The organism is Beduinella massiliensis (assembly GCF_900199405.1).
GTDB lineage: Bacteria > Bacillota > Clostridia > Christensenellales > Aristaeellaceae > Beduinella > Beduinella massiliensis.
This window is the reverse complement of the sequence record NZ_LT963430.1, coordinates 2,999,830-3,113,509: the sequence shown is the minus strand read 5'-3', so window position 1 is coordinate 3,113,509 and position 113,680 is coordinate 2,999,830. Positions and strand designations below refer to the sequence as shown.

Here is a 113,680-nt window from a genome sequence, read left to right as displayed (position 1 = left end):
GGCATCACGCATTCCCTTGCGCACAAGACGGGCGCGCTGTTCGGTATCCCGCACGGCATGGCGAACGCCATCTACCTGCCTTACGTCATCCGCTTCAATCAAGGGGCCTGCGCCGGGCGCTATGCGCAGATTGCGCGCCGCCTGGGGCTCAAGGGCGACACGGACGAGCGGCTGACGGATTCGCTGTGCGAGGCGGTGGCGGCTTACAGCAACGTGCTCGACCTGCCCAGCTCCCTTCAGGCGGCGGGCGTGGAGGAAAAGAAGTTCACGGAATCGCTGGACAGCATCGCGCGCCTCGCGGCGGAGGACGCCTGCACCGCGTCGAACCCGCGCAGGGCGGACGCGCGCGACCTGCGGGAAATCCTGCGTCAGGCCTATTATGGCGCGCGTGCGGGCAAAGACGCATAAAAATTGGACAGGGGGGTCTGCTTGACATTTCTCCTGCAAGGCATTAAGATTAAACCTGCAATTATATTTTGATGCCGTTGCATTGGAGGAATTTCATGTATCCGATTCGCAGGGCCGAAAAGCTGGCGGACAAGATCTACCTCATGGATGTGGAAGCGCCGCGCGTGGCGCAGAACTGTCAGCCGGGGCAATTTTTGATCGTCAAGATCGACGCGAAGGGCGAGCGCATTCCGCTGACCGTTTGCGATTACGACAGGGAGAAGGGGCTCGTCACCATCGTGTTTCAGACCGTGGGCGCTTCCACGGAGCGCATGGCGGAGATGGGCGTGGGCGATGCTTTTGACACGGTCGTGGGCCCGCTCGGGCGCCCGAGCGAGTTGACGCTGGAGGACGAGGAGAGCCTGAAAAAGAAGAGCATTCTCTTCGTGGCGGGCGGCGTGGGCGCGGCCCCGGTGTATCCGCAGGTCAAGTGGCTGCGCGAGCGCGGCATCGCCGCGGACGTGGTCGTCGGCGGGCGCAGCGAGGATCTTCTCATTTTAATGGACGAGATGAGATCCGTCGCCGGGAACGTATACGCCGCGACCAACGACGGCTCGGCGGGCATGAAGGGCCTCGTTACGGACGTGGTGCGCGACCTGGTGGAAAATCAGGGCAGGCGCTACGACCTTTGCGTGGCCATCGGCCCCATGATCATGATGAAGTTCTGCGCCGAGCTCACCCGTGAGCTCGGCATCAAGACGGTCGTGTCGCTCAACCCCATCATGGTGGACGGCACCGGCATGTGCGGCGCCTGCCGCGTGAGCGTGGGCGGCGAGACGAAGTTCGCCTGCGTGGACGGGCCGGAGTTTGACGGGCATCTCGTCGACTACGACGAGGCCATGAAGCGCCAGCAGATGTACAAGACGGAGGAAGGACGCGCGCTGCTGCGGCTGCGCGAAGGAAAGACGCATCACGGCGGGTGCGGGCATTGCGGAGGTGACGACTGATGGCTAAGACGAGAGTGCCGGTGCGCGAACAGGCGCCCGAGGTGCGCGCGCGCAACTTTGAAGAGGTCTGTCTCGGTTACGACGAGGCGGAGGCCGTGGCGGAGGCGCAGCGCTGCCTCGGCTGCAAGAAGCCCCAGTGCGTCGGCGGCTGCCCGGTCGGCATCGATATCCCCGGCTTTATCGCGCGCCTGAAGGAAGGCGACGCGGAGGGGGCCAGCCGGGTTCTCGCGCGGGATTCCGCGCTCCCCGCCGTCTGCGGACGCGTCTGCCCGCAGGAAACCCAATGCGAGGGCAAGTGCATACTGGGCGTCAAGGGAGAACCGGTCGCCATTGGCAAACTGGAGCGCTACGCTGCGGATACGGCGCGCCGGATGGGCGTCCGCCCTGAGGCGCCCGCCGCGAAGAACGGCAAGCGCGTGGCCGTCATCGGCGCGGGCCCGGCGGGGCTCACCTGCGCAGGCGACCTCGCCAAGCTGGGCTACGAGGTCAAGATCTTCGAGGCGCTGCACCAGGCGGGCGGCGTCCTGGTCTACGGCATTCCGGAGTTTCGCCTGCCCAAGGCGGAGGTCGTCGCGGCGGAGGTCGAGAACGTCCGCCGTCTGGGCGTGGAGATCGAGACGAACGTCATCATCGGCCGCTCCGTGACCATCGACCAGCTCATCGAGGACGAGGGCTTTGACGCGGTCTTCATCGGCTCCGGCGCGGGCCTGCCCAAGTTCATGGGCATCCCGGGGGAGAACGGCAGCGGCGTGTTTTCCGCCAACGAATACCTGACGCGCGCCAACCTGATGAAGGCGTTCGAGGAGGACACCGATACGCCCATCATCACGGGCAAGCGCGTGGCGGTCGTAGGCGGCGGCAACGTGGCGATGGACGCGGCGCGCACGGCCCTGCGGCTCGGCGCGCAGACGCACATCGTGTACCGCCGCAGCGAAAAGGAGCTGCCCGCGCGCGCGGAGGAGGTCCATCACGCCAAGGAAGAGGGCATTCTGTTCGACCTGCTCACCAATCCCCGCGAAATCCTGCTGGACGAAAACGGCTGGGTGAAGGGCATGGTCTGCGTCAAGATGGGCCTGGGCGAGCCGGACGCTTCCGGACGCCGCCGCCCGGTGGAAATCGAGGGCAGCGAATTCGTCATGGAGGTAGACACGGTCATCATGGCGCTGGGTACGTCGCCCAACCCGCTCATCGCCTCGACGACGGAGGGGCTGGAGACGAATCGGTGGCGCTGCATCGTCGCGGACGAGGAAAACGGAAAGACCACCAAGGAGGGCGTCTACGCGGGCGGCGACGCCGTGACGGGCGCGGCGACGGTCATCCTCGCCATGGGCGCGGGCAAGGCGGCCGCGAAGGGGATTCACGAATACCTGAGCGGCAAATAAGGCGCAAAAGGGCCCGCCGGACGGCGGGCCTCAGACCGTTGACAAAGTATCGTCTTATAAAAGGGGATGCATGAAGGGGAGGCTTCCCCTTCATGTGGAATCGTATCGACCGGCTTTGCCGGTCGGTCGGGCCTCGCGCACTTTGATGAAGGCAAAGGCTCCCTTCCTGCACCTACTTATATGACGATACCTTGTCGATCATCTGGAACCGGCATCGCGCAGCGATGCCGGTCTTCTTTTTGCCCGGACGCATCGGGCGGCTGTACGGCTTATGCGCCTGTCTAGCAGAGGGATTCGAGAGTCTGCCGGTCCGGGATGGCGTTTTGGACGCCCTTCCACATGACGCTGTAGCCCGCTGCGGCGTTGGCGTAACGGATGGCGCTGTCCATGTCCTTGCCTTCCGTAAGCAGGACGGCGAGGCAGCTGATGAAGACGTCGCTCGCGCCGGTGGAATCGATGCAGCGGACGGAGGCGGCCGGGTAGGCTTTGGACTGGCCGCCGTGCACCCACAGGCAGCCCTTTGCTCCCCGGGTGACGATCACGTGCTGAACGCCCAGCGCGAGGAGCGCGCGAGCCTTCTTCTCCACGTCGCCCGTGCCGGGGAGAAGGATGTCGAGCTCGTTTTCGTTGGGCACGAGGATGTCGGCCAGCCCCATCACCTCCCGCATAAAGCGCGGCGTCGGGGTCAGGTTGGGCTTGAAGATCGAGCAGACGCCGCAGCGCCGGCAGAGGCCCAAGAGATAGGCGAGCGCCTCCTCGTCCACTTCGCCCTCCATCAGGCAATAGCTGCTCTTCGCGATCAGCGGTTCGTAACGGGCGATATATTCGCGGTCCAGGCAGCAGTTGGCGCCGGCGTTCCCGATCGTGGTGCTGGAACCGTCCGGGATGATGTTGATGTAGGCAGTGCCGGTCGGGTGGTGTTCGTCGAACGTCACGGCCTGCATGTCCACGCCGCCGCGCATGAGCTGCGCGTAGATCTGCTTGCCGTACAGGTCGTTGCCCAGCACGCCGATCATGACTGCGGAAGCGCCCAGCGTCACGGCGCCCATCGCCTGATTTCCTCCCTTGCCGCCGGGCAGGCAGTTCATATGGGTGGCGGTCAGCGCGTTGCCCAACGCGGGGTGATAGGGGATTTCGAGGTTGACGTCCATGTTCAGCCAGCCGACGACGGCAATTTTGCTTGGCTCCGGATGAAGCTCCCGCTCCACGCTGCGGCGGCTGATGAGGTGCGCGTTCAGGGGCGGAAGGGGCTCCGCCGCCTGGCCGGCCTTGGGCCTTAGCTGGGCCATGAGCGCCTGAAAGCAGCTTTCCGCGAGCTCTTTGGGGTCAAAGCCGCAGGTCGTAAGCGGGGGAGTGAGCAGGGGCGTGTAGGGCGAATCCTCCAACGAGATCACGGCGACGTCGTCGGGGACGCGCAGGTGCTGCTTGGACAAAAAGGCGTACACCGCCCGGGCGCAGGCCATGTCCTGACAGACGATCCCGTTGACGCCGAGGCCGAGCAGCATGTTCGCGGACTGATCGAAGAAGCTGTCCAGGGAAACGACGAGGCTTTTGTCGTATTCGTATCCCGAATCGAGCAGGGCGCGCCGGTATCCGCCCGTGAGCTGCTCTAAGACGAAGGTCGGGCCCGGATGCAGGATCAGGGCGATATGCCGGCCACCGGACTGGACGAGCAGCTGCACCGCCTGCGCGGCGGCCTTTGCGTGGAGCCGCGACACGCGCGTGTGCAGGGGCGTGTCGCCCTCGCCGTCGATCAGCACGACGGAAGAGGGCCTTTCGGGGTGCGTAAGAAGATGACGGCAGGCCTCCTCGCCGGAGGGATACAGGAGGATACCGGCCGCCTGCCGTTCGCAGAAGCTGTCTATGGCCGCGCGCTCGGCCTCCGGGTCAAACCCCGTAAGCGCGAGGGACAGCGCATATTCCGTGGACTGGAATAGGCGGGAAACATGCGCGTAAAAGGCGCAGAGAAAGGGCGTCTCAAGGCTGGGCAAGATCAGCGAGACGATGCCGCTCTGTTGGGCGAGACGGTGGCGAATCTTAGAATAGGGAACGTAGTTCATCTCCTGAACGACCTGCAGCACGCGGTTTCTGGTGTCTTCCCCCACGCCCTCTTCCTTGCCGTTGAGCACCTTGGAGACGGTCGCGATGGAGACGCCCGCGGCCCTGGCGATATCCTTGATGGTCATATGCATCCCCCGGTAAATCATGATAAATATCATTTTAGAGGAAAAGGTTGCAGATTGCAATAGCGTGCACAAATGGGAAAAATATTTTAGGAAAATGATTTTTATCTATTGACACTGTATAACTCCTGTGGTACAGTGTGCACAAGAAAAACATTTTAAGAAAAAGGTTTACAATCCTTGGCAGGAAAAGAAGAGAGGTCTTTCACGGCATGCAGAATGTGATCATCGATACCGATATCGGCGACGACATCGACGACGCCTACGCACTTGCCTACGCGCTGGCGGAACCCGGGCTGAACGTGCTGGGCGTTACGACGGCGTTTCGCAATACGCGTCTTCGCAGCCAGCTGGTGTTACAGCTTTTGCGCGCGTATGGCAGGCTGGATGTTCCGGTGGCGGAGGGAATCAGGCAGCCGCTGAACACCCCGGCGGACGTAGAGGACATCCCGGCGCACTGGGACGAGGGGGTGAACCCGGTTGAACCCAACTGCAGCATGGACGCCGTGCGCTTTATCATCGAAACGGCGCGGCGGCACCCGGACACGGCGATCCTCGCGATCGCCCCGCTGACCAACATCGCCTGCGCCGTCAGGATCGCGCCCGACGTGATGCGCGGCGTGCCGCTGTATGTGATGTGCGGCATGTATTCCGCACACTATCCCGAGTGGAACGTGTGCTGCGACCCGGAAGCGGCGGACATCGTGTTCAGAAGCTACGAGAAGGTCACGATGGTGGGCCTGGACGTGACGCTGAAGTGCCGGATGACGCCGGAGGAGGTGGAGGCGATGCAAGCCGTAGACGACGAACGGGTCCGGCTGCTGAGCCGCTGGACGAGGAAGTGGATGGAGCGCTCGCACCACATGCCGATCCTGCACGACCCGCTTACAGCCGCGGCGATCGCCCATCCGGAGCTGATCGAATTTGAGCCCATGCAGCTGCGCGTAGAGCGCTCAGGGGAGTTTTCGCGCGGCGTTACCGCCCGCAGGGTGGACGCGTTTTGGGGAAGCGAGCCGCCGGCCAACGCCGCAGTGGCGGCAAAGGTGGACTGCGAGCGGTTTAAGGATTTGTTTTTTGCCAGGGTGTTTCCGCAGCTAAAGGCATGAGGCTGGGAATGCGCTGGAAGAAAAAAAGAAGACCTGAAAGACGAAAGGAGATTTCCACATGAAGACGATGAGACATGGGTTGGCCCTGATCCTGGCGGCGGCGATGTGCCTGACATCCGCTCTGGCGCTGGCGGACGACGCGGCGGAGATCGAGTTTTTCTCGCGCAAGAGCGAGACCGTAGACCTGTTCAACGAGATTTTCGCGATGTACGAGGAAGGAAATCCGGGCGTAAAGGTTACGCAGACGCAGGTGCCTGACGCGGCGACCGTCCTGTACTCCCGCATGGCTTCCGGCGACCTGCCGGACATCCTGGGCGTGTATCCGAACGAATCGGACTTCCGCCTGCAGGCGGCTGAGGGCTACTACATGGATCTGACGGGCAGCGAGTATCTCAAGAACATCAACGAAAGCTTTCTGTCCGGCATCGAGGTCGACGGCAAAAGCTACAGCATTCCCATGACTGTCAACGGCTGGGGCATCTTTTACAACAAGACGAAGTTTGACGAGCTGGGCCTGAAGGCGCCGGCCACCTGGGACGAACTGAAGGCGCTGTGCGAGGCGATCAAGGCGGCGGGCTATATTCCCATGGCCACCAGCTTTAAGGAAGGCTGGACCGTCGGCCACCTTGCGGAGAACATCCTCCTCAACCTGGAGGGCGCGGAGGCGGCGAATGCGCTCTTCGCAGACAGCGGCGTGAAGATGGAAGATTCCGCCCTGTTTCAGAAGATGGTCGATTGGCTCGACTTCTTTGAGGACAATTCGCAGCCGGACTCGATCAGCACCGACTACAGCACGGCCGTCGCGCTGTTCAGCCGCGGTGAAGCGCTCATGCTCCCGCAGGGCATCTGGGCGCTTGCCGTGACCGAGCAGGCGGGCATGCAGGACGAGATTGCCATGTTCCCGATGCCCAACGACGAAGGCAACGGCATGATCCAGTACGGCATCGACCTCGCCTTTTCCATCGCGGCGGACACCCAGAATTCGGAACAGGTGCAGGACTTCGTCGCCTACCTGACTTCCACCGAGACGGCGCAGTACTTTGCCGACCGTGAAAAGTCCCCCTCCACCATCAACGGCGTCAAGGCGGTTTCCCCGCAGATCGAGGGCGTGACCAGCCTGCTTTACGAAGAGGGCCGCAGCGAACCGTGGCTGCACTTCAACTGGGCCTCCGGCGTGGACGGAGAATGGCAGCAGGAGCTCGCGTCATATTTCGTGCTGCACGACCGTGCGTCGCTCAACGAGAACCTCGACGAGATCTTCGGAAAGTAATGAACTGGCCGGACCGCCGGAGAAATGGCATCGCCGTTTCGAGGGCGGTTCGGCCCTGAATTACCCACGAAAGGCTGTGAATGCATGCAAAAACGCAACAGGATCGTCTACTTTCTGATGAGCCTTCCGGCCGCCGCGCTGTATGCCGTCTTCTTCATCATGCCGCTCATAAGCGGCATGGCATACAGCCTCCTCGACTGGAACGGCATCAGCAGAGACAAAAACTTTATCGGCCTTGCGAATTATGCGTCCCTGTTCTCCGACCGCAAGATCGCCCGCACCGCCTCGTTTACGGTGGAATACACGATCGTCATGCTGATCGGCGTGCTGGTGCTGGGCCTGGCGATCGCGCTGATGCTCAACACCGTCATTCGCGGCCGCGGCTTTTACAGGACGATGTACTTCCTGCCGGCCGTGCTCAGCACGGTGACCGTGGCGCTGATCTGGAATCAGCTGTTTACCAACGCGCTTCCGCAGATCGGAAAGCAGATCGGCTCCAAGGTGCTGTCCAGCAGCGTGCTGGGCAATGTGCACCTCGCCTTCTGGGCGGTCGTCTTTACGGCGCTTTGGCAGGGCCTTTCGACGAACATCCTGCTCTTTCTGTCGGCCCTTCAAAATGTGCCGCAGGATTTGATCGAATCAGCCTGGCTGGACGGCGCAAACAGCTGGCAGACGTTTCTGCACATCAAGGTGCCTTTTTTGATCCCCACCTTGAACATCGTCACGATCATGACCATCAAGGGCGGGCTGATGGCCTTTGACAACATCTACGCCCTGACCGGCGGCGGACCGGCCCGAACCACGGAATCCGTCGGCATGCTCATCTACAACTACGCCTTTAAAGAGCTCAAGTTCAGCTATTCCAACGCGCTTTCCATCGCGGTATTTGCCGTCATCCTCATCTTTACCGTGGTGCAGCTTGGCGTCAGCAGGAGATTCGAGGTGAAACAGGATGGCTAAATCCGGCAAACGTCTTTCGAGGGTCTTGGCCTATGCCGTGCTCACCGCCGGTCTGCTCGTCATCTGCATTCCTTTTTATCTCGCCGTGCTGACGGCGTTCAAGCCGACGGCGGAGAGCATGAACGACTTTTTCGCGCTGCCCAGTTCCCTGTATCTGGACAACTTCAAGACGGTCATCGCCAAGAACAACTTCATCCAGTACTTTCAAAACTCCGTGCTGATCCTGGTCGCGTCCGTTGCGGGCATCCTGGCCGTCGTGCCGATGACCGCCTATGCGATTCACAAGAACATCGGCCGCCTCTACTATAAGGTGTTCAACGCGCTGTTGGTGGCGGGCATCCTGATTCCCTTCCAGGTGTTCATGCTGCCCATGACGCAGCAGATGAGCGCGATGAACCTGATGCATCAGGGCGGCCTCATCGTGCTGTACATCACCTATTCCCTGACGCAGGGCGTATTCCTGTATCAGGGTTACCTGCGCACGGTGATCCCAGGGGAGGTCGAAGAGGCGGCGCGGATCGACGGAAGCGGCATCCTGACCACCTACACGCGCATCATCTTTCCCATGATGAAGCCGATGACGGGCACGATCATCATCCTCAACTCGCTCTGGATCTGGAACGACTTTCTCATGCCCCTGCTGGTGCTCAACAGATCCAATGCTTATTGGACGCTGCCGCTCTTTCAGTACAACTTCAAATCCCAATACGCCTTTGAATTCAACCTCGCGTTCGCAACGTTCGTCCTTTCCATCGCACCGATCATCGTCATTTATGCCTGCTTTCAAAAGCACATCATCGCGGGCCTCACGAGCGGCGCGATCAAGTGCTGATACGAGGCCCAAAACACGGAGCATCTGCCCGCCGGACGGACAAATGCCCCGTGTTTTTTTATTTGCTAAAAGAGGCGGCGCGCGCCATCGGCGCGAGGGACAGCGCGCGCTTTTTCAAACGACGCACCACGCGAGCGCATGATAGCCCGCGGGCAGCGCGTAACGCTTTTCGGGCATGCCGAAGACCCAGCGGAAATTCGGGTCGCTCTCCTTGCGCAGGACGGCGAAGTGCAGCATCACAATCCCCGCGTTCAGCCGCTCGTCCAGGCAGGCGGTCTCCTCGCTCTGATGGACGACCAGGACGACCTGTCCGCCGTCTACGATGAACTGAACGGGCTGTCTGTTGAAATACGAGGGCGCACGGCTTGCGGCGTACAGCGCGGGCCAGAGGGAATCCGAGGCGAGCTCGAACGGATTGGGACGCTGTCCCCACTCGCCGAGGTGCACCATGTCCTCGACCGTAAGCTTGGGCGCGGAATAGCCGCTCTCCCGCCGCACCTCCACGTCGGATAGCGTCTTCATGTCGATGCGGACGCTTTCCCGGATTGGGGCGGCGTATCCAAAGGCGATCATGCCCGCCGCCTGCAAGGGCGAATCGATTTTCAGCGCCGCCTTGACCGCGTCCGCACTGCCGAACGTGATCCAGCAGGAGGCGAGGCCGAGTTCTGTGAGCTTGAGGACGATGTCCTCGCCCACATAGCCCGCGTTTTCGATGTAGTGCTCCTTTTCCTCGGAAAGCAGCAGCAGGTAGGCCGGGGCGGCGATCATGAAACCCTTGTACCCGGCGGCGCCGCTCAGCGCCTGCGCAGCCTCCTTCTCCAGCAAACGCGCTTCCCACTTGATTTCGGGCAGAAGGCGGTGGCACTTGGGAAGAAACGAACGAATTTCCTCCAGAACGGCGGCGGGAATGGCCTTGTCCTTATAATTCCGAATGGATTTGCGGCGGTCGATGCAAGCTGTGTAGTCCATATTTTGCTCCTTTCTTTGGCCGGTCAACTGTGCGCGGACAAAGTTAAAAATGGATAACTTCTGGCTTGATTTTACCATTCATTCATATCGATGTCAACGCGACAAATATGATGGATTTTTTGTGAAAAGTTTCATTATCGTTGTAAAATCAAATAATAAATTACTTTATGTGCGAGATTGTGAAAATTTCCTTCAAAATAAAATAAAAAAGGCGCTCTTTTAGGGCGCCTGAATCGAGATCTTCTCGCCGCAGGAGAGGTAATGCATGCGTTCGTTGACCCGGCTGAGCGCGTCAAAGGCGCGCTGGCCGGTGCAGTGGCAGGTGTAGAACTCGGCCCCGTCATCGCGAAGGGCGCGGGCGATCTCGTCGAGCAGGGGCTTGGGCGCCGTCCGCCGGTCGATGGGGTTGTACAGGTGATAGCCCCCGACGCAGACGGCGGGCCGCAACGGGCATGCGGCCAGGATGTTGAGGATGCCGGCATGGCCGCAGCCGGTGATGAGCACTTCCCGCTCGCCGTGAATCAGCAGGTTTTGTTCGTGCTGAAAGTCGTCGCGGCCGCTCTGCGTAAACAGCATGCGGTTGGCGGGCGAAGGGCAGCGCGACAGGTCCCGCACGGTGAAGAGGGTCAGCTCTCCGTCGATGGAGAAATTTCCTTCTAAAGGGACGAGCTGGGGATGTCCGAGGAGCGCCGGATCGATGCCCGCCTCGCGGCGGAAGCACAGGACGCGGATGTAATGGGGGTCAAATGCGCTACGCTGCACGTAAACCCGGGCGTCGCGGTTCAGCCGCAGGAAGGCCGCCAAAGCGCCGCCGTGGTCGCCATGGCCGTGAGAGAGGACGACCGTATCGACCGCCCGAAGGTCTATGCCGAGCGCCCGGGCGTTTTCAAACAGGGTTCCGTCCGGGCCGAGGTCGAAGAGGATTTTGTGGTGCGCAGTCTCGATATAAAGGGACAGTCCGTGCACGGCCTTGAGGCCGCTGCGCGACTGATTTTCCACCAGCGCCGTGATGTTCATCTTTTGTCCTCCTGAAGGCCGCCCGCGTTTGCGCCAAAGCGGCCCGTCAGCACGCAAAGGTCGAGGGTGATCTGAGAAATGCCGCAAAGGGCGGCTTTGTCCGCCTTTTTTCCGAAGGTGAGCGGGGTCATGCGAAAGAAGGGCGCGCGCATGCCTTCGTCCAATTTGCGCACGTACCGCACGGGCGTATTGGTCACGTCATCCATATGTGCATGAAAATAGGCGATTACGTCGTTATTATCATAGGGGGGCTGATGCACGGCCTCCCGAATCTCGCGCAGGTAATCGCATCCCGGGACGACCTTGACGATAAGCCCGCCGGGGCGCAGCACGCGGCGAAACTCACCGTAGCTGGCGGGCGTCAGCACGTCGAGCAGGACGTCCAGGCTGCCGTCCGCGAAGGGGAGACGGGTAAGGTCCGCGACGCACCAGCAGACGGGCTCGGGGCGCTGCGCCGCGAGGACGACGGCATCGCGGCACAGGTCGATCGCAAACACCTGGTCTTCCCCTTCCGCGAGCGCCGCGGCGTAATAGCCCTCGCCGCAGCCGGCATCCAGCAGGGAAACCGGGCGGCCCAGTCTGCGGCACTCGGCCCGAACGGCTTCCCTCAGCGTCTCCAGCAGGGGCTCGTAAAAACCCGCTTCCAGCACGGCGCGGCGGGAGAGAAAGAGCGCCCTGTCGTAGTGGGGGAGCGTACCCGCCTGCGCAAGGTTGACGTACCCCCTGCGCGAAATATCAAAGCAATGCCCCCGCGCGCAGCGAATGGAGGAGCCCTCCGGCGGCAGGAGGCGTCCGCGGCAGACGGGGCAGGAAAGCGGCGCGCTTTGCGCGGCAAGCAGCGATTTGAAGCGATCCATCCGGGAGAGAAGGGGCAAATCGGACATGTACAGTCCTCCTTATCGGGCGCCATATAAGCCTATTATTGCGGACAAGCCGGTTTCTGTCAAGCAGTCATATCCTGAAACCTCCGCGCATAAAAAAAGGGAGGTATGCGGCGGTTTTTTGGGAGCACGGGATGAAATTCTTCACACCAACGCTACAATCTGCACATCAGACAGTCACTTTTCCAGGGTACACTATCTTTTAGAAAGAGGTTACAGGAGAGGCGGCGTAAAGCGCATACGATTCAAACCAGTCAGAGGTGAAAGACATGGATGCTCATTTACATCAAGCGGCTACGCGAATGCGGCTCGTGCCGGCCGGTACACAGGATGAACGGATCAGCCCGACGGCCTACCTGCGCATGCAGCACCTGTACGGCGCGGCGCTGGAGGAAATGAACATGCGCGTATCGGTTCTTCGGCGCGAGATGGCGCTTAAGAGCCGCCGGAGCCCCATCCATCACGTACAGACGAGGATCAAGACCTATTCCAGCATCTGCGAAAAGCTGACGCGCAAGGGTTACGACGTGAGCTGCGAGAACGCGAGCGCGCACCTGTACGACATCGCGGGCATGCGCATCGTCTGCCCGACGGTGCAGGACGTCTACGCGGTGGCGCGCATGCTGCGCTCGCTGCAGGGAATGTACGTGGTGCGCGAACGGGACTACATTCATAAACCCAAGGAAAACGGATACCGCAGCCTGCACATCGTGCTGAACGTGCCGGTCTGCCTGATCGAAGGCACGCGCTACGTGCCGGTGGAGGTGCAGGTGCGAACCCTCGCGATGGACGTGTGGGCGAGCATGGAGCACGACCTTTGCTACAAGCGGGAGAGCGAATGCGCGCCGAAGGCGCTTCGGGAAATGCAGAAATTATCCCGCCGCATGGCGGAGGTGGACGCGCGGCTGTCGGCCCTGCAAAAAGAGGCGGAGCTTTCTTAAAAAATTCACAGCGAGAGCACAAGACATGACAAGAAAAGACCAATGAAAGCATGTCTTTTAGATGGCACTTCTGTTATGATATCCCCGTATCCATCGGGAGAATCATAAGAGAGGTGCCATCTCATGCAATACGGACATTTTGACGACGCCCGCAGGGAGTACGTCGTAGACCGCGTGGACACGCCGGTATCCTGGACGAATTACCTGGGCACGCAGGATATGGCGGCCTGCATCGCCCACCACGGCGGCGGATACTGCTGGTACAAATCGCCGCAGTATCACCGCATCACGCGCTTTCGCCCCAACGGCGTGCCGATGGACAGCCCCGGGCACTACGTCTACCTGCGCGACGACGCGGACGGCGATTACTGGTCGGTAAGCTGGCAGCCGACGTATAAGCCGCTGAGCGAGGCCGCATACCGGTGCCGGCATGGCCTTTCCTATACGACCTTTGAATGCGAATACAAGGGAATTTACGCCTCGCAGACGCTCTTCATCCCCCGGGACGACGACGTGGAGATCTTCGACGTGACGGTCGAAAACCGATCCGGAGAGGTGCGGACGCTTTCGGCGTTCGGCTACGTGGAGTTTTCCTTTCACCATATCGACATGGACAATCAGAATTTTCAGATGAGCCTTTACGCGGCGGGATCGCATTACCGCGACGGCGCGGCGCTCATCGAGCTGCACTACGAGGAGGACAGCTATCAGTACTTCACGCTGGGCGAGACGCCGGACGGCTACGAGGGCTGCCGCGACGCCTTCCTGGGCGGCGGCTGGCGCACAGAGAAGAACCCGCTGGGCGTGGAGTGCGGCAAGCTTACGGGCTCTGAAGAGCTCGGCGGCAACCCGGTCGGCGCGCTGATGAAGCGCCTGACGCTGCGCCCCGGCGAGCGCCGCCGCCTGCTCTTCTTCCTGGGGCAGGGCGACGAGCGCGCGGCCCGGCGCACGCGCGAGCGCTACAGCCCGGAGGCGGTGGACCACGCGCGCGCGGCGCTGCATGGCTACTGGGAGCAGAAGCTCGGGGCGCTGCAGGTGATGACGCCGAGCAGCACCATGAACACGAGCCTCAATACCTGGAACCTGTACCAAAGCGAGGTCAACGTGCTCTTCTCACGCTTCGCCTCGTTCATCGAGGTCGGCGGGCGCAGGGGCCTTGGATACCGCGACACCGCGCAGGACGCGATGTGCATTCCCCATGCGGAGCCCGAGGGCTGCAAACGCCGCATCGGCCAGCTCCTACGGGGCCTTACCAGCGAGGGATACGGACTGCACCTGTTCGAGCCCGCGTGGTTTGAGCCGGCGGAAAAGCAGCAGTCGTTCAAGTCCCCGACGGTGGTGCCCACGCCCGATAAATCCCAGATCGTGCACGGCCTGAAGGACGTCTGCGCGGACGACGCGCTCTGGCTCGTGCCCGCGATCTGCGAATACATGAAAGAGACAGGAGAATTATCCTTTGCCGACGAAGTATTCACCTATGCGGACGGCGGCGAGGGCACGGTGCTGGAGCACATGCGCCGCATTCTCGACTTTTCCGCGCAGCAGGTTGGCCAGAACGGCGTCTGTAAGGGCCTGCGCGCGGACTGGAACGACTGCCTGAACCTGGGCGGCGGGGAGAGCGCGATGGTCTCCTTCCTGCACCTGTGGGCGCTGGACGCGTTCTGCGACCTGTGCGCGGCGCTGGGGCGTTCGGAAGAGGAGAAGAAGTACGCGCAGATGCGCGCCCGCGTGCGCGAGGTTTGCCGGCGCGAGCTGTGGGACGGCGAATGGTTCATCCGCGGCATCACGAAGAGCGGCAGGCGGATCGGCACGCAGCAGGACACGGAAGGCCGCGTGCACATGGAGAGCAACACGTGGGCGGTCATCAGCGGCGCGGCGGACGAGGCGCAGGCGCGAAGCGCCATGGACGCGGTGGACGAATACCTCTACACCCCCTACGGCCTGATGCTCAACGCTCCTTCGTTTGAGACGCCGGACGACGAGATCGGCTTCGTCACGCGGGTGTACGCGGGCATCAAGGAAAACGGCGCGATCTTCAGTCACCCCAATCCCTGGGCTTGGGTGGCAGAGGCGAAGATCGGCCGCGGCGCGCGCGCGATGAAGTTTTACGACGCGCTGCTGCCCGAAAACCAGAACGACAAGATCGAGGTGCGCCAGAGCGAGCCCTACGCCTACTGCCAGTTCGTGATGGGCAAGGACCACACGGCGCATGGCAGGGCGCGCCATCCATGGATGACGGGCAGCGCGGGATGGGCGTATTTCGCCGCGACGCAGTACCTGCTGGGCATTCGCCCCGAGTGGGAGGAGCTGGTCGTCGATCCGTGCATTCCCGCCAAGTGGGACGGCTTTTCGGCCGTGCGCAAGTGGCGCGGCGCGACGTACCGCATCAAGGTGGAGAACCCGGAGCACGTGGAAAAGGGCGTTTCCGCCCTGTTCGTCGATGGGAAGCAGGTATCGTCCCTTCCCGTCTTCAGCGCGGGGGAGACGCACGACGTGCGCGTGGTGATGGGATGAGGAGAGGCGAACGCCCTTGACGGGAAGCCCCGCTCTTTGGAATCCCCCACCGTACCGGCGGCGCACAGAGGATGGATTCCAAGGGGGCGGTTTCCCGAATGGGGCCGGGACAGCGCCTGAAAAGGAGGATAAACAGATGATAGCATTCGGAACGGGCGGTTGGCGCGCGATCATCGGAGACGAGTTTACCAAGGAAAACGTGCAGCGGCTCGCACTTGCGCTGGCGCTTCGCATGGAGCAGGAAGACGTCGCCGCCCGCGGGCTGTGCATCGGCTTTGACCGCAGATTTCTCTCCCGCGAAGCAGCCCAGTGGGCGGCGGAGGTCATGGCCGCGCGGCGCATCCATACGTACTTTATCGACCGTGAATCGCCCACGCCGCTCATCATGTACACCGTGCAGCAGTACGGCCTCTACTACGGCATAGCGGTGACGGCGAGCCATAACCCGGCGCTGTACAACGGCATTAAGCTCTTCACCAAGGGCGGCCGTGACGCGGTGCAGGAGATCACGGACGAGCTGTCGGCCTCCTGCGCCGGGATTCGAGCGGAGGACATCCCCGCGATGCCGTTTGAAAAGGCGCTGAAGGCGGGCTATGTGGAGGTCATAAGCCCCTACAACAGCTACATCGACACGATCATCCGCGCGGTAAACATGGACGCGATCCGCTCGCGCGACCTCAAGGTCGTGCTGGACCCCATGTACGGCGTGAGCCGCACGGCGCTTCAGACCATTCTGCTCACCGCGCGCTGCGAGGTGGACGTCATCCACGAGCGGCACGACACGCTGTTCGGCGGCAGGCTGCCTGCGCCGAACGAGCGCACGCTGGGCGCGCTGCGCAGCATGGTGGTGGAGACGGGCGCGGACATCGGCATTGCCACGGACGGCGACGCGGACCGCCTGGGCATCATCGACGACGAGGGCAAGTTCGTGCACCCCAACGAGATCCTCGTGCTGCTGTACTACTACCTCATCAAGTACCGCCGCTGGCGCGGGCCTGCGGTGCGCAACATCGCCACCACGCACCTGCTGGACAAGGTGGCGCACGCCTTCGGCGAGGAATGCTACGAGGTGCCGGTCGGCTTCAAGTACGTGTCGGCGGCCATCGACGAGCACAACGCGGTCATCGGCGGCGAGTCCTCCGGCGGCCTGACGGTGCGCGGGCACATCAGCGGCAAGGACGGCATCTACGCGGGCACGCTGCTCGTGGAAATGCTGGCTGTGACGGGCAAGAAGCTGTCCGAGCTCTACGAGGAGATCACAGACCAGTTCGGCGAGTGCTTCATGGCCGAGCACGACTGTAAGTTCGACGCGGAGATGAAGAGCCGCCTGCAAAAGAAGCTGATGATCGATAAAGAGCTGCCCCAGTTCACGGAAAAGGTGGATCACGTTTCCTACATGGACGGCTGCAAGGTCTACTTCGAGGACGGCTGGATCATCGTGCGCTTCTCGGGCACGGAGCCGTTGCTGCGCGTGTTCTGCGAGATGCCGACCCTCGCGCGCGCGGAGGCGGTCTGCAAGGAAATGGCGGATTTCCTCGGCCTCCAACTCAATTAAGCGAAGCCGTGCGGAGCGGAGATAAGGACGCCGGAGGGCATGAGGGCCCTCCGGCGTCCGTTTTTGGGTTTTCCGTGCGCATTCGAGCAGCCTGCCTGAACGGGATTTGAGGACCCTGTCAGCTCCCCGTGCTTTGATAGTGGCGAACGCCCAGCCGCCAGACGAGCAGGGAAGCGCCCAGAAAGAGAAGCCCCGCGGGCAGCGCCAGCAGCCCCAGCGCGGGCGCGTCGCCCCAGCCGCAGACGGCGGACGCAGGGTAATAGCTGACGGCCAGCATCGGAACCAGGAATGTGAACATCCCCTTGAGCGCGCGGGGCAGGTAGGGCATGGGGATTCGGGTGACCTGATAGCTGGCATTGGTAAAGATGTAAATCCAGTCGAGCGCCTTGATGGTGAAGAACGCGACGCCCGAGCTCATGATGAACACCCCGCTGTACATCGCCGTACCGCCCAGCAGCGCAAGGGTGAGCAGCGCGGCGTTGTTCGGGGAGAAAGGGACGCCGAGGCTGCGAAGCGACCAGCAGATGAGAAGGAGGCCGCAGGCGACGCGCATCAGGCGGTGCAGGTGAAAAAACGAGGCCGCCACCTGCGTGGTGAGCGAGAGCGGCCGCAGCATCAGCCGGTCAAAACCACCGGTTCGCAGCATCTTCCAGGGAAAGTAATCGAAGCCGCGGCAGAGGCTCTCCGCCAGGCCAAAGGCGGTCAGCGCCAGCGAATAGACCAGCAGGATGCGCGGCAGCGTCCATGCACCGATGGCTCCGAAGCGGGAAAAGAGCAGCAGCGTGCTGATGCAGTCGGAAAAGACGACCAGCAATACCTGCAAGAGCATCATCCACCAGCCCTTGTATTCGAGCCCGGAAAGCAGGTGCATGCGGATGAACTTCCAATAAATCTTCCATTCCCTTCGCATAGTTCAGCCCCCCTGTACGATGATGTGTTTCAGCTGCCTTTGAAGCAGGATGCGCCCCAGCAGGATGAAGAGCAGGGTCCAGGCGAGCTGCAGCGACAGGCCCAGACCGGCCTGCGCGGGGGAGAGGCTGCCGACGTAAAGGCGCAGGGGGATGTCCAGATAGCCGGCGAAGGGTTGCAGCAGCAGGATCGTTTGCAGGCTGTCCGGCCAGAGCTGCAGCGGCAGGTAGCTGCCGGAAAGGATGCCGCCGGCAAGCAACAGCATGTAGGTCGGCCCCTCGCCCCAGGTGATGCCGATGCGCACCGAGGCGATCAGCATGCCGTAGGCGGTGCAGAGCAAAAAGGCGCTGAACTCCGAAAAGAGAAAGAGCAGGAAGCCTGCCGCGGAGGCAGGGGCCTGCAGGCGATAGGGCGCGGGCGCCAGCAGCGCGCAAAGGAGGATCAGCCCGCCGCGCAGGAAGAAGCCGCCGACCCGCCCGGCGGCGGTCTTGCTGAACCAGTGCGCGTACACGTCCAGCGGGCGGCACAGCTCGAGCCCCACGTCGCCGGAGATGATCTTGTCGTGGATCTCTTCGTCGATGCTCATAGGCTGCAGGGGAAAGAAGACCTGCGCAAGCCAGGCATAGGAGACCGCCTGGCCGAGCGAAAGCGTGCCCGATAGCGCGGCGCGGTTGTCGCCATAGGCGTAAAAAACCGTATAAACGAAGATCTCAAGGAAAGCCCAGAAGACGCTGATGCTCGCGCCTGAAAGCGCGGCCAGCCGGTATTGCAGCGCCTCCGCCAGGCGCAGGCGGAAGAGCGCAAGGCAGGGCTTCAGCGTTCGCTTGAACCAGTCCATGTCCATTCCTCCTACAGCGCCATTTCGCGGTACATGCCTGCGATGACTTCGTCGATATCTTCGCCCTCGCGCGTGGCGTAGCGCGCCTTGAGGGCGGATAGCGGACCGTCCGACAGCAGCTGCCCATGGCCGATGACCATCACGCGGCTGCAAAGCGCCTCGATATCGTCCATGTCGTGCGTCGTCAGCAGCATCGTGACGCCATGCAGCGTGTTTTCCTCGCGCAAAAAGGCGCGCAGCGCGAGCTTTGAGACGGCGTCCAGCCCAATGGTCGGCTCGTCCAGAAAGAGAATCTGCGGACTGTGGAGCAGCGCTGCCACGAGCTCGCAGCGCATGCGCTGCCCCAGAGAAAGCTGACGCGCGGGCGTGCGCAGGAGCGAGCCGATGCCCAGCCGCTCCGTGAGCTCCCCCAGCCGACGGACGTAATCCGCCTGGGGGACGGCATAGATATCGCGCAGCAGCTCAAAAGAATCGGATACGGGCACGTCCCACCACAGCTGGCTTCGCTGGCCGAAGACGACGCCGATGTGCTGCACGTGCTCTTTGCGCTCCCTCCACGGCACGCGCCCCATGACGCGGCATTCGCCGGCGTCGGGCGTGAGAATGCCGCCCATGACCTTGACCGTGGTGGACTTGCCCGCGCCGTTGGGGCCGATATAGCCGACGAGTTCGCCTTCCGCGATGTCAAACGTGATGTCGTGCAGCGCCTCCACCTGTCGCCGCTCCCGAATGAAGGCCCCCTTGAGGAGCCCCCACCGGCCCGACGGACGCTCGTAGACCGTGAAGCGCTTGGATATGCCTCTGAGTGAAATCTGTGCCATTTCCGTCATCTCCTTTCAATGCGCCGTACGCGCCAGTATACCGGAGAAGGCCCCTTTTCCCAAGCGGGACGGGACGCACCGCCATGCCGGCACCGCAGGGCATCCGTATAACCGGGCCGATTACGCCGTTTTTCTTAAAAATGCTTGACAGCTTGACATTTGACGCTTATTATATAGATATGATCTCCGCGAGGGAACATGGGCTTGTTTCTTAGTACCTTTTTGAAGGATACAGGCGCGGCGCTGTGCTGCGAAGGGCGATTTTCATAAAGGCATTCATCACGCTGTTCTGGGTTTAAGACCCGGAACGGCGTTTTTTTGTGTCCGTTGGCGGAAAGATGGATCGTCTGTGCCATTCGGGGCGGCGGGAGAAGGGGATCGAAAAGTCTGCGGCGCGCGAATCTCTGTACGTGGCGTCGCCGCCCGTCATCCCGGCCGGTGCCGCTGGACAGGCTATCGCACCTGGGAAAACGCGAAGGGGGAGGACGTCCTTGTCTTCTTTTTCGCAAACTGAACAACAAGGTACAAGAAAACGCAACGCCAAACGATGAAATCCGTCGGCGCATTTTGTACAATAATACCATCAAGCGGCGGCAAACGCACGGGAGGGATTACATGGTTAAGAAAGTTGCCGGGACGGATCGGGCGATCGGGCGCCGCGCATCCATGAATGGCTCCCGCAGGACGAAGACGCTATGGCTGCTGACGATGGTGTCGCCCGCCGCGCTGTGGCTGCTGTTCATCCGTTACCTGCCCATGTTCGGCATCGTGATGGCATTTCTGGACTATCGCCTGCCGACCAAGAAGATGCCCTTTCCGGTCAATCTGCTTCACAGCAAGTGGGTTGGCCTGGATAACTTCCAGTTCCTGTTCACCAAGGACTCCGTGACGATGATCCGAAACACGCTGGGGTACAACATCGTGTGGATATTGCTGGGCCTGGTGATCTCGGTGGCGCTGGCGATCATGATGAGCGAGCTCACCCGCAAGTTTCTGGCGAAGACCTATCAGACGCTGATGTTCTTCCCGTACTTCCTCAGCTGGGTCGTGGCGGCGTACTTCCTCTTCGCCTTCCTTGACCCGAGCAACGGCATGATCGTCCGCGCGCAGCGTCTCGCCGGCGCGCAGGTGATCGACTGGTACAACGAACCCAAGTACTGGCCGTTCATCCTCACGATCTGCAACGTCTGGAAGAACACGGGCTATTCTACGGTGCTTTACCTGTCGGCCATCACCGGCATCGACCGCGCCCAGTACGAGGCGGCGGCGGTGGACGGCGCGACCAAATGGCAGCAGATGATTCACGTGACGCTGCCGCATCTGAGGCCCATGATCATCATCCTGCTCATCATGAACGTCGGCAAGATCTTCAACGCGGATTTCGGCCTGTTCTGGTCCGTCCCGATGAACTCCGCGCCGCTGTTCCCGGTCACGCAGGTGGTTGATACCTACGTCTACCGCTCCTACAAGTTCACGGGCGACGTCGGCATGTCCACGGCCGCGGGCTTCCTGCAAAATCTGGTCGGGTTCGTGTGCATCATGGTCGCCAATACGGTCGTGCGCAAGATCGATTCCGACAGCAGTCTATTCTAAAAGGAGGGGAGAAACATGACGACCGCTCAGAAGAAAACTCCCCGTGCCCTGAGGCTCAACTCGGTCAGCGTGCCGATGGAAGCGTTCTTTCATTTGGTGCTGGGGCTCTTCTCGCTGCTCTGCATCATCCCGTTCGTGTTCGTCGTCATCATCGCGCTGAGCTCTGAGGACAGCATCAAGCACATCGGTTACTCCTTCATCCCGGAGGCCTGGTCGCTGGCGGCGTTCAAGCAGGTGCTGGGCATGGGCGACGTGCTCTGGCGCAGCTACTTCAACAGCTTCTTCGTCACCATCGTCGGAACGGTCATCAGCGTCGCCATGTGCGTGCTGTACGCCTATCCGCTGTTTCGCAAGGACTTTAAGTACCGCAATTTCTTCAGCTTCTTCAGCTTCTTTACGATGATCTTTGGCGGCGGCCTCATTCCCACGTACATCGTGTGCAGGAATCTGCTCGGCCTGGGCAACAACTACGCCGCGCTCATCGTGCCAATGCTGGTCAGTCCCTTTAACATCATCATCATGCGGACGTTTTTCCAGACCTCGGTGCCGTTTGACCTCATCGAGGCGGCGACCATCGACGGCAGCGGCGAGTACTCCACCCTGTGGCGCATCATCCTGCCGATCGTGAAGCCCGGCATCGCCACCGTCGCGCTGCTGACGGCGCTGGCTTACTGGAACGAATGGTTTCTCTGCCTGCTGTACGTGACCGAACGCAGCCTGTATCCGCTGCAATACCTGCTGATGGAGATGCAGCGCAACGCGGAATTCCTCGCACGCAACAGCTCCATGATCGGCGCGGCGAGCGCAGACGCGATCATGCGGCTGCCCAATCAGACCATGCGCATGGCGACCGTCGTGTTTATCGTCGTCCCCATCGCCTGCGCGTACCCCTTCTTTCAGCGCTACGTCGTGGCCGGCCTGACCGTCGGCTCCGTGAAGGGCTGATCCTTTGGTAAGAACGGCCGCTGTCGATAGCGACCGCTTACAAATACGATAATGGAGGAAATGAATCATGAAAAAGTTCCTAGCCCTGCTCTTGTCCGCGATGATGCTCCTGGGCGTGGTTCCGGCGCTGGCCGCTGACGCCCCCGTGGAGATCACCATCCTGCTCAACGGCAACACCGTGTCCGACGATACCGCTGTGCTGGAGCAGCTCAATCCCTACCTGCAGGAGAAGATCGGCGTGACCCTCAAGCCCGTGTGGGGCACCTGGGCGAACTTCGACGATCTGGCGCTGAACGCCGTCAACACCGGCAGCGATGAATACGACATCATGTTCACCTGCTCCTGGACCAAGAACGACTATGCGAAGTACTCCAAGGCCGGCGCCTACGTTCGCCTGGACGACCCGGAAGACAATTACATCGAACAGTACGGCGCGGACCTGAAGGCGGCGCTTCCCGAGCTCCTGTTTGAAGGCGCCAAGACCGAAGGCCCCGAAGGCGAAAAGGGCATTTATGCGGTGCCCGGCTTCAAGGATTTCGCCACCATGAACTGCTGGGACGTCAACGTGACCCTGCTTGAAAAGTACGGCTATACGGTGGAAGACGTTCAGAAGGCCGGGTTCTTCGGCTGGGACGAAATCTTCGCGAAGGTGAAGGCCGGCGAAGAAGCCGACGGCAGCGTGTTCTACCCCTTCGTGTTTGAAGGCGCGGTCGTCGAGCGCTTTGTGGACGGAACGCCCATCGTGACCGGCGACAGCGGCCTGCTGCTGAGCTATTATATGAACGCGGAAGACGTCTCCGTTCCCGGCGCCTACGGCAACGTGCTGATGAACAAGTACGCCACCCCCGAGTTCAAGGCTTTCGCTGAGCAGATGCGCAAGTACTACGAGGCGGGCTACATCGATCCGGCGATCGCCATCGGCGAGACCGCGACCGACGCGTGGCGCAACGCGCAGAACACCGCGAACTACCTGATCTCCAGCGAGGTCTCCCTGTACGGCTACGAGTTCACCACCTCCGCGCAGCGCGGCATCGACGTGCAGTACATCATGACGACCGACGCTCCCTACATCGACAACACCTCCGTGCAGGGCGGCATGATGGCCATTTCCGCGAACTCCGATCATCCGGTCGAGTGCTTCAAGTTCCTCAACCTGCTGAACACCGATCCCAAGGTCATGACCCTGCTCAACTACGGCGTCGAGGGCGTTCACTACAACCTGAACGATGCGGGCGAAGTTGAGTTCACCGATGAGCGCAACAACTCCTACAGCGTCTGGACCAATGGTGTCGGCAACGTGACCATCCTGCCCCCGCAGAAGGGCCAGGGCTCTGACTTCCAGCAGCGCTTTGCCGAGTTCTATGCCGGCTCCAAGAAGCTGCCGATCTACGGCTTCACCTTCGATCCGACGCCCGTCTCCAAGGAGATCGCCGCCGTCGCGAACATCAAGGAAGCCTATGCGCTGACCCTGTGCACCGGCGCTGCCGATGTCGAGACCGTTCTGCCCGAGTTCCTTCAGAAGATGGAAGACGCCGGCATGCAGAAGATCGTAGACGAGGCGAACGCGCAGTTCCAGGCCTTCCTAGCGCAGTAATCCATACAAATCGTACATGAGATAAGACGAGAGCGCTTCCTCCTTTCGGTGGAAGCGCTCTCGCTTTTTATTCGTCTTTACGAACGCGCTTTACGCGAGCCTGACGGCCATCACGCCGTATGCGCCGAGCGTGCAGTCTCCCTTTCGCATAAGACCCGTTTGAACGTCGGTGCAGGCGGGCAGCGTGACCGTGCGCGCTTCGGGCACGGTGTTCATCACGAAGAGGAAGCGCCCGTTTGCGCCCACGCGCTCCGTGCACAGCACGCCGGAAGGCAGCGCCGGAAGCAGCGGAGAGAGCCCCGCCTCCTTTGCGACGTGCGCGTACAGGTCGCAGAGAAAATCCTCTCCCGTGCGCGCGGCGATGTAGTAGCAGCGGCCCTTGCCAAAGGCGTTCACCGTCAGCGCGGGCGCGCCCTGATAGAAGCGTTCCTCGTAGGCGGCGAGCACCTGCGCGCCCTCCGGATGCACCACGGCGCAGAAGTCCTTCGCCTCGTAGCTCCTGCCGTTCCAGGTGAAGCGGTTGCGCTGCGTCTCGTCCAGCGCGTCCGTCTCCTCGTCCCAGAGGCCGCAGACCTCGCGCAGCGGGCCGGGGAAGCCGCCCATGAAACAGAGGTCTTCCTCGTTCACCCAGCCGGAGCAGTAGGTCGATATGTAGGTGCCGCCCGCCTCGACGAAGGCGCGAACGCGCTGCGCAAAGCCGGGGCGCAGCATGTAGGTCATGGGGCCGCAGACCACGCGATAGGGCGCAAGGTCGCAGGTTTCGTCGATCACATCCACGCCGTAGCCAGCGCGCAGGAAGGCTGTGTGGTGCGTGCGCACCGTCTCTTCGTATCCCTTGCCGGTGTTCAGGCCGAAGCGCGCGTCTTCCAGGGCCCAGCGGTTTTCCCAATCGTACACGACGGCGATGCGGTTTTCGGGCGCGGCACCGAGCGCGGGCGTGAGCCCCGCGAGCGCCTCGCCCACGGCACAGACCTCGCGGTACACGCGGTTTTGCTCGCTCTCGTCGTGCGAGACGACGGCTCCGTGGAACTTCTCGAAGGAGCCGCGCCCCTTGCGGAACTGGAAGTACTGCACCGTGTCCGAGCCATGGGCGACGGCCTGCAGGCTCTGTAGCATCAGGATGCCGGGCTGGCGCAGGCGGTTGACGGCCTGCCAGTTGACGCAGGAGGGCGAGGACTCCATCAGCATGTAGGGCTTGCCGCCGCACACGCCGCGCATCAGGTCATGGCAGAAGGCGGAATGGGCGGCGACCTTGGCGTCGCGCATGTCGTTCGTCCATTGCGGGTAGTTGTCCCAGCTGCACCGGTCGAGCAGCCTGCCCAGCTCGAAGTAATTGATGCCGGGGTAGGTGTGCATCAGGTTCGTCGTGCAGGGCACGTCAGGCGTGATGCGCCGCAGCGGCTCGATCTCCCAGCTGTAAAAGTCACAGAACTGCTGGGTGGTGAAGCGCTTCCACGCCAGGTTCAGACCGTGGCTGCCGCTCTCGCCGATGGAGGAGGGGCTTTCGATCTGGTCAAACGAGCTGTAGCGGTGCGACCAGAATGTATTCCACCAGTCGTCGTTGAGCTTGTCGATGGTGCCGTAGCGCTCCTTCAGCCATTGGCGAAACCGCTGCTGGCAAAGGGGGCAGTGACACTCTCCGCCGTATTCGTTGGAGATGTGCCACATGCCGAGCGCGGGGTGATCCTTGTAGCGCTCGGCGAGCAGCGTGTTCATCTTGCGCACCTTTTCGCGGTATACGGGCGAGGTCAGGCAGTGGTTGTGCCGCTCGCCGAAGAGGTTGCGGCGGCGATCCTCCGTCACGCGCAGCACCTCGGGATACTTCTCCGCCATCCAGGCCGGGCGCGCGCCGCTGGGCGTGGCGAGCACCGCCTTGATGCCGTTTTGGGCGAGCATGTCCATCACTTCGTCGAGCCATTCGAAGGTGTAGCGTCCCTCCTCCGGCTCCAGCGTGGCCCAGGAGAAGATGCCTACGGAAAGCGTGTTGATGCCGGCCTTCTTCGCCAGCTCCATGTCGCGCGGCCAGACGGTGGACTTTTCGTTCAGCCATTGGTCGGGGTTGTAGTCGCCGCCGTGCAAAAACACGGGCTTGTCCTTCATGATCGGGGGATATTGCGCCATGACGGTTCCCTCCTGTCGATGTTTGGGTTCATTATAACATGACGCCGGCCCGTTTTCTATCAAATATCGATGACACATCGCGCGAAATGTGCTATGCTGAGCAAAACGGAAGGAAAGGGCGGTCTTCATGGAAAAGGCGATTCGGTACGAGGCGTGCGCGGGCGCGCCGCTTCCGCGCGTCACGCCGGAGGAAGCGGGCGTTCAGGCGGACTGGGTGGAGGAAATGGTGAACGTCTATGCGCGGACAGGGCTTCGCATCCACAGCTTCCTGCTGGTGCGGGACGGCCGGGTGTACGCGGAGGGGTACTACAGCCCCTTTGACGCGCAGCAGTATCAGACGGTTTACTCGCTCTCCAAGTCGTTTACCTCCGCCGCGATGGGGCTTGCGCAGGAGGAGGGCATCCTCTCGCTGGACGAGCGCGTCGCGGAGATCTTCGCGGACGAGATCGCAATGGCGGGCGTGCGCGTCGGGCCGGAGCTTAAAAGCCTCACCCTGCGGCACCTGCTGCGCATGTCCACGGGTCAGCCGGAGGAGCGCTGGGCGGGCGATTTTGTGCAAAGCTTCCTGTCCGTCCCCTTCACGGACATGCCGGGCGAGGTGTTTCGATACAACACCATGGCGACCTTCATGTGCGCGGCTGCGCTCAAAAAGCGCGGCGTGGATCTGGAGGCGTACTTGCAGGAAAGGCTCTTCGACCCCATGGGCATTCACGGCCTGCACTGGATGCGCACCGGCGCGGGCATCTGCACGGGTGGCTTCGGCCTCTCCATCCTGCCGGAGGTCATCGCCAAGTTCGGCGTGCTGATTTTGCAGGGCGGCGCGTGGGAAGGAAAGCAGCTTTTGCCCCGGGATTACCTGATTCAGGCGACGAGCAGGCAGATCGAAAACGGCGGACGCGGCGCGACGCGCGACTGGGAGGCGGGCTACGGCTATCAGTTCTGGATGTGCGAAAACGGCAGCTTCCGCGGGGACGGCATGTTCGGTCAGCTTTGCGTGATGAACCGCGAGAAGAACGCGGTGCTCGCGATGACGGCCTTCGTGGACGACATTCAGGCCGAGCTGGACGTATACTTCGACGAGGTGCTTTCAAAGATGCAGGACGCTCCGCTCGCGCAGGCTCCCGAAGCAGACGCGCATCTTCAGGAAACGCTCGCAGGCCTGTCGTGCCTGATGGAGCCCGTCCTGGACGACGGGGGGCAGGTGCCGGACGCGCTGCTTCCCAGGAAGCTGACCGCCGGAGGGCAAAAGATCGCCCTGTCATCGGACGGCGACGAGCTGCTTCTTGAAACGCAGATGAGCGGGCAGCCCTTCCGCGCGGCGCGGGGCAGGCTGCTTTGCCAGGAGGCGCCCTGCGCGTTCTGCGTGAACGGCGCGTACCTGAACGTCGTGACGCGGGTGTACGCGGGCTACGGCATGCAGGGCGGCGCGCTCGTCGTGCGCCTGTTCATCCCGGAGGCGCTCATGGACTTCCGTCTGGAGCTGCGGACGGCGGAGGGGAGAATGGACGCGCGCATGTACGACGTGCACAACCCGGCGAAGCCCATTGCGTTGGGGGACGAAGAGGCGTAAAGAAAGGGGGAAAACGATGCGATTGTTAAAGCCCGCCAATCTCGAGGACGCGGATCAGGAATACGAGGCCCTGCAATGGCTTGCGCCGCATGAAAACGGTTTTGAGACCCCGTGTCACGGCATGACCCGGGAAGCCTTCATGCAGGATGGCCTTGCGTCGCTGCTGCACATGGCGCGGGGCGTCGGCCTCCCGGCGGGCTACGTGCCCCAAACCTGCTATTTTCTCTGGGATGGGGAAGAGATCGTAGGGCTGTTCAAGGTGCGTCCCGTCCTGAACGAAGCGCTTCGCATGGGCGCGGGTCACGTTGGCTATGCGATCCTCCCAGAATACCGGGGAAAGGGCTACGCTACCGAAGGGCTGCGCCTAGCGGTCGAGCTGCTGTTGCCCGACATCGAGGAGGCGGAGGTCTACCTGTCCTGCGAGTCCGGGAACGAGGCTTCGCTGCGCGTGCAGCAAAAGAATGGCGCGTATATCCACCACGCGGACGCGGGGTATCGTTATACGCGCATTCCGCTCGACCCAAAGGCGCTGCGGGCGGCGCGGTGCGCGGGCGCGCGGCCGCTGTGCCGCGCGGTTCGCGAACAGACGCGGAGGGCGCTGTGGGAGGTTCAAAACGTCCTGTGCTGCATCCCGGACGCGCTATGGGAAAAGACGTACTGCGACCAGCCGTTATGGAAGCACGCATATCACATGCTGCATTCGCTCGACCGCTGGCTTGAAAACCCATGTGATGGGGGATTCGTCGAACCGCCCTTTCACAAACCGGGGCTGAACGATCTGGACGCGCCTGTGCGGGGAGCGATCAGCCGGACGCAGCTCGAGGCGTATCGCGCGCAGGTATGCAGAAAAAGCGAGGATTATCTGGCGTCGCTCACGGATGAGATCCTGAGCGAGCGCCCGACGGGGTGCGGGCACACGCGTTTTACGCTGATCCTCGCCCAGCATCGGCATTTGCACACGCACATGGGCATGCTGATGGGTTTTATCGTAGCGGAGACGGGCCTTTGGCCGCGCGTGCTCGGCCTGGAGGGGGAGTTCCCGCGGGGAGATTTCGATCGGTACATGTAAAGAGAAAGATGCGAGAGGAGATGCGCAGGATGCGCTATGAAATCGTGTTCAGCCCTACCGGCGGAACGCAGGAGGCGGCCAGGTTCCTCGGCGCCGCATGGGGGGACGAGGCCAGCCGGATTGACCTGTCTGACCCGCGGACGGACTTTGCCGCCTGCGTCTTTGCGCCGGAGGACGTCTGCCTCGTCGCGGTGCCCTCCTTCGGCGGACGCGTGCCGCAGGTAGCGGTGGAGCGTCTCTCCCAAATGCGGGGCGGCGGGGCGCAGGCCGTGCTCCTGTGCGTCTACGGAAACCGCGCCTACGACGACACGCTGCTGGAATTGAGGGAAACGCTCGAAAAGGCCGGTATGCGCTGCCGCGCTGCGGTCGCTGCGGTCGCGGAGCACTCCATCATGCATGCTTTCGCCGCGGGCAGGCCGGACGCACGCGACGAAGAAGAACTGCGGGCCTACGGCGAGCGGGTCAGAGAGAGGCTCGGGGAGGTGCCGGACGCGCCCGACGTGCGGGTGCCCGGCGCGTCTCCCTATCGGGAATACGGCGGTGTGCCGATGAAGCCCAAGGCGGGCAGGGCGTGCACCGCCTGTGGGCTGTGCGCGAGGAAATGCCCGGTCGGAGCCATCGACCCGCACGACCCGGCGAAGACGGACGAGAAGGCCTGTATCTCTTGCATGCGCTGCGTCTCGATCTGCCCAGCGCACGCGCGCAAGGTGAACGCCGCACTGGTCTTCGCGGCGTCGCAGAAGATGAAAAAGGCCTGCGAGGGCAGAAAGCCAAACGAACTGTTCCTGTGAACGACGAAGCACCCGAAAGCTGCTCTCGGGTGCGCGCGGGTCGGGAGATGGATCCATTCCTGGAATCACTGCATTGTATAGACATGCCTGTGCGGCATCGTGCGAGGTGCATATGGATATCTTATCGCTCGTTCATCAGCTTGCCAATGTGGCGCTTCTCCTTGCTTTAGGTATACTCGCCGTCATGGGCGCACGCGCATTGGCGATATACCTATCAAAAAACAGGTAAACACCAAAAGATAAGCCCCTGCCTTTGCGATCGTGCGCGATGGCAGGGTGGATTTTCCATGATGAAAGGCCATGCTTTCCCAGCGAAAGCATGGCCTTTGTCGATCATTTGGGGCGGCGCGGCAGAGCGGAAAAATCTACGACACCATCCCAGAACATAAAGTGCTTTGTTCATCTTCGCACGCCTGTACGCGGCCCAGGTACCAGCCGGTCACGCCGTCCTTTTTGACGATCCATCCGCGGGAGGTCTTTCGCACCAGCGACAGGCGGTCGCCCGCGCGCACGGGCAGCAGGTAGTCCGTTACGTCCATGCAGCGCTGCTCGTCCTCGTACAAAAAGCTTTGCGGCGCCCAAAGGCGGCGGCCGGTACTGCGCTGTTCGACCAGCGCGCAATCTCCCTCGCGCGCCAGCACGCGCACGCGGCAGTCGGTGTAGCGCAGATAAAAGGAATCCAAGCTCTTCGCCTGCGCGTCCAGCGCGGTTCCGGCAGGCAGATCGTCGTAGGCGGCGAATGTGAAACGGCCGTTTGCGGCGTCCTCAAAGATCACCGCGTTGAGCTGGCCGTCGTGCTTGATGCCGCAGCCGCCGTCGATGCTGATGATCCGCTGCCGCTCGCTGACGTAGGGATTGAAGCAGGGGTAGCGCGCGCTGTAGAGCGTAGTGGGCCAGTGCCCTACGACGACCCAGCGGGAAAAGGAGAGTCCCTGCTCTAAGAAATGGTCGCACTTGAGGTAGGGATGCGCCTGCGTGCCCGCGAGCGCGTCCACGTCCTCTGTGGGAATGCCGCCGTGGACGAAAAGGAGGTTTCCGGCGCTCAGTATGGTGGGCATTTCCCCCAAAAAGCGGATTTCCTGTTGAAAAAGCTTTCGCACGGCGCGGCGCGAGGCGCGCACGTCTTCGGCGTTTTCAACAGGCAGCCCGGCCTCTTCGCACATCTGCGAAAAGAGGCAGCCGCCGTAGCATGCCCGCATCCGGACGATATGCTCGTGCAAATCGCACGCGGTTTCCTCGTCGTCCCGCAAAATCCAGGTGAGCTGCCAAAGATCCACGTTGCCGGCCAGCGCGTGGACGGTGTGCGTTTTAAAAAGCTCCATGACGAGGCGCAGCGCGCCCAGGCTGTCCGGGCCTTTTTCGATGATGTCGCCCACGATGACGAGCACGTCGTCTGTGGAAAAGCGGATCTTTTGCAGCAGCGCCCGCAGGTGGCCGGGATGGGCGTGAACGTCGCTGACGGCGATCAACCGCCGCCCCTGCGGGATGTCGATATGTCGAACGGTCGTATTCATGCAAGCTCCTGCGTTTACAGACGGTATTCGTCGAGCATCCGGTCGATACCGCCGCGCGTATCGGAAAACATGATGCCCGCCGCGCGCTGCTTGGCGTCGTCGATCATGAGGTTCTTATGGCCGTCCGTCTCGAAGGGGACGAGCAGCTCCTTCACGCGATGACCCGCGCCCAGGCGGTCGAAGAGGTAACGGCAGACGTCGTAGGTGCTGTCGAAGTTCGCGCTGCCGTAGTTGTACACGCCGCTGGGCGCCGAAAGCAGCGCGGGGATGTTTTCGATGACCTCGCGCACGTAGGTGAAGCCCCGATGGTCGTCCGTTGCGGCGCGCACGGGCTTGCCGGTCGTGAGCGCGCCCAGGCACATGCCGACGACGCCCAGGCTGGAAGAGCAGAAGCGCACCGGCAGGTCGAACATCCAGGTCAGGCGCAGCGCGTAGAACCGATCGCATAGGGCGGCGGCGCGCCGCTCCGCCTCGACCTTGGTGCGCGCGTAGACGTTCGTAGGCGAGAGCGCCTCGTCCTCCCGATGGGGCGTGTCGCCGGGAAGCCCCGTGTAGACCTGATCGCTGCTGGCGTAGATGAGCGCAGCGCCCGCCTCCGCGCAGGCGCGCGCGATGTTCTCGGTGCCCAGGACGTTGACGTCGTGGGCAAGCTGCGGATTTTGCTCGCACACGTCGATGTGGGAGATGGCGGCGAAGTGCGCGACCGCATCCGGCCGCGCGTCCAGAATCGTGCGGCGGCAGGCTTCGGGGTCGGTGATGTCGAGGGAATCGTGCGGGGCCATCACGACGCGGAAGGCGGCGGAAAGGTCCTGTGCCATGCGCGAAGCGACAAAACCCGTGGAACCGGTAATGAGCAGCGTTTGCATAGGTCATACCTCCAAATTTCAGGATGTTTTTCGGAGCAGCCACAGGGAACCGAGCACGAGCAGCAGCGGGAAGACGATGGCCGCGAGCATGCCCAGCCTGAGCCCGGCATCGCCGGTAAACAGCGCGGCGAGGGCGCCTGCGCCCCTGTCGGAGATGAACCCGACGAGCCCAGGCCCTGCGGAGCAGCCGACGTCCCCGGCGAGCGCGAGCAGGGCGAAGAGCGCCGTGCCGCCCTGCGGGCAGCGCGCGGCGGAGAGGCTGAGCGTGCCCGGCCAGAGGATGCCCACCGAGAAGCCGCAGACCGCGCAGCCGAGCAGCGAGAGCAGCGGATTGGGGGAAAAGACGGTGAGCAGGTAGCAAAGGACGCACAGCAGGCTGGAGTAGAAAATACAGGCGTTCAGGCGCAGACGCGCGCCGAAGCGCCCGTAGAGCAGGCGCGAAAGCCCCATCAGCACGGCAAAGGCGCAGGGCCCCAGCAGATCGCCCACCGTCTTGGAGACGCGCAGGCCCTGCTCTGCGAACAGGGAGGCCCACTGGCTCATCGCCTGCTCCGCCGCGCCCGCGCACAGCATCAGCAGGAAGAAGAGCCAGAAGGAAGGCAGGCGGAGCAGCCCGCGCACGGACAGGTTTTCTCCCTCGCCCCCGAACGTGTTGATCGGCACGCGCGAGAAGAAAAAGGCGTTTGTCAGCGGAACGGCCGCCCAGAGCATCGGCAAAAAGCGCCAGCGGGCGATGCCGATGGTGGTGAAGTACAGCGTGGAGAGGAGCACGACGGCCACGTGTCCCCAGCAGTAAAAGGAGTGCAGGAGGCTCATCGCGGCCGCCTTCTCCTCGCCGGGCAGCGCCTCGACGATCGGGCTGGTGAGCACCTCGAGCAGGCCGCCGCCCAGCGCGTAGAGCACCATGGAACCGATCAGGCCCGCATAGGGGCTGGGGAGCGCGTAGGGCAGCACGCCCAGGCCGATCAGCCCTGTGCCGCACAGCACGTTCGCGGCGACGACGCACCAGCGGTAGCCCAGGCGAACCGCGTAGCGCGCGGCGGCCAGATCCACGATCATCTGGATGCCGAAGTTGAGCGTCACCAGAAAAGCGAGCTGAGAGAGCGAGATGCCGAACTGACGGGTAAAGGTGAGAAAGAGCAGCGGCGCGAGATTGTTGACCGCCGCATGCGAGATGCTGGAGGCGTAACAGCAATAGCGGGTGTGACGATACGTAAAGTGCATGGCGAGCGCTCCGATCGTATTTGGAATGATGGAAGGATTCGCCCCCAACCCCCAAAACCCTCTAATTCGCGCAAAAACCTGCGTGGGCATACAGGTTGACATATATAGGTGATCGATCTATAATGCGAGGAGATGGATAGGTAGAGAATCTATATATTGGGAGGTGAAGACATGGACAGGAGCATGACTTCGGGCAGCACGGGCATGCTGCTGCTGCGCCTGCTCGCGGAGGGGGACCTATACGGATACCAGATGATCGAGCGGCTGCGGGAGCGCTCAAGCGACGTGTTCAGCCTGAAGGCGGGCACGCTCTACCCGCTGCTGCACGCGCTGGAGGAACAGGGCGCGGTCGAAAGCTATGAACGGGCCACGCCGGAGCGCCGCGTCAGGCGTTACTATCATCTGACGCGGACAGGAAATCTGCTGCTTGAGCAGAAAGCCTCGGAGTGGCGGGTATTTTCCGAGGCGGTGGATCGGGTGCTCGCGGCGAAGGGAGGGGCCTCGCTTGCGTAAGGAGGCATACGTGGAGGCGGTGCTCGGGGGCGTCCGCTGGAAGCGCGCGCACGAGACCGTGCGGCGGGAGCTCGCCGCGCACGTGGAAGACCAAATGGAAGCGTACCTGCAAGACGGCATGCCAAAGGAGCAGGCGGAGGAGAAGGCGATTCTGGATATGGGGGACGCCGCGCAGGTGGCAAAGGGCTACGATCGGGTGCTGCGCCCGCGGACGGATCGGAGAATGCTGACAGTGCTCGCCGCGCTGTACCTCTTCGCGGCGCTCTTCGGCCTGCTGCGGCATGCGGTGAACCCGGACAAGGGCGGGCTATGGGCGGACGCGGCGGGGATGCTCCTGGGGGCGGGCGCGTTTGCGGCCGGGTACTTTCTGGACGTGCGGCCGTTCCTTCGCCGGGGCGCCGCCGTCTACCTCCTATATGCGCTGGGGCTGATTTTTTGCTATGTCGCGGCGTTTACCTGGGCGCTGCCGTTCAACCTGGATTGGGCGGTGGGCGGTTACTGGCTGCTGCTCGCCCCGCTGGCGCAGGCCTTTCTGATCGGGTCGATGCGGGGCAGGGGTCTTTGCGCCGGGGCGGCCTGCCTCGCCGCGCCGTGGCTGGTACACGCGCTGACCGAAGGGACTTTCAGCATGCTTGGCAGGGAGCTGCTGCTCGGAATCGGCCTCATGCTGCCCTTCTACGCCTTTGCCGCGGGTTTCTTTCCCCGCGTGCGTTTTCTTCCCCGGCTCTATGCGCTGGCGCTGCTGCTGCTCGCCGCGGGCCCGATTTGGACGGGCACATTTGGGGAGTATTTCGATTTGAACCCGTTCGGCGGGCGGCTTCGGGAAATGCCGCTCTTCCGTTTCGACGCGGCGGCTGGCGCGGGCAGCGGCGGATGGTTCCTGACGCGCGCCTTCGGCTGGGGAGCGTTCCTGATCGTCTCGGTTCCGTATCTCTCCCTGGCCTTCCTGTGTCTGAAAACGGGCGCGCGCAAAAAAGGAACGGGCGCGCAGATGATCTGCTCCGCCGTCGCCCTGTCTATGCTGATGCAGTACGCGTGCGGGCTGGCGAACGCGACGGGGACTTACGACAACCCGGCCTGGCCGATGCCGTTTTTCGATACGGAGGCGGCCTCCACGGTGCTCAACCTCTTTCAGATCGGGTTGGTCATGGGGATCGGGCGCATGGGCACGCTGCGTATGGATTGATGAAGACCCAGGGCTGGCCTGCTGTTTTTTCGCCGGCAGGACAGCCTCTTTTTGCGCGCTGGGACTTCTTCAAAGCAGTGGTTTTGTGATGGAATCCCCTTGTCAAGCATTGGCCGCGGGCACAGAGCGATGGGATTTGTAGATCTGCGTCGGTGATGCAACCGGCAGCATGCCGGTTTGTCTTTGCGAAATATTTTTCCGCGAGCCGTGGGAACGTAAAAGGCAGAAGGAAAAACATATGTTCGCATCGAACTTAAACGTAGATTTTTGCTTTTTACGCGGCGGGGAGGAAGACGCATGGACAGGACGATTCTGCATTGTGACCTGAACGGCTTTTACGCTTCCGTGGAGTGCATCCGCGACCCTTCGCTTCGCACGGTGCCCATGGCGGTGGCGGGCGACCCGAAGGCGCGTCACGGGATCATCCTGGCCAAGAACGAGCTGGCCAAGCGCGCGGGCGTCGTGACGGCGGAAACGGTGAGCCAGGCGCAGCGCAAGTGTCCGGGCCTCGTGCTGGTGCCGCCGCGCCACGACGTCTACGAGGATTACTCCCGGAAGGTCAACGCGCTTTACGAGCGGTACACCGACCTGATCGAGCCCTTCGGCATCGACGAGTCGTGGCTGGACGTGACGGGCAGCAGGCACCTCTTCGGGGACGGCAGGGCGATCGCCGACGCGCTGCGGGAGGCGGTCAAGCGAGAGCTGGACCTGACGATTTCGGTCGGCGTGTCGTACAACAAGGTCTTCGCCAAGCTCGGAAGCGACTACAAAAAGCCGGACGCGACCACGGTCATTACGCGCGAAAACTATCGGGAGATCGTCTGGCCGCTGCCCGTGACCGCCCTGCTGTACGTCGGCCGCGCGGCGGAGCGCACGCTTTTAGGCCTGCGCGTTCGCACCATCGGCGACCTCGCAGGGTGCGACCGGGCGCTGCTCGCTTCGCGTATGGGCAAGGCAGGCGAGATGCTCTACGACTACGCGAACGGTCTGGAATCGAGCCCCGTCGCTTCGTATTACGACAGGCGTGAGATCAAGAGCATCGGAAACGGCATGACATTTTCGCACGACCTTTCGGTCGCGGAGGACATCCGCTGGGCGGTCGCGCTGCTCGCGGACAGCGTGGCGACGCGCCTTCGCCGCCAGGGCGTGTTCTGCCGCGTGGTGCAGGTGCAGGTAAAGGATCCGGACTTTAAGAGCATCTCGCGCCAGCGGCGCCTGGACGCGCCGACCTGCGTAGCGCGGGAGATCGCCCGTGCGGCGCTCGCGCTGCTGACGGAGAACCGCAGCGCCTACAGCGCGATCCGCACGCTGACCGTCACCGGGGAGCAGATCGTGCGCACCGGTGAGGCGGAGGAGCAGGTGAGCTTCTTCGAGGCGGAAAGCCGGGAGGAACGCGCGCGCCAGCTGCGGCTGGAGCGGGCGATGGACCGCATCCGCGGCAAGTACGGACGGGAAGCGATCACGACGGGGCGCGCGATGGAGCGTCGCGACAACGCGCGGACAGAGGAGGACGCGCCGGAGGGGGATTGACGAGGAAACCTGCCGCCTGACGCGCGGGCGAAGCGCATGCCTCGCGCATTTTTTCTGAAAGGGCCGCGGCATACGTCCCTCCATTTATGCCCATACTAGGGTCGAAAGACACAGGAAGGGCGGGACAAACATGAGTGTAGGGAAGAGCGTTACGCGCAAGGAGGCCTACGACAAGGTCACGGGCCGCGCGCGCTATACCGCGGATATCCTGCGGCCGGGCAGTCTGCATGCCAGGCTGCTTACCTCGACGCAGGCGCACGCGATGATCAAGAGCCTGAACGTCGACAAGGCGCGCCAGGCAAAGGGCGTGAAGGCGGTCGTCACGGGGCTGGACGTGCCGATATGGGGCGGCGTGCTCATCAAGGACAGGCAGCCGATTGCGACCGACCGCGTGCGCTGCTACGGCGAGGTGATTGCCATCGTCGTCGCGCAGACAGAGCAGGAGGCCGCCGCCGCGCTGGAGCTGATCGAGGTCGAATACGAGGCGCTTCCGATCGTGGGTTCGGTCGCGGATGCGCTCGCGCCGGACGCGACGGTGATTCACAGCCAGCTCGGCAATTACGAGACGCCGGTTCAGGACGTGTACCCGGAGCCCGGCACCAATATCGCCTCCAGCTACAAGGTGCGCAAGGGCGACATGCAGGCGGGCTGGCAGGCCGCGGCCTACACCGCGCACAAGCGCTTTTCGCTGCCCGCCTCCGTTCATGCCTCGATGGAGACGCACGCGGCGCAGGCGGAGATTTTGCCCGACGGGCGCGTGCACATCGTCTCCTCCTCGCAGTCGCCTTACCAGATCAAGCAGCAGCTCTCGGACATGTTCAACCTGGACGAGGGCAAGGTTTGGGTGGACGTGCCGCTGGTCGGCGGCGGATTCGGCGGCAAGTCGGCGGTGCAGATCGAGATCCTCGCCTATGTCGCCTCGCGCGCCGCGGGCGGGCGCAACGTGCGCCTCGTCTATACGCGCGCCGACGAATTTACCACCGCGCCCTCGCGCCTTGCGCTGGAGGCGGACATCAAGCTGGGCGTGACCGCTGAGGGAATGCTCTGCGCGGGCGAGATGACCTATTGGCTGGACACGGGCGCCTATTCCGAGATCGGCCCCTACATGTCCAAGGCCATCGCCGTGGACTGCACGGGCCCCTACAACATCGAGAACCTGTCGGTGGACAGCATCTGCGTGTACACCAACCACAACTACGTGACGGCCTTCCGCGGCTTTTCGCACGAGTCCCTCACGCTTTGCGTGGAGCGCACCATGGACGCGCTTGCGGGCCTGCTTTGCATGTGCCCGGTCGAATTCAGACGGAAGAACGCCATTCGCCCGGGCAACCTCTCGCCTACGCAGGTGGAGCTTTCCCTCTCCAACGTCGGCAACCTGGAGGCCTGCATCGACAAGCTTTCTCAGCTTGTGGGTTCCGGCGAGGGGGATCTCATCGACATCGGCGACGGCAAGGTGCGTGCCAAGGGCTACGCCTGCCTCTGGAAGACGCCGAACCCGCCCGTCAACGCCTCGGCGGGCGCCGTCATCACCTTTAACTCCGACGGCAGCGTCAACCTCGTGACCGGCGCGGTGGAGATGGGCTCCGGCGGACAGACGGCCATCGCACAGATGCTGGCGGACAAGCTGCGCATGGGCTACGACCGGGTGCACGTGACGCTGGAGGTGGACACGCGCACGATGCCGGAGTACTACAAGACCGTGGCCTCGATGAGCACTTACCTCGTGGGGCGCGCGGTCATGGCCGCGGCGGAGGATGTGATCCGCCAGCTCAAGGAGACGGCGGCCATCGCCCTGCGGTGCCCGGAGGACGACCTGGACTTTGGCGAGGAGCGCGTCTTTTGCAAGGCCCAGCCCAAGTTCGCCATCGGCTTTCAGGATCTGGCGTTCGGGCTGAAGCATCCGGGCGGCAATACCGTGGGCAGGCAGATCGTGGGCCGCGGCGGCGCGGTGTTCAATCACCTGACGCCGCTCGCCCCGGACAACGGCAAGGGAAAGACCGGCCCGGCCTGGACGGTCGGCGCGCAGATGGTCGAGGTGGAATTCGACCGGCGCGAGTGCTCCTACCGCCTGATTCGTGCGGCTACGGTGATGGACGTGGGCAGGGTCATCGACCCCATGGCTTACGAGGGCATGGTGCGCGGCGGCATGAGCATGGGCCTCTCCCTCGCGCGGGAAGAGACGCTGCACTACGGTCCCGCATGCGAGAACCTCTCGACGAGCTTTCGGGCGTACAAGGTCATGCGCATCGGCGAGGAGCCGCAGTATCTGGTGCAGTTCGTGGAGACGCCCCAGCTCGACGCGCCGTTTGGCAACCGCGCCTACAGCGAGCACGGCATCATCGGCATGCCGGCAGCGCTGTGCAACGCGCTGTCGCGCGCGATAGGCAGGGACGTGGACATGCTGCCTGCGACGAACGAGAGCCTGTGGCGGCTGCTGCAAAGCGGCAATCAGGCAGGGGAGGTGATGGCATGATCGCTCATCCTTTTGAATATTACCGCCCGAAGACGGTTCAGGAGGCGGTTTGGGCCTACGGCGAGGCGGCCAAGAACGGCACGCCTCAATACTACGGCGGCGGCACGGAGATCATCACCATGGCGCGCATGGACTCGATCCGCCCCACGGCGGTCATCGATCTGAAGGGGATCCCGGAGCTGTCCGTGCTCAAGACGGACGGCGGCAGGCTGATCGCGGGCGGCTGCGTGACGCTCAGCGCGCTGCACGAGACGAACGCCTTTCCGCTGCTGGGCGCGACGGCGTCGCGCATCGCGGATCACACGAACCAGGTGCGCATCACGCTGGGCGGCAATCTCTCCGGTACGATCATCTACCGCGAGGCGGTGCTGCCGCTGCTGCTGGCGGACGCGACGCTCGTGCTGTGCGGACCGCAGGGCGAGCGCCGCGTGCCCATCGCGGAGGGCTTTCAGGAGCGCCTGCGGCGCGGGCAGGACGAATTCCTGGCGCAGGTGGCGGTGGAGCCGAAGTTCCTGCAGGCGCCCTGGGTGCACGTCAAAAAGGTCGCGGTGGAGAAGATCGGCTATCCGCTGGTGACCGTCGCGGCCATGAAGGTGGACGGGCAGATGCGCATCGCCGTCTCCGGCTACTGCGAATTCCCGTTCCGTTCGGCGGAGATGGAGCGCACGATGAATGACACGGGCCTGAGCGCGCGGGCGCGCGCCGAACAGATGGCGGGTCAGGCGCCCGCGGGCGTGCTGGCGGACCTGGGCGCGCAGGCAGATTTTCGCACGAAGGTGTTCATCGACACGGTGGAAGACACGATCAATACGCTGGAGGGGGAATGAGCATGGAGCATTACGCGGGAAGGAGCCTGATCACCCTTCGCGTCAACGGCGAGGAGCGAGAGGCGGCTGTCTGGCCTTCGGACGTGCTGGTGGACGTGCTGCGCGAGCAGCTCGGCCTCACGGGCCCGAAGATCGGCTGCAAGAACGGCGACTGCGGCGCGTGCACCGTCATCATGGACGGCTGGCCCGTGAAGAGCTGCCTTGTATTGGCGGTGGAGGCCGTAGGTCACGAGATCACCACGGTGGAGGGGCTGCAAAACGCGCCCATACAGCAGGCGTTCGTGGACTGTCAGGCGTTTCAGTGCGGCTACTGCACGTCGGGCTTCCTGATGGTCTGTCACGCGCTTTCGATGCGCCACCCGGATGCGGACGAGTGCATGGCGGAGGAGTGGCTGCAATCGAACCTGTGCCGCTGCACGAGCTATCAGGAGATTCGCGAGGCGCTTTCGCGGGTGCTGCCGGGCGCGGGCACGCCCACAAAGATCATGCCGTAAGCGGCGTCGGCCCAGCGGAAGCGATGCTTCCGCTGGGCCGCGTTTATTTTAGCGTTTCACGAAAACCTTTTCGGATTTTTACAATTTTGTAGGAGGAAAGCGGGCATATTGCATCGAAATTCTTCATCAATTATAAAGATGCTGTGCGCCGCGTAAGTCGCACGGAAGAGAGGACAACGTATGGATGTACACAAACTCGTACAGGAAATGACGCTGGAGGAAAAGGCGTCGCTTTGTTCCGGGGCGGATTTTTGGCATACCAAGGCCGTGGAGCGGCTGGGAATCCCCCAGATGATGGTCTCCGACGGGCCGCACGGCCTGCGCAAGCAGGATCAGTCCGCGGATCACCTGGGCATCAACGACAGCATCAAGGCCGTCTGCTTCCCGACGGCGGCAGGACTCGCCTGTTCCTTTGACCGGGAGCTGCTCTTCCGCGTGGGCGAGGCGCTGGGCAAGGAGTGCCAGGCTGAGGACGTGGGCGTCATCCTGGGCCCGGCGGCGAACATCAAGCGTTCCCCGCTGTGCGGGCGCAACTTCGAGTACTTTTCCGAAGACCCGTATCTGTCCGGCGAAATGGCGGCGGCGCATATTCGCGGCGTGCAGTCCAGAAACGTGGGCACCAGCCTGAAGCACTTCGCCGTCAACAACCAGGAGACGCGCCGCATGAGCGTGGACGCGCGGGTTGACGAACGCACGCAGCGCGAAATCTATCTGGCAAGTTTCGAGGGCGCGGTGAAGGGCGGACACCCCTGGACGGTGATGTGCTCTTACAACAGGATTAACGGCACCTATGCCAGCGAGAATCCACGGCTGCTGACCGGGATTCTCCGGGACGAATGGGGCTTTGACGGGTTCACCGTGACCGACTGGGGCGCGTGCAACGACCACGTGGCGGGCGTCGAGGCGGGACTGGACCTGGAGATGCCCTCCAGCGGCAGCTACAACGACGAGGCGCTCGTGCGCGCCGTGCGCGAGGCGCGCATTTCCGAGGCGGCCGTCGACCGCGCGGCGGAGCGCATCCTCACGGTGATGTACCGATACTTCGAGGGCCGCGACCGCACGGCGGTGTTCGACCGCGCGGCGCACCACAACCTCGCCCGGCTGGTGGCGCGGGAAAGCATGGTGCTGCTCAAAAACGACGGAAACCTTCTGCCGCTTTCGGCCTCGCGCCGCGTGGCGTTCATCGGGCCGTTCGTCAAGCGCCCGCGCTATCAGGGCGGCGGCAGCTCGCACATCAACGCCAGCGAGGAGACCTGCGCGATGGAGGCGGCCTCCGAGTACGCGGACGTCATCTATGCCCAGGGCTGCGGAACAAAGGAAGACCGCACGGAGCCGGAGCTGCTCCTGCGCGCCGTCAACGCGGCGCAGGCGGCGGACGTGGCGGTGCTGTTCGTGGGCCTGCCCGACAGCTTTGAGTCCGAGGGCTACGACCGAACCCACATGCGCCTGCCCGATTGCCAGAACGAGCTCATCCGTGAGGTGCTTAAGGTGCAGCGCCGCGTGGTCGTCGTGCTGCACAACGGTTCCCCGGTCGAGATGCCATGGGCGGACGAGGTGCCCGCCATCCTGGAGGCGTACCTGGGCGGTCAGGCGGTCGGCGGCGCCGTCGCGGACCTGCTGTTCGGCAAGGCGTCCCCCTGCGGCAAGCTGGCGGAGACGTTCCCCCTGCGCCTGGAAGACAATCCCTCTTATCTCAACTTCCCGGGCGACGGCGACACCGTGGAATACCGCGAGGGCATCTACGTCGGCTACCGCTATTACGACAAGCGCGGGGTCAACGTGCGCTTCCCGTTCGGCCATGGGCTGACCTATACGACGTTTGAATATGCGAATCTGCGTCTGGACAAGGTGCAGATGAAGGACACCGAGACGCTCACGGCGAGCGTGGACGTCACGAATACGGGCCGCGTCGCGGCCAAGGAGATCGTGCAGTTTTACGTCTCCCCGGCACACGCGGGGATTTCGCGGCCCGTCAAGGAGCTGCGCGGCTTTGAAAAGGTCTATCTGGAGCCGGGCGAGACGAAGACCGTGACCGTAGAACTGCCGCCGCGCGCGTTTGCGTATTACGAGACGGCGATCGCGGACTGGTTCGTGGAGCCGGGCGCCTATGCGGTGCTGGCGGCTGCTTCCAGCGCGGACGTCCGCGCGCAGGCGCGGGTCGAGATCGAGGCGACGCGCCGCCTGCCCGTGCACGTGCACGAAAACACGACGTTCGGCGACGCATTGAAGATTCCGGGCGCGGCCGAAATCCTAAAGCCCTTTACCGACGGCATCGGCGCGATGCTGGGCGGTGAAAACAGCGAGGCGCTGGGCGAAAGCACGCGCGAGATGGCGGCGGCCATGCTGCGCGATCTGCCGCTGCGCGCGGCGTTTGCGTTTGCGGGCGATAAGGCCGACCGCGGCAAGCTGCCGGCGATCGTCGCGGCGCTGAACGACGCGTCGAAGCGGGCACAGGCGTAAAGAAGCGGGGCTTCAAGGCGGTCTTTCCGCCTTGAAGCCCCGTCTTGTATGTAGCGTGTGCCGCGGCCGCCATGGACCGCCCCTTTGCCTTTAACTTACGCGTTTCTCCTTCTCGCTCTCGATGACGTCGCGCACGATGTACACCGGACGGCGCTTGGTTTCCACGTAGTTGCGGGCGAGGTATTCGCCGATGATGCCCAGGGCGAGGAGCTGAATGCCGCCCAGCAGCAATATCAGCGCGACCAGCGTGGGATAGCCTGCGATCTCGATGCCGATGATCAGCTTTTGCAGCACCACGACCAGCAGGTAGAGGAACGAGATGCCCGAAAAGATGAGTCCCAGCACGGTTGTCAGCCGAAGCGGCGCCGTGCTGAAGGAGACGATGCCCTCCACGGCGTACTGGAACAGCTTCCAAAACGACCACTTTGAGGTGCCGTTCGCGCGCTGCTGCACGTCGTAGGGCATGAAGTGGGTGTTGAAGCCGACGAACGAAAAGAGCCCCTTGGAGAAGCGGTAGTATTCGCTCATGGAGAGCACCGCATCGACCATCTTGCGGTTCATCATGCGAAAGTCGCTCGCGCCGGAGACGAATTCGACCTCCGACATGCGGTTGATGAGCTTGTAAAACGCGTTTTTATAGAACGTGAGCAGCCGGCTCTCCTTGCGGTCCTTCTGAAAGGCTGCGACGCAGTCGTAATCCGGATTGCTTTGCAGGAAGTCGAGCATTTCCATGGCGACCTCCGGCCGCTGCTGCATGTCCGCGTCGATGATGCAGGTGTACTCGCCGCTGGCGTGGTGAAGTCCGGCGTAGATGCCCGCTTCCTTGCCGAAATTGCGCGAGAAGTTGACGACCTTGACGCACGCGTCGCTCGCGGCGGCGATTTCCTTCAGCTTTTTCAGCGTGCCGTCCTTGGAGCCGTCGTTGATGAAGATCAGCTCGAAGTCGTCGGTCTTCTCGCGGACGACGCGCACAGCCTCGCTGTAAAAGAGCGCTACGTTGTCCTCTTCATTGTAACAGGGCACCACAAAGGATAAAAGCATTTGTATTCCTCCAAGGCATTTGTGCTTTGCGCACGGTGCAGATTTTTGTATTATACCACAGATCAGAGGATCACGTACAGCAGCACGCACAGATAGTGGCAGACAGCGCCCGCGAGCACGAAGAGATGCCAGATGCCATGCATGTAGCGGCGCCGGAGCGCGTAAAAGACGATGCCGCCCGTATAGCAGACGCCGCCCGCGATGAGCAGGTAGATGCCGGGCCGCGCGAGCGCGCGGAAGAGCGGCGGGAACGCGAAGACCACGCACCAGCCCATCGCGACGTAGCAGATCATCGAAAAGACCTTGAATCGCTCGATGCTGACCGCGTTGAGCACGACGCCCAGAATCGCCGCGGACCATACGACGGCGAAGATCGTCCAGCCCACGGGGCCGCGCAGCGTCACCAGGGTGATGGGCGTGTAGGTGCCTGCGATCAGCAGGAAGATCGAAGTGTGGTCGAGCACGCGCAGCACGGCCTTGGCTCTCTGGTTTGTGATCGCGTGATACAGCGTGGAGCAGGTGAACAGCAGGATCAGCGTGATGCCGAACGTAAGCCCGCCCGCGAACTTCCACGGGTCGCCGGAGAGGACGCCGAACACGACGTTGAGCACGAGCCCTGCGATCGAGAGCAGAACGCCGACGCCATGCGTCACGGAGTTCATAATTTCCTCGCCGCCGGTATAGAACTTCTGAAAGACCGAATTGGAAAGGGGGCTTGACCTTCGCATAATGACCTCCTGTGCGCCGTTGGGCGAAGTGGAATTTCAGGATTATTCTGCGCGCAGGTTCGATATTCCTTTCCTTTGCGGAAGGATTTTCTCAGGGGTACTTCGATCCCTCCTTGCGCAAGCGTCCAAACGGCGGTATACTAATGCTTTGAACTGCAAAATGAAAGAGGAGATGAGTACATGTTCAGAAGGATGACGCGCGCGCTGAAGCGGGCCGTGTGCGCGGTGGTGCTCTTCGTGCTGCGGCGCGCGCTGGACGTGCTGGGGCGGCGCGATTCGCGGGTACAGCGCGAGCTGTCGTCGCTGGGGGAGGGGTTCGTCCTGCGCCTTTCGACCGGCGAGGGCGGTCCGCAGCTTTGCGTACGGCTGACAGGCGGACGCGTCCGGCGTGCCGGGGCGGAGGAAAGCGCGGACGTGACCATCGCCCTCAAGAACCTGGACGCGGCGTTTCTATTGCTGACGGGGACGATTGGCGTCGCCCAGGCCTACGCGCAGCACCGATTCACACTGCGGGGCGACATCACCCGGACCATGCCGGTGGTGCGCTGCGTGGACATCGCGGAGAGCTATCTCTTTCCCTGGGTCTGGGCCGGGCGCATCCTGCGCCGCCGTCCCGGCAAGGAGATGACCAGCGTGGGGCTGTACCTGCGGGTATTCTGCCCGTTTGCCTGATGGCGCACTTATGACAGGAGGATGAAGGATGAATATGTATTTTGAATTTCAGACGCCGCCCCGGCTGCTCTCGGGCGCGTTTGCACTGGAAAATATCGCTCAGGAGCTGAAGTTGCTGGGCGCCGGGAGGCCGCTGCTCGTCAGCGACGCGGGGCTATTGAAGATCGGCGCGACGGGCCTGTGCGAGCGGGCGCTCAGCGAGCAGGGCATGCCGCCGCTGGAGATTTGGACGGACGTGCCGCCCGATTCGTCCGTCGCGCTGGTCGGGCGCATCGCGGCGCGCTATCGCGAGCTTTCCTGCGACAGCGTGGTGGCGGTGGGCGGCGGATCGGTGCTCGACACCGCCAAGGGCGTGTGCATGGTGATTTCGCAGGACGTGCAGGATTTGAGCGAGCTGATGGGCTGCGAGGTCATGCCGCGCGGCAGGCGCGTGCCGTTCATCGCGGTGCCGACGACGGCAGGCACGGGCTCGGAGGCGACGGCGGTCGCGGTCGTGCGCGACGACGGGCGCTCGATCAAGATGGAGTTCATCTCCGGCAACCTGCTGCCGGACGTGGCGGTGCTCGATCCGCGCATGACGCGCACGCTTCCCCCGCGCATCACGGCTTCCACCGGCATGGACGCGCTCTGCCACGCGGTCGAGGCGTTCTCTTGCCTGCAGCACAACCCGGTCAGCGACGCTTACGCGCAGGGCGCGATCTCGATGATTACCAGGAGCATTGAGCCCGCCGCCTCCGGCAAGGGCGGAGACGAGGCGCGCATGGAGATGGCGACGGCGGCCATGATGGCGGGCGCGGCGTTCTCCAACTCCATGGTCGGTCTGGTGCACGCGATCGGCCATGCGCTGGGCGGCGTGTGCCGCGTGCCCCACGGGGATGCGATGGCGATCCTGCTGCCGCACTGCATGCGCTTCAACCTGAACGTCTGCCGCGCGCGCTACGAGGAGCTGCTGCTCTTCCTCTGCGGGCCGGAAGCGTACGTAAAGACGCCCGCAGCCCAGCGGGCTCAGGCGTCCATCGCGTGTATCGAAGAGCTTTTGGGACGCTTAAACGGTCTGTGCGGACTGCCCGTGCGCCTGCGCGACACGAAGGCGCAGGAGACGGACTTTGCGCGCGTGGCCGAGGCAGCGGTCAACGATGGGGCGATGATCGTGAACCCCCGCGAGGCTACGCGGGAGGATGTCGTGGAAATTCTGAAGGCGGCATGGTGAGGAGGACTACGAATGAACATCGAAGAAATCGTAAACGCACAGCGCGCATACTTCCTGACCGGCGCGACGCGCCCGGTCGAGACCCGGATTGCCTGCCTGAAAAAGCTGCAGGACGAAATTCGCGCGCGCGAAGAGAAGATCAACGATGCCTTGAAAAAGGACCTGAACAAGGCGCCGTCCGAGACGTACATGACCGAAACGGGCCTCGCGCTCGACGAACTGCGCTGCCAGATCGGCCACATCCGCCGCTGGAGCCGCGAGCGCACGGTGGCGACGCCGCTCGCACAGTTCCCATCGCGCTCCTTTGTATCGCCCGAGCCCTACGGCGTCGCGCTCGTGATGGCGCCGTGGAACTACCCCTTCCAGCTCAGCATGGAGCCGCTGATCGGCGCGGTGGCGGCGGGCAACTGCGTGGTGCTCAAGCCCTCGGCCTACGCGCCCGCGACCTCGCAGGTGATGGCGGACATCGTGGCTTCGTGCTTTGCGCCGGAGCACGTGACCGTCGTGCAGGGCGGCAGGCAGGAGAATCAGGATCTGCTCAAGCAGCGCTTCGACACGATCTTCTTCACGGGCGGGGTGACGGTGGGGAAGCTCGTGATGGAATCCGCCGCGAAGCACCTGATCCCGGTGACGCTGGAGCTGGGCGGCAAGAGCCCGTGCATCGTGGACAGCACGGCGGATATCGCTGTGGCCGCCCGGCGCATCGCCTTTGGAAAGTACCTGAACGCGGGGCAGACCTGCGTGGCGCCGGACTACCTTCTGGTGCACGCGTCCGTCAGGGACGCGCTGCTTTCAGGCATTCAAAAGGAGATTCGCAGCTTTTTCGGCGAACGTCCGCTCGATTGTGAAAACCTGCCGCGCATCGTGAACGAAAAGCACATGGCGCGGCTGAAGGGGCTCATCGAAGGCGAACAGGTCGTCTGCGGCGGCGAGACGCAGGGGCTGCGCATGGCTCCGACGATTCTGACCGGCGTGACGCGGGAGAGCCCCATCATGCAGGAGGAAATCTTTGGACCGATCCTGCCGGTGATGACCTTTGAGGACGTCGGCGAGGTGATCGACTTCGTACGGGAGGGCGAAAAGCCGTTGGCGCTCTACCTGTTTACGACCGACAAGGCCGTGCAGAGGCGCATTCTGGACAGCCTGTCTTTCGGCGGCGGCTGCGTAAACGATACGATTATCCACCTGGCGACGACGCACATGGGCTTTGGCGGCGTCGGAAACAGCGGTATGGGCAGCTACCACGGCAGGCGCAGCTTTGAAACCTTCAGCCACATGCGTTCCATCGTCAAAAAGGCCAACTGGCTGGACCTGCCGATGCGCTATCACCCCTATAAGGGATGGAAGGACAAGATGATCCGCATGTTCCTGCGCTGACGCACCCTTGCTTTTTGGCGGGATCGGGCGTAAAATGAGACGGTTACTTCGGAAGAAAAGAGGAAATTCGCCTCGTGTTCAGCAATCAGGACCTCAAGCGGCTGATCCTGCCGCTCTTCGTCGAACAGGTGCTCGCCATCGCGGTCGGCATGATCGACGTGATGATGGTATCCTACGCGGGCGAGGCCGCCGTTTCCGGCGTCTCGCTGGTGGATATGGTCGCAGTCGTGCTCATCAACGTCTTTTCCGCGCTGGCGACGGGCGGCGCGGTCGTTTGCGCGCAGTATCTGGGCCGACGCGACCGTGGGCTCGCCTGCAGGTCCGCGGAGCAGCTGCTCTTCATCTCCACGGCCATCGGCGCATGCATCATGGCCATAACGCTCCTGCTGGCCGCGCCGATCATCCGCCTCTTCTTCGGCTCTATCGAGGCGGACGTATTCGAGGCGGCGCTCGTGTACTTCCGCATCACCGCCGTTTCCTATCCGTTCCTCGCGGTGTACAACGCGGGCGCTGCCCTGTACCGGGCGATGGGCAACTCGCGCATCTCCATGCTGGTTTCGTTGGTGATGAACGCGGTCAACATCGTCCTCAACGCGCTGTTTATCTTCCTGTTTCATATCCCGGTGGCGGGCGTGGCCGTCGCGACGCTCGTTTCGCGCGTGGTCGCTGCGGCGATGATGATGCGCCTGCTCGGGGACGTCCGCAACCCCGTCTGCGTCCGAACGCTGAGAGGCTTTCGACCCGACGGCGAGATGATTCGCCGCATCCTGCACATTGGCGTGCCCAATGGGCTGGAAAACGGCCTGTTCGAGCTCGGACGCGTGCTGGTGGTTGCCATCATCGCGACGTTCGGCACCACGCAGATCGCCGCCAACGCGGTCGCCAATACGCTGGACGGCCTGGGCACGATCCCCGGCAAGGCGGTCAACCTGGCGATGATTACCGTCATCGGCCAATGCGTGGGCGCGGGCGATGCGGAGCAGGCAAAGCATTACACGAAGAAGCTGCTGAAGCTCTCCTATCTGGGAACGCTTGCCATCAACGCGGGCATTCTGCTGCTGCTTCCGCTGATCTTAAAGGCCTACGGCAACCTGTCGTCGGAGACGCTCAAGCTCACCCGCACGCTGGTATGGATTCACGACGGGCTGGCGATCCTGATGTGGCCGCTGTCCTTTACGCTGCCAAATGCCCTGCGCGCGGCGGGCGACGTGCGTTTTCCGATGGTCGTGTCCATCGCCTCGATGGTCGTCTTCCGCATCGTGCTTAGCGTCGTGCTCGGCATCGGGCTGGGCCTTGGCGCTGTCGGCGTGTGGATCGCGATGATCGTAGATTGGTGCTGCCGCATCGTCTGCTTTGTCCTGCGTTACCGCAGCGGCAAGTGGATGGGCATGCGGGCAATTTGAGGAGGATGGACGATGGAGAGGATGCCCAACGACCCCGTGATGCTGCTCAGCCTGGTCAATATGCGCCTGCGCGACCGCTATACGACGCTTCAGGCGTTGTGCGAAGACCTCGGCTGGGAAGAGGGCGCGCTGCGCGAAAAGCTTGAAAACATCAGCTATCGCTACAGCGAAGCGCAGAATCAATTCGTATAGGAGATCCGTTTATCGAAAAACGCCCCGATCAGAAAGTTGTCGAAATTTTCTGATCGGGGCGTTTTATCGGAATAAAGCGCGGCACAAAGCCGTCTGACGTACAGGAAAAGGCACGGCGGAAGAAGATGAAGGAGGCGTTGGGGGCGCTGCGCCCGGCGTTCGCGCTTCAATTTGGCACAGCCTGCGCGCCGGCTCCTTCGCCGTTAAAAAGCCCGTTCCTATCCCCTCGCGGAGGTCAAATCCTCGAACCGCGCGCGGACGAGCGCGGCGAGCGCCCGCGGCTCCACCTCCACCTGATGGCCGATCTTGCCCGCGCTCACGAGGATGCGCTGCTGCGAAAGGGCGCTCTCGTGTATGAAGGTAGGAAAAACTTTTTTCATGCCTACGGGGCTGCAACCGCCCCGGATGTATCCGGTGACCGAGAGCAGGTCCTTTACGGGCAGCATCTCGATGGCCTTTTCGCCCGCCGCGCGCGCGGCCTTTTTGAGGTCCAGTTCTTCCGCGACGGGAATCACGAAGACGAAGTAAGCGCGGCTCTTTCCCTGCGTCACGAGCGTCTTGAAGACGCGGGCCGGGTCGACGCCGAGCACGGAGGCTACGTGCACGCCGTCGATGCCGCCCTCCGGGTCGTATTCGTGGGGGGTGTAGGCGACCTGCGCGCGTTCCAGCGCGCGCATGGCGTTTGTCTTGATTTCCTTTTCCTTCACGGGGATGCGCCTGCCTTTTTGATCTGATGCAGGCATTGTAGCATACGGCTTGCCGCGTCCGCTATGCGCAAAATGGACGAAAATAGGCGGCGCCGGAGGATATGCGCGCTTGACAGCGGAACGCGTTCTGGGGGATAATGGAGAAAAAGAGGCCCCGGAACAGAAAAATCAACCGGAGGTGGAATGTATGACGATGATGGAAAGGCTGAAAACCGCGAGGGCGTTTGACGCGCTGGGGCTCGGCGAGGTCATGCTGCGGCTTTCGCCCGTGAACCACGAGCGCATCGGCCAGGGGGACGTGTTTGAAAAGCGCGCGGGCGGCTCGGAATTGAACGTCGTTTCCGGCATATCGCTGCTGGGCCTGCGCACGGGCGTCATCACCAAGCTGCCGCACAACGAGATCGGCAGCTTCATCAAGAATCGCATCCGTTTTTGCGGCGTCAGCGACGACTACCTGATCTACGACGCGGAGCGCGGGGCGCGCCTCGGCATCTACTACTACGAAGGCGGCGCTTACCCCAGAAAGTCCAGCGTGGTGTATGACCGGGCGGGCTCGGCCTTCACCACGCTGGAGCTCAGCGAGCTGCCGGAGAGCATGTATGCGTCGACCCGGCTCTTCCATACCAGCGGCATTACGCTCGCGCTGACCGGGCACACCTGCGCTACGGGGGTAGAGATGATCAAGCGTTTTCATGAAGCGGGCGCGGTCATCTCGTTTGACTGCAATTACCGCGCCAACCTCTGGGATGAGGACCGCGCGCGGGAGGTCATCCAGGGCATTTTGCCGATGGTGGACATCCTCTTCGTCTCCGAAGAGACGAGCCGTCGCATGATGGCCCGCACGGGCACCATGGAGGAGATCATGCGCGGTTACTGCGACCAGTTCGGCATATCCGCCGTCGCCTCCACCGCGCGCACGATCATCAGCCCGCGCAAGCATACCTTCACCTCGACCATCTACAGCGCGGAGCGAAACGCTTTTTTCACCGAGGAGCCCTACCGCAACATCGAGGTCATCGACCGCATCGGCAGCGGCGACGCTTATGTCGCGGGCGTGCTGTATGGCCTGCTCTCCTCCGGCGACTTTGAACGCGCCCTGCGCTACGGCAACGCGATGTCCGCGATCAAGAATACCGTGCCCGGCGACCTGCCGGACAGCAGCCCGGGAGAGATCGAGCGGATCATCTGCGATCATCAGACGGGCAGCAAGAGCGAAATGAACCGATGAACCCGGACGCGCCCTTATGCGCATTGCGCTTTGGCCCGGTATGTGGTAAGCTTTGGGGGACGATAGGAAAGCGAAAGGGGTGCGGATTATGAAAGGCCGCATGGTCAAGAGGATTTTATGGGGGCTTGTGCTCGCCGTGCTCGTCCTGGGGGCGGCCGTTGGTCTCTATGTGGGCTACGTGGCCGTGCAGTACAACCGCATCCCGGATGGGGAGAAGCTCACGGTCGAAAACCCGCAGGAGGCGGCGCTCGAGCCCGGCAGGGAGTACACGGCGGCGACGTACAACATCGGCTTTGGCGCGTACGGGCCGGATTACAGCTTTTTCATGGATACGGGTGTGATGAAGAGCGGCGAGGCTGTCAGCGGACGCTACGGCAAGGCGATCAGCGCTGAATCGGTCGCGCAGCATACGCGCGGCGCGGCGGAGACGATCGCCGCGCTCTCGCCGGACTTCGTGCTTCTGCAGGAGGTCGATCTGGACGCGGATCGCAGCTATCACCTGAATCAGTGGGAGAACCTGCGAAAGACGCTGCCTGGGTACGGCAGCGTGTTCGCGGTGAACTTCCATACGCCCTTTCTGGCGTATCCCTTTCACGACCCGCATGGGGCGACGACGGCGGGCTTGGGCGTGCTCAGCCGCTACCGGATCGACGAGAGCGTGCGCCGGAGCTATCCGATCTCGGAGGCGTTCCCGGACAAGTTCTTCGACCTGGACCGCTGCTTTGCCGTGAACCGTCTTCCTGTCGAGGGCGGCGGCGAGCTCGTGCTGATCAACAGCCACATGTCCGCCTACGACGAGGGCGGCGTGTACCGTCAGCAGCAGATGGACATGCTCGCCGGGATGATGTCGGATGAATACGCGAAAGGAAACTACGTCATCGTCGGCGGAGACTTCAACCATGCCCTGGGCACCGAGGCGGCCGAGGCGTTTGAGTCCCAGCAGGAGTTCCCGGCCTGGGTCGCCATTCTGGACGAGCGGGACCTGCCGGAGGGAATCCGCATTCAGAAGGCGGAGAACCAGCTGGAGGTACCCACCTGCCGGGCTGCGGAAATTCCGTATGAAAAGGGCGTCAACTTCGTGACGGTCGTTGACGGCTTCCTCGTCTCGGCGAATGTCGAGGCAACGGCGGAAAACATCGACACGGACTTCGCCTACAGCGACCATAACCCCGTACTGCTCCGCTTTACGCTGAAGCCGTAACGGAGCGAAGATGGACCGCAGAGCACCTGCGGTCCATTTCTTTTTTAAATATTCTACAAACGTAGAATATTGGGTTGACAATTACGTTCTACGGATGTAGAATATAAACAGAAAAACGACAAATGTAGAATGAATGGAGGTATCCTTTATGACGGACATGCGCAGGCTGCCGGATGCCGAGTTTGAACTGATGCAGATCGTTTGGCAGAATCCCACACCGATTTCGACGAACCAGATTATTTCACATTTGCACAACAGTTGGAAGCCGCAGACCGTGTTGACGCTGTTGACCCGCCTGATCGAGCGAGGCTTTTTAAAAAGCGAGCGCATGGGCAAGGAACGCATCTACACCCCGCTTGTGACGCAGGAAGCGTATGTGGCCTTTGAATCGGGCAGCTTTATGGAGAAGTTTCACAAGGGCTCCTTCCGTAGCCTGGTAAGCACGCTGTACGAGGGGCATCAGATGACGGACGCGGACATCGACGAACTGAAGGCCTGGCTGAATGACGTGGACAATAAGAGGTGAGGCATTTGATGTGGTTTACAGGGCTTTTGCGGACCAGCCTTGGCATGTCGGCTGTCATCCTGACGCTACTGGTCGCGCGCCCCTGGCTGGAGCGGCGCGTCGCGCCTGCGGGGCGGTACGCGGCCTGGCTGTTGGTCGTTCTAGGGCTGCTGATTCCGTACCGGCCGACGCTGCCGCGCGCGGCGGTGACGGTAAGCGCGCCGCAGACGCGTGCGGTGATCGTGCCCGTGCGGCAAGATTCGGTCCCGGGCGAGCGCGTCGTGGGCGAGACTGTGCGGAGGCCGACCGATCAAAAGGTAACGGCGTGGCGGGAACCACGGACGGAAAGTGTCGCCGAAGACACGCTCGCGCCGCGCTTTCGCCTGCAGATGCCGGATCCACTGACGCTGGCGGGCATCGTCTGGCTCATTGGATTTGCGGCGGCTGCTGCAGTGCAGAGCGTGCGGCACATGCGCTTCTTTCGCATGATACGCCGCTGGGCGCAGCCGCCGGCCGCGCGGCAGGTGACGACGGTGCTGCGGGAGGGAGAGCGGCTGAGACTGCGGGGAACGGTGCGCACCGTGCGCTGCGCATGCGTGAGCAGCCCGATGGTAGCGGGGCTCCTGCGGCCGATGCTGCTTTTGCCGGAGCTCGAGCTTTCCGACGAGGAACTTTCGTTCATCGTGCGCCATGAGTTGACGCACTATAAACGCCGGGATTTGTGGTATAAGGCGCTGGTGCTCTGCGCGCTGTGCGTCCATTGGTTCAATCCGCTTGTGTACCGGATGGCGCGCGCCATCGCGGCGGACTGTGAGATGTCCTGCGACGCCCTCGTGTTGGCCAATGCGGAGCTGTCGCAGCGCAAGCGCTATGGGGAGACGATTTTGGGCGTCGTTCAGCGTCAACGCAGGCGGCACGTCGCGCTTTCTACCTACTTCTATGAAGGGAGAAAGGATATGAAAAAACGGTTTTATTCGATGTTCGATCGCTCGAAAAAGCGGCAGGGCGGGGCGCTCGTCGCGCTGGCACTTTCGCTGACGCTGCTCTCGGGCGGCGTGCTGGCAGTCGCGCCTGAGGCGGCGCCGGCGGTTTCCGGCGCGCAGGGTGAAGCGGCGGACGCCGTGGACACACATGCGGTTTGGACGCTCCATGAACGTCCGGAGTGGGTGGGCGATCCGTATACCCTGCAGACGGGGTACGTCAAAGCTTCTCTGACGCGGCCGGAGATGACCACGCGGGTCTTGACGCCCAACGAGGTAAAACGGCTGAACGACCTGTGCTACTTCTACGACAAATACGACCTTCGGGCCCAGACCCCCATCCCGGTAGGCGGGCCGAGCGACGCGCTCTCCCTTTCCACGACGGCGGAGGCTTACGTGGCCTCGGTCAATCGCGACGAGCGCGGCGTGCTTCAATACGACGATTACTATCGCGAGAGCGCCGTGTTGCCGTTTGTGAGAATGCCGCAGCGGGAACTGACGGACGAAGAACTGCTTCAGCTCATCGAGCTGGACGACGCCTGCGCGCTGCTGATGCCGTATGTGGATGAATGGACGCTTACGGAGAACGCAGGCGGAGAGGTGTACCCCAATCGACCGCTGACGCGAAAGGAAAACCTTCGCTATGCGGAGATCGAGGCGCGCTACGAGAGCGATTCGAGCTTTCGGCCCGCAAACGGGCTCACGAGTAAGCCGGTCGACGGCGTGTACATCCTGGGCTATAACGGCGGGGGCGAGACGGTCTATCATTATCCGGAGGATCGCGCGGTCAGCGATGAAGAGTTTCTTGCCATGTGCGACGTTCGCGGCCAGCGCATCGCGGCATACAGGGCAGCATGGGAAAACGAGATGCAGTTGCGGGGCGCTCCGAATCCGCTGCCGGAAGGCAGCATCACGGCGGAGCAGGCGCTGGAACTGATTCAGGAGGATTATGGCTTTTCGGGCATGCGCGTATCACGCGGCCCATTGAACGACCGTGAGGATTGCCAGGAGCTCGATTACGAGAACGCGACGGAATGGTTGGTGGATTTGGAGTCACAGCGGCCCGAAGGGGGGAGCTGGAGTGGATACTCGATAACCCTGGACCTGTATAGCGGAAAGGTGAAAAAGCTGAGGTGGTGGGGAAACTTCTACGTGAATTTCAATGAAAGCAACCCGATCTTGGGCTGCCTGACGTCGGCCTATTGGCAGGCGGTGAACCCAGATGATCTCCACTGGATGGAAATCGTGAAAACATATCTTTCGGCGCCTTATCTGAAAACGGGCGAAGTGGAACGCATCGTGCGCAACGGGGACTACGGCAGCGGCATCCTCTTCTTCGACGTCGTCTATGCGGACGGAACGGGTGCAAGCGTTCAAATTGAGGCTGCGAGCGGCTGCCTCGTCTCCTATGAATACCTGAGCGAGGAAGCGCGGCGCGCCAAGGAGGCGCAGGTGCCGGTCAATGGCTGAGTGAACACAAGGCGAGGGAACCCCTCTTCGGGATTCCCTCGTTTTTTCGTTTGGCTGAAAGCAGCTTATTCCTCTTCCGGAGCGCCCTCCGCGTACTGCACGACGAGCTTCAAGTAGCGGTTGCCGAACGCGACGGAGGTGATGTCGTCGTAGGGCAGGCGGGTTAGATCCTCGTCCACCCGGCCCATGCCGTCGATGTAGCGCACCTGCAGCTTCTTCTTGCCCGCCTTTTCGATGGTGCCCAGCAGCAGGTCTTCCTTGCCGGAGACGATGACCGGCTCGCCCTGCGCGAACAGGTCGGTCAGGAGGGCGCTGAAGCTCTCCAGCGACACGGGCGGAAGGCAAAGGGATTCCAGCACGCCCTCGCTCATCATGATGTGCCCGTGAAACGCGGCGCGCTCGTCCGCGCGGATGCTGGAAATGTCGCGCAGACGGATGACCTCATAGCCGTCCGGCTGAAAGTCGACGTAGGGGACGACGAGCACCAGCTTTTCGCTCATCAGCAGCGGAACGCAGCACAGCGGGGGGACGTCCAGCTTTTTGCGCAGAATTTCGATGGGACTGCGGCGGGTAATGCAGTCCGTTAGCAGCGTGCGAACCCAGTCTTTTTTCATGACGACAGCCCTTTCTGCATCCGATCCTATGTATGGGATAAGAACGTATATATACCGCTTCATCATAGCAAATTGAAGCGCGCGCGTCAATACCCGCGCGCCTTGACAAGCCAGGCCGGGAATGGTATGTTATACAAAGCAATTCGGTTGAAAGGGGAAAACGCATGGAAAAGACAGTGCAGGCGCTCAACCACGTGCTCGTGCGCCTGTTTAACGACATCCTGATGATCGAAGAACGCGCGCTTTGTACGGGGGACTTTAAGGATCTCTCGGTGAAGGAGATGCACGTGCTGGAGGCCGTCGGCAACGCGGGCGAGGAAAACAACATGTCCGCGATCGCCCAGCGTCTGAAGGTGACGACCGGCACGCTGACCGTCTCCGTGCAGACGCTCTGCCGCAAGGGCTACCTGACCACGGAGCGCGCCTCTACCGACCGGCGCGTCGTGCGCGTGGAGATGACGGAAAAGGCGATTCGCGCGAACGAACACCACGCGCGGTTTCACCGCCTGATGGTAGAGCGGGTAATGAAGGAATTGTCCGACGAGGAGCAGGAGACGCTTACGAGCGCCCTGGAACAGCTCACGCACTTCTTTGAAAGCTGGGAGGATGGCGATGCTTGAGGCGGCGCCGCGTCGGGGGAAGGACGCGGCAGCGCGGCGGGCGTTCGGCTGGGGGCTGCTGTTCGTCGCGGCGGTTTACTTCTTTATGGCAAACGGCCTTTCGCTGAACCTTCTGGAGCACAGCGTGCACGACTCCTATACCCTGCAGGCGATGCGCTGGCGGGAAGGGCACATCGCCCTCGCGGAGGATTACGACTGGCTGGAGCTCGCCTATTACGACGGCGGCATCTACGTCAGCTTTCCGCCGTTCCCGACGGTGCCGATGCTGCTGCTGACGTTTCTCTTCGGCGCGAACACCCCCAGCATGCTCGTAAACTTCTGCCTGTTTCTGGGGTCGTACGCGGTGGGGTATTGCATCGCGCGCAGGCTGAAGCGCCCCGCGCCGGAGGCGGCTTTCATCGCTGCCTTTTGGGTAAGCGGCTGCAACCTGTTGGAGGTATCGCTCTATGGCGGCGTTTGGAACATCGCACAGGGCATGTCGTTTTTCCTGACGATGCTCGCGGCGTACGGAACGGTCGCGGATACGCGCGCCTGGCGCTATGCATCGCCCATCTGCATCGCCTGCGCGGTCGGCTGCCGGCCTTTTCAGGCGGTGTACGTGCCCTTTATCCTGCTTTGGCTCTACCGGTCGGTCAGGCGCGAGCGCATGGGGAGCGTATGGGATACGCTTTTGCACATGGCACCCTACGTCGCGGCGCCTGCCCTGATCGCCGCCGCCTACGGCTGCTATAACTACGTTCGCTTTGACGACATCTTCGAGTTCGGGCACAATTACCTGCCGGAGTTCGTGGAGGCCAAGGACGGACAGTTTTCGCTCGCTTACGTGGGCAAGAACGTCAAGAACATCCTGCGCCTGCCCTACATGCTGCAAAATCAGCTGAACTTTCCGCACGGATACGGGTTTGCGTTTTACCTCGCGAACCCCTTGTACCTGATCGCCGCGTTCCGGGCAATCGAGGGTGCGCGCTGCCGCTCGATGCACGCGGAGGATTGGCTGCTCGTGGGCACGGCTTGTGCGCACTTCTTCCTGTTCCTGCTGCATAAGTCGTTCGGCGCCTGGCAGTTCGGCACCCGCTACCTGATCGATCTTCTGCCCATGCTGGGCCTGCTCATGCTCCGGCGAGACAAGCCGATTCGCTTTCTCGAGGGAGCAGTCATGATCCTTGGCATCTGCTTTAACGTCTACGGCACGGTGATCTTTCATCTGACGTAATGGGAAACGGCGCGATGGCGCATGGGGCGGCCGGCATTGTCCGGCAACGCTCCTTTTTTCGTTTAGGAAAGCGCAAAAAGCGGGGGCTTAGCCCCGCCCCGGAACCGGCAGATGGATTGTCAGCAGATTTCCGACGCCCAGATCAGCTCCATGCCAAAGCCGGGCCTGTCGGGCACGGTCAACATGCTTTCCGAAAGAGAATAGGCGGAGTCGTCTACGCCCTCGGAGCAACCGAGAACGGCCTCCACGCAGGGAATGTGATGCGGATAGGCAGCCGCAAGGTGAGCGCAGTAATACGTCTTGACGACGTCTCCCCAGGCGTGGGGCGAGGCGAGGTATCCGTTCGCGACGATCTGCGGCATCAGCCGCCGCCAGGCCGTAAAGCCGAACCCGCACACGTCGGGCTGCAGCACGTCTACCAGCCCCTGCGACGCCAAGTGAAGCAGCTGCGGGATGTCTGGCTCCGATTCGCCGTCGGCAATCAGCGTGCCCGGGCGGTTTTGATCGAGGAAACGGTGAAGGACGGCGTCGTTTTTTTCGTCCTCCGCAAAGGGCTCCTCAAACCAGTACAGCGGAATGCCCTCGATGCGGCGCAGGAAGAGCAGCGCGTCCTCCACGCTGTAGCCGTTGTTGGCGTCCACCATGAGCGAGGCGCCCGGGTATTGGGCATGAACCCTGCGTAGGATTTCCACGTCCCGTTCCATGCCGGCGTCGTGCTCCATCCAGCGATGGCCGCGGCCGATCTTGATTTTGAACATGCGGTGGCCGAGCGCCCAATCCTCCGCGCAGTCCCTCAAAATGGCGTCGATGCCCTGCGGCTTTTCCTCCGGAACGATGTCGTTCATGTAGATCGCCCCGTCGTAAATTCGCGCGAAGGGCGCGGCAGCCGGGTTTATCATGCGGGCGACGGAGACGTTCAGGATGACGCCCGCCAGGTCGTGCAGGGCGATGTCGAAAGGGAAGAGGCGGTCATCCAGGATGCCGGACTCCGGCGCGAAGAGATCGCCGACCCTGCGGCCGGTCGCCAACGCAAGCGCGCTTTGGGCCGCAGACAGGCCGCCGCACAGGGCCCCCCAACCGGTTGCGCCCTGATCGGTGACGAGCTGCGCCACGCGCACGCTGCCGCCGAAACCGTGATAGGTTTTGACGGCGTTTTTTCCGTGAAGGCGGGGATAACGGGCGCGAAATTCTTTGAAGCGGATCTCCGCGATACGATGCTGTGACAGCGTTTTCCGTTCCTGTTCGTTCAAGATATTCACTCCTTTTCAACCCTTCAGGCCGCTCGTGGCGATGCCCTCGACGAAGTATTTTTGCAGGAAGAGGTACACCAGCATGCTGGGGATGATGGAAACGATGGACATCGCCAGCACGTTGGCCCAGTTGATGTTGGCCGTTCCCTCGATGCTCATGCGCAGGCCGAGCGCGGCGGTGTACTTGGGCACAGACGAGATGTAGATGAACTGGGACATGAAGTCGTTCCAGGTCCAGATGAAGGAAAAGATTGCCGCGGAGATGATGGCGGGGGTGCAGAGCGGGAAGAGAATGTGCCTTAGAATGCCGAAGGAGGAACAGCCGTCGATCATGGCCGCTTCGTCCAGCTCCCGCGGAAGACCGCGGAAGAACTGGATGAACATGTAGATGAAGAAGGAGGAAGTAGCCATGGCGGCGGGAATCCAGAAAGGAAGATAGGTGTCCACCCAATTCAGCTTGGCAAAGACCAGGTAGCGGGGAATGATCAGCACCGAGGCAGGCAGAAGCATGAGGCCGTACATCACGCTGAACAGCAGCTTCTTGCACGGAAACTCAAAGCGAGCAAATCCGTAAGCGACCAGCAGGCTGGAGGCGATGGTCAGAAGGGTCGAGGGGAGCGTGAGCAGAAAAGAATTCGCCATATAGGTGCCGAACGTATAGTTTCCCACGCCACGCCAGCCGTTCACGTAGCCGTCCGGGGAAAAGGAGTCCGGCAGCAGCTTCAGGGGCTGCCCGAAGATTTCGGCGTTCGTCTTAAAGGAAGCAAGCAGCATGTAGAGAAGCGGAAAAACCATGACGATTCCTAGGGCAACGAGCACAAGATAATAGAGCGTAGTGTTACAGGCGCGGCGGATCCTTCTTGTCGTCGTCATTTTACTGCCCTCCATCGCTGTAAAAGACCCAGTAGCGGGAGCTGAGCTGGATGAGCAGCGTAACGCCCATGATGGCCGCGAACATGATCCAGCTGAGCGCGCTGGCGTAGCCCATGTTAAAGTTGGTGAACGCCTCGTTGTAGAGCTTGATTCCGTATAGATAGGTGGCGCGGTTGGGGCCGCCGCCGGTCATGACAAAGGCGATGGAAAACTCCTGAAAGCAGGAGATCATCTGCATCATGAGGTTGAAGAGCAGGATCGGGGAGATCATGGGCAAGGTGATGCGAAGGAACATGCCCACCGGTTTGCACCCGTCGATGCGCCCGGCTTCGTACAGCTCCTGCGGCACGTTTTTGAGCGCCGCCAGGAACAGCACCATCGAGGAGCCGAACTGCCAGATGGGGATGATGGTGATGGTGCCCAGCGCCACCTTGGGATGCCCCAACCACTTGACGGGCTCCATGCCGAGCGTACCGAGCATCGCGTTGACGACGCCGTTATTTTGAAACATCAGCCGCCAAACGACCGCGATGGCGACGCTGCCGCCGAAGATGGAGGGCAGATAGTACAGCGTGCGAAAGAGGTTGACGCCCCGGTGATCGGTGTTCATCAGCAGCGCGATGAGCAGGGCGAACAGCACACGTCCCGGCACGGCGAAGAGCACGTATTTGAACGTGACCTCGCAGACCTTGTAGAAATCGCGGTCGCGGGTGAAGAGGCGGACGTAGTTGCTAAGCCCGATAAAGCCGGTGTTGTCGGAGAGCGTCTTGTTGGTGAAGGAAAGGACCAGCGAATAGAGAAAGGGATAGGCCTGGAAGATGAGCAGGCCCAGAAACCAGGGCGCAATGTAGGCGAGGCCGACGTATCCACGGCGCGCGCGTCTGCGCGGAAGGGTTTTCAGCATGAACGCCGCATCCTCCTTTCGATGAAGGCAGAAAGAAAACAGAAAAAGGAAGGGCCGCCGGGCGCATGCGCTGCCGTCGGCCCTGACGCTGCGGTTACTTCGCGTCCTTCTGCGCCGTGGCTTTGAGCTCGTCCACGCAGTTCTGCATGGCCTCCACAAAGGCTTTGGCCGCGGCTTCCGGCGTGTAATCGCCGTAATAGACGGCGCTGATGAAATCGCTTTCGATCTGCTCGAGCTGTTCGTTGGTGGAGATGATGTTCTGCCCTGCGCCGCCCTTGTGCTCAGCCGCCCACGTGGCGGCGTCCATGGTGTCCGAATCGATGAGCCCCTGCTCGTTCATGCGGGCGATGGCGAGCTCTGTGGCGGGGATGGAACGCACCAGCTTGAGGGGGTCGATCGCTTCCGAATCGTTGAAGAAATAATCGACGAACCGAAGCGCCTCTTCCACGTTAGCGGACTTGGCGTTGACGGCCAGCATGTTGGTGGGGCGCATCATGATGCCGGTGTTGGCGGCATCGCAGTCGCCCCACATGGGCATGGCGGCCACGCCATCCATGGAGCCCTTTGCGGCCGCCTCGCCGCTGGAGTAATCCGGCAGGCAGAGTACGTTGCCGTTGAGCCAGTCAAACGCCTGATAATTTCCATACGTGCCGACGGCCTCATTTTCCAGGGGGTAGAGCACGCCTTCGGCGTAGCAGCGTTGTAAAAAGCGGAAGGTTTCAGCGGCTTGCTCCTCCGTGAAACCCAGCGTGTAGTCTTCGTTCACCAGCTTTTCGCCGCTGAGGTTCAGCAGGTAGGGCTCAAAGAAGGAGCGGTTCGGGTTCGTGCCGCCCATCGCGAGGTAGGCGTCGGGGTTGTGCGCGCGCAGTTTTTTCGCGTTATCAAACAGGTCGTCCCAGGTCCAGTGCCCAAGCTCTATGCCTGCGGCGTCGGCCAGGGCTTTGTTCACGTAGATGACGGAAAAGTTGAGGCCTGTGGGCAGCCCGATCAGCACGCCGCTGGGGGAGGTGACGCCCTCCAGCAGGCCTTGGGAGATGCCGCTGATGTCTACGACGGATTGGTCGCGGAAGTTTACGAAGTTATCCTGAACGCTCCAGAGCGTCTCCAGGTAGGCATAGTCGATCTGGATGATGTCGGGCGCGGTGCCGCCCGCCAGCTGTGTGACCAGCTTTTCGAGGTAACCGTCAAAGCCGCTGTACTCGCCGACCAGCGTGATCCCGGGATGGGAAGCCTCGTACAGCTTCAGGGTGTTCAGCGTCGCCTCATGACGCTCGTCGCCGCCCCACCAGGAAAAGCGGAGCTGCACGCTGTCCCTTTCGGCCAGCGCGATACCAGAGGTGAGAACCAAGGTTACGGCCATCAGGATTGCCAAAAAACGCTTCATGTGGGAACCCTCCTGTCTGTTTTTTGTGCTCTTCGCACTTGCTGAAGCCAGCATAACACGCGCCGAATCAACGGGGAACTTGAAAACTTTACCTCATTGCGTATCTTTTTTTCATATGGGTTTCAATTTTTAATGACTTTTCACAAAACGGTTTCATTTTTTTAGAATCTGTGATTTAATCATCTCTATTAGGGGAGGGATGCGACATGCTGTATCGCCTGATCTTCGCGGAGGACGATGACCAGATTCGCAATGGGCTGAGCCGCTTTTTTCCCTGGGAACAGCTGGGTTTTTCCCTACAGGCCTGCTTTGAAAACGGCCTGCAGGCGCTGGAGTACGTGCGCCTCCATCCGGTGGACGTGATCTTGACGGATGTGCGCATGCCGGTGATGGATGGGCTTCAAATGCTGGAGAAGATGCGCCTTGAAAACCTGGACGCCTATGTGGTGATTCTCAGCGCTTTTCGGGATTTCGATTACGCGCAGAAGGCCATAGAGCTGGGCGTTTCCAACTACATTGTAAAATCAACCAAGTACGACGAGCTGGTTCAGGTCTTTGAGACGATCCACGAGAACCTCAAGAATGGGCGAAGCGGCGTGGAGATTCGCGCCAGCCTGGAGCCGCTGGAGATGAGCGGCGAGGTGCTGGACCGGATCAAGGGATATATTCGGGAGAACATTGCCTCGGCTACCCTGCAATCCACGGCGGATTACGTGAATTACAGTCCCATCTACCTGAGCCGGCTCTTTAAGGAAAAGGCGGGGATCAATTTCATCAGCTTCATCATTCAGGAAAGGATGCGGCGTGCGGTGGAATTGCTGCGCATCCCCAGCCAGTCCATGATCCAGATCAGCGAGGCGGTGGGCTACAGCAATGAAAAGAACTTTTCGCGGGCGTTCAAAAAGTACTTCGGCGTCGGACCGGCGGAATACCGGAAGCTTCTGTGACCTGCCCGCCATGCCGGGCATCGCCATGCGGCTGCTGCGCGACGAGCTGGCGCGGCTTTTATGCTTCACGCTGATTCCCGTGCTGCTGTTCGGCGCTATGGTTTTTATCGTGATCAGCCACCAGATGACGGCCAAAACCGAGGCGGAGGATCGGGCGCATATGGAATATGTACAGGCCCAGATGAATTTTGTGGTCAAGGAGCTGGATGCGCTGAACCTGACGTTCAGCGTCAATACGGAGATTACGAGCACCTTTGCGCGCGCCTTTTCGCTGAACGACGCGCAGGCCATGAGCTCGCTCAAGAGCATCTGCAAGCACTACATGATCCCCACGGTAGCGGCGCACGACTACATTCATTCCCTTTACGTGTACACACCCAATTCGCAGAACATCTTTTTGTCCAGCGCGACGGGACCGACCCTCGCGTCCGAATACGAGGACGCGGCGTGGCTTGAAACCTATGAGCAGATGAGGGCGGAGGGGAAGACCTACTTTGCCGAACGGCGCGAGTTTAAAAACTACGGGTTTGAGGCTGCGCCGCAGCGCTTTATCACGCTCTACAGGCGATTGTACCTGAGCGAGGGCGTCATCGTGCTGAATTTATACCAGAACTACTTTGACGACCTGCTGAAAAGCCAGAGCACGTCCGGTTCACAGGTTTTGCTCGTGGTGAACGAGGAGGACGAGGTGCTCATGCAGAGCGAGCCCGCGGTTTCGTTTTCTGCCGAAGATCTGGTAAAGCTATGCACGGCCCGCGACGATGTCCTGAAGGAATATCGAGTCAAGGACGCTTCCTATTTCGTCACGCGCCTTCCCTCCGGCAACCGCTATAACTGGATCTACCTCTCCCTGACGCCCTTGGAGGAGATACACGCCTTCGCCCGGAACATCGTGGAGCTGCTCGCATTGAGTCTGCTGCCTGCGCTGATTCTGTGCGCGGTCTTCGCCTGGAGACACGCGAAAAGATCCTGCGACAACGCCCTGCGCATCGTAAGCACCCTGGAGGCGGCGGAGCGCCATGAGGTAGACCTGTCTTTGCCGCAGGCGCAGAAGGAGGACTTCTACGGCATGGTGACGGAGCGCATCGTGCGCAACTACGCGGAGAGAAACAGGCTGCGCTATCAGCTTGAGCAAAAGCAGCGGGATATGCGCGAAATGGAGCTGAACGCCCTGCGCGCCCAGATCAATCCGCATTTCCTCTTCAATACGCTCAAGTCGATCTACTGGATGAGCTTTGGGCTCACCGGCGGTCCTAACGACGTCAGCCGGATGATCGAGGATATGACCGAGATTCTGGAGTACAGCCTGGACGCCTCCGACGATCTGGCCAGCCTGGGAGACGAGATTCGCAATTCCAAGGCATACGTGCAGATTCAGCACATGCGCTACAAGGATCGATTCAAGGTCGCGTGGCGCTATGAACCGGAGCTGGAAAAGTATTATACCGTAAAGCTCCTCTTTCAGCCGCTCATCGAAAATGCGATTATGCACGGCATGAGCTGGAACGCAAAGGAGACGCTGCACATCTCGATTACGTTGGAGAGGAAGGGCGATTTCATCGAGGTTACGATGCACGATGACGGCGTGGGCATCGACCCGGAGCGCCTTGCGCGGATTAAGTCCCGGCTGCATTCGCATTCGGACGACGGACACATCGGGCTGTACAGCTGCAACAAGCGGCTTTGCCTTACCTTCGGGGAAGATTGCGGCATGCAAATCGAAAGCGATAAGGGCACGACCCTCTCCATGCGCTTCCCCTGCCTGACGATTTGAGCAGAAAAGGCGGAATGACAAAAGCTCCTCATGCAGTCGGGGGTCTGCATGGGGAGCTTTCTATATTCATCCTGGCGTCTATTGCCGCGTCAGCGTGAGCAGATGAATTTGGGGCGGGGCGAAAAAGCGCATTGGGACGACGGAGGTGCCTACGCCGTTGGAGATGAGAATCTGGGCCCCGTTTTCCTCCTTCCAGCCTGTGCGATAGCGTTCGCCGTAAGAAGTAACGGAAAAGAGCGCCTTTTGCCCGAAGAGCGTAACCTGCCCGCCGTGCGTGTGCCCGCAGAGGATCAGATCCGCCCAATCCGTCGAACCGTCCAGCGCCGGGATCTCCTGAAAGGAGGGAATGGCATCGGGGTTGTGGGTGAGGAAGATGAGAAAGTCGTCCCGGCGGACGGAGCGGGCGGCCTGAACAGCGTCGGGATGACCGTTGCCGTAGTCGTCGATGCCGGAGAGGTAGATCGTTTCGCCGCTTGAGAGCGTGAGCGGCACCGTGCGGTTGAAGAGCGGCACGATGCCGGCCGCGCTCATAGCGCCTTCGAGCAAATCCCGGTTGGATTCGGGCATCACGCGGTCATGATTTCCCGGAACGGCGTATACGCCAAGGCGTGCGGAGAAAGCGGGCCGCATCTGAAAGAAGGCGACGGCGCCGTCCGAGTCGTTCGCGTAGTCGCCGCCCAGCAGGACGAGGTCCGGGCGCAGGGCGTTCACGCGCGAGACGAGCGCGTCCAGGCGGTCTGCGGAAAAAAACGGACCATAGTGGATGTCCGAAAGGAAAGCCACGCGCAGCCCGTCAAAGCCCTGTGGAAGCTCCGAGAAGGCAAGCGTCTTCTGCTCGACGCGGAGCAGATACGGTTCGATGAACGGATAGCACAGAAGGAGCAGCACCACGCAAAAACGCACGAGCTTTCGGATCAGCCGGGAAAGACAGCCGCGCTTTTTTCTCATGAAACCTCCTGAATGGCTTCATGCCGGTTTTATAGGACCAGCATCAGCATGAGCGGAATGCTTACGAGCGCCCAAAGCGTCGTGTAGGCGACGCCACTGGCGGAGAAGCGCCTGTCTCCATCGTAGAGCTCCGCCTGCATGGAGATGGTCGAGGCGGCGGGCATCGCCATCAGGATATAGGTGACGACGACGGGCAGCTCCGGCAGGCGGCAAAGGCGCATGAGCGCAAGGGACAGCAGCGGCGCCGCGACGAGACGTAGAAACGCCGCGAGGTGATAATCCGGGTCCTTGAAGTCGCGAAGGCGCAGGCCCACCACCCGGGTGCCGATGAGCAGCATCGAAAGCGGCGTCGTGAGGCCGCCGACGAGCTCCAGCACGGAGAGGGGCAGCGCGGGAATGCGGATGCGCAGGACGAACAGCAGAAAGCCGAGCACGGAGGAGATGACCACGGGCGAGATCAGCGCCTTTTTCAGGTTCATGTTTTCGCGACCGCGGTAAATCGCGGCGCCGACCGTCCAGCACAGAATGTTGAAGGAAATGTTGTAGGCCACGCCGTAGATCAGCCAGTCCGGATTGATCGCGACGAGCAGCGGATACCCCATGAAACCGCAGTTGGAAAACGTCAGCAGGTGCGTCATGACCGCCCGGCGGCGGCTTTCGCGTTTTCTGAAAAGCAGCAGCCCCAGCGCGACGAACAGCAGCATCAGCACGGCCGAGGCGGCAAGCACAATCAGAAATCCGGTCAGAATTTCCATGGAGAAGTCGCGCTGCATTTTGGCGATGGTGAGCGCAGGCAGGGCGATATTGACGACGAGCTGGGTGACGCCGCGGATGGTGCGGTCGTCGAAATAACCGATGCGCGTCACGAAGTAGCCGACGAGCACCACGGCGAAGAGCGTAAAAACTTCACTTGCAGCATTCATGGAGGAGACACCCTCTTTTTTCTTATTCAGGTACGTTCGATGTCATACATACGAAAAGCAGCCGCATGGCTGCTTTCCTTCATTCAAAGCGGACGAATCAGGATGAGCGGCGTGAGCTCGTCGCCCTGCCCGGAGGGGTTATCTTTGAGCGCGTCCTGAATCTGGTCGTCCGTCAGCGGGAAGTCGTGGGACTTGCCCAGCTGATTTTGGTCGATGTCGTTGGCGTCCATCAGGACGGTCGGCACGCCCGTTTCCTCTTGAAGCGCGTCGCACAGCTCGACCGGATGGTCGGGGTTGATGAGCGCCATTTCTTTGTACACGTCGAAAGACGAGCGGAAATAAAAGCCGTCGATGCCCGCCACGCCGTTGCCGCAGATCTTGTAGAACAGCCCCTTGACGCCGAAGGGACGCGTGACCGCCGACACGGCGGAGGCGAGCAGCACGCGCGGCAGGCCGCACATGTCGATGACGAGCTGAAGCTTGTAGGGCTCGTGCATGCCCACACCGGTGGAGTTGATGCCCGCGAAGCGGGAAGCCGTGCGCGCGACAAAGCCGGGGTGCACGTCCGCCTTGGTTTTGACCGAGTCCGTGCACATGGCCATGACCTTCGCTCCGAAGGACAGCACGTCCCCCTCCTGATAGAGCGGCAGAACATAGCGGCGAACGAGGTCGGCCTGCGACTCGCGACGCTGCACAAAGTGCGTCTGAATGGCGAAGCGCTGGTAACGCCTGCCGTCCCGACCGGTTAGAATGCCGCGGTCAAAATATACGACGCCGTTTTCCTCGCGGCGCTGAGAATCCACGTTCTTTGATGCGCTGGCCACAGGGCATGTCCTCCTTGAAAAAACTGCGATCCTGTTTTCAAGTATACCCCCGTACAGGGAAAATATCGGATCGATTTGCTTATTTTACTATAGAAGGACAGGCATTGTCAATCTCAGATCACCCTCGAAAAGCGGCATGCCGGGCGGCGCGCATGCAGGCGCCGGCGTCCGAATCGTCCCGTGGAGATGAGCGCGTGGTAATAGATCAGCGTTCCCATCTGCTGGCTGAGCTCAAGCGCCGCGCCGCAGCCGCCTTTGAGGCAGGCGTCCTCCATCTTTTGACGTGTTTGGTCAATTCTTTTGGTCAATACATTGCTCTTCATGCTGTTGTCTCCTCCTGTGAAAGATACTATATCGTGTATTGGAATGGCTTAAGAATAGTATTATTTTGGGGGAATTTCAAGAGCGAATAAACACTTTCTTTGTCGAATGCTGTCGAACCGGAGCACAATTTTACCCCGCGCTTGCATAAAACGCGAAAAAACCATATAATACGGGCTGTGGAGCGCGAAAAAACGAACGCGCGCGAAGGGGGAGAAGAGATGCCGCAGGAAAAACAGTCGAAGCCCGGCCAGGCGGCGCAGGGGCCTGCCAGACCGCCCCGAATGGTCTACGCCCCGACCGAGCGCGAAGCGGAGGACGGGCTGCCGATGATCGTCTTCAACCTGGACGGGACGATATCGGACAGCTATCAACTGTCGATTCAGGCTTGCAGGCAGGTGTTCGGACGAATGGGCCTTCCGGCGCTGCCCTTGGATGTGATCGAATCGTTCAACGGGCTCAGTGCGGACGAGGTTTGCCGCGCGATGGGGATCGGCCCGGAACGGCGGTCGCAGTTCGAGGCATTTTGGGCAAAAGCGGAGGATGAGGCCGTTCGCCGCTTTGCGAGGCCCTTTTTCGGCGCGATGGAGACGCTTCGCGCGCTCGAAGGGGACGCTTCGCTCTGCCTGTTGACGAACGGAAGCGCTTCCTATATGAGCCAGACGCTGCAGAAGTTCGGCATGGCGCATCTCTTCGTCCGCAAGGCTGCGTTTGCGCGGGGTATGACGAAGGCGGACTGGATCTGCCGCTGGCAAAAGGAACTTTGCGCGTGCCGATCCCTGAGTGTCGGCGACCGGGAAACGGACGTGCGCGCGGCGCATGCGGCCGGCGCGCTGGCTTTAGGCGTAACGTATGGAACGGGCGGCGTGGGAGAACTGATGGAGGCGGACGCGCTGGCGGGCGATATGGCCGAGGTGCTGACGCTCTCAAGACGTTTTTGCCGGGAGGGCGTGCTGCACGGCACGGCGGATGAATCATGACGGGGCGAAGGCAAACACGGCGCTGTGCCCTGGGACGCGGCGCGGCGGCGTTTCTGCTGCCGGCGGGGATGTTCCTTGCGGTATGCGCCGGGCTGCGCGTGGCACCCTTTGGGTCGGCGACGCTGCTCCTATACGATATGCGTTCGCAGTACGTGAGCTTTTACGGCGCGCTGAAGCATGCGCTTACCAGTGGGCAGGGTATCTATTACGCGCTTGGCATGCAGCTTGGCTCTTCGACCGCAGGTCTTGCCGCGTATTATCTGCTCAGCCCGCTGAACTTGATCTTTTTGCTCTTTCCGATTCAAAGCCTGGATGTAGCGGTCACTCTCGTCACCGGCTTGAAAATAGGCCTTTGCGGGCTTGCGTTTTGCCTTTGTGCGCGGGATCGGGGATGTGAGACACCCGAAACGCCGCTGCTGTCGCTTTCATATGCCCTGTGCGGATATGTGGCGGTCTTTTTTCATAATTTGATGTGGCTGGACGGCATCCTACTCGCTCCGGTCATTTACGCGGGCATACGGCGCATCCTTGAGGGACGTGGAATGACGCTGTACGTCGTCTCTTTGGCGGCGGCCATCATATCTTGTTACTATATCGGATACATGCTCTGTATTTTTTCGGTGCTCGTGTTCGTGTCTGCTCTTCCATTCATAACGGGAAAACGGAAGTCCTTCGCGCATTTTGCGGCGGCTTCTTTGTTGGCCGGAAGCCTGAGCGCGTTCGTCTGGGTTCCGGCCCTGTTTTCGCTGCGGGGAGGCAAGGCGGCCTTTCAATGGCCTGCGATCGGCCTGCGGTTGGCTCCCTTGGATGCGCTGCTTCAACTGCGCACAGACGCCTTTTCGCTTGCCGGCATCACTTACGGCCCGCCTAATTTATTCTGCGGTATGCTTACAGTACTGCTCTTCCCGCTCTTTGTGATCCACAGGAAAAGGGATCGCAGGGAACGGGTTCATATCTTGCTGCTTTTTTTATCGCTTCTCCTCTTTCTTTGCGAAAACTTCCTTTGCACCCTGATGCACGGGCTCAACGAGCCGACCTGGTTTCCCTACCGTTTTTCCTTTTTGCTCAGCTTTGTTCTTGTGCTCGGCGCACAGGAAGAAATAAAGGCGGCGAAGGAGCTGGAATGCAGAACGATCGGCATTGTTGCGGGCGTGATTATTGCTGCCTACGGAAGCTGCGCCCTGCTCATGCCCGACGTAAGCTTGAAAGGATTTCTTTGGGATGCCTGCCTGCTGCTGCTATGCGCAGTTGGCCTTTCCCTGCGGGGAATGCGTCGGATTCAGGTTGGCATACTGGCGCTGGCGGTCGTGCTCTCCGTGGGCGGGAACACGGTGAAGACCCTGCAGAAGTTGTTGCCGACAGGAGCGACGGTCGCTTTTTGTGACGAACAGGCCGAAACGGAGCGAACCGTGCGTGCCGTGACGGAGATGGATCCGGAGCTTTACCGAATGGAGAACGCAAGGGCTTTAAACGTAAACGATCCGCTTCTTCACGGGTACGCAGGGATTACCCATTACAGTTCGATGCTTCGGTATGACGTGCGCTTTTTTCTGCGCACATTGGGCTACCGGGACAATGGTATCTTTGCCCAATATGCGCAGGGGGCGAGCCTGGCAGCCGACGCGTTGCTCGGCATCCGGTACGTCCTCGCGGAAGAGCCGTTGTACGAGGGGCAGCAGAAGACGAGCTTTGGAGACGTCTGGCGGAATCCTTATGCTTTGCCTTTGGCCTTTGCGTGCGAGGCGCCGGATGCGTTGGCGTCCTCAGACAGCGAGCCGTTCAGGCGGTTGAACGAAATCTATGGGGCGTTTGCTTCGGAAAGCAAGGCTGTCTTCACGCGCCATGATGGCGTAGTAGAGACGCATTTGGACGGCGCCTTGGAGCTGGAAGAGGGGGTGTACGCTGCGGCATACGGCGCGGCGTACAGCGATGTGATCTTCACCCTCATCGCGCAAGAGGAGGCGCCGCTGTACCTTTACGTCCCGCTGGACGGGTACGACTGTGAGATCGGACTGGTGGTTAATGGTGTGACGAAGGACGCGTATCAATCGGAGGGATGCTTTTCAACGCGGTATTTGGGGACGTTCGCGGCAGGGGAAAGGGTGGAGATACGTCTGCGGCTGATGGGTGGGCGGGTGAAAATGCGTCCCGCGCAGCTTTACTATGAGGAGACAAAAGCGCTCGCGCGGGTTTCCGAGGAGCTCGCTGCCGGGGGTGTTGAATGGGAACGCTTCACGCAGGATGGCGGGGTGGGCTGCTTTACCGCGAAGCGAGACGGAGTGCTCCTCTTCACGCTGCCTTTTGACTCGGGCTTCTCGCTGTACATCGACGGTAAACCGGCGACGGCCAGAAAAATACTTGGGATGTTTTTAGGCGTGAATGTGTCGGAGGGAGAACACAGCATCCGCTTTTCCTACAGGCCACAAGGCCTTGGGCTGGGACTGTGCTTATCTGCATTGGGCGCGGCTGTCTGCGCGCTGACCTTTCTGGCAGGACGATTCAAGCAGAGAGATCGAATATGAGCGTTTGAAGGGCAAACGGCGAAAGTCGTTTGCCTTTCTTCCGTTTTGCGCCATATTTCAGCCGTATTTTTCCTTTACACTTTGCTCATCAAGCGAAGGAGGCTTTAGGAATATGAGCGAGCAGGTTCAGCAAACCCCATCGGTTCCCCCGAAGAAAAAGAGGAATGCGCGCCGCGTGAAGCGCACGGTCAAACGCATTGTGAAGTGGGTCGTCTGGATAGCAATCCTGGCGGTAGCCGCATTTTTTGGCTACCGATATTATTTGGATAAGACCACGGAAAACACGGCGGCCTCTGCGACCTCTTACGTGTCGGCAAGCGCCATGCGCGGTTCGCTGGACAAGTCGATCTACGGTACGGGCATGATTCAGGCGGCCAATCAGCCTACCGTCACCGTTCAGACGGATGGAAAGCTCGCGGAGCTTCGCGTAGACATCGGCGACGAGGTCAAGCAGGGAGACATCCTCGCAGTGCTTCAAAATGACGATCTCGACGCTGAAATTCAGGATTTGGAATACGCCCTTTGGGAGCTCGACGATGAAATCATGGGCACGTCGCCCGGGGCCACGGTGGCGGCGGTCAAATCCCCGATCGCTGGCCGCGTAATGAAGCTTTATGGCCAGGTGGGCGACGACGCGCTGGCCGTTTACCGCCGCTACGGCGCGGTCGCGCTTCTCTCGACGGACGGGCGGATGAAGGTTGAATTCGACGTGGCGGCGGGCACGAGCGTGCAGCTGGGCGATACGCTCTTCGTCGGCGGTAGCGGTTCGGTCGTGGGCTCCACGTTCTCCGTGGAGGGTGAGGTGACCGACCTGTACATGCAGGGCACCAAGGCGGTCGTTACCGTGAACGACGACACGCTGCCCATGGACGCCCAGGTGACGGTTTCAAACGGCCTCGGCGACGTGGTCGGCACGGGCGCGCTTCAGATCAACAAGCCTATGGCCGTCTCGGCCTATGGCGGAACCATTCGCCAGATCCGCGTAAACGTGGGCGACGAGATCAACCGCAAGGACGTGATCTACGCGCTGGATGATTCGCCGCTGACGCTGACGCAGGAGAACCTGCGCATTCAGCGGGAGACGGCGGCCGGGGAACTGGCTACGGCCAAGGAAAACCGCGAGAACCTCATCGTGCTGGCGCCCTGCGACGGCGTGATCGCCTCCATTGAGGAGATCGACGTCGGCGACGACGTGACCTCGGGTTCCGCGCTGCTTTCGATCCTGCAGGGCGAGGACATGACGCTGACCATCGCGGTCGACGAGCTGGACGTCGTCTCCGTCGAGCCGGGGCAGAAGGTCATCATCACCGTGGACGCGCTGACCGATCTCGAGGTCGAGGGCGTCGTCCAAAAGGTCGCTCCGGTCGGCTCCGGCGAGAGCGGCGTCACCACCTACGACGTGAAGCTCTCCTTCGACGCGGCGGGCACGGGCATCAAGGCGGGCATGAACGCGACGGGTGAGGTGCAGGTCGCGCATGTGGACGACGCGCTTTACATCCCGGTCGAGGCGCTGATGACGATCAACGACCAGTATTGCGTGCTGACGTCCTCCGGCGGCTCGACGGGCAGCTATCAGACGGTCGAGGTAGGCCTCATGAACGACGACTACGCGGAAATCCTCTCAGGCCTGAACGAAGGGCAGGCCGTGCTCTACGAGAGCACGAGCTCTTCTTCCTCCGGCAGCATGACGGTGAATCTCGGCGGCATGACGATGATGACCGGCGGTTCCACAGGCGGTAACCGGGGCGGAGATAGCAGCAGCCGGAGCAGGAGCAACGGCGGCATGCCCGACGGTATGCCCGCCGGCATGCCGGGCGGGTTTTGATGAGAGGAGAAATGTAACATGATCCAGATGCGTGGCGTGCGAAAGGAGTATCGGATGGGCGACAACGTCGTGAATGCCCTGGACGGCGTGGACATCTCCATCCGGCCGCACGAGTTCGTCTCCATCATCGGTCCGTCCGGTTCCGGCAAATCGACGCTGATGAACATCATCGGCTGCCTGGACATGGCCGACGAGGGTACCTACCTGTTCGATGGACAGGAAATCAACGATTATACGGAGGATGAGCTCGCGGTCATCCGGGGCAGGAAGATCGGTTTCGTCTTTCAGCAGTTCAATCTGCTGTCCAAAATGACGGCACAGGAAAATGTGGAGCTGCCGCTCGTGTACCAGGGCATGAGCGCGGGCAGACGGCACAGGCTGAGCGAGGAGGTGCTGGACCGCGTGGGGCTTCTGGAACGCATGGATCACAAGCCGACGGAGCTCTCCGGCGGTCAGCAGCAGCGCGTGGCCATCGCCCGCGCACTCGTGACGAAGCCCTCGCTGATCCTCGCCGACGAACCTACGGGCAACCTCGATTCCAAGACGGGCACGGAAATCATGCGCATGTTTCACGAGCTGCACGCGGCGGGCAATACCATCGTGCTCATCACACACGATCCGGCCATCGCCTCGCAGGCCCCGCGCAGCATTCATATCCACGACGGGCGGGTGCTCGAGCCCGCGCATGAAAGCGAGGTGGTCATATGATGTTCGTACAAACCATCTCCATGGCTTTCAAGGCCATCAAGGCCAACAAGGTCCGTGCCTGCCTGACGATGCTCGGCGTCATCATCGGCGTCATGTCGGTGGTCGTGCTCATTGCCATCGGACAGGGCACCACCGCCGCAGTCAGCGAATCGATCCAGAGCATGGGCACAAACCTGCTGACGGTTTCCATTCAGACCCGCTCCACCGGCAGGCGGGGAGGCTTCGGCGGATTCCCCGGCTTTGGCGGCGGCAGCTCACAGCGCGGCACGGTCATCCTCAAGATGGACGACGTGCTTTCCTGGGAGGACAGCGCGGCGATCGCTTCCGTTTCCCCGACGGTCACCGGGAACCTCACGGTGAAGGCGGGCAGCAACAATACCACCACCTCCATCATGGGCGTGTTGCCCTCCTATAAGGACATCCGCAATCAGGGCGTAGCGGAGGGCCGCTACATCATCCAGGCGGACGTGGACAACCGAAGCGCGGTATGCGTCGTGGGCGTGGACATCGCGGAGGACCTCTTCGGCACGACGAACGTGGTGGGCAACACGATGTCCATCAGCGGCCGGCAGTTCAAGATCGTCGGCGTGCTGGAAAGCAAGGGGAGCTCCGGCGGTTCCTCATCGGACGAGGTGGTCGTCATCCCCTTTACGCTGGCCCAGCGCCTGCTGGAGAGCACCAGCATTTCCTCTATCAGCATCTCTGCGACGGATGCCACGACCGTGGACGCGGCACAGGAGTACATCGAAAGCTACCTGTATAAGCGCTATCAGAACGAGAGCTCCTATTCGGTCATGAACCAGAGCGAGATGCTCTCCGCGGTAGACGAGACGACGAGCACGCTCACGCTCATGCTGGGCGGCATCGCGGGCATTTCGCTGCTGGTGGGCGGCATCGGCATCATGAACATCATGCTCGTTTCCGTCACCGAGCGCACGCGCGAAATCGGCATTCGCAAGGCCATCGGGGCCAAGCGGCGGAACATTCTGCTCCAGTTCCTGATCGAGGCGATCGTCATTTCCGGCCTCGGCGGTCTGCTTGGCCTCCTGTTTGGCGCGCTGCTGATGGACGTATTGGAGGGCGTGCTTTCCATGACGCTCGCCATGTCTCCAGGCGTGGTGCAGCTGGCCGTGGGCTTCTCGATGGCGGTCGGCATCATCTTCGGCCTGTATCCGGCGAGCAAGGCCTCCAAGCTGCGCCCGATCGAGGCGCTGCACTACGATTAATGCGACTGACCGGCAGAAGATGGGCGTTGACGAATTAGTTGCTTTGGAATACAATCTAACTAACAGGACAACGCGGAGATCGCGCTAAATTGAGCATGTGGAGGTCTTTAAAATGTTTGGCAACAGTGCAAACAAGGTAGAGCATCTCGTCGAGAAGAAAAACGCGGAGAAGCTGGCACAGCTCGCGGAAGACAAGCATCTGGAGACGGCGGTGGCGGCCATCGGCGGCTTGGGCAAGGTCGGCGGCGAGGCGGCGGTAAACGCGCTGGTTTCGATGCTGCATTCGCCTGACAAGCAGATTCGCCTGGCGACGGCCAAGGCGATGGGCGAGATGAAGGACCCGCGCACGCGCATGCACGTGAGCCATCAGATGTCCATCGAGGCGGACGCCGAGGTCAAGGAAGCGCTTCAGGTGGCGCTGCATTCCATCACGTCGGACGTCAAGTAAACAATCAAAAAACGAAGGGTTTCCTGAAAACGGAAGCCCTTCATTTTTTGTGCCGTCCGGCCTTGCGCCGGACGGCTCGCCGTGTTATGATGCTCAAAACCGTGCGGATGAATCGCAGCTGGAAGGACAAGACTAATCCGCGGGTGAAGCGAATGAAAGTTGGTGGAGCGATGCCGCACATTCTGGGCGAGCGGGTGATGCTGCGCGAATACCGCGAGGAGGACTTCCCGGCGATCCGCGCATGGGTGAACGATCCCGAGACGACGCGCTACCTGTCGGGCGCGTTCCTCGCGCCGCATACGGCGCTGCAAACCGAGCAGTACATGCAAAACATCCTGGCGGGAAAGGCGGACGGCTATCATTTTATCGTCGCAAGGCGGGAGGACGGCGCGTATCTTGGCCAGATCGATTTCCTGTTCGTGCATCCTGTCAACCGTTACGCGGAGCTGGGCATGGTGCTGGCGAGGGCGGCGGAGCGCGGCCAGGGCTACGGGCGGGAGGCGCTTTCGCTCATGCTGGGCTTTGGCTTTGAAAGCCTGAATCTGCACAGGGTAGGCCTGGAGGTGTTCGCGGAAAACGAGCGGGCCGTCCGCTGCTACGAGGCCTGCGGATTCGTGCGGGAGGGCGTGCTTCGCGCACAGGAGTTTTCGCGCGGCGCCTACCGCGACATCCTGCGCATGGCCGTCTTGAGAGAGGAGTGGGAAGCGCACCCCCATCCCCGAAGCGGCATACGATGAAGCGAACGATGTCTGCCCAAAGCGTCTAAAAAGACGGCGTGTTTCGCAGAAATTCGCCGTTTTTTGCGCTGGATATGCGGCATTGTATTGATTTTTGCGCTTTGTTCCATTACAATGGTGCATTAGTCGGGGTTGGCATTATGGAATAACGGAGGGATTCCGTATGGAGATTAAGGTATCCAAATTTGGCGGCAGTTCCCTGGCCGATGCGGGCCAGTTTTCCAAGGTGAAAGAAATCCTCTTGAGCGATCCGGCGCGCCACTACGTCGTGCCCTCCGCGCCGGGCAAGCGCATGCCGCGGGACAAGAAGATCACCGATATGCTGTACGAATGCCACCGCCTTGCGCGTTCGGGCGAGGACTTTGACGAATTGTTTGAGACGATTGCGGGCAGGTACCGCGGCATCGCGCAGGAGCTTTCCCTGGATACGCCGCTGGAGGATCGCCTGCTGGAGGTTCGCGAGGGCATCCGCACGAGCGCGCAGCCGGACTACGCGGCCAGCCGCGGCGAATACTTAAACGGCATTCTGCTCGCGGATTATCTGGGGTGGGACTTCGTGGACGCGGCGGACGGCATCCTCTTCGACGAGGAGGGCAGGCTCGACCAGAACGCCACGCAGGACGCGCTGTCCAAGCTGCTGAGGGCGCACCCCTATGCGGTGGTGCCGGGCTTTTACGGGCGCATGCCCGACGGGACGGTGCACACCTTTTCGCGCGGAGGCAGCGACATCTCGGGCGCGATCGTCGCGCGGGCGGTGCACGCGGATCTGTACGAGAACTGGACGGACGTTTCGGGCTGCCTGATGGCCGATCCGCGCATCGTCAGAAACCCGAGGCCGATCCGGCACGTGACGTACAGGGAATTGCGGGAGCTCTCGTACATGGGTGCGAGCGTATTGCACGAGGACGCGATTTTCCCCGTGCGCATGGCAGGCATTCCCACGAATATCCGCAACACCAACGCGCCGGACGAACCGGGTACGCTGATTTCGCACGACGCGGAAGACATGGACAACGACTACGTGATCACCGGCATCGCGGGCCACAAGGACTTTGCGATCGTCGCCGTCGAGAAGGCGATGATGAACGCGGAGCTGGGCTTTGGACGCCGCGTGCTGCAGGCGGTGGAGGAGAACGGCATTTCCTTTGAACACCTGCCGACGGGCATCGACACGATGTGCGTCGTCTGCCACGAGCGCATGCTCGACGGCAAGCGCGATCAGCTGGTGCACCGCATTTACGAATTGACGGATCCGGATTCCGTGGAAATTCATTCCGGTCTGGCGCTCATCGCGACGGTGGGCCGCGGCATGGTTCGCTCGAAGGGCACGTCGGCCAAGCTGTTCAATGCGCTCCAGCGCGCGGGCATCAACGTGCGCATGATCGATCAGGGCTCCAGCGAGCTGAACATCATCGTGGGCGTGGATAATCTGGACTTTGAAAACGCGGTGCGCGCCATTTACCGCGCGTTCGTGACGGACGCGGACAGGGAACGTGCCTGACCGGAAGACGCCGGAACGATTTGTGCGGGGGGCGGAGGCCTCCCGCTTCTCCTTTTTAAATGCAAAAGAAGAAAGAAGGGCGGTTTCTTGAACGTCACGCCCATGATGCTGCTGATCGTCTGCCCGCTGTGCTTCCTGGCGGGCCTCATCGACTCCGTCGCCGGCGGGGGCGGGCTGATTTCAATTCCGGCATATCTCGCGACCGGCCTGCCCGCGCACGTCGCCATCGGGACCAACAAGCTGTCCGCCGCCATCGGAACGGCCGCGGCGACGGCGCGCTATAAGCGATGCGGACGGATGGACGTGCCCTGCGCGCTCGTCTCCGCAGCGCTGGCCCTGCCGGGTTCCTGGCTGGGCACGAAGGCCTTCAACGCGCTGCCGGACGGCTTCGTCGTGCGCATGATGGTCGTGGTCATCCCGATCGTCGCGGCAGTAGTGCTCCTCAGAAGGGGAGAGCTCCGCGCGCGTTTTGCGCTGCCGAAACGCTGGCGTCTTCCGGTCTGCGGGGGTATCGGCTTCGCCGTCGGCCTGTACGACGGGCTAGTCGGTCCGGGAACGGGTACGTTTTTGATTCTGCTCTTTACCCTGGTCGTGGGCATGGAGGCCGTAACCGCCAGCGGCACCGCGAAGGTCGTGAATCTCGCGAGCAACGTCGCCTCGCTCGCGACGCAGATCGTCGCGGGCAACATCCTCTTCCTGCTCGGACTGCCCGCGGCTGCGTTCGGCCTGCTCGGCAACCTCGCGGGCGCGCATCTGGCGATCCGCGGCGGGGAGCGCGTGGTGCGCGTGATGCTGCTGATCGTGCTTGCACTGCTGCTCCTGAACCTGGCTTCAAACATCCTGTGACCGGCCGCACCCCACGCTCGCCCTTAGCATACGCTGCGGGTGAGGGGGTGCTTTGCATTGATGAAGAAAATCGGGGCGCTATGGCTGCTCCTGACGCTGGCGATCTGTCCCTGCCTAGGCGCCGCGGACGTCTTTCCGCCCGCGGGGGAAATCCTGCCCGGCATCGACGTCAGCGTGTGGCAGGGGGAAATCGACTTCGCAAGGGTACGCGAATCCGACGTACAGGTCGTTTATATCCGTTCCAGCGAAGGAAGCACGGTTATTGACACGCGTTTTCGGCGAAACTATGCCGGGTTCAAGGCGCAGGGCTTCAAGATCGGGTTTTACCACTTCATGACCGCCCGTTCGCAGGCGGAGGCGCGGGAACAGGCGCGCTTTTTCGCGGAGACGATCGAAGGCACGCAGCCCGATTGCAGGCTGGCCGTGGACTTTGAGCGCGCGAGCGGACTGAGCGACCGCGAGGCGAACGACATCGTGCTCGCGTTCCTGGAGGAGACGGAGCGGCTGACCGGGAAGGAAATGGTGATTTATTCGGACGCATGGGCGGCGCGTTCGCTGTGGGACGAGCGGCTTACAAGGTATCCGCTCTGGGTCGCCAATTATGGCGTCGATTCCCCGGAGCCGAACGGCAAGTGGGACGTATGGGCGGGCTGGCAGTATTCGGATCGCGGGCAGATTGCCGGTATTTCCGGAAACGTCGACCTGGACCACTTTACGCCCCTGATGTTCTTGAACGAACCGGAGCCGACCGCGACGCCCGTGCCCAGTAGAACGCCGGAACCGACCGCGACGCCGTGCCCCACGACGACGCCCGGCCCGACCGCGACGCCTCGGCCGACGCGCACGCCGGGGCCTTCCTATACGTGTACCTGCGTCCCGATGCACACGGTTTCCTACATCGTGCGCCGTGGCGATACGCTGTCCCGCATCGCTGCGCGCTACGACACGAGCGTCCGGGCGATTGCGGATCTGAACCACATCCGGGACGTCCATCTGATCTACGTCGGACAGGAGCTGTTTATACCCGTTTACAAGTGAACGATTCGACATTGTGTGTAGAGAAATCGACATTTGGAGCAGCGCCGATTGACGCGCGGCGCTGCTTCTACTATAATAACACCCATACGAGCGAAGAATGCACGGCGGCTATGCCGCAGAAAGGGTGATACATCGCATGAACGACGTCAAAAACCCTAAAAAACCCCTGATTTACTATTACCTGATCGTTCTCGTCGTCATCATGCTCCTCAACGCCACGCTGGTGCCGATGCTCTCCCAGCGCAACATCGAACAGGTGGACTACTCTACCTTCCTCACGATGCTGCAGGACGGAAAGGTCGGCGAGGTGCAGGTCGATGAGACGCAGATCGCTTTCTCCTCCTCGGATGAGACGAGCCGCAAGATCTACGTGACGGGACGAATGGAGGATGAGAAACTCGTCGACCGCCTAAACGACGCGAACGTCCGGTACGGACGCGTCGTGCAGGAGGAAATGTCTCCGCTATTGAGCTTCCTGCTCTCGTGGGTGTTCCCGATCCTGATTTTCTGGGTACTGGGGCAGTTCCTGTTCAAGCAGATGTCCAAGCGTATGGGCGGAAACACCATGAGCTTCGGCAAGTCCAACGCCAAGGTCTACGTCGCCGCCCAGACGGGCAAGACGTTTAACGACGTGGCGGGCCAGGACGAGGCCAAGGAGGCGCTCACCGAGATCGTCGATTTCCTGCACCAGCCCGAAAAATACAAGGATATCGGCGCGAAGCTGCCCAAGGGCGCGCTGCTGGTGGGCCCTCCGGGCACAGGCAAGACGCTGCTGGCGCAGGCGGTCGCGGGCGAAGCGAAGGTGCCCTTCTTCTCGATTTCCGGCTCTGAATTCGTGGAAATGTTCGTCGGCATGGGCGCGGCGCGCGTGCGCGACCTGTTCAAGCAGGCGGGCGAAAAGGCGCCCTGCATCGTCTTCATCGACGAGATCGACGCCATCGGCAAAAAGCGCGATTCCGGCCCCATGGGCGGCAACGACGAGCGCGAGCAGACGCTCAACCAGCTTCTGACCGAGATGGACGGCTTTGACGCGGGCAAGGGCGTCGTCATTCTCGCGGCGACCAACCGTCCGGAATCCCTGGATAAGGCGCTGCTGCGGCCGGGCCGCTTCGACCGGCGCGTGCCTGTCGAACTGCCGGACCTGCAGGGGCGCGAGGCGATCCTGCGGGTGCATGCCCGCGCCGTCAAGATGAGCAAAGACGTCAACTTTACCGCCATCGCGCGGGCTACGTCGGGCGCGTCGGGCGCAGAGCTGGCCAACATCATCAATGAAGGCGCGCTGGCCGCCGTCAAGGCGGGACGTGCGCTGGTCGAGCAGCAGGATCTCGAGGAAGCGGTGGAGACGGTCATCGCGGGCTATCAGCGCAAGAACGCCGTGATCTCCATGAAGGACAAGCTGACGGTTTCCTATCATGAGGTCGGCCACGCGCTGGTCGCCGCTAAGCTGAACCATTCCGCGCCGGTGCACAAGATCACCATCGTGCCGCGCACTTCGGGCGCGCTCGGCTATACCATGCAGGTGGACGATCAGGATCAGGTGTTGATGACGCGCGAGCAGATCCTCGACAAGATTACCACGTTCACCGGCGGGCGCGCGGCGGAAGAGCTGATCTTCGGCTCCGTCACCTCCGGGGCCTCCAACGACATCGAGCAGGCGACCAAGCTGGCGCGCGCGATGATCACGCGCCTGGGCATGAGCGACTCGTTTGACATGACCGCGCTGGAGACGGTGAACAACCCGTATCTGGGCGGTGACGCGGCGCTGATGTGCTCGGCGGATACCGCGGCGAAAGTGGACGCGGAGGTCGTTTCGATCATCCGGAACGCACACGCGCAGGCCAAGCGGATTCTGGAGGACAACAAGCCCAAGCTGCACGAGCTGGCGAAGTACCTGCTGGACAAAGAAACGATCACGGGCGACGAGTTCATGGAAATCCTCAACCGGGTTCCGGAGCTGCCGCCGGAAGGAACGCAGGAAGAAGACGAATAACCACATTATGGCGCGGACGAAAAAACGTCCGCGTCCTCTGCGTTTTAGGGGCGCGCGGATCAGATCAGACTTTATTCCGGCGGCATGATGCGCTATAATGGAGCCAGAAACGCGAGAAAAAGGAGGAGGGCCATGCGCTTTACAGACGGATATTGGCTTACGCGCCCCGAATTTGAGATGAACTATGCGACCGAGTGGCACCGCACGCGGCGAACGGAGGGCTGCCTGTCCGTGCTCGCCCCGACGCGGCGCGTGGCGAGCCGGGGGGACACGCTGAACAGCACGGCGCTCACCGTCACATTCACCTCCCCGATGGAGGGCGTGATCCTGACCGAGATCGTCCACTTTGCCGGGGAGGCGCGGCATGCCCCGGCATTTGAGACGGTGGACGAACGCCCCTGCGTGGAGGTGGGCGAGGACGAGGCAGAGGCGTATTTCATCAGCGGACAGCTCGCAGCGCGGGTCGTCAAGGCGTCCGGAAGCTGGGAGGTGCGATACGAAGCCGATGGCAGGACGCTTACCACGAGCGGCTACCACGGCATGGCGCATGCGCGCAACAGGGAGACGGGCCGCTGCTACATGAGCGATTCGCTGATGCTGGACGTAGGCGAGTGCGTGTACGGCCTGGGGGAGCGCTTCGGTCCGTTCGTCAAGAACGGCCAGAGCGTGGACATGTGGAACGCGGACGGCGGCACCGCCAGCGAGCAGGCCTATAAGAACGTGCCCTTTTACATGACCAACCGCGGCTACGGCGTGTTCGTCGCGGATACGGGCGACGTGTCGTTCGAGGTGGCGAGCGAAAAGGTGGAGCGCGTGCAGTTCTCCACGGAGGGCGAACGCTTGCGCTATTACGTCATTTACGGCCCGACGCCCAAGGAAATTCTGGAGCGGTACACACGCCTGACGGGCAGGCCCGCCCTGCCGCCCGCGTGGTCGTTTGGTCTGTGGCTTACGACGAGCTTCACCACCAGCTACGACGAGGGGACGACCTCCTCGTTCATTCAGGGCATGGCGGACAGGGGCATCCCGCTGCACGTGTTTCACTTCGACTGCTTCTGGATGCGGGGCTATAACTGGTGCGACTTTACCTGGGATCCGGAGACGTTTCCCGACCCGTCTGGCATGATCGCGCGTTATAAGGCGCGCGGGCTGCGCATCTGCGTGTGGATCAATCCCTACATCGCCCAGGAGAGCCCGCTATTTGAGGAGGGGATGCGGGAAGGCTACCTGCTTCAAAAGGAGGACGGGGGCGTCTGGCAGACCGACCTCTGGCAGGCGGGCATGGGCATCGTGGACGTGACGAACCCACGGGCGCGGGACTGGTACTGCGCCTATCTTGCGCGATTGCTCGACATGGGCGTGGACTGCTTTAAGACCGACTTCGGCGAGCGCATCCCCGTGCGCGGCGTCCGATACAGCGACGGCAGCGAGCCGATGCGTATGCACAACTATTACACGCATCTATACAATCAGATGGTGTTTGAGCTGCTCGAGCAAAAGCGCGGCGAGGGAGAGGCGGTGCTCTTTGCACGGAGCGCCACGGCGGGCGGCCAGCGGTTTCCTGCGCATTGGGGCGGCGACAACAGCGCCTGCTACCCTTCGATGGCGGAGACGCTGCGCGCCGGACTCTCGCTCGCCTGCTGTGGGTTCGGCTTTTGGAGCCACGACATCTCCGGCTTTGAACAGACCGCGCCTGCGGATGTGTACAAGCGCTGGGCGGCGTTTGGGCTGCTATCCAGCCACAGCCGGCTGCACGGCTCCTCGAGCTACCGCGTACCGTGGCTCTTTGGGGACGAGGCGGTGGAGGTCGTTCGCCGCTTTACGAAGCTCAAGTGCTGCCTGATGCCCTACCTGTACGGGCTGGCGGTGCAAGCGCACGAGGCTGGTACGCCGATGCTGCGTCCCATGTTCATGGAATACCCGGACGACCCGGCCTGCGACACGCTGGACCGGCAGTACATGCTGGGCGGCGACCTGCTGATCGCGCCGGTGATGCACGCGGACGGGCACGTGGACTATTACCTGCCGGAGGGCGCATGGACGAACCTGCTTACGGACGAAACCGTGCAGGGCGGGCGCTGGCAAAGGGAGACGCATGGCTTTCTGACCCTCCCGCTGATGGTGCGCGAGGGAGCGGTGCTGCCGGTCGGCGTGAATTGCGAGCGGCCGGACTACGACTACGCGGACGGCGTGACGCTGCACGTGTACGAGCTTGAGGAGGGGGAGACGACGTTCGTGACCGTGCCCGACCTTTCCGGCGCGACCGCGGCTGCCTTCGCCGTGACGCGTACGGCGGACGGCGTGCAGGTGGAGACGGACAGCGAGCATCCCTACCGCGTGGTGCTGCACGCGGACGGAAGACAGGTATCGATCCGCTGATGGCATAAACGAACATCCCTTTCCGTATGATGGACAAAGAGCCATGATGCGGGAAGGGATGTTTGAATTTGCAGAAAAAGAAGAGATTGCTGGCAGCGCTGGCGGCATGCCTTGCGCTTTCCGGCTGCGCAGCGGACGCGCGGCCGCTGGCGACCGCCGTGCCGGAGCAGACGCCGGGCGCGGTGCTGCAGCCCTCGGGCGGGGAAAAGCCCGAAATTCCGGGAAAGCTGGAGGTCGGCAAGGACGGGCAGCCGGTGCTCAGCGTGTACGACGTGAAGCGCTCGCAGGTCGTGACGATGCCCATCGAGGACTACCTGCTGGGCGTACTCGCGGGGGAGATGCACGGGGACTGGCCGCTGGAGGCCCTGAAGGCACAGGCGATCCTTGCGCGCACCTTCGTGCTCAAGTTCGTGCAGGACAAGGAAAGCCGCTACCCCGGCGCCAACATCTCCACGGACATCGAGGAGGCGCAGGCCTATGAGCCGGCCGCCGTCAACGACAACATCCGCCAGGCGGTGGCGGAGACGGACGGGCTGGTGCTCTCCAGCGGGGGAGAACTGCCCTACGCGTGGTTCCACGCGCACTCGGGCGGGAAGACCGCGCTGGCGAAGGAGGGCCTCGATTATCAGAAGGAGGAACCCCCCTATACGCAATCCGTCGAGGGCATGGAGAGCGACGAGGCGGACGAAGAGGCGGCTCAGTGGGAGGTCTCGTTCCCCGCAGCGGAGGTGATGAAGGCGGCGCAGCAGGTCGGCGCAACCGGCAACCAGCTCGCGGAAATCGCCGTTAGCGAGCGGGGGGCATCCGGCCGGGCGACGAAGATTGCGATCAACGGCAAGAGCGTGAGCGCGGCGGCGTTTCGCATCGCCCTGGGCTCGACGCAGATGCGCTCCACGCTCATCGACTCGCTGACCTTTTCGGACGGCAAGGTCGTCATCAGCGGCCGGGGCTATGGCCACGGCGTCGGAATGAGCCAATGGGGAGCCTACGCGATGGCGAAGAGCGGGAAGAGCGCGCGGGAGATCGTGACGCACTATTTTCAGGACGTCCAGGTCGTGCGGCTGTGGTAAGGACGGAGAGATACTTGGGGGGACAATATGAAACGCGCGGCGGAAGGGGAGATGCGTCCCGCCCTTCCGCCGCGCGCTGTCTTTGCTTTACCGTCTGCCGCCGGGACGTCCGCCCGGCCCGGGGCCATCGTCGTCCTCGTCGTCGTCCTTTACAGGCTTCGGCGATTTGCTCGCGCTCGGCTTTACGGTGAGCAGGCCGGAACTGACGAAGCCCACGTTGCTCTCGCCGTACACGACGAGCGACCAGCCCTCGAAGGTTGCGTAGACGTAGGCCACGCGGTCCTGCAAAAGCGTATACGTCTTTTCATAATCGGTTCCCGGCCCGCTGCGCACGTTGATGCTGTCGGGCTTTACGTGTTTTTTGGGTACGGCGGCGCTCTTGTTTAGCCAGATTTCAAACATCTCCCCGCCGATACTGAGCGTCTGGGCGGTGCTGGTCAGGCCACAGGTGCAGGTGACGCCGGTATGATCCTGCACACAGTAAAGGCTTGGCGCGCCGGACGCGCTGACGGTCAGCAGGATGCCGGTTTCCGGCTCGCGGAACCCGATCACCGGGGCGTCGAGGACCGACTTGACGCCCGAGAGGGCGGTGAGGGCGCTGGCGACCGCGCCGCGCTGCTCCGCCGTTAAGGCGGCCTTAGCCGCCTCCTGCGCGTCGTCTGCGGAGGGCGCGGGGGTCGCGGCCGGGGCGGGCGAGGGCGTCGCCACATCCGCGGCGGCTTCGCCCCAGGGCAGGGTGAAGCACGCGAGCGAAAGGGCCGTAAGAATGGACAGGACTCTCTTTTTCATATCGGCAGGCTCCCTTTCCGGGCCGGCAGCAGGCCGGCGTATAACCAGATTGTTCCTTATGCGGCTATTGTATCATGCAAAAAAATAAGGGTCAATGAGGCGGGGCAAAGCGTCACCAAAAAGAACGCCCCCGTTCACAAAGCTGACGCAATCCGGCGGAAAAAGGCGCGTCCGAAAGGCCGGACGCGCGAGGCGGGCGCCGCGCGGGCGGCGGGCCTATCTTTGCGGGAAAGCCGAAAAAATTTCTTAATTATGAAAAACACGCGGCCCAGGCAGCCGCATGCTGAGCGCCATGCCGCACGCGCAAGCCCGCATTTTTCAAAAAAATGCCCAAAACGAAAAAAAACAAACGCAAAACGATTGACACCTATTCCATTGCGTGATACAATACTATATTGCATCAGTATGTCAAAATAGGTGTTCTATCCTCTTGCATTGTTCCTGTGTTGCTATTGTACACCACGTACGCACCGTTTGCAACGGGAAAATGAAAGAAGCGAAAAAACATTTGTTTTGCGCCATACGGTTAGGTTCCAACACAGTTAGGGGTGATGGCATTCATGGTTCACGAGGTAAAAATGGGAAAGCGACGCACCAGGATGAGCTTTTCCCGCATCGATGAGGTCTTGGAAATGCCCGATCTGATCGAAGTGCAAAAGAACTCCTATGAGCGTTTTCTCAAGGAAGACCTGCGCGAGGTCTTGAACGATGTTTCACCGATCACGGACTACAGCGAAAATCTCGTGCTTGAATTCGTGGATTATTCGCTTGACGAGACACCCAAAAACAGCCAGGAACGCTGCCGCGAACGCGATATGACGTATGCGACGGCGCTTAAGGTTTTTGTGCGCCTGAAAAACAAGGAGACCGGCGAAATCAAGGAATCGGACGTTTTCATGGGCGACTTTCCGCTCATGACCGACCACGGCACGTTCATCATCAACGGCGCCGAGCGCGTCATCGTCAGCCAGCTCGTCCGTTCGCCGGGCGTCTATTATCGCGAGTCCATCGACAAGGCGGGCAAGCACCTGTACGATACCCAGGTGATCCCCAACCGCGGCGCATGGCTCGAATATGAAATCGACTCCAACGACGTCATGTGGGTGCGCGTGGATCGCGCGCGCAAGCTGCCGGTGACGTCGCTTCTGCGCGCCCTGGGCTACGGCACCAACCAGGAAATCCTGGATTTGCTGGGCGAGGACGAAAAGCTGACCGCTACCCTCGCGCGCGACGAGGCCGCGCAGTCCGTCGAGGACGGCCTGCTGGAAATCTACAAGCGACTGCGCCCGGGTGAGCTGCTCACGGCGGATTCCGCCCGCAGCCTGCTGCGCAGCCTGTTCTTCGACCCCAAGCGCTACGACCTCATGCGGGTGGGCCGCTATAAGTTCAACAAGAAGCTGGCGCTCGCGGCGCGCATCGCCGATCACGTGGCCGCGGAGGACGTCGTCAACCCCGAGACGGGCGAGGTGATGGTTTCCGAGGGTGAAACGATCAGCAAGACGATGGCGCTCGAGATTCAGAACGCGGGCGTGGGCGTCGTGCATCTTTCCGCCGACGGGCACACCGTGCGCGTCATCGGCAACAACTTCGTGGACGCCGGCGCGTGGCTGCCGTTCGATCCGGCGGAGGTGGGCATCAACGAAAAGGTTCACCTGCCCACCCTCAAGGAGATCATCGGCCAGGTCGCGCCGGAGGATCTGAAGGAAGCGGTGCGTGAAAATCTCGCGCATCTGTGCCCCAAGCACATCCTCATCGACGACATCGTCTCCTCCGTCAGTTACCTGATCGGACTGCCCTACGGCGTGGGCAAGACAGACGACATCGACCATCTGGGCAACCGCCGCCTGCGCTCGGTGGGCGAGCTGCTGCAAAACCAGATCCGCATCGGCCTTTCGCGTCTGGAGCGCGTGGTGCGCGAACGCATGGCGATTCAGAACGCGAGCGAGGTGCGTCCGCAGGATCTCATCAACATCCGCCCCGTGAGCGCGGCGATCAAGGAGTTCTTTGGCTCCTCCCAGCTTTCGCAGTTCATGGATCAGCCCAACCCCCTCGCGGAACTGACGCACAAGCGCCGCCTGTCGGCCCTGGGCCCGGGCGGTCTCAACCGCGACCGCGCTTCCTTTGAAGTGCGCGACGTTCATTACTCCCACTACGCGCGCATCTGCCCGATCGAGACGCCTGAAGGACCGAACATCGGCCTGATCGGCTCGCTTGCGACCTACGCGCGCATCAACGAATACGGCTTCATCGAAGCGCCGTACCGCATCGTGACGCACGAGGACGGCGTGACGCGCGTGACGGACGAAATCGTCTACCTCACGGCGGACGAGGAGGACGGCTGCCACATCGCGCAGGCAAAGGAGCCGATCAATCCGGACGGCACGTTCGCAAACGAGCGCGTGACCACCCGCGTGTGCGCGGACGTCGTGGCCGTGGCGCCGGACAAGGTCGACTACGTCGACGTCTCCCCGCGCCAGGTCGTCTCCGTCGCGACGGCGATGATCCCCTTCCTTGAAAACGACGACGCGAACCGCGCGCTGATGGGCTCGAACATGCAGCGCCAGGCGGTGCCGCTGCTCAAGCCCGAGGCCGCTTACGTAGCCACCGGCATCGAGTACAAGGCCGCCTGCGACTCGGGCGTGGCCATCACCGCCAAGGAAGACGGCGTGGTCGAAAAGGTCTGCGCGGATCGCATCGACATCCGCGCGAAGGATCACAGCCTGCACACCTACAAGCTCACCAAGTTTGCGCGCTCCAACCAGTCCACCTGCATCAACCAGCGCCCGATCGTGGACGCCGGCGAGGTCATCGAGAAGGGCCAGGTCATCGCGGACGGCCCCTCCACGGACATGGGCGAGATCAGCCTGGGCAGAAACGTCCTGATGGCGTTCATGACCTGGGAAGGCTACAACTACGAGGACGCCATCCTGCTCTCCGAGCGGCTCGTGAAGGAGGACGTGTATACGTCCATCCACCTTGAGGAATACGAGTGCGAGGCGCGAGACACCAAGCTGGGGCCGGAGGAGATCACCCGCGACATCCCCAACGTCGGCGACGACGCGCTGCGCGATCTGGACGAAGAGGGCATCATCCGCGTGGGCGCGGAGGTGCATTCCGGCGACATCCTGGTCGGCAAGGTCACGCCCAAGGGCGAAACCGAGCTGACGGCGGAGGAGCGGCTGCTGCGCGCGATCTTCGGCGAGAAGGCGCGCGAGGTGCGCGATACCAGCCTTCGCGTGCCGCACGGCGAGGAAGGCATCATCGTCGACGTCAAGATCTTCACCCGCGAGAACCACGACGAGCTTTCGCCGGGCGTCAACCAGATGGTGCGCGTCTACATCGCGCAGAAGCGCAAGATCTCGGTCGGCGACAAGATGGCGGGCCGCCACGGCAACAAGGGCGTCGTCTCGCGCATCATGCGCGAGGAGGACATGCCGTTCCTGCCGGATGGAACGCCCCTGCAGATCGTGCTCAACCCCCTGGGCGTTCCCTCCCGTATGAACCTGGGCCAGGTGCTGGAAGTGCACCTGGGCATGGTCGCCAAGTCCCTGGGCTGGCACGTCGCCACGCCCGTGTTCGACGGCGCGACCGAGGAGGACATCGAGGAGCTGATGGAGAAGGCCGGGCGCCGCCGCGACGGCAAGACCCTGCTCTACGACGGGCGCACGGGCGATCAGTTTGAAAATCCGGTCACCGTCGGCTACATGTACATGCTCAAGCTGCATCACCTCGTAGACGACAAGATGCACGCGCGCTCGACCGGCCCCTACTCGCTGGTCACGCAGCAGCCCCTGGGCGGCAAGGCCCAGTTCGGCGGCCAGCGCTTCGGCGAGATGGAGGTCTGGGCGCTGGAAGCGTACGGCGCCGCCAACACCCTGCAGGAGATCCTCACGGTCAAGTCGGACGACACGGTCGGTCGTGTAAAGACCTACGAGGCGATCGTCAAGGGCAAGAATATCCCCGATCCGGGCGTTCCTGAGTCGTTCAAGGTGCTCATCAAGGAGCTGCAGGCGCTGTCGCTGGACATCAAGGTGCTCTCCGCCGACAAGCAGGAGATCATCATCAGAGAGATCGACGACGAGGACGAGGAAGAGACGGAGCGCCCGGAGGCCGACCTTTCGCTGGTCGAGGAGGCGCCGTCCGCCGGAAGCTATCCGGAAGGCGATCTGGACGCCGACATCTCGCTGGAGGAGCTGGACGACTTCGACGTGGAGGACGTTCCCGATCTGGAGGACATCTCGCTGGACGACGACGACCTGTAAGCGAACCCTGTGTAGGAATTGGAAGGGAGTGTCTACCCTTTGTTTGAACTGTCGAACCTCGATTCGATTCAAATCGGCATGGCTTCGCCGGAGAAGATCCTCGAGTGGTCCCACGGAGAGGTCTGCAAGCCGGAAACCATCAACTACCGCACGCTCAAGCCGGAGCGCGACGGCCTGTTCTGCGAGCGCATCTTCGGGCCGCAGAAGGACTGGGAGTGCAACTGCGGCAAGTACAAGCGCGTGCGCTACAAGGGCGTCGTCTGCGACAAGTGCGGCGTAGAGGTCACCCGTGCGAAGGTGCGCCGCGAGCGCATGGGCCACATTCAGCTGGCCGCGCCCGTGAGCCACATCTGGTACTTCAAGGGCATCCCCAGCCGCATGGGCATGCTGCTGGACATCTCGCCCCGCGCGCTGGAAAAGGTGCTCTACTTTGCCTCCTTCATCGTGCTGGACCCCGGCAAGACGAAGCTCAAGCAGAACGAGCTGATTACCGACCAGAAGTACCGCGAGCTGGTCGACGAATACGGCCGGGACGCCTTCCGCGTCGGCATGGGCGCGGAGGCGGTCAAGGAGCTGCTGCAGAAGATCGACCTGGAGTCGCTCAGCGTATCGCTCCGAAACGAGATCAACGAACTGACCATCAAGGAGCGCGAGCGCGAGACCGAGGGGCAGAAGCGCGCCCGCGCCGTCAAGCGCCTGGAGGTCGTCGAGGCCTTCCGCCAGAGCGGCAACAAGCCGGAATGGATGATTCTGGATGTGGTGCCGGTCATCCCGCCGGACCTGCGCCCGATGGTGCAGCTGGACGGCGGCCGGTTTGCGACCAGCGACCTGAACGACCTGTACCGCCGCGTCATCAACCGCAACAACCGCCTGAAGCGCCTGCTCGAGCTGGGCGCGCCCGACATCATCGTGCGCAACGAAAAGCGCATGCTGCAGGAGGCGGTGGACGCCCTGATCGACAACGGCCGCCGCGGCCGTCCTGTGACGGGCCCCGGCAACCGCCCGCTCAAGAGCCTTTCGGATCTGCTGCGCGGCAAGCAGGGACGCTTCCGTCAGAACCTGCTGGGCAAGCGCGTGGACTACTCGGGCCGTTCGGTCATCGTCGTCGGCCCGGAGCTCAAGCTGCACCAGTGCGGCCTGCCCAAGGGCATGGCGCTGGAGCTGTTCAAGCCCTTCGTTATGGAGCGCCTGGTTTCTACCGGCATCGCGCACAACGTCAAGAGCGCCAAGCGCATGGTGGAACGCGCGGAAACCCGCGTATGGGATATCCTGGAGGGCGTCATCCGCGAGCATCCCGTGCTGCTCAACCGCGCGCCGACGCTGCACCGCCTGGGCATTCAGGCGTTCGAGCCGGTGCTGGTGGAGGGCAAGGCCATCAAGCTGCACCCGCTGGTCTGTACGGCCTTCAACGCGGACTTCGACGGCGATCAGATGGCCGTGCACGTGCCGCTTTCCATGGAGGCGCAGGCAGAAGCCCGTTTCCTGATGCTGGCCGCGAACAACATTTTGAAGCCGCAGGACGGCAAGCCGGTCATCTCGCCCACGCAGGACATGGTCATCGGCTGCTACTACCTCACCTGTGTGCGTCCCGGCGCGCTGGGCGAGGGCGGCTACTTCTGCTCTGAGGACGAGGCCATGATGGCCTATCAGACGCAGCAGCTGCACCTGCAGGCGAAGATTCACGTGCGCATCGCGCGCAAGTGGCAGGGCGAAACCTACCGGCGCGTGATCGAGACCACGCTGGGCAAGCTGATCTTCAACAACGCCATTCCGCAGGACATGGGCTTCAAGCCGCGCAACACCCTGGACGACATGTTCGTGCTGGAGGTCGACGAGCGCGTCGGCAAGAAGCAGATCGGCAAGATCGTCGACATGTGCTTCCGCGCCCACGGCGTGAACAAGACCGCCGAGGTGCTCGACAACATCAAGGCCATGGGCTACAAGTACTCGACGCGCGGCGCGGTCACCGTCTCCGTTTCGGACATCATCGTCCCGCCGGAGAAGAAGACCATCCTGGCCGACGCAGAGGAGCAGGTCAAGAAGATCGAAAAGCTCTTCCGCCGCGGCCTGCTCACGGACGAGGAGCGCTACGACCGCGTCGTGGCCGTCTGGTCCAAGACGACGGACGACGTCAAGGGCACCATCATGAAGCACATGGACGACTTCAACCCCGTGCGCATGATGACCGACTCCGGCGCCCGCGGCTCAATTTCGCAGGTTTCGCAGCTCGCCGGCATGCGCGGCATGATGGCGTCTCCGACCGGCAAGCCGCTGGAAATGCCCGTTAAGGCGAACTTCCGCGAAGGCCTGACGGTTCTGGAATTCTTCCAGTCCTCCCACGGCAGCCGCAAGGCGCTGTCCGATACGGCGCTTCGTACCGCCGACTCTGGCTACCTGACCCGCCGTCTCGTCGACGTTTCGCAGGAGGTCATCGTCCGCGAGGACGACTGCTTCGCGGCGCGCGGCGAGAAGGTGCGCGGTATCACGGTTTCCGCCATCGGCTCCGAGCAGGATCCGATCGAGTCGCTGATGGACCGCATCGTCGGCCGCGTCGCGGCGGAGGACATCGTGAATCCCGCCACGGGCGAGATCATCGTGCCGCTCAACGAGCTCATTACCTTTGAAAAGGGCAAGGAGATCGTGGACGCGGGCATCAAGACCTGCCAGATCCGTTCCGTGCTGACCTGTCGCAACGAGACGGGCGTGTGTGTCAAGTGCTACGGCGCGAACCTCGCGCACGGCGGCTACGTGGACATCGGCGAAGCAGTCGGCATCGTCGCGGCGCAGGCCATCGGCGAGCCGGGCACGCAGCTGACGATGCGTACCTTCCACACCGGCGGCGTGGCTTCCGAAAAGGACATCACGCAGGGCCTTCCGCGCGTCGAGGAGCTGTTCGAGGCGCGCAAGCCCAAGCGTGAGGCGACGCTGGCGGAAATCGACGGCGAAATCAAGCTGAGCGAGGCCAAGAAGCGCCGCGAAATCGTCATCACAAGCGCGGAGGGCGAGGTTAAGACCTACCCAATCACCTACGGCAGCCGCCTGAAGGTGAAGGACGGCGACCGCGTGAGGGCGGGCGACGAGCTCACCGAGGGCTCCGTCAACCCGCACGATCTGTTGCGCATCCTGGGCGTCAAGGCCGTGCAGGAACACCTGCTCAAGGAAGTCCTCATGGTTTACCGCCTGCAGGGCGTCGGCATTGCCGATAAGCACATCGAGGTCATCGTGCATCAGATGCTGCGCAAGGTGCGCGTTGAGGATGCGGGCGATACCGAACTGCTGCCGGGCAGCCTGGTGGACATCTTCCATTTCGAGAAGGAAAACGAGGCGACGCTGATGAGGGGCGGACGTCCCGCGGTCGCCAAGCGCATTCTGCTGGGCATCACGAAGGCGTCGCTGGCGACGGAGTCCTTCCTGTCCGCCGCGTCCTTCCAGGAGACTACGCGCGTGCTGACCGAGGCCGCCATCAAGGGCAAGGTCGATCCGCTGGTGGGCCTGAAGGAAAACGTCATCATCGGCAAGCTCATCCCTGCCGGTACAGGCATGAAGCGCTACAAGAACATAGAGATCCACGAAGCGTACTAAGTTTATCAAAGCCGTTCAGAGCTGGAAGGTTCTGGGCGGCTTTTTCGTCTATATAGGCAAAGAGGGACGGAAGGGGAACGATTGAAAATGAGAAAGCGCATCTTTGCCGCGCTGCTGCTGGCGCTGCCGCTGCTTTTTGGCGTAGCGCATGCCGAACCGGCGCTGATTGGGGGACGGGCGCAGGGGCTTGTGCTGCCGGAACAAAACGCACAGGAGGAGATGCTCAGGGCGTGCGCACGCTTCTTCAAAAGCGCGCGGGAGACGCCGTCGAAGGAGCGCTACGAGGAGGAAAAGGGCGTGGAGCGCCGCGATCACCCGAGTTCGAAGGCTCCGGACGCCGTCTTTGTACGCACCGGCAATGAATACCGTTGGACAGCTACATGGGGTGGTGTGATTGAACGCACCTATACAGCCTATGCGCAGCCGGACGGAACGGTTTACCGGCTGGTCTGCGAAGGGCCGTCCTTTGCGTCGGCGGCGTCCTGGACGCTCGACGATACGGAAACGACGCGTGCGTTTATGCGCGCATGGCTGGCGGACGTAGGCTGGCAGGAAGCGCAGATCGTCGAGATTTGTGTCTACCCCAAGGCGGAATCGAACCTCGAGAACGCAGAATACGGGCACGAGGTTCTGCTTTGGTTCCCAGGCGGCGAGGAAGCGAGGGTAAAGGTGATTCCGCGCACGGGCGAGGTGCGCTGCGTCATGTGGTCCGAGCAGGCGCCTTCCGGCTGCCAGACACAGGCAGAGGAAAACGCGTGGTACGAGCGGCAGGCCCGGGCGGCGATTCAGCGCTATCTGGGCGAAACCGTCGATGCGGAGGCAGCCGTCGCCATCGATACGGCTTCGCAATACCACATGAACGCGCAATACCCCGTCTGGACCTGGAAGACGGTCGAACTGACGCCGCAGGACGGCGGAGAATGGCTGTATCGCGTGGAATTGAACGCGGACGGCGTCCGGCGCGTCCAGCGCGCATACACAGGGCTGAGCGGAGCGAACCCGATCGACGATGCAGATCGGGAAGAGATGCTTTACGCCTGGGATGCGCAGTGGGCATTGGAGGACGTACAGCGCATCCGAGAGGTAGAAGAGGGGATATCTGAATACCTGCAAAAGCAGGGCATCCCACATAAAGCCTGGAGCGGCGACTGGGCGGTCGGCGCGCTGCTGACTTATAGCCAGGAGGTTATAGCCGGAAAGGACACGGACGTTTATCTTGTGTTTTCTTACGAGAAACCGGAAGGGACGCTATACTCGTCCGGCGGATATATTCAGGTGGGCTATTCGCTCTATCAGCGCCGGATCGCTTATGTGGATTTGAACGTGGACTCAAACGGATGACAGGATGAGAAAGATATATGGGGTCGTCATAGGCCTTTTGGTGATTCTCACGACGGCGTCCTGGGCATTTGCCGAAGATGCCGGGGGACAAAAGCGGGATTACCGGACGAAGCGTCAGAGGAGCAATTAAAGCCTGCCGGCGCCGCAATCGATCAGGCGAGGGAAGCCCTGCAGCGATTTTTCGACGTGACGCCGGAGGCGGAGGCACAGTTTACGGCGCGCGAAACGGAGTGAGCTTACCAGACAGACGGAACGCGAAGGGCGTGGACGACCGTAGAATACGTCCCGCAGGACGGGAGCGGGCTGCTCTACCGTGTGGAACTGAACGAAGAGGGCGTGCGCCGGGTGCACCGGGTGCACACGGGCGAGCGGGACTTCTGGCAGGAGACGGGCATTCCCGACATGGTCGCTTACGCCCAAAAGTGGGATTTTGCGTGGGTGCTGGGCGCGGACGAGCCGGTCGGGGGCATGGGAAATCTCATAGACAGCGCGGGCACGGGGGATGCCGGGGCGTATGAGATGCGCATGCAGGATATCCGGGCGGCTGCCGAGGATTTTTTAAAGCGTACGGACGTGCCGTATGGTGAGATCTTGCCGTATGGGACGCTCTTTGCGAACAACCGCTACGAAAAGACGGATACGGATATTTTTGTCGTGCTGGACTTCGCCCAGGAGGGGAGCGGCGTGGACGGGCGCGTCGGCTATTCGCTCTTCCAACGGGAAATCGCCTTCCTCGATCTGCACCCGGAGGACGACGTGGGATGAGTTTTCGGGCGGGTGCGAAAAAAATAACGTGGAATCCGCCGGGGATGCGCTTGAAATCGGCGGAAGGACAGGTTATAATATGACAAGTGTATGTGCGAGGCGCATTTCATCGGTCAAAGTGCCCCGCACAGCGCTTTTTTAGAAAAATAAAGGGAATTGCATTGACAGTCAGTGCGCGCGATGGTATCATATAATGGTTTATTGCGCAGCCTGTCTATATGCTGCTGTGCAAAACGAAAGGAAGGTCATCATGCTTTCAGAGCTAAGCGATGCCGACAGACGAATCGTCGGCACCAAACAGCTCCTGCGCGCGCTGGATGCGGGCAATGTAGCCCGCGCGTATGTGGCGCGCGACGCGGACCCGTTTCTGACGAAGCGGGTGATGGACCGTTGCTATGACATGAACATCCCCTGTCAGGAGATCGAATCCATGAAGGTGCTCGGTCAGGCATGCGGCATCGACGTCGGCGCGGCCGCCGCTGGCGTTCAGCGCAGGTAAAACGTGCCCTTTCCTGGGACAGCCTCTTTGGCTGTGCCCGGGTTTTCTGCGGTCTTAAGGGCCTGTGTCCGCTATAAGGTTCGCGAGGGTTGCGCGGATTTTTATAGATAGATGTTTTTCATTTTAAGTTTGAAGAAATCAAGGAGGTGCTTCCATGCCTACGATCAATCAGTTGATCCGCAAGGGAAGAGAAAAGGTCGTCAACAAGTCGACCGCGCCTATCTTGCAGAAGTGCCCGCAGAAGCGCGGTGTCTGCCTCTCGGTCAAGACCACCACGCCGAAAAAGCCGAATTCGGCTCTGCGTAAAATCGCTCGTGTTCGTCTGACGAACTCCATCGAGGGCACCTGCTATATTCCGGGTATCGGTCACAACCTGCAGGAGCACAGCGTCGTGTTGATTCGCGGCGGCCGTGTGCGTGACCTGCCTGGCGTGCGCTACCACATCATCCGTGGCGCGCTGGACGCGGCCGGCGTCGCCAAGCGTATGCAGTCCCGTTCTCTGTACGGCGCAAAACGCCCGAAGAAGTAATCCGGGCCTTACGGCTCGGACCGCGGTCACGCAGGCTCTGCGCGAAGGCGCAGACGCGTAAAGAAGACAGTTGCCTTTCAGGGCGGCGAAAGGAAGGCTTTCCGCAAGGAACGGCGGAGGGCTGAAGCCTTCACGGGCCGGGGAGCGCAATCCCGCGCACAAAGCGTCATGCTGAGGCGTTTTGCGTGCCGGGCGTCCGGATCGCACGCAACTTTCAGAGTATTTTGTGACTCGTTATAGGGAGGTATTACAATGCCCAGACGTGGATTTATTCCCAAGCGCGAGGTGCTGCCGGATCCGGTATACGGAACGACCCTCGTGACCAAGCTCATCAATCAGGTGATGCTCGACGGCAAGCGCGGCGTCGCGCAGGCCGTTTGCTACGATGCTTTCTCCGCGATCGCCGAAAAGTCCGGCAAGGACGCGATGGAGGTGTTCCAGGCCGGCCTGAACAACATCCTGCCGTCCTTGGAGGTCAAGGCCCGCCGCGTCGGCGGCGCGACCTATCAGGTTCCGGTCGAGATCCGTCCGGAGCGCCGTCAGACGCTGGCCCTGCGCTGGTTGGTCGAGTTTTCCCGCAAGCGCGGCGAAAAGACCATGGCCGAGCGCCTGGCCGCCGAGATCCTGGACGCTTCCAACAACGCGGGCAACGCCGTGAAGCGCAAGGAAGAAATGCACCGCATGGCGGAGGCCAACAAGGCGTTCGCGCACTATCGCTGGTAAGGCATCTCGAGATGAAAAACACGATCTATATCACTCCCAGAACATCGGGAAGGAGGATGAACGACTATGCCTAGAAACCATCCTTTGGATAAGGTTCGCAATATCGGCATCATGGCCCACATCGACGCTGGTAAGACGACCACGACGGAACGCATCCTTTTCTACACCGGTATCAATCACAAGATCGGTGAGACGCATGAAGGTTCCGCGACCATGGACTGGATGGCGCAGGAGCAGGAGCGTGGAATCACGATTACCTCTGCTGCGACCACCTGCTATTGGAAAGGCCACCGTATCAACATCATTGACACCCCCGGCCACGTCGATTTTACCGTCGAAGTCGAACGTTCTCTGCGCGTTCTCGATGGTGCTGTAGCCGTTTTCTGCGCAAAGGGCGGCGTCGAGCCGCAGTCTGAGACCGTTTGGCGTCAGGCTGAAAAGTACGGCGTTCCCCGCATGGTGTACGTTAACAAGATGGACATCATGGGCGCCAATTTCTTCCGCGTGGTGCAGATGCTGAGGGATCGCCTGCACGCGAACGCGGTGCCGATTCAGCTGCCGATCGGCGCTGAAGCCGATTTCCGCGGCATCATCGACCTGCTCACCATGCGCGCCGAGGTCTATTACGACGACCTGGGCAAGGACATCCGCGACGAGGAGATCCCCGCCGACATGATGGACCTGGCGCAGGAGTATCACGAGAAGATGGTCGAAGCCGTGTGCGAGCTCGACGACGACCTGGCCGAGAAGTTCCTCATGGGCGAGGAGCCCACGATCGAGGAGCTGCGCGCGGCGATTCGCAAGGGCACCATCGCCTGCAAGTTCTTCCCCGTGACCTGCGGCACCTCTTACCGCAACAAGGGCGTGCAGCCCATGCTGGACAACGTCGTCGAATACATGCCTTCGCCTATCGACATCCCGGCCATCAAGGGCGTTAACCCGAAGACGGACGAGGAAGTCGAGCGTCACGCGTCCGACGACGAGCCCTTCTCCGCGCTGGCGTTTAAGATCATGACCGATCCGTTCGTCGGCAAGCTCGCCTTCATCCGCGTGTATTCCGGCCATATCAGCTCCGGCTCCTATGTGCTGAACTCCACGAAGGGCAAGCGCGAGCGCATGGGCCGTATCGTGCAGATGCACGCCAACGAGCGCAAGGAGCTCGACGCGGTCTACGCGGGCGACATCGCGGGCGTCGTGGGCTTCAAGGACACGACCACCGGCGATACGCTGTGCGACGACAAGGCGCAGGTCATTCTGGAGAACATGGAGTTCCCTGACCCGGTCATTCAGGTCGCCATCGAGCCGAAGACCAAGGCCGGCCAGGACAAGATGATCCTCGCCCTGCTGCGCCTGGCGGAGGAAGACCCGACCTTTAAGACCTATACCGATCAGGAAACGGGTCAGACGATCATCGCGGGCATGGGCGAGCTCCATCTGGAGATCATCGTCGACCGTCTGCTGCGCGAGTTCAAGGTCGAGGCGACCGTCGGCGCGCCGCAGGTTGCTTACCGCGAGACGATCCGCAAGGCCGCGAAGGCCGAGGGCCGCTTCGTGCGTCAGTCCGGCGGCAACGGCCAGTACGGCGACTGCTGGGTTGAGCTGCAGCCCCTGGAGCCGGGCGCCGGGTACGAATTCGTCAACAACGTCGTGGGCGGCGCGATTCCGAAGGAATACATCGCCCCGATCGACGCCGGCATCCGCGAGGCCTCCAAGAACGGCTCGCTGGGCGGCTTCGAGGTCGTCGATTTCCGCGCCATCGTGTACGACGGCTCCTATCACGAGGTCGACTCCTCTGAAATGGCGTTCAAGATCGCCGGCTCCATGGCGTTCAAGGAGTGCCTGAAGAAGGCCGATCCCTGCCTGCTCGAGCCGGTGATGAAGGTCGACGTGACCGTGCCGGACGACTACATGGGCGACGTCATCGGCGACCTGAACAGCCGCCGCGGACGTATCGAAGGCATGGATACGATCGGCAACACCCAGGAAATTCACGCGATGGTTCCGCTGGGCGAGATGTTCGGCTACGCGACCGCGCTGCGTTCGCGCACGCAGGGCCGCGGCGTGCATACGATGCAGTTTGCACATTACGAGCCGGCGCCCAAGTCCATCACGGAAAAGGTTGTCGGAGAGCGCGCGTCGAAGGCGTAAGCCTTCCGCGCCTTTCGGCTGCCCGATAAACCCCAGCATGACAATGGATTAGCAAGGAGGACAACTCAATGGCGAAGCAAAAGTTTGAGCGCAACAAGCCGCACGTAAACATTGGCACCATCGGCCACGTTGACCACGGCAAGACGACGCTGACGGCGGCGATCACGATGGTTCTGTCGACGATGGGCGACGCGCAGGCGATGCGCTACGACGAAATCGACAAGGCGCCGGAAGAAAAGGCGCGCGGAATTACGATCAACACGTCGCATGTGGAGTACGAGACGGAGAAGCGCCACTACGCGCACGTCGACTGCCCTGGGCACGCCGACTACGTCAAGAACATGATCACGGGCGCGGCGCAGATGGACGGCGCGATCCTGGTCGTGTCCTCTCCGGACGGCCCGATGCCGCAGACCCGCGAGCACATCCTGCTGGCGCGTCAGGTGGGTGTGCACTACATCGTCGTGTTCATGAACAAGACGGACATGATGGACGACGAGGAGCTGCTCGAGCTGGTCGAAATGGAGATCCGCGAGCTGCTGAGCGCGTACCAGTTCCCGGGCGACGACATCCCGATCATCAAGGGCTCCGCGCTCAAGGCGCTGGAGTACGTGCAGAACGGCGGCACCGACCCGAAGAACGCGCCGGAGTGCCAGTGCATCTTCGAGCTGATGGACGCTGTGGACGAGTACATCCCGTCTCCGAAGCGCGCGACGGACGAGCCGTTCCTGATGCCTGTAGAGGACGTGTTCTCCATCACGGGCCGCGGCACGGTTGCGACCGGCCGTGTGGAGCGCGGCGTGGTCAAGGTGCAGGACACCGTCGAGATCGTCGGCCTGATGGACAAGCCGCGTTCCACGGTTGTCACGGGCGTCGAGATGTTCCGCAAGCTGCTGGATCAGGCGGAAGCGGGCGACAACATCGGCGTGCTGCTGCGCGGCGTGCAGCGCAATGAGATCGAGCGCGGCCAGGTACTGGCGAAGCCGGGCACGATTCATCCGCACACGCACTACATGGGCGAGGTATACGTGCTGACGAAGGAAGAGGGCGGCCGTCATACGCCGTTCTTCAACGGCTACCGTCCGCAGTTCTACTTCCGTACGACGGACGTTACGGGCAACATCAAGCTTCCGGACGGCGTGGAGATGGTGATGCCTGGCGACAACGTGACGATGGAGTGCACGCTGATCACCCCGATCGCGATCGAGGAGAAGCTGCGTTTCGCTATCCGCGAGGGCGGCCGCACGGTTGGCTCCGGCGTCGTCACCAAGGTCATCGAGTAATTGCACAATTCAGGGACCGGAAAGCAGCATGCTGTTTTCCGGTCCTTTCTTTAGTATATCCCTTTAAGATTGGGCGGCCCGGACTCGCACGCAGGGAAGGCGCGGGCGGGCCGCCCAAGCGACCGTTTTACAGCCTGCTTTGTGCCCCTCTTTTGCCGCCGCCGGGGCGAATGGAAAAACACGCGTGAACGTTAACGCGTACAAGCTGCACAAAGAAATGGGGCGAGGTTGGAGAAAGGCGCTAAAAACGGCGGGTCAGGCAGCAAAATCAAGGATGATACGCCCGGTGTCGTGTGCAGGTTGAAGGACACATGATACACCCGGAAGCGTGTAAATGAAATGCGCAGGATATGGCAGGAGCGCGCAGCGTAAAAAGCGAGATGGGGCAAGCATTACGGCGTTTTTGCCTGAGGAAGAAAAAACCTGAAATAATCGGAAAAAGTTTATTTAAACCCCTTGTCAAACAGGGGTTTATCCGCTATAATGTAGCAGTTGTCTACGATTCGGGATGAAGTGATAGATTGCCACTGGCCTGTGGGGAACTATCATGGACCATGTCCGGCTATCGGGCGACGGGCTCAAGCACCGCCGCGTCAGACACACGTAAGCGACGTTTGAGTACGAACAAGGAGGATTGAAAATGGCCAATCAGAAAATTCGCATCAAGCTCAAGGCGTATGAGCACAACCTCATCGATCAGTCCGCTGAGCGCATCGTGGAGACCGCAAAGCGCACGGGCGCGAAGGTTTCCGGTCCGATTCCGCTGCCGACCGAGAAGGAAGTTGTGACCATTCTGCGCGCGCCCCACAAGTACAAGGATTCGCGCGAGCAGTTCGAACAGCGCACGCATAAGCGCCTCATCGACATCCACAACCCCACCCCCCGCACCGTGGACGCGATGATGAAGCTTGATCTGCCGGCTGGCGTCGAAATTGAAATCAAACTGTAACAAGGATCAGGAGGTGCAAAACAATGAAAAAAGCTATCGTCGGTAAAAAGATCGGCATGACGCAGGTCTTCACCCCGGACGGCCGCCTGCTTCCGGTTACGGTCATCGAGGCTGGCCCCTGCACGGTCGTTCAGAAGAAGACCGCAGAAAAGGACGGCTATGAGGCGGTTCAGGTTGGCTTCGACGAGTATCCCGAAGCGCGCGCCAAGAAGCTGGTCAACAAGCCTGAGACCGGCCACTTCAAGAAGGCGGGCGCCGCCCCGACCCGCAAGCTCAAGGAGCTGCGCCTGGAGGATTGCTCCGCCCTGGAAGTGGGCGCTCAGATCAAGGCCGATGTCTTCGCCGAAGGCGACAAGGTGGACATCACGGGCACGAGCAAGGGCCACGGCTACACCGGCGCGATCTACCGCTGGTCGCAGCACACCGGCCCCATGGCGCACGGCTCCAAGTACCATCGCGGCGTGGGCTCGCTGGGTGCTAACTCCACCCCGTCCCGCGTGTTCAAGAACAAGCATATGGCCGGCCATTACGGCGTGGAAAAGGTGACGATTCAGAACCTGTCCGTGGTTCGCGTCGACGCCGAGCGCAACCTGCTGCTGGTCCGCGGCGCAGTCCCCGGCCCGAATGGCGGTTACCTCGTGATCCGCGATTCCGTCAAGGCCTAAACCGGGAGAAGGAGGAAACCGTTCATGCCTAAGATTGCTCTCATGAATCAGGAAGGCGCTTCCGTCGGCGAAATCGAGCTGAGCGAAGAGATCTTCGCGGCCGACGTCAACGAAGCGGCCATTCACCTGGTCGTGCGCAGCCAGCTGGCTGCCAAGCGCCAGGGAACCCAGTCGGCTAAGACCCGCGGCGAGGTCCGTGGCGGCGGCCGCAAGATCTACCGTCAGAAGGGCACCGGCAACGCGCGCCATCATTCCAACCGTGCTCCCCAGTTCACGCACGGCGGCGTCGTGTTCGCGCCCAAGCCCCGCGATTACGTCATCAGCGTTCCGCGCAAGGTGAAGCGCCTGGCGCTCAAGGGCGCGCTGACCTCGAAGGTGAACGAGGGCGAGATGATCGTCCTGGACAAGATCGCCCTCGACGCCCCGAAGACCAAGCTCGTCGCCGCGATGCTCAAGAAGCTCGGCTGCGAGAAGAAGACGCTGCTGGTGCTGCCCGGCAAGGATGACTCCGTCACCCGCGCCGCCCACAACATTCCGGGCGTCACGTGCGCCTACGTCAACACGATCAACGTGCTGGACATCCTCGCGCACGACAAGTTCGTCATCACGCAGGACGCTGTGAAGCTCGTCGAGGAGGTGTACGCGTAATGAAGAATCCCCACGATATCATCCTGCGCCCCGTACTGACTGAAAAGGCGTACGACGGCTTCGAGGACAAGCGTTATGTGTTTGAAGTGGCGATCAGCGCCAACAAGACCGAGATCAAGCAGGCGATCGAGGCCGTCTTCGACGGCGTCAAGGTCGACACGGTCAACACCCTGCGCACGCTCGGCAAGGTAAAGCGTCAGGGCCGTACGTCCGGGCGCACCCCCGAAATCAAGAAGGCCTATGTGACGCTCAAGAAAGACTCCAAGACCATCGAGTTCTTCGAAGGCATGGCCCAGTAAGAGGGAGGAACAGCAAATGGGAATCAGAGTTTATAAGCCGACTTCCCCGGCCCGCCGCTTTATGTCGGTGCTGACGTACGAAGAGCTCACCAAGAAGGCGCCCGAGCGCTCCCTGGTCGAGTACCTCAAGAAGAACGCCGGCCGCAACAAGCAGGGCAAGATCACCGTCCGTCATCAGGGCGGCGGCAACAAGATCAAGTACCGCGTGATCGACTTTAAGCGCAACAAGGACAACATCCCCGCGAAGGTTGCGTCCATCGAGTACGATCCGAACCGCACCGCGTTCATCGCGCTGCTGAACTACGCGGACGGCGAAAAGCGCTACATCCTCGCGCCGATCGGCCTGAAGGTGGGCGACACCGTGACGAGCGGAGACGAGGCCGACATCAAGCCGGGCAACGCCCTTCCCATCAAGCATATTCCGGTCGGCACGCTGATCCACAACATCGAGCTGAAGCCCGGCAAGGGCGGCCAGCTTGTGCGCAGCGCGGGCAACGCGGCGCAGCTGATGGCTAAGGAAGGCGCTTACGCGCAGGTTCGCCTGCCCTCCGGCGAGGTTCGCATGATCTCGATGGAGGCGAAGGCCACCATCGGCACCGTCGGCAACAGCGACCACAGCAACGTCCGCGTCGGCAAGGCCGGTAAGACCCGCCACATGGGCATTCGTCCCTCCGTCCGCGGCGTCGTCATGAACCCGAACGACCACCCGCACGGCGGCGGCGAAGGCAAATCCCCGGTCGGCATGCCCGCGCCTGTCACCCCGTGGGGCAAGCCTGCGCTGGGCCTGAAGACCCGCAAGCACAAGAAGTATTCCGACAAGTTTATCGTCAAGCGTGCGGGCAAGAAGTAAGACCCAAACGCCCTATGGAAGGAGGCTAAAAGCTCTATGAGCAGATCGGTCAAGAAGGGACCTTTCGTCAGCGAACGACTCCTGGCGAAGATCGTCGAAATGAACAATACCGGCAAGAAGAGCGTGCTCAAGACCTGGTCGCGCGCGTCCACCATCTTCCCGGAGATGGTCGGCCACACGATCGCCGTGCATGACGGCCGCAAGCACGTCCCGGTTTACATTGTCGAAGAGATGGTTGGACACAAGCTCGGCGAATTCGCCCCCACGCGTACCTTCAGGGGTCACGCCGGTGAGAAGGCGTCCGCGCGCAAGTAAAAGGAGTGAAACCGCATGGCCACCAGAACCCGTGAAAAGGCTGCTGCGCGCAAGGCGAATTGCGACAAGCGGCCCCGTGCCATCGCTCGTTACGTCCGTATTTCTTCCCGCAAGGTTCAGATCGTCATCGATCTGATTCGCGGCAAGAAGGTAGACGAAGCCCTGGCGATCCTGATGTATACCCCCAAGGCGGCTGCTCCCGTCGTGGAAAAGCTGCTGCTTTCTGCCATTGCCAACGCCGAGAACAACCTCAGCATGGACCGCGGCTCGCTGTATGTGGCGGAGGTTTACGCCAACCCCGGCCCGACGCTCAAGCGTTACGTCGCCCGCTCCCGCGGCAGCGCATCGCCGATGCTCAAGCGGACCAGCCACATCACGGTCGTGCTCGATCAGAAGTAAGGAGGGAATCGGATGGGTCAGAAAGTTAATCCCCATGGCGCCCGCGTGGGCGTAATCATGGACTGGAGCACTCGCTGGTATGCGAATAAAAAGGATTTCGCCGCCAACCTTGAAGAGGACTTCAAGCTGCGCGAAATGCTGAAGACGCGCCTCAATGGAGCCGGTATCTCCAAGGTCGACATTGAGCGCAGCGCCAACAAGGTTACCGTGAACATCTTCACCGCCAAGCCCGGCGTGGTGATCGGCCGAGGCGGCGCGGGCGTGGAGCAGCTGAAAAAGGACATCGAAGCCTTCGTCGGCAAGGCGGTCTCCCTGAACATCATGGAGATCAAGAATCCCGATGCGGACGCGCAGCTGGTCGCCGAAAACATCGCCCAGCAGCTCGAAAAGCGCATCAGCTTCCGCCGTGCGATGAAGCAGTGCCTGGGCCGCGCGATGAAGGCCGGCGCCAAGGGCATCAAGACCTCCGTGTCCGGCCGTCTGGGCGGCGCGGATATCGCACGCAGCGAGGGCTATCACGAAGGTTCCATCCCGCTGCAGACCCTGCGCGCGAACATCGACTACGGCTTCGCCGAGGCCCGCACCACGTACGGCCGCATCGGCGTGAAGGTTTGGATCTACAAGGGTCAGATCCTGCCTAAGGCGAAGAAAGCGCCTGCTGCCAAGACCGAAGGAGGCAAGTAAACCATGTTGATGCCCAAGAGAGTAAAGCGCCGCCGCGTCTTCCGCGGCCGCATGAAGGGTAAGGCCACGCGCGGCAACTTCCTCGCGTACGGCGACTACGGCATTCAGGCCGTAGAGCCGGGCTGGATCACGTCCAACCAGATCGAGGCGGCCCGTGTTGCGCTGACCCGTTACACCAAGCGCGGCGGTCAGGTATGGATCAAGATCTTCCCGGACAAGCCGATCACCGAAAAGCCGGCCGAGACCCGCATGGGCTCCGGCAAGGGTTCTCCCGAATACTGGGTAGCCGTCGTCAAGCCCGGCCGCGTGCTCTTTGAGATCAAGGGCGTGCCGGAAGAAGCGGCGCGTGAAGCCCTGCGTCTGGCGCAGCACAAGCTGCCCATCAAGACCAAGTTCCTCAAGCGTGAGGCTCAGAACAATGAAGTGGGTGGTGAGGGTTAATGAAGGCGAATCAGTTCAGTGAAATGACAGCCGAGCAGCTGAGCGACAAGGTGAAGGAACTGAAAGCTGAGCTCTTCACCCTTCGTTTCCAGCTTGCTACGGGTCAGCTTCAAAACACGATGGCGATCAAGAACGTCAAGCGCGACATCGCCCGTGCCAAGACCGTCCTCCGCAGCCTGGAGCTCAAGGCTCAGGCGTAACTGTAAATGAGAAGGGAGGCTACCGCTTCAATGTCTGAAAGCAGAAACCTGCGCAAGACCCGCGTTGGCGTGGTCGTTAGCGATAAGATGGATAAGACCGTTGTCGTGGCGGTGAAGAACCGTGTTCGTCATCCGCTCTACGGCAAGATCATGAACCAGACCACCAAATTCAAGGTGCATGACGAGAAGAACGAGTGCGGCATTGGCGACACCGTCCGCGTCATGGAGACCCGCCCGATTAGCCGCGACAAGCGCTGGCGCCTTGTCGAGATCGTCGAGAAGGCGAAGTAAGATTGTAAGGCCTGCCGGCGCAGGCCGGGGGCGGCGCCATGTCGCAGCCCCGAAGTTCTGCATCCACTGATGCAGGGCCGCAAAAGGAGGAAAAAATCTCAATGATTCAGCCGCAAACGCGTCTTAAGGTCGCCGACAATACCGGCGCCAAGGAAATCATGTGCATCCGCGTGCTCGGCGGTTCCTTCCGTCAGTCCGGCTCTATCGGCGATATCATCGTGGCTTCTGTCAAGAGCGCAACGCCCGGCGGCGTTGTGAAGAAGGGCGATGTCGTGAAAGCCGTGATCGTACGCACGCACAAGGAACGCCGCCGTCCCGACGGTTCCTACATTCGTTTCGACGATAACGCTGCCGTTATCATCAACGATCAGAAACAGCCCCGTGGTACCCGTATCTTTGGGCCAGTGGCCCGCGAGCTTCGCGAGAAGGACTTCATGAAGATCGTCTCGCTCGCTCCCGAAGTTCTGTAAGGAGGTGGCAAGATCATGCATGTTCGTTCTAACGATACTGTCGTTGTGATCAGCGGCAAGGACAAGGGCAAGAAGGGCAAGGTGATTTCCGCCTCTCCGAAGGCCGGAAAGGTCATCGTCGAAGGCGTCGCCATGGCGACGAAGCACCAGAAACCCCGCCAGCAGGGCGCCCCGGGTGGAATCATCCACAAGGAAGCGGCCATCGACGCGTCCAACGTGATGCTCGTCTGCGGGAAGTGCGGCAAAGCGACCCGCAACGCCCACAAGGTGCTCGAAGATGGCAGCAAGGTTCGCGTCTGCAAGAAGTGCGGCGCGGCGTTTGAGAACTGAGTAGGGAGGAAGAAAAATGGAAGCACGTCTGAAGGACAAGTACGTGACCGAAGTTATTCCTGCCCTGCAGCAGAAGTTCGGTTACAAGAATGTCAACGAGATCCCCAGGCTCGAAAAGGTTGTCATCAACATGGGCCTGGGCGATTGCAAGGATAACCCCAAGGCGATGGATGCGGCGGTTGCCGAGCTGGAAACCATCGCCGGCCAGAAGGCGATGGTCACCAAGGCGAAGAAGTCCGTCGCGAACTTCAAGGTTCGTGAGGGCATGAACATCGGCGCCAAGGTGACGCTGCGCGGCGAGCGCATGTATCACTTCGTCGATAAGCTGGTCAACATCGCGCTGCCGCGCGTTCGCGACTTCCACGGCGTTTCCACCAAGGCCTTCGACGGTCGCGGCAACTACGCGCTGGGCATTCGCGAGCAGCTGCTTTTCCCCGAAATCGAGTACGACAAGGTGGATAAGATCCGCGGCATGGAGATGATCTTCGTCACGACCGCGAAGACCGACGAAGAGTCCCGCGAGCTGCTGCGCCTGCTTGGCATGCCGTTCGCGCAGCAGTAAGAAGGAGGAACAAATCGCATGGCGAAGACTAGCATGATTTTAAAGCAGCAGAAGACGCCGAAGTTCTCGACGCGCGCGTATACCCGCTGCCGTCTGTGCGGCCGTCCGCACTCCGTTCTGCGCAAGTACGGAATCTGCCGCATTTGTTTCCGTGAACTGGCTTATAAGGGCCAAATCCCCGGTGTCCGCAAGGCCAGTTGGTAAGCGGGAAGAACGCAAGGAGGTGCTACAATGCTCGTAAACGATCCCATTGCCGATATGCTGACCCGCATTCGCAATGCTCAAGTCGCCAAGCATGACACCGTGATGATCCCGGCTTCTAATATGAAGAAGTCCATCGCGAAGATTCTGCTGAGCGAAGGTTACATCAAGAGCGTCGATTTCATCGACGATGGCCTGGCCGGTAAGATCAAGATCGGCCTGAAGTACTCCCAGAACAAGCAGAGCGTGATCGTCGGCCTCAAGCGCATCAGCAAGCCCGGCCTGCGCGTATACGCTCGCTGCGGCGAGATCCCGAAGGTCCTCGGCGGCCTCGGCATCGCCATCATCTCGACGTCCAGGGGCGTCATGACGGATAAGGAAGCCCGCAAGAATGAAGTGGGCGGCGAAGTCCTGGCCTACATCTGGTAACGGACACTCGCAAATTGGAGGTGTGAACATGTCTCGAATCGGAAAGCTTCCGATCACCATCCCTGCGGGCGTCACGGTCGACATTGCGGCCGACAATACCGTTACGGTAAAGGGCCCCAAGGGTACGCTGTCTCAGCAGGTTAACAAGGACATCACCGTGAAGCAGGAGGGCAACCAGCTTGTCCTGACCCGCCCCACGGACGATAAGCCGCACAAGTCCATGCACGGCCTGTACCGTTCGCTTCTGAACAACATGGTCGTCGGCGTGACTGAAGGCTATGCCAAGCATCTGGAGCTGGTGGGCACCGGCTACCGCGCGCAGGCGCAGGGCAAGACGCTCACGATCAACATCGGCTTCAGCCATCCGGTCGTCCTCGAAGCACCGGAAAATATCACCTTTGAGACGCCCGCCCCGACGAAGATCGTCGTGAAGGGCATCTCCAAGCAGCAGGTCGGCAACCTCGCGGCCGACATCCGCGCCATCCGCAAGCCGGAGCCGTACCTCGGCAAGGGCATCAAGTATGAAACGGAAGTCATCCGCCGCAAGGAAGGCAAGACCGGTAAGAAGTAAGGAAGGGAGTGACCGCGAATGTTCAATAAGAGAGATCGCAATGAAATCCGCAGGATTCGCCATGAGCGCGTCCGCAAAAAGATCAGCGGCACTGCCGAAATGCCGCGTCTGTGCGTGTATCGCAGCCTGAACAACATGTATGCGCAGGTGATTGACGACGAAGCTGGCCGTACCCTGGTGTCCGCGTCCACCCTGGATCCGATGATCAAGGGTCAGCTCGCGGAGATGGATAAAAAGGGCGCTTCCAAGCTGGTGGGCAAGGTCGTCGCTGAGCGTGCGATCCAGGCTGGCATCAAGCAGGTAGTCTTCGACCGCGGCGGCTACGTGTACACCGGTCGTGTGGCCGAAGTGGCCGCGGGCGCCCGCGAAGCCGGACTGGACTTCTGATATGAGGGAGGAAAAACGCATGCAGCGTAACGAACAGGTCAGCGAGTTCAAAGAAAAACTCGTCTCTGTCAACCGCGTTACCAAGGTCGTCAAGGGTGGCCGCAACTTCCGCTTTGCAGCGCTGGTTGTCATCGGCGACGAGAACGGCCGCGTGGGCTGCGGACTTGGCAAGGCGACGGAAATTCCTGAAGCGATTCGCAAGGCGGTCGAGGATGCCAAGAAGCATCTAGTCACGGTCGCCCGCGTGAATACCACGATCCCGCACGAGGCGACCGGCTACTTCGGCACCGGCAAGGTGGTTCTGCTGCCCGCCCCCGAAGGTACCGGCGTTATCGCCGGCGGCCCGGCGCGTGCGGTGCTCGAACTGTGCGGCATTAAGGATATCCGCACGAAGAGCTACGGCACCAACAACCCCATCAACATGGTGAAGGCTACGATCGCGGGTCTTGCTCAGCTGCGTACGGCGGAAGACGTCGCCAAGCTGCGCGGCAAGACCGTCGAAGAACTGCTGGGTTAAGGAGGGGAATGACATGAAACTTCAAGTAACGCTCGTGAAATCCCCGATCTCCAGCAAGCCGAATCACATCAAGGTCGTCGAGGCGCTGGGCCTGCACAAGATCCGTCAGGTGAAGGTGTTCGAAGATAACCCCGCCATCCGCGGCATGATCTTCAAGGTGAAGCACCTGGTTGACGTTGTAGAGATTAAGGACTGAGGAGGTTCACCATGAAGCTGAATGAGTTGAAACCGGCCCTCGGCTCCGTAACCGCGCCCAAGCGTTTGGGCCGCGGCATCGGCTCCGGTTTGGGCAAAACCTCCGGTAAGGGCCACAAGGGCTCGAAAGCCCGCAGCGGCGGCGGCAAGGGCCCGGGATTTGAGGGCGGCCAGATGCCTCTGGTGCGCCGTCTGCCCAAGCGCGGCTTTACCAACATTTTTGCTACGGAATACGCGATCGTGAACGTCAGCAAGCTCGACCTCTTTGAGGACGGCGCTGTCGTCGGACCGCAGGAGATGATCGACGCGGGCCTCATCAAGAAGGAGCTCGACGGCGTGAAGATCCTGGGCAACGGCGAGCTGACCAAGAAGCTGACGGTTAAGGCTGCGAAGTTCACGGGTTCGGCAAAGGAGAAGATCGAGGCTCTCGGCGGGAAAGCTGAGGTGATCTGACATGCTGGAAACGCTTCGCAACGCATGGAGGATCCCGGATCTTCGCAAAAAGATCCTCTACACCCTGCTGATGCTTTTGATCTACCGCCTGGTCGGCGTCATCCCGGTTCCGGGCATTGACCTGACGAAGGTTTCCTCCACGATCGAGCAGTTCAGCCTGCTGGGCTTCATGAACATGATGACCGGCGGCAGCCTGTCTCAGATGTCCGTCATGGCAATGGGCATCACCCCGTACATCAACGCGTCCATCATCCTGCAGCTGCTCACCGTGGCTATCCCGGCCCTGGAGCGGCTGAGCAAGGAAGGCCCGGAAGGCCGCAAGAAGATTACCGAGTATACCCGTTATACGACGGTCATCCTCGCCTTCATTCAGGCTGTCGGCCTGGTGTACGCGATGCACGCTTCCGCCAAGAGCGGCTTCGTGTCCTACGTCGTGATCGGCCTGTCCATGGCGGCCGGCACCTCGCTGGCCATGTGGATCGGCGAGCGCATCACGGAGAACGGCATCGGCAACGGCATTTCGCTGTTGATCTTCGCCGGCATCGTCTCCAACCTGTTTAACTGGTCGGTTTCGGGCGTCAGCGGTCTGTTCCAGGGCACCGTCAGCTGGTTCGTGTTCATCGCGATCATCCTCGGCGCGCTCATCATGATCGTCGCCGTGACCTTCGTGGACATGGGCGAGCGCCGCGTACCGGTTCAGTACGCGAAGCGCATGGTCGGCCGCAAGATGTACGGCGGTCAGTCCACCCACATCCCGATGAAGGTGAACTCCACCGGCGTTCTGCCGCTGATCTTCGCCTTCTCGATGATGCAGTTCCCCGGAACCATCTTCGCGTTTTTCCCGCAATCGGGCATCTCTATTTGGTGGAATAACTTCACGAGCGGCGGATTCTATCAGATCGTCCTGGCTCTGCTGATCGTGGGCTTCACCTTCTTCTACACGAGCATCACCTTTAATCCGGTGGATATCAGCAAGAACATGCAGCAGTACGGCGGTACGATCCCGGGCATTCGCCAGGGCAAGCCCACGAGCGATTATCTCTCCCGTGTCTCCAACCGTCTGACGCTGTTCGGCGCCATCTTCCTGGCTGTGCTTGCGACGCTGCCGACCCTGATGACGAATCTGGCAGGCATGCGGGTGCCGTTTGCGGCTTCTTCCATGCTGATCGCCGTTTCCGTCGCCATTGAGACGATGCGCCAGCTTGAGAGCCAGATGCTGATGCGTCACTACAAGGGCTTCCTCTAAGATGTATCCGGAAGGAGGAACCGCAATGAATGTGGTATTTCTTGGCCCGCCCGGCGCGGGCAAGGGGACGCAGGCTGTGCGCGTGTGCGAACGGCTGAACATCCCGCAGATTTCCACGGGCGATATTCTCCGTAAAGCGATCAAGGAGCAGACCGAGACCGGTCTGAAGGCGAAGGCTTTCATCGACCAGGGACAGCTCGTGCCCGACGATGTCGTCATCGACATCGTCCGCGAGCGCCTGGCGATGCCGGATTGCCAAAACGGATATATACTGGACGGCTTCCCGCGCACCGTTCCCCAGGCGCAGGCGCTGAGCGGCTTCGCCAGGATCGACGCGGTGGTCGACATCGAAGTCAGCGACGACAAGCTGGTCGCCCGTCTTTCCGGACGGCGCGTATGTCCGGCTTGCAGCGCGACATACCACGAAAGCCGCCTGAGCGGCAAGACGGACTGCGACAAGTGCGGCGCCGCGCTGATCCAGCGCGACGACGATAAGGCGGAGACCGTCCTCAATCGCCTGAAGGTCTATCACGATCAGACGGCGCCGCTGATCGATTTCTACGGTAAACAGGGTCTGCTGAGGACCGTGGATGGTTCGCAGCCGCTGGATGACTGCTTCGCAGACATCCTCAAAGCGCTGGGAGTGTAATATGATCAGCATTAAAAATCCTTCGCAAATCGCAAAAATGCGTGAGGCCGGCGCGCTTCTGCACGAGGTTCTCACACAGGTCAAGGCCCGGATTGAGCCCGGCATCACGACGAAAGAGCTGGATCACTTTGCGGAGCAGCTCATCCGCAGGCACGGCGCGGTTCCGTCCTTCCTGCACTACGAAGGGTATCCCGCGAGCCTCTGCACGTCGGTCGACGAGCAGGTGGTGCACGGCATTCCCGGCAATACCGTGCTGCGTGAAGGGTCGATCATCTCGATCGACGGCGGACTGGTTCTGGACGGCTGGCAGGCGGACAGCGCCTTTACGGCGGGCGTGGGCCAGATCAGCCCAGAAGCGCAGCGCCTGATCGACGTGACAGAGCGGAGCTTCTTTGAAGGCATCGCGCAGGCGCGTGAAGGAAACCGCATCAGCGATATCGGACACGCAGTGCAGACCTTCGTGGAAGCACACGGCTATTCGGCCGTGCGGGCGCTTTGCGGACACGGCATCGGCCGGGAAATGCACGAAGACCCCGAGGTACCCAATTACGGCATCCCCGGACACGGCCCGAGGCTCCGCGCCGGCATGACGCTTGCCGTGGAGCCGATGATCGCGGCCGGTCACTGGGCGGTCAAGACGCTGAAAGACGGCTGGACGGTCGTGACCAGTGACGGGAGCCTCTGCGCTCACTATGAACACACCATCGCCATTACCGGTGGGGAGCCTGAAATCTTGACGCTTCCCGGGTACGGCAAGGAGGGAAACCGATGACCTCTTTCCCGATGGAAATCGGTCGCGTGGTTTACTCCAAGGCCGGGCGCGACGCAGGAAGTCACTACGTCGTCGTGGGGATCATCGACGGCGAATATGTGGCCATTGCAAACGGCTGTCTGCGTAAAGTAGACAATCCAAAGAAGAAAAAGATCAAGCATTTAACGGCAAGACCGGAATGTATTGCCAGCGTTCAGGCAAAGCTCCAGGAGGGGAAGATTGTCTTTGACTCCGAGCTGCGCAACTGTCTGGAAGCGGCCGGTTACGCCGACACGCTACCGCCGCGTAAGGAGGGCTGAGGGTTGGCTAAGAGCG

Annotated in this window: 108 protein-coding genes (2 of these 108 running past the window's edge); 84 read left to right on the top strand and 24 right to left on the bottom strand. The window is 61.7% G+C overall.

The window, feature by feature from the left end; translation table 11 throughout:
• From C1725_RS15085 to gltA, 3 genes are all read left to right on the top strand, one after another.
• Window positions 1–408: the 3' portion of an iron-containing alcohol dehydrogenase gene (locus C1725_RS15085; protein WP_102412390.1), read on the top strand. Its footprint begins 771 nt before the window's first position; the window shows 408 of its 1,179 coding nt (coding positions 772–1,179); the start codon falls outside the window, past its left edge; the stop codon is at window positions 406–408.
• 95 nt (window positions 409–503) lie between these two features.
• Complete coding sequence (locus C1725_RS15080) at window positions 504–1,394, top strand: sulfide/dihydroorotate dehydrogenase-like FAD/NAD-binding protein (protein ID WP_102412389.1); 891 nt, start codon at window positions 504–506, stop codon at window positions 1,392–1,394.
• Window positions 1,394–2,776: an NADPH-dependent glutamate synthase gene (gene gltA, locus C1725_RS15075; protein ID WP_102412388.1), complete on the top strand. Its 1,383-nt coding sequence runs from the start codon at window positions 1,394–1,396 to the stop codon at window positions 2,774–2,776. The genes C1725_RS15080 and gltA overlap by 1 nt, the downstream gene beginning before the upstream one ends.
• Before the next feature lie 281 nt (window positions 2,777–3,057).
• Here gltA and C1725_RS15070 read toward each other — a convergent pair whose 3' ends face one another.
• A complete protein-coding gene (locus C1725_RS15070) occupies window positions 3,058–4,962 on the bottom strand; it encodes a PfkB family carbohydrate kinase (RefSeq protein ID WP_346026710.1) in 1,905 nt (634 codons plus the stop codon).
• A 209-nt stretch (window positions 4,963–5,171) separates the two neighbouring features.
• On the opposite strand from C1725_RS15070, the gene C1725_RS15065 reads away from it, so the two are divergent.
• The 4 genes from C1725_RS15065 to C1725_RS15050 all read left to right on the top strand — a co-directional run bounded on the left by C1725_RS15065 (window position 5,172) and on the right by C1725_RS15050 (window position 9,127).
• Complete coding sequence (locus C1725_RS15065; RefSeq protein ID WP_102412386.1) at window positions 5,172–6,065, top strand: nucleoside hydrolase; 894 nt, start codon at window positions 5,172–5,174, stop codon at window positions 6,063–6,065.
• Window positions 6,066–6,123: 58 nt separating this feature from the next.
• Window positions 6,124–7,335, top strand: coding sequence for an extracellular solute-binding protein (locus C1725_RS15060; protein WP_102412385.1), 1,212 nt, complete (start codon window positions 6,124–6,126; stop codon window positions 7,333–7,335).
• 84 nt (window positions 7,336–7,419) lie between these two features.
• A complete protein-coding gene (locus C1725_RS15055) occupies window positions 7,420–8,295 on the top strand; it encodes a carbohydrate ABC transporter permease (protein ID WP_346026709.1) in 876 nt (291 codons plus the stop codon).
• Window positions 8,288–9,127, top strand: coding sequence for an ABC transporter permease subunit (locus tag C1725_RS15050; protein ID WP_102412383.1), 840 nt, complete (start codon window positions 8,288–8,290; stop codon window positions 9,125–9,127). Before C1725_RS15055 ends, C1725_RS15050 begins: the two co-directional genes overlap by 8 nt.
• Before the next feature lie 114 nt (window positions 9,128–9,241).
• Here the strand turns inward: C1725_RS15050 and C1725_RS15045 are convergent, their stop codons facing one another.
• The 3 genes from C1725_RS15045 to C1725_RS15035 form a co-directional block, all read right to left on the bottom strand.
• Window positions 9,242–10,096: a nitroreductase family protein gene (locus tag C1725_RS15045; protein ID WP_346026708.1), complete on the bottom strand. Its 855-nt coding sequence runs from the start codon at window positions 10,094–10,096 to the stop codon at window positions 9,242–9,244.
• A gap of 219 nt (window positions 10,097–10,315) precedes the next feature.
• Window positions 10,316–11,113 carry an MBL fold metallo-hydrolase gene (locus C1725_RS15040; protein WP_102412381.1) on the bottom strand — a complete coding sequence of 266 codons (798 nt, stop codon included), beginning with the start codon at window positions 11,111–11,113 and terminating at the stop codon, window positions 10,316–10,318.
• Window positions 11,110–11,997 carry a methyltransferase domain-containing protein gene (locus tag C1725_RS15035; RefSeq protein WP_102412380.1) on the bottom strand — a complete coding sequence of 296 codons (888 nt, stop codon included), beginning with the start codon at window positions 11,995–11,997 and terminating at the stop codon, window positions 11,110–11,112. The genes C1725_RS15040 and C1725_RS15035 overlap by 4 nt, the downstream gene beginning before the upstream one ends.
• A 299-nt stretch (window positions 11,998–12,296) precedes the next feature.
• Here C1725_RS15035 and C1725_RS15030 point away from each other — a divergent pair, with 299 nt between their 5' ends.
• The 3 genes from C1725_RS15030 (at window position 12,297) to C1725_RS15020 (ending at window position 17,004) form a co-directional block, all read left to right on the top strand.
• The gene (locus tag C1725_RS15030) at window positions 12,297–12,935 is read left to right on the top strand and encodes a GTP pyrophosphokinase (protein ID WP_346026707.1); all 639 of its coding nucleotides are present in this window, start codon (window positions 12,297–12,299) and stop codon (window positions 12,933–12,935) included.
• 123 nt (window positions 12,936–13,058) lie between these two features.
• Complete coding sequence (locus C1725_RS15025; protein ID WP_102412378.1) at window positions 13,059–15,449, top strand: GH36-type glycosyl hydrolase domain-containing protein; 2,391 nt, start codon at window positions 13,059–13,061, stop codon at window positions 15,447–15,449.
• 136 nt (window positions 15,450–15,585) lie between these two features.
• The gene (locus C1725_RS15020; protein WP_102412377.1) at window positions 15,586–17,004 is read left to right on the top strand and encodes a phosphohexomutase domain-containing protein; all 1,419 of its coding nucleotides are present in this window, start codon (window positions 15,586–15,588) and stop codon (window positions 17,002–17,004) included.
• Between the two features lie 118 nt (window positions 17,005–17,122).
• On the opposite strand, the gene C1725_RS15015 is transcribed toward C1725_RS15020, so the two are convergent.
• Genes C1725_RS15015 through C1725_RS15005 form a run of 3 tightly spaced genes read right to left on the bottom strand, consistent with a single transcriptional unit; the run spans window position 17,123 to window position 19,572 of the window.
• Window positions 17,123–17,914: an ABC-2 family transporter protein gene (locus C1725_RS15015; protein ID WP_102412376.1), complete on the bottom strand. Its 792-nt coding sequence runs from the start codon at window positions 17,912–17,914 to the stop codon at window positions 17,123–17,125.
• 3 nt (window positions 17,915–17,917) lie between these two features.
• A complete protein-coding gene (locus C1725_RS15010) occupies window positions 17,918–18,751 on the bottom strand; it encodes a hypothetical protein (protein WP_102412375.1) in 834 nt (277 codons plus the stop codon).
• An 11-nt stretch (window positions 18,752–18,762) separates the two neighbouring features.
• A complete protein-coding gene (locus C1725_RS15005) occupies window positions 18,763–19,572 on the bottom strand; it encodes an ATP-binding cassette domain-containing protein (RefSeq protein WP_102412374.1) in 810 nt (269 codons plus the stop codon).
• Between the two features lie 615 nt (window positions 19,573–20,187).
• On the opposite strand from C1725_RS15005, the gene C1725_RS15000 reads away from it, so the two are divergent.
• The 3 genes from C1725_RS15000 to C1725_RS14990 all read left to right on the top strand — a co-directional run bounded on the left by C1725_RS15000 (window position 20,188) and on the right by C1725_RS14990 (window position 23,704).
• On the top strand, window positions 20,188–21,165 hold the full coding sequence (locus C1725_RS15000; protein WP_346026706.1) for an ABC transporter permease: 978 nt from the start codon (window positions 20,188–20,190) through the stop codon (window positions 21,163–21,165).
• Window positions 21,166–21,180: 15 nt separating this feature from the next.
• Window positions 21,181–22,110, top strand: a complete 930-nt coding sequence (locus C1725_RS14995) for an ABC transporter permease subunit (RefSeq protein WP_102412373.1) — start codon at window positions 21,181–21,183, stop codon at window positions 22,108–22,110.
• A gap of 67 nt (window positions 22,111–22,177) precedes the next feature.
• Window positions 22,178–23,704: a DUF3502 domain-containing protein gene (locus C1725_RS14990; protein ID WP_102412372.1), complete on the top strand. Its 1,527-nt coding sequence runs from the start codon at window positions 22,178–22,180 to the stop codon at window positions 23,702–23,704.
• A 90-nt stretch (window positions 23,705–23,794) separates the two neighbouring features.
• On the opposite strand, the gene C1725_RS14985 is transcribed toward C1725_RS14990, so the two are convergent.
• Window positions 23,795–25,825, bottom strand: coding sequence for a beta-galactosidase (locus tag C1725_RS14985; protein WP_102412371.1), 2,031 nt, complete (start codon window positions 25,823–25,825; stop codon window positions 23,795–23,797).
• A 127-nt stretch (window positions 25,826–25,952) separates the two neighbouring features.
• Between C1725_RS14985 and C1725_RS14980 the strand changes: the two genes are divergently transcribed.
• The 3 genes from C1725_RS14980 to C1725_RS14965 are packed head-to-tail and all read left to right on the top strand — an operon-like array spanning window position 25,953 to window position 29,255.
• Window positions 25,953–27,395, top strand: coding sequence for a serine hydrolase (locus C1725_RS14980; protein ID WP_102412370.1), 1,443 nt, complete (start codon window positions 25,953–25,955; stop codon window positions 27,393–27,395).
• Window positions 27,396–27,411: 16 nt separating this feature from the next.
• Complete coding sequence (locus tag C1725_RS19445) at window positions 27,412–28,464, top strand: GNAT family N-acetyltransferase (protein WP_346026705.1); 1,053 nt, start codon at window positions 27,412–27,414, stop codon at window positions 28,462–28,464.
• 29 nt (window positions 28,465–28,493) lie between these two features.
• On the top strand, window positions 28,494–29,255 hold the full coding sequence (locus tag C1725_RS14965) for a 4Fe-4S binding protein (protein ID WP_346026704.1): 762 nt from the start codon (window positions 28,494–28,496) through the stop codon (window positions 29,253–29,255).
• A gap of 365 nt (window positions 29,256–29,620) precedes the next feature.
• Here the strand turns inward: C1725_RS14965 and C1725_RS14960 are convergent, their stop codons facing one another.
• The 3 genes from C1725_RS14960 to C1725_RS14950 are packed head-to-tail and all read right to left on the bottom strand — an operon-like array spanning window position 29,621 to window position 32,859.
• Entirely contained in the window at window positions 29,621–30,769 is a 1,149-nt protein-coding gene (locus C1725_RS14960) for a metallophosphoesterase (RefSeq protein WP_102412368.1), read from the bottom strand.
• Window positions 30,770–30,783: 14 nt separating this feature from the next.
• Entirely contained in the window at window positions 30,784–31,635 is an 852-nt protein-coding gene (locus C1725_RS14955; RefSeq protein WP_102412367.1) for a sugar nucleotide-binding protein, read from the bottom strand.
• Window positions 31,636–31,653: 18 nt separating this feature from the next.
• Entirely contained in the window at window positions 31,654–32,859 is a 1,206-nt protein-coding gene (locus C1725_RS14950; RefSeq protein ID WP_102413359.1) for an MFS transporter, read from the bottom strand.
• A 171-nt stretch (window positions 32,860–33,030) separates the two neighbouring features.
• Here C1725_RS14950 and C1725_RS14945 point away from each other — a divergent pair, with 171 nt between their 5' ends.
• The 7 genes from C1725_RS14945 to C1725_RS14915 all read left to right on the top strand — a co-directional run bounded on the left by C1725_RS14945 (window position 33,031) and on the right by C1725_RS14915 (window position 42,342).
• Complete coding sequence (locus C1725_RS14945; protein WP_102412366.1) at window positions 33,031–33,372, top strand: helix-turn-helix transcriptional regulator; 342 nt, start codon at window positions 33,031–33,033, stop codon at window positions 33,370–33,372.
• Window positions 33,365–34,558, top strand: coding sequence for a permease prefix domain 1-containing protein (locus C1725_RS14940; RefSeq protein WP_102412365.1), 1,194 nt, complete (start codon window positions 33,365–33,367; stop codon window positions 34,556–34,558). The genes C1725_RS14945 and C1725_RS14940 overlap by 8 nt, the downstream gene beginning before the upstream one ends.
• A 297-nt stretch (window positions 34,559–34,855) precedes the next feature.
• Entirely contained in the window at window positions 34,856–36,088 is a 1,233-nt protein-coding gene (gene dinB / locus C1725_RS14935; RefSeq protein WP_102412364.1) for a DNA polymerase IV, read from the top strand.
• 130 nt (window positions 36,089–36,218) lie between these two features.
• A complete protein-coding gene (locus tag C1725_RS14930; RefSeq protein ID WP_102412363.1) occupies window positions 36,219–38,561 on the top strand; it encodes a molybdopterin cofactor-binding domain-containing protein in 2,343 nt (780 codons plus the stop codon).
• Complete coding sequence (locus C1725_RS14925) at window positions 38,558–39,388, top strand: FAD binding domain-containing protein (protein ID WP_102412362.1); 831 nt, start codon at window positions 38,558–38,560, stop codon at window positions 39,386–39,388. The genes C1725_RS14930 and C1725_RS14925 overlap by 4 nt, the downstream gene beginning before the upstream one ends.
• A gap of 2 nt (window positions 39,389–39,390) precedes the next feature.
• Window positions 39,391–39,882 carry a 2Fe-2S iron-sulfur cluster-binding protein gene (locus C1725_RS14920; RefSeq protein WP_102412361.1) on the top strand — a complete coding sequence of 164 codons (492 nt, stop codon included), beginning with the start codon at window positions 39,391–39,393 and terminating at the stop codon, window positions 39,880–39,882.
• A 180-nt stretch (window positions 39,883–40,062) separates the two neighbouring features.
• Window positions 40,063–42,342, top strand: a complete 2,280-nt coding sequence (locus C1725_RS14915; RefSeq protein WP_102412360.1) for a glycoside hydrolase family 3 C-terminal domain-containing protein — start codon at window positions 40,063–40,065, stop codon at window positions 42,340–42,342.
• A gap of 90 nt (window positions 42,343–42,432) precedes the next feature.
• Here C1725_RS14915 and C1725_RS14910 read toward each other — a convergent pair whose 3' ends face one another.
• Together C1725_RS14910 and trhA are read right to left on the bottom strand one after the other, a co-directional pair.
• Window positions 42,433–43,383 carry a glycosyltransferase gene (locus C1725_RS14910; protein ID WP_102412359.1) on the bottom strand — a complete coding sequence of 317 codons (951 nt, stop codon included), beginning with the start codon at window positions 43,381–43,383 and terminating at the stop codon, window positions 42,433–42,435.
• Window positions 43,384–43,445: 62 nt separating this feature from the next.
• On the bottom strand, window positions 43,446–44,111 hold the full coding sequence (trhA, locus tag C1725_RS14905; protein WP_102412358.1) for a PAQR family membrane homeostasis protein TrhA: 666 nt from the start codon (window positions 44,109–44,111) through the stop codon (window positions 43,446–43,448).
• A gap of 180 nt (window positions 44,112–44,291) precedes the next feature.
• Here trhA and C1725_RS14900 point away from each other — a divergent pair, with 180 nt between their 5' ends.
• The 5 genes from C1725_RS14900 to C1725_RS14880 all read left to right on the top strand — a co-directional run bounded on the left by C1725_RS14900 (window position 44,292) and on the right by C1725_RS14880 (window position 48,965).
• A complete protein-coding gene (locus C1725_RS14900; protein WP_102412357.1) occupies window positions 44,292–44,783 on the top strand; it encodes an SCP2 sterol-binding domain-containing protein in 492 nt (163 codons plus the stop codon).
• Between the two features lie 28 nt (window positions 44,784–44,811).
• Entirely contained in the window at window positions 44,812–45,993 is a 1,182-nt protein-coding gene (locus C1725_RS14895; protein WP_102412356.1) for an iron-containing alcohol dehydrogenase, read from the top strand.
• A gap of 12 nt (window positions 45,994–46,005) precedes the next feature.
• Window positions 46,006–47,370 carry an aldehyde dehydrogenase family protein gene (locus tag C1725_RS14890; RefSeq protein WP_102412355.1) on the top strand — a complete coding sequence of 455 codons (1,365 nt, stop codon included), beginning with the start codon at window positions 46,006–46,008 and terminating at the stop codon, window positions 47,368–47,370.
• 74 nt (window positions 47,371–47,444) lie between these two features.
• A complete protein-coding gene (locus C1725_RS14885) occupies window positions 47,445–48,773 on the top strand; it encodes an MATE family efflux transporter (protein ID WP_346026703.1) in 1,329 nt (442 codons plus the stop codon).
• 12 nt (window positions 48,774–48,785) lie between these two features.
• Window positions 48,786–48,965, top strand: a complete 180-nt coding sequence (locus C1725_RS14880) for a DUF4250 family protein (protein ID WP_102412353.1) — start codon at window positions 48,786–48,788, stop codon at window positions 48,963–48,965.
• Between the two features lie 218 nt (window positions 48,966–49,183).
• Here C1725_RS14880 and ybaK read toward each other — a convergent pair whose 3' ends face one another.
• Complete coding sequence (gene ybaK, locus C1725_RS14875) at window positions 49,184–49,642, bottom strand: Cys-tRNA(Pro) deacylase (RefSeq protein WP_346026900.1); 459 nt, start codon at window positions 49,640–49,642, stop codon at window positions 49,184–49,186.
• A 217-nt stretch (window positions 49,643–49,859) separates the two neighbouring features.
• On the opposite strand from ybaK, the gene C1725_RS14870 reads away from it, so the two are divergent.
• The 4 genes from C1725_RS14870 to C1725_RS14855 all read left to right on the top strand — a co-directional run bounded on the left by C1725_RS14870 (window position 49,860) and on the right by C1725_RS14855 (window position 55,056).
• The gene (locus C1725_RS14870; RefSeq protein WP_428829589.1) at window positions 49,860–50,900 is read left to right on the top strand and encodes a sugar kinase; all 1,041 of its coding nucleotides are present in this window, start codon (window positions 49,860–49,862) and stop codon (window positions 50,898–50,900) included.
• Between the two features lie 88 nt (window positions 50,901–50,988).
• Window positions 50,989–52,101 carry an endonuclease/exonuclease/phosphatase family protein gene (locus tag C1725_RS14865; RefSeq protein ID WP_102412351.1) on the top strand — a complete coding sequence of 371 codons (1,113 nt, stop codon included), beginning with the start codon at window positions 50,989–50,991 and terminating at the stop codon, window positions 52,099–52,101.
• 148 nt (window positions 52,102–52,249) lie between these two features.
• Window positions 52,250–52,627, top strand: a complete 378-nt coding sequence (locus tag C1725_RS14860; protein ID WP_102412350.1) for a BlaI/MecI/CopY family transcriptional regulator — start codon at window positions 52,250–52,252, stop codon at window positions 52,625–52,627.
• A gap of 8 nt (window positions 52,628–52,635) precedes the next feature.
• Window positions 52,636–55,056, top strand: a complete 2,421-nt coding sequence (locus tag C1725_RS14855) for a M56 family metallopeptidase (protein WP_102412349.1) — start codon at window positions 52,636–52,638, stop codon at window positions 55,054–55,056.
• 65 nt (window positions 55,057–55,121) lie between these two features.
• Here C1725_RS14855 and C1725_RS14850 read toward each other — a convergent pair whose 3' ends face one another.
• On the bottom strand, window positions 55,122–55,670 hold the full coding sequence (locus C1725_RS14850) for a hypothetical protein (protein ID WP_102412348.1): 549 nt from the start codon (window positions 55,668–55,670) through the stop codon (window positions 55,122–55,124).
• Window positions 55,671–55,834: 164 nt separating this feature from the next.
• Between C1725_RS14850 and C1725_RS14845 the strand changes: the two genes are divergently transcribed.
• Both C1725_RS14845 and C1725_RS14840 read left to right on the top strand, forming a co-directional pair.
• The gene (locus C1725_RS14845; protein WP_102412347.1) at window positions 55,835–56,290 is read left to right on the top strand and encodes a winged helix DNA-binding protein; all 456 of its coding nucleotides are present in this window, start codon (window positions 55,835–55,837) and stop codon (window positions 56,288–56,290) included.
• On the top strand, window positions 56,283–57,503 hold the full coding sequence (locus tag C1725_RS14840; protein ID WP_102412346.1) for a hypothetical protein: 1,221 nt from the start codon (window positions 56,283–56,285) through the stop codon (window positions 57,501–57,503). Before C1725_RS14845 ends, C1725_RS14840 begins: the two co-directional genes overlap by 8 nt.
• A 119-nt stretch (window positions 57,504–57,622) precedes the next feature.
• Here C1725_RS14840 and C1725_RS14835 read toward each other — a convergent pair whose 3' ends face one another.
• From C1725_RS14835 to C1725_RS14820, 4 genes are all read right to left on the bottom strand, one after another.
• Window positions 57,623–58,753: an enolase C-terminal domain-like protein gene (locus C1725_RS14835; RefSeq protein WP_102412345.1), complete on the bottom strand. Its 1,131-nt coding sequence runs from the start codon at window positions 58,751–58,753 to the stop codon at window positions 57,623–57,625.
• A 15-nt stretch (window positions 58,754–58,768) separates the two neighbouring features.
• Window positions 58,769–59,626 (bottom strand): ABC transporter permease subunit, encoded by an 858-nt coding sequence (locus C1725_RS14830; RefSeq protein ID WP_102412344.1) that lies wholly within the window; start codon window positions 59,624–59,626, stop codon window positions 58,769–58,771.
• Between the two features lies 1 nt (window position 59,627).
• Window positions 59,628–60,530: an ABC transporter permease subunit gene (locus tag C1725_RS14825; RefSeq protein ID WP_102412343.1), complete on the bottom strand. Its 903-nt coding sequence runs from the start codon at window positions 60,528–60,530 to the stop codon at window positions 59,628–59,630.
• Between the two features lie 94 nt (window positions 60,531–60,624).
• Complete coding sequence (locus tag C1725_RS14820) at window positions 60,625–61,914, bottom strand: ABC transporter substrate-binding protein (protein ID WP_346026702.1); 1,290 nt, start codon at window positions 61,912–61,914, stop codon at window positions 60,625–60,627.
• Window positions 61,915–62,120: 206 nt separating this feature from the next.
• Here C1725_RS14820 and C1725_RS14815 point away from each other — a divergent pair, with 206 nt between their 5' ends.
• Window positions 62,121–62,861, top strand: coding sequence for a response regulator (locus C1725_RS14815; RefSeq protein WP_102412341.1), 741 nt, complete (start codon window positions 62,121–62,123; stop codon window positions 62,859–62,861).
• Window positions 62,788–64,635, top strand: coding sequence for a histidine kinase (locus C1725_RS14810; protein WP_102412340.1), 1,848 nt, complete (start codon window positions 62,788–62,790; stop codon window positions 64,633–64,635). The genes C1725_RS14815 and C1725_RS14810 overlap by 74 nt, the downstream gene beginning before the upstream one ends.
• A gap of 78 nt (window positions 64,636–64,713) precedes the next feature.
• On the opposite strand, the gene C1725_RS14805 is transcribed toward C1725_RS14810, so the two are convergent.
• From C1725_RS14805 to C1725_RS14790, 4 genes are all read right to left on the bottom strand, one after another.
• Window positions 64,714–65,583 carry a metallophosphoesterase gene (locus C1725_RS14805; RefSeq protein ID WP_102412339.1) on the bottom strand — a complete coding sequence of 290 codons (870 nt, stop codon included), beginning with the start codon at window positions 65,581–65,583 and terminating at the stop codon, window positions 64,714–64,716.
• Window positions 65,584–65,612: 29 nt separating this feature from the next.
• Window positions 65,613–66,506 (bottom strand): AEC family transporter, encoded by an 894-nt coding sequence (locus tag C1725_RS14800; RefSeq protein ID WP_102412338.1) that lies wholly within the window; start codon window positions 66,504–66,506, stop codon window positions 65,613–65,615.
• Window positions 66,507–66,589: 83 nt separating this feature from the next.
• Window positions 66,590–67,330: a F420-0--gamma-glutamyl ligase gene (locus C1725_RS14795; RefSeq protein WP_102412337.1), complete on the bottom strand. Its 741-nt coding sequence runs from the start codon at window positions 67,328–67,330 to the stop codon at window positions 66,590–66,592.
• A gap of 113 nt (window positions 67,331–67,443) precedes the next feature.
• A complete protein-coding gene (locus C1725_RS14790; protein WP_102412336.1) occupies window positions 67,444–67,653 on the bottom strand; it encodes a hypothetical protein in 210 nt (69 codons plus the stop codon).
• Window positions 67,654–67,872: 219 nt separating this feature from the next.
• Here C1725_RS14790 and C1725_RS14785 point away from each other — a divergent pair, with 219 nt between their 5' ends.
• The 13 genes from C1725_RS14785 to C1725_RS14725 all read left to right on the top strand — a co-directional run bounded on the left by C1725_RS14785 (window position 67,873) and on the right by C1725_RS14725 (window position 84,921).
• On the top strand, window positions 67,873–68,631 hold the full coding sequence (locus C1725_RS14785; protein ID WP_102412335.1) for an HAD hydrolase-like protein: 759 nt from the start codon (window positions 67,873–67,875) through the stop codon (window positions 68,629–68,631).
• On the top strand, window positions 68,628–71,153 hold the full coding sequence (locus C1725_RS14780; RefSeq protein ID WP_102412334.1) for a YfhO family protein: 2,526 nt from the start codon (window positions 68,628–68,630) through the stop codon (window positions 71,151–71,153). Before C1725_RS14785 ends, C1725_RS14780 begins: the two co-directional genes overlap by 4 nt.
• Before the next feature lie 112 nt (window positions 71,154–71,265).
• Window positions 71,266–72,978 (top strand): efflux RND transporter periplasmic adaptor subunit, encoded by a 1,713-nt coding sequence (locus C1725_RS14775; protein WP_102412333.1) that lies wholly within the window; start codon window positions 71,266–71,268, stop codon window positions 72,976–72,978.
• 18 nt (window positions 72,979–72,996) lie between these two features.
• Complete coding sequence (locus C1725_RS14770) at window positions 72,997–73,686, top strand: ATP-binding cassette domain-containing protein (protein ID WP_102412332.1); 690 nt, start codon at window positions 72,997–72,999, stop codon at window positions 73,684–73,686.
• Window positions 73,683–74,912, top strand: coding sequence for an ABC transporter permease (locus C1725_RS14765; RefSeq protein WP_102412331.1), 1,230 nt, complete (start codon window positions 73,683–73,685; stop codon window positions 74,910–74,912). The genes C1725_RS14770 and C1725_RS14765 overlap by 4 nt, the downstream gene beginning before the upstream one ends.
• Window positions 74,913–75,024: 112 nt before the next feature.
• On the top strand, window positions 75,025–75,360 hold the full coding sequence (locus tag C1725_RS14760; RefSeq protein ID WP_102412330.1) for a HEAT repeat domain-containing protein: 336 nt from the start codon (window positions 75,025–75,027) through the stop codon (window positions 75,358–75,360).
• Window positions 75,361–75,512: 152 nt separating this feature from the next.
• Window positions 75,513–76,097 (top strand): GNAT family N-acetyltransferase, encoded by a 585-nt coding sequence (locus tag C1725_RS14755; protein WP_346026701.1) that lies wholly within the window; start codon window positions 75,513–75,515, stop codon window positions 76,095–76,097.
• 163 nt (window positions 76,098–76,260) lie between these two features.
• Window positions 76,261–77,598 (top strand): aspartate kinase, encoded by a 1,338-nt coding sequence (locus C1725_RS14750; protein WP_102412328.1) that lies wholly within the window; start codon window positions 76,261–76,263, stop codon window positions 77,596–77,598.
• An 87-nt stretch (window positions 77,599–77,685) separates the two neighbouring features.
• Window positions 77,686–78,444: a TSUP family transporter gene (locus C1725_RS14745; RefSeq protein ID WP_102412327.1), complete on the top strand. Its 759-nt coding sequence runs from the start codon at window positions 77,686–77,688 to the stop codon at window positions 78,442–78,444.
• Between the two features lie 60 nt (window positions 78,445–78,504).
• A complete protein-coding gene (locus tag C1725_RS14740) occupies window positions 78,505–79,482 on the top strand; it encodes a GH25 family lysozyme (protein WP_102412326.1) in 978 nt (325 codons plus the stop codon).
• Window positions 79,483–79,618: 136 nt separating this feature from the next.
• Entirely contained in the window at window positions 79,619–81,472 is a 1,854-nt protein-coding gene (ftsH, locus tag C1725_RS14735; protein WP_102412325.1) for an ATP-dependent zinc metalloprotease FtsH, read from the top strand.
• Between the two features lie 132 nt (window positions 81,473–81,604).
• On the top strand, window positions 81,605–83,851 hold the full coding sequence (yicI, locus tag C1725_RS14730; protein WP_102412324.1) for an alpha-xylosidase: 2,247 nt from the start codon (window positions 81,605–81,607) through the stop codon (window positions 83,849–83,851).
• A gap of 68 nt (window positions 83,852–83,919) precedes the next feature.
• A complete protein-coding gene (locus C1725_RS14725; protein ID WP_102412323.1) occupies window positions 83,920–84,921 on the top strand; it encodes a SpoIID/LytB domain-containing protein in 1,002 nt (333 codons plus the stop codon).
• Window positions 84,922–85,008: 87 nt separating this feature from the next.
• On the opposite strand, the gene C1725_RS14720 is transcribed toward C1725_RS14725, so the two are convergent.
• Window positions 85,009–85,710 (bottom strand): SH3 domain-containing protein, encoded by a 702-nt coding sequence (locus C1725_RS14720; RefSeq protein WP_102412322.1) that lies wholly within the window; start codon window positions 85,708–85,710, stop codon window positions 85,009–85,011.
• Between the two features lie 560 nt (window positions 85,711–86,270).
• On the opposite strand from C1725_RS14720, the gene rpoB reads away from it, so the two are divergent.
• From rpoB to infA, 35 genes are all read left to right on the top strand, one after another.
• Window positions 86,271–89,972 carry a DNA-directed RNA polymerase subunit beta gene (gene rpoB, locus C1725_RS14715; RefSeq protein ID WP_102412321.1) on the top strand — a complete coding sequence of 1,234 codons (3,702 nt, stop codon included), beginning with the start codon at window positions 86,271–86,273 and terminating at the stop codon, window positions 89,970–89,972.
• 39 nt (window positions 89,973–90,011) lie between these two features.
• Entirely contained in the window at window positions 90,012–93,554 is a 3,543-nt protein-coding gene (gene rpoC / locus C1725_RS14710) for a DNA-directed RNA polymerase subunit beta' (RefSeq protein ID WP_102412320.1), read from the top strand.
• A gap of 81 nt (window positions 93,555–93,635) precedes the next feature.
• Window positions 93,636–94,895: a hypothetical protein gene (locus C1725_RS14705; protein WP_102412319.1), complete on the top strand. Its 1,260-nt coding sequence runs from the start codon at window positions 93,636–93,638 to the stop codon at window positions 94,893–94,895.
• Window positions 94,896–95,210: 315 nt separating this feature from the next.
• Window positions 95,211–95,660 carry a hypothetical protein gene (locus C1725_RS14700; protein WP_102412318.1) on the top strand — a complete coding sequence of 150 codons (450 nt, stop codon included), beginning with the start codon at window positions 95,211–95,213 and terminating at the stop codon, window positions 95,658–95,660.
• A 250-nt stretch (window positions 95,661–95,910) separates the two neighbouring features.
• The gene (locus tag C1725_RS14695; RefSeq protein ID WP_102412317.1) at window positions 95,911–96,159 is read left to right on the top strand and encodes a ribosomal L7Ae/L30e/S12e/Gadd45 family protein; all 249 of its coding nucleotides are present in this window, start codon (window positions 95,911–95,913) and stop codon (window positions 96,157–96,159) included.
• A gap of 154 nt (window positions 96,160–96,313) precedes the next feature.
• Window positions 96,314–96,688, top strand: coding sequence for a 30S ribosomal protein S12 (gene rpsL / locus C1725_RS14690; protein ID WP_102412316.1), 375 nt, complete (start codon window positions 96,314–96,316; stop codon window positions 96,686–96,688).
• Window positions 96,689–96,940: 252 nt separating this feature from the next.
• Window positions 96,941–97,411 carry a 30S ribosomal protein S7 gene (rpsG, locus tag C1725_RS14685; protein WP_102412315.1) on the top strand — a complete coding sequence of 157 codons (471 nt, stop codon included), beginning with the start codon at window positions 96,941–96,943 and terminating at the stop codon, window positions 97,409–97,411.
• Window positions 97,412–97,477: 66 nt separating this feature from the next.
• Entirely contained in the window at window positions 97,478–99,559 is a 2,082-nt protein-coding gene (fusA, locus tag C1725_RS14680) for an elongation factor G (RefSeq protein WP_102412314.1), read from the top strand.
• Between the two features lie 68 nt (window positions 99,560–99,627).
• Window positions 99,628–100,842 (top strand): elongation factor Tu, encoded by a 1,215-nt coding sequence (gene tuf, locus C1725_RS14675; protein ID WP_102412313.1) that lies wholly within the window; start codon window positions 99,628–99,630, stop codon window positions 100,840–100,842.
• A gap of 640 nt (window positions 100,843–101,482) precedes the next feature.
• Complete coding sequence (rpsJ, locus tag C1725_RS14670; protein ID WP_102412312.1) at window positions 101,483–101,791, top strand: 30S ribosomal protein S10; 309 nt, start codon at window positions 101,483–101,485, stop codon at window positions 101,789–101,791.
• A 23-nt stretch (window positions 101,792–101,814) separates the two neighbouring features.
• A complete protein-coding gene (rplC, locus tag C1725_RS14665) occupies window positions 101,815–102,456 on the top strand; it encodes a 50S ribosomal protein L3 (RefSeq protein ID WP_102412311.1) in 642 nt (213 codons plus the stop codon).
• 24 nt (window positions 102,457–102,480) lie between these two features.
• Window positions 102,481–103,104, top strand: coding sequence for a 50S ribosomal protein L4 (rplD, locus tag C1725_RS14660; RefSeq protein ID WP_102412310.1), 624 nt, complete (start codon window positions 102,481–102,483; stop codon window positions 103,102–103,104).
• Window positions 103,104–103,403 carry a 50S ribosomal protein L23 gene (gene rplW, locus C1725_RS14655; protein WP_102412309.1) on the top strand — a complete coding sequence of 100 codons (300 nt, stop codon included), beginning with the start codon at window positions 103,104–103,106 and terminating at the stop codon, window positions 103,401–103,403. The genes rplD and rplW overlap by 1 nt, the downstream gene beginning before the upstream one ends.
• Window positions 103,404–103,419: 16 nt before the next feature.
• Window positions 103,420–104,253: a 50S ribosomal protein L2 gene (gene rplB / locus C1725_RS14650; RefSeq protein WP_102412308.1), complete on the top strand. Its 834-nt coding sequence runs from the start codon at window positions 103,420–103,422 to the stop codon at window positions 104,251–104,253.
• Window positions 104,254–104,289: 36 nt separating this feature from the next.
• Entirely contained in the window at window positions 104,290–104,568 is a 279-nt protein-coding gene (gene rpsS / locus C1725_RS14645) for a 30S ribosomal protein S19 (protein WP_102412307.1), read from the top strand.
• Window positions 104,569–104,583: 15 nt separating this feature from the next.
• Entirely contained in the window at window positions 104,584–104,967 is a 384-nt protein-coding gene (gene rplV, locus C1725_RS14640) for a 50S ribosomal protein L22 (RefSeq protein WP_102412306.1), read from the top strand.
• A gap of 12 nt (window positions 104,968–104,979) precedes the next feature.
• Window positions 104,980–105,651: a 30S ribosomal protein S3 gene (rpsC, locus tag C1725_RS14635; RefSeq protein ID WP_102412305.1), complete on the top strand. Its 672-nt coding sequence runs from the start codon at window positions 104,980–104,982 to the stop codon at window positions 105,649–105,651.
• A 3-nt stretch (window positions 105,652–105,654) separates the two neighbouring features.
• Window positions 105,655–106,092: a 50S ribosomal protein L16 gene (gene rplP / locus C1725_RS14630; RefSeq protein WP_102412304.1), complete on the top strand. Its 438-nt coding sequence runs from the start codon at window positions 105,655–105,657 to the stop codon at window positions 106,090–106,092.
• Window positions 106,092–106,292, top strand: a complete 201-nt coding sequence (gene rpmC / locus C1725_RS14625) for a 50S ribosomal protein L29 (RefSeq protein ID WP_102412303.1) — start codon at window positions 106,092–106,094, stop codon at window positions 106,290–106,292. Before rplP ends, rpmC begins: the two co-directional genes overlap by 1 nt.
• Before the next feature lie 30 nt (window positions 106,293–106,322).
• On the top strand, window positions 106,323–106,583 hold the full coding sequence (gene rpsQ / locus C1725_RS14620) for a 30S ribosomal protein S17 (protein WP_102412302.1): 261 nt from the start codon (window positions 106,323–106,325) through the stop codon (window positions 106,581–106,583).
• Between the two features lie 101 nt (window positions 106,584–106,684).
• Window positions 106,685–107,053 carry a 50S ribosomal protein L14 gene (rplN, locus tag C1725_RS14615; RefSeq protein WP_102412301.1) on the top strand — a complete coding sequence of 123 codons (369 nt, stop codon included), beginning with the start codon at window positions 106,685–106,687 and terminating at the stop codon, window positions 107,051–107,053.
• Window positions 107,054–107,068: 15 nt separating this feature from the next.
• Window positions 107,069–107,383: a 50S ribosomal protein L24 gene (gene rplX, locus C1725_RS14610; protein WP_102412300.1), complete on the top strand. Its 315-nt coding sequence runs from the start codon at window positions 107,069–107,071 to the stop codon at window positions 107,381–107,383.
• Window positions 107,384–107,399: 16 nt separating this feature from the next.
• A complete protein-coding gene (gene rplE, locus C1725_RS14605) occupies window positions 107,400–107,945 on the top strand; it encodes a 50S ribosomal protein L5 (RefSeq protein ID WP_102412299.1) in 546 nt (181 codons plus the stop codon).
• Between the two features lie 18 nt (window positions 107,946–107,963).
• Entirely contained in the window at window positions 107,964–108,149 is a 186-nt protein-coding gene (locus C1725_RS14600; protein ID WP_102412298.1) for a type Z 30S ribosomal protein S14, read from the top strand.
• 27 nt (window positions 108,150–108,176) lie between these two features.
• On the top strand, window positions 108,177–108,575 hold the full coding sequence (gene rpsH, locus C1725_RS14595; protein ID WP_102412297.1) for a 30S ribosomal protein S8: 399 nt from the start codon (window positions 108,177–108,179) through the stop codon (window positions 108,573–108,575).
• 28 nt (window positions 108,576–108,603) lie between these two features.
• Window positions 108,604–109,146: a 50S ribosomal protein L6 gene (gene rplF / locus C1725_RS14590; protein ID WP_102412296.1), complete on the top strand. Its 543-nt coding sequence runs from the start codon at window positions 108,604–108,606 to the stop codon at window positions 109,144–109,146.
• 18 nt (window positions 109,147–109,164) lie between these two features.
• Complete coding sequence (rplR, locus tag C1725_RS14585) at window positions 109,165–109,533, top strand: 50S ribosomal protein L18 (RefSeq protein ID WP_102412295.1); 369 nt, start codon at window positions 109,165–109,167, stop codon at window positions 109,531–109,533.
• Between the two features lie 19 nt (window positions 109,534–109,552).
• Window positions 109,553–110,050, top strand: a complete 498-nt coding sequence (rpsE, locus tag C1725_RS14580; RefSeq protein ID WP_102412294.1) for a 30S ribosomal protein S5 — start codon at window positions 109,553–109,555, stop codon at window positions 110,048–110,050.
• 13 nt (window positions 110,051–110,063) lie between these two features.
• Window positions 110,064–110,246 carry a 50S ribosomal protein L30 gene (rpmD, locus tag C1725_RS14575; RefSeq protein ID WP_102412293.1) on the top strand — a complete coding sequence of 61 codons (183 nt, stop codon included), beginning with the start codon at window positions 110,064–110,066 and terminating at the stop codon, window positions 110,244–110,246.
• 11 nt (window positions 110,247–110,257) lie between these two features.
• Window positions 110,258–110,698 (top strand): 50S ribosomal protein L15, encoded by a 441-nt coding sequence (gene rplO, locus C1725_RS14570; RefSeq protein ID WP_102412292.1) that lies wholly within the window; start codon window positions 110,258–110,260, stop codon window positions 110,696–110,698.
• 1 nt (window position 110,699) lies between these two features.
• On the top strand, window positions 110,700–111,944 hold the full coding sequence (gene secY / locus C1725_RS14565; RefSeq protein ID WP_102412291.1) for a preprotein translocase subunit SecY: 1,245 nt from the start codon (window positions 110,700–110,702) through the stop codon (window positions 111,942–111,944).
• Window positions 111,945–111,969: 25 nt separating this feature from the next.
• On the top strand, window positions 111,970–112,593 hold the full coding sequence (locus C1725_RS14560; RefSeq protein WP_102412290.1) for an adenylate kinase: 624 nt from the start codon (window positions 111,970–111,972) through the stop codon (window positions 112,591–112,593).
• 1 nt (window position 112,594) lies between these two features.
• Entirely contained in the window at window positions 112,595–113,365 is a 771-nt protein-coding gene (gene map, locus C1725_RS14555; protein ID WP_102412289.1) for a type I methionyl aminopeptidase, read from the top strand.
• Window positions 113,362–113,664, top strand: a complete 303-nt coding sequence (locus C1725_RS14550; protein ID WP_102412288.1) for a KOW domain-containing RNA-binding protein — start codon at window positions 113,362–113,364, stop codon at window positions 113,662–113,664. Before map ends, C1725_RS14550 begins: the two co-directional genes overlap by 4 nt.
• Before the next feature lie 3 nt (window positions 113,665–113,667).
• Window positions 113,668–113,680 carry the 5' end (the start) of a translation initiation factor IF-1 gene (infA, locus tag C1725_RS14545; RefSeq protein WP_102412287.1) on the top strand. Its footprint extends 209 nt past the window's final position, so 13 of the gene's 222 nt are visible here — the first part of the coding sequence; the start codon lies at window positions 113,668–113,670; its stop codon lies off the right edge, out of view.

What these genes read in the sequence shown, in the direction of transcription:
- C1725_RS15080 (WP_102412389.1), top strand. Translation starts at nt 504, where the DNA reads ATGTATCCGATTCGCAGGGCCGAAAAGCTGGCGGACAAGATCTACCTC.
- gltA (WP_102412388.1), top strand. Translation starts at nt 1,394, where the DNA reads ATGGCTAAGACGAGAGTGCCGGTGCGCGAACAGGCGCCCGAGGTGCGC.
- C1725_RS15070 (WP_346026710.1), bottom strand. Translation starts at nt 4,962, where the DNA reads ATGACCATCAAGGATATCGCCAGGGCCGCGGGCGTCTCCATCGCGACC.
- C1725_RS15065 (WP_102412386.1), top strand. Translation starts at nt 5,172, where the DNA reads ATGCAGAATGTGATCATCGATACCGATATCGGCGACGACATCGACGAC.
- C1725_RS15060 (WP_102412385.1), top strand. Translation starts at nt 6,124, where the DNA reads ATGAAGACGATGAGACATGGGTTGGCCCTGATCCTGGCGGCGGCGATG.
- C1725_RS15055 (WP_346026709.1), top strand. Translation starts at nt 7,420, where the DNA reads ATGCAAAAACGCAACAGGATCGTCTACTTTCTGATGAGCCTTCCGGCC.
- C1725_RS15050 (WP_102412383.1), top strand. Translation starts at nt 8,288, where the DNA reads ATGGCTAAATCCGGCAAACGTCTTTCGAGGGTCTTGGCCTATGCCGTG.
- C1725_RS15045 (WP_346026708.1), bottom strand. Translation starts at nt 10,096, where the DNA reads ATGGACTACACAGCTTGCATCGACCGCCGCAAATCCATTCGGAATTAT.
- C1725_RS15040 (WP_102412381.1), bottom strand. Translation starts at nt 11,113, where the DNA reads ATGAACATCACGGCGCTGGTGGAAAATCAGTCGCGCAGCGGCCTCAAG.
- C1725_RS15035 (WP_102412380.1), bottom strand. Translation starts at nt 11,997, where the DNA reads ATGTCCGATTTGCCCCTTCTCTCCCGGATGGATCGCTTCAAATCGCTG.
- C1725_RS15030 (WP_346026707.1), top strand. Translation starts at nt 12,297, where the DNA reads ATGCGGCTCGTGCCGGCCGGTACACAGGATGAACGGATCAGCCCGACG.
- C1725_RS15025 (WP_102412378.1), top strand. Translation starts at nt 13,059, where the DNA reads ATGCAATACGGACATTTTGACGACGCCCGCAGGGAGTACGTCGTAGAC.
- C1725_RS15020 (WP_102412377.1), top strand. Translation starts at nt 15,586, where the DNA reads ATGATAGCATTCGGAACGGGCGGTTGGCGCGCGATCATCGGAGACGAG.
- C1725_RS15015 (WP_102412376.1), bottom strand. Translation starts at nt 17,914, where the DNA reads ATGCGAAGGGAATGGAAGATTTATTGGAAGTTCATCCGCATGCACCTG.
- C1725_RS15010 (WP_102412375.1), bottom strand. Translation starts at nt 18,751, where the DNA reads ATGGACTGGTTCAAGCGAACGCTGAAGCCCTGCCTTGCGCTCTTCCGC.
- C1725_RS15005 (WP_102412374.1), bottom strand. Translation starts at nt 19,572, where the DNA reads ATGGCACAGATTTCACTCAGAGGCATATCCAAGCGCTTCACGGTCTAC.
- C1725_RS15000 (WP_346026706.1), top strand. Translation starts at nt 20,188, where the DNA reads ATGGTTAAGAAAGTTGCCGGGACGGATCGGGCGATCGGGCGCCGCGCA.
- C1725_RS14995 (WP_102412373.1), top strand. Translation starts at nt 21,181, where the DNA reads ATGACGACCGCTCAGAAGAAAACTCCCCGTGCCCTGAGGCTCAACTCG.
- C1725_RS14990 (WP_102412372.1), top strand. Translation starts at nt 22,178, where the DNA reads ATGAAAAAGTTCCTAGCCCTGCTCTTGTCCGCGATGATGCTCCTGGGC.
- C1725_RS14985 (WP_102412371.1), bottom strand. Translation starts at nt 25,825, where the DNA reads ATGGCGCAATATCCCCCGATCATGAAGGACAAGCCCGTGTTTTTGCAC.
- C1725_RS14980 (WP_102412370.1), top strand. Translation starts at nt 25,953, where the DNA reads ATGGAAAAGGCGATTCGGTACGAGGCGTGCGCGGGCGCGCCGCTTCCG.
- C1725_RS19445 (WP_346026705.1), top strand. Translation starts at nt 27,412, where the DNA reads ATGCGATTGTTAAAGCCCGCCAATCTCGAGGACGCGGATCAGGAATAC.
- C1725_RS14965 (WP_346026704.1), top strand. Translation starts at nt 28,494, where the DNA reads ATGCGCTATGAAATCGTGTTCAGCCCTACCGGCGGAACGCAGGAGGCG.
- C1725_RS14960 (WP_102412368.1), bottom strand. Translation starts at nt 30,769, where the DNA reads ATGAATACGACCGTTCGACATATCGACATCCCGCAGGGGCGGCGGTTG.
- C1725_RS14955 (WP_102412367.1), bottom strand. Translation starts at nt 31,635, where the DNA reads ATGCAAACGCTGCTCATTACCGGTTCCACGGGTTTTGTCGCTTCGCGC.
- C1725_RS14950 (WP_102413359.1), bottom strand. Translation starts at nt 32,859, where the DNA reads ATGCACTTTACGTATCGTCACACCCGCTATTGCTGTTACGCCTCCAGC.
- C1725_RS14945 (WP_102412366.1), top strand. Translation starts at nt 33,031, where the DNA reads ATGGACAGGAGCATGACTTCGGGCAGCACGGGCATGCTGCTGCTGCGC.
- dinB (WP_102412364.1), top strand. Translation starts at nt 34,856, where the DNA reads ATGGACAGGACGATTCTGCATTGTGACCTGAACGGCTTTTACGCTTCC.
- C1725_RS14930 (WP_102412363.1), top strand. Translation starts at nt 36,219, where the DNA reads ATGAGTGTAGGGAAGAGCGTTACGCGCAAGGAGGCCTACGACAAGGTC.
- C1725_RS14925 (WP_102412362.1), top strand. Translation starts at nt 38,558, where the DNA reads ATGATCGCTCATCCTTTTGAATATTACCGCCCGAAGACGGTTCAGGAG.
- C1725_RS14920 (WP_102412361.1), top strand. Translation starts at nt 39,391, where the DNA reads ATGGAGCATTACGCGGGAAGGAGCCTGATCACCCTTCGCGTCAACGGC.
- C1725_RS14915 (WP_102412360.1), top strand. Translation starts at nt 40,063, where the DNA reads ATGGATGTACACAAACTCGTACAGGAAATGACGCTGGAGGAAAAGGCG.
- C1725_RS14910 (WP_102412359.1), bottom strand. Translation starts at nt 43,383, where the DNA reads ATGCTTTTATCCTTTGTGGTGCCCTGTTACAATGAAGAGGACAACGTA.
- trhA (WP_102412358.1), bottom strand. Translation starts at nt 44,111, where the DNA reads ATGCGAAGGTCAAGCCCCCTTTCCAATTCGGTCTTTCAGAAGTTCTAT.
- C1725_RS14900 (WP_102412357.1), top strand. Translation starts at nt 44,292, where the DNA reads ATGTTCAGAAGGATGACGCGCGCGCTGAAGCGGGCCGTGTGCGCGGTG.
- C1725_RS14895 (WP_102412356.1), top strand. Translation starts at nt 44,812, where the DNA reads ATGAATATGTATTTTGAATTTCAGACGCCGCCCCGGCTGCTCTCGGGC.
- C1725_RS14890 (WP_102412355.1), top strand. Translation starts at nt 46,006, where the DNA reads ATGAACATCGAAGAAATCGTAAACGCACAGCGCGCATACTTCCTGACC.
- C1725_RS14880 (WP_102412353.1), top strand. Translation starts at nt 48,786, where the DNA reads ATGGAGAGGATGCCCAACGACCCCGTGATGCTGCTCAGCCTGGTCAAT.
- ybaK (WP_346026900.1), bottom strand. Translation starts at nt 49,642, where the DNA reads ATGCGCGCGCTGGAACGCGCGCAGGTCGCCTACACCCCCCACGAATAC.
- C1725_RS14870 (WP_428829589.1), top strand. Translation starts at nt 49,860, where the DNA reads ATGACGATGATGGAAAGGCTGAAAACCGCGAGGGCGTTTGACGCGCTG.
- C1725_RS14865 (WP_102412351.1), top strand. Translation starts at nt 50,989, where the DNA reads ATGAAAGGCCGCATGGTCAAGAGGATTTTATGGGGGCTTGTGCTCGCC.
- C1725_RS14860 (WP_102412350.1), top strand. Translation starts at nt 52,250, where the DNA reads ATGACGGACATGCGCAGGCTGCCGGATGCCGAGTTTGAACTGATGCAG.
- C1725_RS14855 (WP_102412349.1), top strand. Translation starts at nt 52,636, where the DNA reads ATGTGGTTTACAGGGCTTTTGCGGACCAGCCTTGGCATGTCGGCTGTC.
- C1725_RS14850 (WP_102412348.1), bottom strand. Translation starts at nt 55,670, where the DNA reads ATGAAAAAAGACTGGGTTCGCACGCTGCTAACGGACTGCATTACCCGC.
- C1725_RS14845 (WP_102412347.1), top strand. Translation starts at nt 55,835, where the DNA reads ATGGAAAAGACAGTGCAGGCGCTCAACCACGTGCTCGTGCGCCTGTTT.
- C1725_RS14840 (WP_102412346.1), top strand. Translation starts at nt 56,283, where the DNA reads ATGCTTGAGGCGGCGCCGCGTCGGGGGAAGGACGCGGCAGCGCGGCGG.
- C1725_RS14830 (WP_102412344.1), bottom strand. Translation starts at nt 59,626, where the DNA reads ATGACGACGACAAGAAGGATCCGCCGCGCCTGTAACACTACGCTCTAT.
- C1725_RS14825 (WP_102412343.1), bottom strand. Translation starts at nt 60,530, where the DNA reads ATGCTGAAAACCCTTCCGCGCAGACGCGCGCGCCGTGGATACGTCGGC.
- C1725_RS14820 (WP_346026702.1), bottom strand. Translation starts at nt 61,914, where the DNA reads ATGAAGCGTTTTTTGGCAATCCTGATGGCCGTAACCTTGGTTCTCACC.
- C1725_RS14815 (WP_102412341.1), top strand. Translation starts at nt 62,121, where the DNA reads ATGCTGTATCGCCTGATCTTCGCGGAGGACGATGACCAGATTCGCAAT.
- C1725_RS14810 (WP_102412340.1), top strand. Translation starts at nt 62,788, where the DNA reads ATGAAAAGAACTTTTCGCGGGCGTTCAAAAAGTACTTCGGCGTCGGAC.
- C1725_RS14805 (WP_102412339.1), bottom strand. Translation starts at nt 65,583, where the DNA reads ATGAGAAAAAAGCGCGGCTGTCTTTCCCGGCTGATCCGAAAGCTCGTG.
- C1725_RS14800 (WP_102412338.1), bottom strand. Translation starts at nt 66,506, where the DNA reads ATGAATGCTGCAAGTGAAGTTTTTACGCTCTTCGCCGTGGTGCTCGTC.
- C1725_RS14790 (WP_102412336.1), bottom strand. Translation starts at nt 67,653, where the DNA reads ATGAAGAGCAATGTATTGACCAAAAGAATTGACCAAACACGTCAAAAG.
- C1725_RS14785 (WP_102412335.1), top strand. Translation starts at nt 67,873, where the DNA reads ATGCCGCAGGAAAAACAGTCGAAGCCCGGCCAGGCGGCGCAGGGGCCT.
- C1725_RS14780 (WP_102412334.1), top strand. Translation starts at nt 68,628, where the DNA reads ATGACGGGGCGAAGGCAAACACGGCGCTGTGCCCTGGGACGCGGCGCG.
- C1725_RS14775 (WP_102412333.1), top strand. Translation starts at nt 71,266, where the DNA reads ATGAGCGAGCAGGTTCAGCAAACCCCATCGGTTCCCCCGAAGAAAAAG.
- C1725_RS14770 (WP_102412332.1), top strand. Translation starts at nt 72,997, where the DNA reads ATGATCCAGATGCGTGGCGTGCGAAAGGAGTATCGGATGGGCGACAAC.
- C1725_RS14765 (WP_102412331.1), top strand. Translation starts at nt 73,683, where the DNA reads ATGATGTTCGTACAAACCATCTCCATGGCTTTCAAGGCCATCAAGGCC.
- C1725_RS14760 (WP_102412330.1), top strand. Translation starts at nt 75,025, where the DNA reads ATGTTTGGCAACAGTGCAAACAAGGTAGAGCATCTCGTCGAGAAGAAA.
- C1725_RS14755 (WP_346026701.1), top strand. Translation starts at nt 75,513, where the DNA reads ATGAAAGTTGGTGGAGCGATGCCGCACATTCTGGGCGAGCGGGTGATG.
- C1725_RS14750 (WP_102412328.1), top strand. Translation starts at nt 76,261, where the DNA reads ATGGAGATTAAGGTATCCAAATTTGGCGGCAGTTCCCTGGCCGATGCG.
- C1725_RS14740 (WP_102412326.1), top strand. Translation starts at nt 78,505, where the DNA reads ATGAAGAAAATCGGGGCGCTATGGCTGCTCCTGACGCTGGCGATCTGT.
- ftsH (WP_102412325.1), top strand. Translation starts at nt 79,619, where the DNA reads ATGAACGACGTCAAAAACCCTAAAAAACCCCTGATTTACTATTACCTG.
- yicI (WP_102412324.1), top strand. Translation starts at nt 81,605, where the DNA reads ATGCGCTTTACAGACGGATATTGGCTTACGCGCCCCGAATTTGAGATG.
- C1725_RS14720 (WP_102412322.1), bottom strand. Translation starts at nt 85,710, where the DNA reads ATGAAAAAGAGAGTCCTGTCCATTCTTACGGCCCTTTCGCTCGCGTGC.
- rpoB (WP_102412321.1), top strand. Translation starts at nt 86,271, where the DNA reads ATGGTTCACGAGGTAAAAATGGGAAAGCGACGCACCAGGATGAGCTTT.
- C1725_RS14695 (WP_102412317.1), top strand. Translation starts at nt 95,911, where the DNA reads ATGCTTTCAGAGCTAAGCGATGCCGACAGACGAATCGTCGGCACCAAA.
- rpsL (WP_102412316.1), top strand. Translation starts at nt 96,314, where the DNA reads ATGCCTACGATCAATCAGTTGATCCGCAAGGGAAGAGAAAAGGTCGTC.
- rpsG (WP_102412315.1), top strand. Translation starts at nt 96,941, where the DNA reads ATGCCCAGACGTGGATTTATTCCCAAGCGCGAGGTGCTGCCGGATCCG.
- fusA (WP_102412314.1), top strand. Translation starts at nt 97,478, where the DNA reads ATGCCTAGAAACCATCCTTTGGATAAGGTTCGCAATATCGGCATCATG.
- tuf (WP_102412313.1), top strand. Translation starts at nt 99,628, where the DNA reads ATGGCGAAGCAAAAGTTTGAGCGCAACAAGCCGCACGTAAACATTGGC.
- rpsJ (WP_102412312.1), top strand. Translation starts at nt 101,483, where the DNA reads ATGGCCAATCAGAAAATTCGCATCAAGCTCAAGGCGTATGAGCACAAC.
- rplC (WP_102412311.1), top strand. Translation starts at nt 101,815, where the DNA reads ATGAAAAAAGCTATCGTCGGTAAAAAGATCGGCATGACGCAGGTCTTC.
- rplD (WP_102412310.1), top strand. Translation starts at nt 102,481, where the DNA reads ATGCCTAAGATTGCTCTCATGAATCAGGAAGGCGCTTCCGTCGGCGAA.
- rplW (WP_102412309.1), top strand. Translation starts at nt 103,104, where the DNA reads ATGAAGAATCCCCACGATATCATCCTGCGCCCCGTACTGACTGAAAAG.
- rplB (WP_102412308.1), top strand. Translation starts at nt 103,420, where the DNA reads ATGGGAATCAGAGTTTATAAGCCGACTTCCCCGGCCCGCCGCTTTATG.
- rpsS (WP_102412307.1), top strand. Translation starts at nt 104,290, where the DNA reads ATGAGCAGATCGGTCAAGAAGGGACCTTTCGTCAGCGAACGACTCCTG.
- rplV (WP_102412306.1), top strand. Translation starts at nt 104,584, where the DNA reads ATGGCCACCAGAACCCGTGAAAAGGCTGCTGCGCGCAAGGCGAATTGC.
- rpsC (WP_102412305.1), top strand. Translation starts at nt 104,980, where the DNA reads ATGGGTCAGAAAGTTAATCCCCATGGCGCCCGCGTGGGCGTAATCATG.
- rplP (WP_102412304.1), top strand. Translation starts at nt 105,655, where the DNA reads ATGTTGATGCCCAAGAGAGTAAAGCGCCGCCGCGTCTTCCGCGGCCGC.
- rpmC (WP_102412303.1), top strand. Translation starts at nt 106,092, where the DNA reads ATGAAGGCGAATCAGTTCAGTGAAATGACAGCCGAGCAGCTGAGCGAC.
- rpsQ (WP_102412302.1), top strand. Translation starts at nt 106,323, where the DNA reads ATGTCTGAAAGCAGAAACCTGCGCAAGACCCGCGTTGGCGTGGTCGTT.
- rplN (WP_102412301.1), top strand. Translation starts at nt 106,685, where the DNA reads ATGATTCAGCCGCAAACGCGTCTTAAGGTCGCCGACAATACCGGCGCC.
- rplX (WP_102412300.1), top strand. Translation starts at nt 107,069, where the DNA reads ATGCATGTTCGTTCTAACGATACTGTCGTTGTGATCAGCGGCAAGGAC.
- rplE (WP_102412299.1), top strand. Translation starts at nt 107,400, where the DNA reads ATGGAAGCACGTCTGAAGGACAAGTACGTGACCGAAGTTATTCCTGCC.
- C1725_RS14600 (WP_102412298.1), top strand. Translation starts at nt 107,964, where the DNA reads ATGGCGAAGACTAGCATGATTTTAAAGCAGCAGAAGACGCCGAAGTTC.
- rpsH (WP_102412297.1), top strand. Translation starts at nt 108,177, where the DNA reads ATGCTCGTAAACGATCCCATTGCCGATATGCTGACCCGCATTCGCAAT.
- rplF (WP_102412296.1), top strand. Translation starts at nt 108,604, where the DNA reads ATGTCTCGAATCGGAAAGCTTCCGATCACCATCCCTGCGGGCGTCACG.
- rplR (WP_102412295.1), top strand. Translation starts at nt 109,165, where the DNA reads ATGTTCAATAAGAGAGATCGCAATGAAATCCGCAGGATTCGCCATGAG.
- rpsE (WP_102412294.1), top strand. Translation starts at nt 109,553, where the DNA reads ATGCAGCGTAACGAACAGGTCAGCGAGTTCAAAGAAAAACTCGTCTCT.
- rpmD (WP_102412293.1), top strand. Translation starts at nt 110,064, where the DNA reads ATGAAACTTCAAGTAACGCTCGTGAAATCCCCGATCTCCAGCAAGCCG.
- rplO (WP_102412292.1), top strand. Translation starts at nt 110,258, where the DNA reads ATGAAGCTGAATGAGTTGAAACCGGCCCTCGGCTCCGTAACCGCGCCC.
- secY (WP_102412291.1), top strand. Translation starts at nt 110,700, where the DNA reads ATGCTGGAAACGCTTCGCAACGCATGGAGGATCCCGGATCTTCGCAAA.
- C1725_RS14560 (WP_102412290.1), top strand. Translation starts at nt 111,970, where the DNA reads ATGAATGTGGTATTTCTTGGCCCGCCCGGCGCGGGCAAGGGGACGCAG.
- map (WP_102412289.1), top strand. Translation starts at nt 112,595, where the DNA reads ATGATCAGCATTAAAAATCCTTCGCAAATCGCAAAAATGCGTGAGGCC.
- C1725_RS14550 (WP_102412288.1), top strand. Translation starts at nt 113,362, where the DNA reads ATGACCTCTTTCCCGATGGAAATCGGTCGCGTGGTTTACTCCAAGGCC.